This window comes from Pedobacter sp., assembly GCF_039594775.1.
Classification (GTDB): domain Bacteria; phylum Bacteroidota; class Bacteroidia; order Sphingobacteriales; family Sphingobacteriaceae; genus Pedobacter.
In genome coordinates this window covers 574,094-689,436 of the sequence record NZ_JBCNMT010000001.1, presented here as the reverse complement: position 1 = coordinate 689,436, position 115,343 = coordinate 574,094, and the positions used below count along the sequence as shown (strand labels likewise).

The 115,343-nt window shown below is 39.4% G+C and carries 86 protein-coding genes and 1 tRNA gene (2 of these 87 running past the window's edge); 26 read left to right on the top strand and 61 right to left on the bottom strand.

The window, feature by feature from the left end; translation table 11 throughout:
• The 3 genes from ABDV71_RS03055 to ABDV71_RS03045 form a co-directional block, all read right to left on the bottom strand.
• A protein-coding gene (locus ABDV71_RS03055) for a RagB/SusD family nutrient uptake outer membrane protein (RefSeq protein WP_343530952.1) crosses the window boundary here: on the bottom strand, nucleotides 1-31 show its start. 1,271 nt of this gene lie to the left of the window's left edge; 31 of the gene's 1,302 nt are visible here — the first part of the coding sequence; its start codon is at nucleotides 29-31; its stop codon lies beyond the left edge, outside the window.
• 17 nt (nucleotides 32-48) lie between these two features.
• Nucleotides 49-3,117: a SusC/RagA family TonB-linked outer membrane protein gene (locus ABDV71_RS03050; protein WP_343530951.1), complete on the bottom strand. Its 3,069-nt coding sequence runs from the start codon at nucleotides 3,115-3,117 to the stop codon at nucleotides 49-51.
• Nucleotides 3,118-3,406: 289 nt separating this feature from the next.
• Nucleotides 3,407-4,606: an anhydro-N-acetylmuramic acid kinase gene (locus ABDV71_RS03045; RefSeq protein ID WP_343530950.1), complete on the bottom strand. Its 1,200-nt coding sequence runs from the start codon at nucleotides 4,604-4,606 to the stop codon at nucleotides 3,407-3,409.
• 247 nt (nucleotides 4,607-4,853) lie between these two features.
• Between ABDV71_RS03045 and nagB the strand changes: the two genes are divergently transcribed.
• The 3 genes from nagB (at nucleotide 4,854) to ABDV71_RS03030 (ending at nucleotide 11,057) form a co-directional block, all read left to right on the top strand.
• Nucleotides 4,854-6,791: a glucosamine-6-phosphate deaminase gene (gene nagB, locus ABDV71_RS03040; protein WP_343531557.1), complete on the top strand. Its 1,938-nt coding sequence runs from the start codon at nucleotides 4,854-4,856 to the stop codon at nucleotides 6,789-6,791.
• Between the two features lie 156 nt (nucleotides 6,792-6,947).
• On the top strand, nucleotides 6,948-8,096 hold the full coding sequence (locus ABDV71_RS03035; protein ID WP_343530949.1) for a DUF5009 domain-containing protein: 1,149 nt from the start codon (nucleotides 6,948-6,950) through the stop codon (nucleotides 8,094-8,096).
• Nucleotides 8,097-8,195: 99 nt separating this feature from the next.
• A complete protein-coding gene (locus ABDV71_RS03030; RefSeq protein WP_343530948.1) occupies nucleotides 8,196-11,057 on the top strand; it encodes an insulinase family protein in 2,862 nt (953 codons plus the stop codon).
• 358 nt (nucleotides 11,058-11,415) lie between these two features.
• On the opposite strand, the gene ABDV71_RS03025 is transcribed toward ABDV71_RS03030, so the two are convergent.
• The gene (locus tag ABDV71_RS03025; protein ID WP_343530947.1) at nucleotides 11,416-12,972 is read right to left on the bottom strand and encodes a family 10 glycosylhydrolase; all 1,557 of its coding nucleotides are present in this window, start codon (nucleotides 12,970-12,972) and stop codon (nucleotides 11,416-11,418) included.
• Between the two features lie 150 nt (nucleotides 12,973-13,122).
• Here ABDV71_RS03025 and ABDV71_RS03020 point away from each other — a divergent pair, with 150 nt between their 5' ends.
• Nucleotides 13,123-14,034: a hypothetical protein gene (locus ABDV71_RS03020; protein ID WP_343530946.1), complete on the top strand. Its 912-nt coding sequence runs from the start codon at nucleotides 13,123-13,125 to the stop codon at nucleotides 14,032-14,034.
• A 112-nt stretch (nucleotides 14,035-14,146) separates the two neighbouring features.
• Here ABDV71_RS03020 and ABDV71_RS03015 read toward each other — a convergent pair whose 3' ends face one another.
• The 3 genes from ABDV71_RS03015 to argH all read right to left on the bottom strand — a co-directional run bounded on the left by ABDV71_RS03015 (nucleotide 14,147) and on the right by argH (nucleotide 18,058).
• Complete coding sequence (locus tag ABDV71_RS03015; RefSeq protein ID WP_343530945.1) at nucleotides 14,147-15,535, bottom strand: Gfo/Idh/MocA family oxidoreductase; 1,389 nt, start codon at nucleotides 15,533-15,535, stop codon at nucleotides 14,147-14,149.
• 406 nt (nucleotides 15,536-15,941) lie between these two features.
• Nucleotides 15,942-16,727, bottom strand: a complete 786-nt coding sequence (locus ABDV71_RS03010) for an endonuclease/exonuclease/phosphatase family protein (RefSeq protein ID WP_343530944.1) — start codon at nucleotides 16,725-16,727, stop codon at nucleotides 15,942-15,944.
• Nucleotides 16,727-18,058 carry an argininosuccinate lyase gene (argH, locus tag ABDV71_RS03005; protein ID WP_343530943.1) on the bottom strand — a complete coding sequence of 444 codons (1,332 nt, stop codon included), beginning with the start codon at nucleotides 18,056-18,058 and terminating at the stop codon, nucleotides 16,727-16,729. Before argH ends, ABDV71_RS03010 begins: the two co-directional genes overlap by 1 nt.
• Before the next feature lie 167 nt (nucleotides 18,059-18,225).
• On the opposite strand from argH, the gene ABDV71_RS03000 reads away from it, so the two are divergent.
• On the top strand, nucleotides 18,226-21,093 hold the full coding sequence (locus ABDV71_RS03000; RefSeq protein ID WP_343530942.1) for a prolyl oligopeptidase family serine peptidase: 2,868 nt from the start codon (nucleotides 18,226-18,228) through the stop codon (nucleotides 21,091-21,093).
• 33 nt (nucleotides 21,094-21,126) lie between these two features.
• Here the strand turns inward: ABDV71_RS03000 and ABDV71_RS02995 are convergent, their stop codons facing one another.
• The 11 genes from ABDV71_RS02995 to ABDV71_RS02945 form a co-directional block, all read right to left on the bottom strand.
• Nucleotides 21,127-21,765, bottom strand: a complete 639-nt coding sequence (locus tag ABDV71_RS02995) for an NAD(P)H-binding protein (protein ID WP_343530941.1) — start codon at nucleotides 21,763-21,765, stop codon at nucleotides 21,127-21,129.
• 157 nt (nucleotides 21,766-21,922) lie between these two features.
• On the bottom strand, nucleotides 21,923-22,984 hold the full coding sequence (locus ABDV71_RS02990; protein ID WP_343530940.1) for a M20 family metallo-hydrolase: 1,062 nt from the start codon (nucleotides 22,982-22,984) through the stop codon (nucleotides 21,923-21,925).
• A gap of 78 nt (nucleotides 22,985-23,062) precedes the next feature.
• Nucleotides 23,063-23,866, bottom strand: a complete 804-nt coding sequence (gene proC / locus ABDV71_RS02985; protein ID WP_343530939.1) for a pyrroline-5-carboxylate reductase — start codon at nucleotides 23,864-23,866, stop codon at nucleotides 23,063-23,065.
• A 348-nt stretch (nucleotides 23,867-24,214) separates the two neighbouring features.
• Nucleotides 24,215-25,003, bottom strand: a complete 789-nt coding sequence (gene argB / locus ABDV71_RS02980; protein WP_343530938.1) for an acetylglutamate kinase — start codon at nucleotides 25,001-25,003, stop codon at nucleotides 24,215-24,217.
• A gap of 60 nt (nucleotides 25,004-25,063) precedes the next feature.
• Nucleotides 25,064-25,408: a VOC family protein gene (locus ABDV71_RS02975; RefSeq protein WP_343530937.1), complete on the bottom strand. Its 345-nt coding sequence runs from the start codon at nucleotides 25,406-25,408 to the stop codon at nucleotides 25,064-25,066.
• A gap of 45 nt (nucleotides 25,409-25,453) precedes the next feature.
• On the bottom strand, nucleotides 25,454-26,431 hold the full coding sequence (locus ABDV71_RS02970; RefSeq protein ID WP_343530936.1) for an acetylornithine carbamoyltransferase: 978 nt from the start codon (nucleotides 26,429-26,431) through the stop codon (nucleotides 25,454-25,456).
• Nucleotides 26,432-26,517: 86 nt separating this feature from the next.
• The gene (locus ABDV71_RS02965) at nucleotides 26,518-27,648 is read right to left on the bottom strand and encodes an aminotransferase class III-fold pyridoxal phosphate-dependent enzyme (protein ID WP_343530935.1); all 1,131 of its coding nucleotides are present in this window, start codon (nucleotides 27,646-27,648) and stop codon (nucleotides 26,518-26,520) included.
• Nucleotides 27,649-27,691: 43 nt separating this feature from the next.
• The gene (locus tag ABDV71_RS02960) at nucleotides 27,692-28,045 is read right to left on the bottom strand and encodes a four helix bundle protein (protein ID WP_343530934.1); all 354 of its coding nucleotides are present in this window, start codon (nucleotides 28,043-28,045) and stop codon (nucleotides 27,692-27,694) included.
• A gap of 24 nt (nucleotides 28,046-28,069) precedes the next feature.
• Entirely contained in the window at nucleotides 28,070-29,056 is a 987-nt protein-coding gene (argC, locus tag ABDV71_RS02955; RefSeq protein WP_343530933.1) for an N-acetyl-gamma-glutamyl-phosphate reductase, read from the bottom strand.
• Between the two features lie 125 nt (nucleotides 29,057-29,181).
• Nucleotides 29,182-30,372 carry an argininosuccinate synthase gene (gene argG / locus ABDV71_RS02950; RefSeq protein WP_343530932.1) on the bottom strand — a complete coding sequence of 397 codons (1,191 nt, stop codon included), beginning with the start codon at nucleotides 30,370-30,372 and terminating at the stop codon, nucleotides 29,182-29,184.
• Nucleotides 30,373-30,525: 153 nt separating this feature from the next.
• Complete coding sequence (locus ABDV71_RS02945; protein WP_343530931.1) at nucleotides 30,526-31,224, bottom strand: GNAT family N-acetyltransferase; 699 nt, start codon at nucleotides 31,222-31,224, stop codon at nucleotides 30,526-30,528.
• Between the two features lie 547 nt (nucleotides 31,225-31,771).
• Between ABDV71_RS02945 and ABDV71_RS02940 the strand changes: the two genes are divergently transcribed.
• On the top strand, nucleotides 31,772-32,476 hold the full coding sequence (locus tag ABDV71_RS02940) for a DUF4397 domain-containing protein (RefSeq protein ID WP_343530930.1): 705 nt from the start codon (nucleotides 31,772-31,774) through the stop codon (nucleotides 32,474-32,476).
• On the opposite strand, the gene ABDV71_RS02935 is transcribed toward ABDV71_RS02940, so the two are convergent.
• Nucleotides 32,477-33,679, bottom strand: coding sequence for an FAD-binding oxidoreductase (locus ABDV71_RS02935; RefSeq protein ID WP_343530929.1), 1,203 nt, complete (start codon nucleotides 33,677-33,679; stop codon nucleotides 32,477-32,479). It lies immediately after the preceding gene.
• A gap of 149 nt (nucleotides 33,680-33,828) precedes the next feature.
• On the opposite strand from ABDV71_RS02935, the gene ABDV71_RS02930 reads away from it, so the two are divergent.
• The 4 genes from ABDV71_RS02930 to ABDV71_RS02915 all read left to right on the top strand — a co-directional run bounded on the left by ABDV71_RS02930 (nucleotide 33,829) and on the right by ABDV71_RS02915 (nucleotide 39,657).
• The gene (locus tag ABDV71_RS02930) at nucleotides 33,829-36,237 is read left to right on the top strand and encodes a TonB-dependent receptor (RefSeq protein ID WP_343530928.1); all 2,409 of its coding nucleotides are present in this window, start codon (nucleotides 33,829-33,831) and stop codon (nucleotides 36,235-36,237) included.
• Nucleotides 36,238-36,303: 66 nt separating this feature from the next.
• The gene (locus ABDV71_RS02925; RefSeq protein WP_343530927.1) at nucleotides 36,304-37,476 is read left to right on the top strand and encodes a PepSY-associated TM helix domain-containing protein; all 1,173 of its coding nucleotides are present in this window, start codon (nucleotides 36,304-36,306) and stop codon (nucleotides 37,474-37,476) included.
• 18 nt (nucleotides 37,477-37,494) lie between these two features.
• Complete coding sequence (locus ABDV71_RS02920) at nucleotides 37,495-38,418, top strand: DUF6607 family protein (protein ID WP_343530926.1); 924 nt, start codon at nucleotides 37,495-37,497, stop codon at nucleotides 38,416-38,418.
• Nucleotides 38,419-38,490: 72 nt separating this feature from the next.
• A complete protein-coding gene (locus ABDV71_RS02915) occupies nucleotides 38,491-39,657 on the top strand; it encodes a M20/M25/M40 family metallo-hydrolase (RefSeq protein WP_343530925.1) in 1,167 nt (388 codons plus the stop codon).
• Here ABDV71_RS02915 and ABDV71_RS02910 read toward each other — a convergent pair.
• The 11 genes from ABDV71_RS02910 to metG all read right to left on the bottom strand — a co-directional run bounded on the left by ABDV71_RS02910 (nucleotide 39,635) and on the right by metG (nucleotide 49,329).
• On the bottom strand, nucleotides 39,635-39,895 hold the full coding sequence (locus ABDV71_RS02910) for a hypothetical protein (protein ID WP_343530924.1): 261 nt from the start codon (nucleotides 39,893-39,895) through the stop codon (nucleotides 39,635-39,637). The two genes, ABDV71_RS02915 and ABDV71_RS02910, sit on opposite strands and share 23 nt — an antisense overlap.
• 93 nt (nucleotides 39,896-39,988) lie before the next feature.
• A complete protein-coding gene (locus ABDV71_RS02905) occupies nucleotides 39,989-40,300 on the bottom strand; it encodes a hypothetical protein (RefSeq protein ID WP_343530923.1) in 312 nt (103 codons plus the stop codon).
• 47 nt (nucleotides 40,301-40,347) lie between these two features.
• Nucleotides 40,348-40,536, bottom strand: a complete 189-nt coding sequence (locus tag ABDV71_RS02900; protein ID WP_343530922.1) for a hypothetical protein — start codon at nucleotides 40,534-40,536, stop codon at nucleotides 40,348-40,350.
• Between the two features lie 106 nt (nucleotides 40,537-40,642).
• A complete protein-coding gene (locus ABDV71_RS02895; RefSeq protein ID WP_343530921.1) occupies nucleotides 40,643-41,713 on the bottom strand; it encodes a serine hydrolase in 1,071 nt (356 codons plus the stop codon).
• 494 nt (nucleotides 41,714-42,207) lie between these two features.
• Nucleotides 42,208-42,663: a VOC family protein gene (locus ABDV71_RS02890; RefSeq protein ID WP_343530920.1), complete on the bottom strand. Its 456-nt coding sequence runs from the start codon at nucleotides 42,661-42,663 to the stop codon at nucleotides 42,208-42,210.
• A 52-nt stretch (nucleotides 42,664-42,715) separates the two neighbouring features.
• A complete protein-coding gene (locus ABDV71_RS02885; RefSeq protein ID WP_343530919.1) occupies nucleotides 42,716-43,150 on the bottom strand; it encodes a GNAT family N-acetyltransferase in 435 nt (144 codons plus the stop codon).
• 26 nt (nucleotides 43,151-43,176) lie between these two features.
• Entirely contained in the window at nucleotides 43,177-44,580 is a 1,404-nt protein-coding gene (gene lpdA / locus ABDV71_RS02880) for a dihydrolipoyl dehydrogenase (RefSeq protein WP_343530918.1), read from the bottom strand.
• Nucleotides 44,581-44,642: 62 nt separating this feature from the next.
• Nucleotides 44,643-45,239 (bottom strand): TetR/AcrR family transcriptional regulator, encoded by a 597-nt coding sequence (locus ABDV71_RS02875; RefSeq protein ID WP_343530917.1) that lies wholly within the window; start codon nucleotides 45,237-45,239, stop codon nucleotides 44,643-44,645.
• Nucleotides 45,240-45,796: 557 nt separating this feature from the next.
• Nucleotides 45,797-45,868: transfer RNA gene (locus ABDV71_RS02870), tRNA-Arg, on the bottom strand.
• Between the two features lie 35 nt (nucleotides 45,869-45,903).
• Nucleotides 45,904-47,190, bottom strand: coding sequence for a mechanosensitive ion channel domain-containing protein (locus tag ABDV71_RS02865; RefSeq protein WP_343530916.1), 1,287 nt, complete (start codon nucleotides 47,188-47,190; stop codon nucleotides 45,904-45,906).
• A gap of 30 nt (nucleotides 47,191-47,220) precedes the next feature.
• A complete protein-coding gene (gene metG, locus ABDV71_RS02860) occupies nucleotides 47,221-49,329 on the bottom strand; it encodes a methionine--tRNA ligase (RefSeq protein WP_343530915.1) in 2,109 nt (702 codons plus the stop codon).
• Between the two features lie 42 nt (nucleotides 49,330-49,371).
• Here metG and ABDV71_RS02855 point away from each other — a divergent pair, with 42 nt between their 5' ends.
• The gene (locus ABDV71_RS02855) at nucleotides 49,372-50,271 is read left to right on the top strand and encodes an LD-carboxypeptidase (protein WP_343530914.1); all 900 of its coding nucleotides are present in this window, start codon (nucleotides 49,372-49,374) and stop codon (nucleotides 50,269-50,271) included.
• A gap of 1 nt (nucleotide 50,272) precedes the next feature.
• Complete coding sequence (locus ABDV71_RS02850) at nucleotides 50,273-50,680, top strand: DoxX family protein (RefSeq protein WP_343530913.1); 408 nt, start codon at nucleotides 50,273-50,275, stop codon at nucleotides 50,678-50,680.
• A gap of 67 nt (nucleotides 50,681-50,747) precedes the next feature.
• On the opposite strand, the gene ABDV71_RS02845 is transcribed toward ABDV71_RS02850, so the two are convergent.
• The 11 genes from ABDV71_RS02845 to ABDV71_RS02795 form a co-directional block, all read right to left on the bottom strand.
• Nucleotides 50,748-52,247 carry a RagB/SusD family nutrient uptake outer membrane protein gene (locus tag ABDV71_RS02845; RefSeq protein ID WP_343530912.1) on the bottom strand — a complete coding sequence of 500 codons (1,500 nt, stop codon included), beginning with the start codon at nucleotides 52,245-52,247 and terminating at the stop codon, nucleotides 50,748-50,750.
• An 11-nt stretch (nucleotides 52,248-52,258) separates the two neighbouring features.
• Nucleotides 52,259-55,402 (bottom strand): SusC/RagA family TonB-linked outer membrane protein, encoded by a 3,144-nt coding sequence (locus ABDV71_RS02840; protein WP_343530911.1) that lies wholly within the window; start codon nucleotides 55,400-55,402, stop codon nucleotides 52,259-52,261.
• A 300-nt stretch (nucleotides 55,403-55,702) separates the two neighbouring features.
• Nucleotides 55,703-58,051, bottom strand: a complete 2,349-nt coding sequence (locus ABDV71_RS02835; RefSeq protein ID WP_343530910.1) for a hypothetical protein — start codon at nucleotides 58,049-58,051, stop codon at nucleotides 55,703-55,705.
• 15 nt (nucleotides 58,052-58,066) lie between these two features.
• Nucleotides 58,067-59,209, bottom strand: coding sequence for a DUF4249 domain-containing protein (locus ABDV71_RS02830; protein ID WP_343530909.1), 1,143 nt, complete (start codon nucleotides 59,207-59,209; stop codon nucleotides 58,067-58,069).
• 1 nt (nucleotide 59,210) lies between these two features.
• Nucleotides 59,211-61,955, bottom strand: a complete 2,745-nt coding sequence (locus ABDV71_RS02825; protein ID WP_343530908.1) for a TonB-dependent receptor plug domain-containing protein — start codon at nucleotides 61,953-61,955, stop codon at nucleotides 59,211-59,213.
• 2 nt (nucleotides 61,956-61,957) lie between these two features.
• Nucleotides 61,958-62,701, bottom strand: a complete 744-nt coding sequence (locus ABDV71_RS02820) for a hypothetical protein (protein ID WP_343530907.1) — start codon at nucleotides 62,699-62,701, stop codon at nucleotides 61,958-61,960.
• 160 nt (nucleotides 62,702-62,861) lie between these two features.
• The gene (locus tag ABDV71_RS02815) at nucleotides 62,862-64,337 is read right to left on the bottom strand and encodes a RagB/SusD family nutrient uptake outer membrane protein (RefSeq protein ID WP_343530906.1); all 1,476 of its coding nucleotides are present in this window, start codon (nucleotides 64,335-64,337) and stop codon (nucleotides 62,862-62,864) included.
• 3 nt (nucleotides 64,338-64,340) lie between these two features.
• Nucleotides 64,341-67,478: a TonB-dependent receptor gene (locus ABDV71_RS02810; protein ID WP_343530905.1), complete on the bottom strand. Its 3,138-nt coding sequence runs from the start codon at nucleotides 67,476-67,478 to the stop codon at nucleotides 64,341-64,343.
• Nucleotides 67,479-67,863: 385 nt separating this feature from the next.
• Nucleotides 67,864-69,501 (bottom strand): RagB/SusD family nutrient uptake outer membrane protein, encoded by a 1,638-nt coding sequence (locus tag ABDV71_RS02805; protein ID WP_343530904.1) that lies wholly within the window; start codon nucleotides 69,499-69,501, stop codon nucleotides 67,864-67,866.
• 31 nt (nucleotides 69,502-69,532) lie between these two features.
• Nucleotides 69,533-72,637, bottom strand: coding sequence for a SusC/RagA family TonB-linked outer membrane protein (locus ABDV71_RS02800; RefSeq protein ID WP_343530903.1), 3,105 nt, complete (start codon nucleotides 72,635-72,637; stop codon nucleotides 69,533-69,535).
• A gap of 267 nt (nucleotides 72,638-72,904) precedes the next feature.
• Nucleotides 72,905-75,379, bottom strand: a complete 2,475-nt coding sequence (locus ABDV71_RS02795; RefSeq protein WP_343530902.1) for a M14 family metallopeptidase — start codon at nucleotides 75,377-75,379, stop codon at nucleotides 72,905-72,907.
• Between the two features lie 93 nt (nucleotides 75,380-75,472).
• Here ABDV71_RS02795 and murF point away from each other — a divergent pair, with 93 nt between their 5' ends.
• The gene (murF, locus tag ABDV71_RS02790) at nucleotides 75,473-76,774 is read left to right on the top strand and encodes a UDP-N-acetylmuramoyl-tripeptide--D-alanyl-D-alanine ligase (protein ID WP_343530901.1); all 1,302 of its coding nucleotides are present in this window, start codon (nucleotides 75,473-75,475) and stop codon (nucleotides 76,772-76,774) included.
• A 214-nt stretch (nucleotides 76,775-76,988) separates the two neighbouring features.
• Here the strand turns inward: murF and ABDV71_RS02785 are convergent, their stop codons facing one another.
• From ABDV71_RS02785 to ABDV71_RS02760, 6 genes are all read right to left on the bottom strand, one after another.
• A complete protein-coding gene (locus ABDV71_RS02785; protein WP_343530900.1) occupies nucleotides 76,989-78,176 on the bottom strand; it encodes a thioredoxin family protein in 1,188 nt (395 codons plus the stop codon).
• Nucleotides 78,177-78,284: 108 nt separating this feature from the next.
• Nucleotides 78,285-78,782, bottom strand: coding sequence for a gliding motility lipoprotein GldH (locus ABDV71_RS02780; protein ID WP_343530899.1), 498 nt, complete (start codon nucleotides 78,780-78,782; stop codon nucleotides 78,285-78,287).
• Between the two features lie 16 nt (nucleotides 78,783-78,798).
• Nucleotides 78,799-80,205, bottom strand: a complete 1,407-nt coding sequence (gene ricT, locus ABDV71_RS02775; protein WP_343530898.1) for a regulatory iron-sulfur-containing complex subunit RicT — start codon at nucleotides 80,203-80,205, stop codon at nucleotides 78,799-78,801.
• A 1-nt stretch (nucleotide 80,206) separates the two neighbouring features.
• Nucleotides 80,207-81,355, bottom strand: coding sequence for a hypothetical protein (locus ABDV71_RS02770; protein WP_343530897.1), 1,149 nt, complete (start codon nucleotides 81,353-81,355; stop codon nucleotides 80,207-80,209).
• Nucleotides 81,356-82,834: 1,479 nt separating this feature from the next.
• Complete coding sequence (locus ABDV71_RS02765; protein WP_343530896.1) at nucleotides 82,835-83,377, bottom strand: hypothetical protein; 543 nt, start codon at nucleotides 83,375-83,377, stop codon at nucleotides 82,835-82,837.
• A gap of 110 nt (nucleotides 83,378-83,487) precedes the next feature.
• Nucleotides 83,488-85,050 carry a rhomboid family intramembrane serine protease gene (locus ABDV71_RS02760; protein ID WP_343530895.1) on the bottom strand — a complete coding sequence of 521 codons (1,563 nt, stop codon included), beginning with the start codon at nucleotides 85,048-85,050 and terminating at the stop codon, nucleotides 83,488-83,490.
• A 355-nt stretch (nucleotides 85,051-85,405) separates the two neighbouring features.
• Here ABDV71_RS02760 and ABDV71_RS02755 point away from each other — a divergent pair, with 355 nt between their 5' ends.
• Together ABDV71_RS02755 and ABDV71_RS02750 are read left to right on the top strand one after the other, a co-directional pair.
• On the top strand, nucleotides 85,406-85,654 hold the full coding sequence (locus ABDV71_RS02755; RefSeq protein ID WP_343530894.1) for a hypothetical protein: 249 nt from the start codon (nucleotides 85,406-85,408) through the stop codon (nucleotides 85,652-85,654).
• Between the two features lie 104 nt (nucleotides 85,655-85,758).
• Nucleotides 85,759-88,692, top strand: coding sequence for an N-acetylmuramoyl-L-alanine amidase (locus ABDV71_RS02750; RefSeq protein WP_343530893.1), 2,934 nt, complete (start codon nucleotides 85,759-85,761; stop codon nucleotides 88,690-88,692).
• A 306-nt stretch (nucleotides 88,693-88,998) separates the two neighbouring features.
• On the opposite strand, the gene ABDV71_RS02745 is transcribed toward ABDV71_RS02750, so the two are convergent.
• Together ABDV71_RS02745 and ABDV71_RS02740 are read right to left on the bottom strand one after the other, a co-directional pair.
• Nucleotides 88,999-89,754 (bottom strand): DUF1963 domain-containing protein, encoded by a 756-nt coding sequence (locus tag ABDV71_RS02745; RefSeq protein ID WP_343530892.1) that lies wholly within the window; start codon nucleotides 89,752-89,754, stop codon nucleotides 88,999-89,001.
• Nucleotides 89,755-90,136: 382 nt separating this feature from the next.
• On the bottom strand, nucleotides 90,137-90,640 hold the full coding sequence (locus ABDV71_RS02740) for a hypothetical protein (protein ID WP_343530891.1): 504 nt from the start codon (nucleotides 90,638-90,640) through the stop codon (nucleotides 90,137-90,139).
• Between the two features lie 429 nt (nucleotides 90,641-91,069).
• Between ABDV71_RS02740 and ABDV71_RS02735 the strand changes: the two genes are divergently transcribed.
• Nucleotides 91,070-91,771: a diphthine--ammonia ligase gene (locus tag ABDV71_RS02735; RefSeq protein WP_343530890.1), complete on the top strand. Its 702-nt coding sequence runs from the start codon at nucleotides 91,070-91,072 to the stop codon at nucleotides 91,769-91,771.
• Between the two features lie 92 nt (nucleotides 91,772-91,863).
• The gene (gene aspS, locus ABDV71_RS02730; protein WP_343530889.1) at nucleotides 91,864-93,615 is read left to right on the top strand and encodes an aspartate--tRNA ligase; all 1,752 of its coding nucleotides are present in this window, start codon (nucleotides 91,864-91,866) and stop codon (nucleotides 93,613-93,615) included.
• A gap of 171 nt (nucleotides 93,616-93,786) precedes the next feature.
• Here the strand turns inward: aspS and ABDV71_RS02725 are convergent, their stop codons facing one another.
• The 3 genes from ABDV71_RS02725 to ABDV71_RS02715 all read right to left on the bottom strand — a co-directional run bounded on the left by ABDV71_RS02725 (nucleotide 93,787) and on the right by ABDV71_RS02715 (nucleotide 99,510).
• Nucleotides 93,787-96,252: a TonB-dependent siderophore receptor gene (locus tag ABDV71_RS02725; RefSeq protein WP_343530888.1), complete on the bottom strand. Its 2,466-nt coding sequence runs from the start codon at nucleotides 96,250-96,252 to the stop codon at nucleotides 93,787-93,789.
• A 192-nt stretch (nucleotides 96,253-96,444) separates the two neighbouring features.
• Nucleotides 96,445-96,900: a GNAT family N-acetyltransferase gene (locus ABDV71_RS02720; RefSeq protein ID WP_343530887.1), complete on the bottom strand. Its 456-nt coding sequence runs from the start codon at nucleotides 96,898-96,900 to the stop codon at nucleotides 96,445-96,447.
• Nucleotides 96,901-96,927: 27 nt separating this feature from the next.
• Entirely contained in the window at nucleotides 96,928-99,510 is a 2,583-nt protein-coding gene (locus tag ABDV71_RS02715) for a phosphoenolpyruvate carboxylase (protein ID WP_343530886.1), read from the bottom strand.
• A 343-nt stretch (nucleotides 99,511-99,853) separates the two neighbouring features.
• On the opposite strand from ABDV71_RS02715, the gene ABDV71_RS02710 reads away from it, so the two are divergent.
• The 3 genes from ABDV71_RS02710 (at nucleotide 99,854) to ABDV71_RS02700 (ending at nucleotide 103,265) form a co-directional block, all read left to right on the top strand.
• On the top strand, nucleotides 99,854-102,355 hold the full coding sequence (locus ABDV71_RS02710; RefSeq protein ID WP_343530885.1) for a glycoside hydrolase family 9 protein: 2,502 nt from the start codon (nucleotides 99,854-99,856) through the stop codon (nucleotides 102,353-102,355).
• Nucleotides 102,356-102,459: 104 nt separating this feature from the next.
• The gene (locus ABDV71_RS02705; RefSeq protein WP_343530884.1) at nucleotides 102,460-102,642 is read left to right on the top strand and encodes a hypothetical protein; all 183 of its coding nucleotides are present in this window, start codon (nucleotides 102,460-102,462) and stop codon (nucleotides 102,640-102,642) included.
• A gap of 47 nt (nucleotides 102,643-102,689) precedes the next feature.
• On the top strand, nucleotides 102,690-103,265 hold the full coding sequence (locus ABDV71_RS02700) for a DUF2911 domain-containing protein (protein ID WP_343530883.1): 576 nt from the start codon (nucleotides 102,690-102,692) through the stop codon (nucleotides 103,263-103,265).
• Nucleotides 103,266-103,296: 31 nt separating this feature from the next.
• Here ABDV71_RS02700 and ABDV71_RS02695 read toward each other — a convergent pair whose 3' ends face one another.
• The 4 genes from ABDV71_RS02695 to ABDV71_RS02680 form a co-directional block, all read right to left on the bottom strand.
• Nucleotides 103,297-103,785, bottom strand: a complete 489-nt coding sequence (locus ABDV71_RS02695; RefSeq protein ID WP_343530882.1) for a hypothetical protein — start codon at nucleotides 103,783-103,785, stop codon at nucleotides 103,297-103,299.
• Nucleotides 103,782-104,363, bottom strand: a complete 582-nt coding sequence (locus ABDV71_RS02690; RefSeq protein WP_343530881.1) for a sigma-70 family RNA polymerase sigma factor — start codon at nucleotides 104,361-104,363, stop codon at nucleotides 103,782-103,784. Before ABDV71_RS02690 ends, ABDV71_RS02695 begins: the two co-directional genes overlap by 4 nt.
• Before the next feature lie 158 nt (nucleotides 104,364-104,521).
• Complete coding sequence (locus tag ABDV71_RS02685) at nucleotides 104,522-104,848, bottom strand: multidrug efflux SMR transporter (RefSeq protein ID WP_113660935.1); 327 nt, start codon at nucleotides 104,846-104,848, stop codon at nucleotides 104,522-104,524.
• Nucleotides 104,849-104,942: 94 nt separating this feature from the next.
• A complete protein-coding gene (locus tag ABDV71_RS02680) occupies nucleotides 104,943-105,509 on the bottom strand; it encodes a Crp/Fnr family transcriptional regulator (RefSeq protein WP_343530880.1) in 567 nt (188 codons plus the stop codon).
• 128 nt (nucleotides 105,510-105,637) lie between these two features.
• On the opposite strand from ABDV71_RS02680, the gene ABDV71_RS02675 reads away from it, so the two are divergent.
• Nucleotides 105,638-105,997, top strand: coding sequence for a DUF6249 domain-containing protein (locus ABDV71_RS02675; RefSeq protein WP_343530879.1), 360 nt, complete (start codon nucleotides 105,638-105,640; stop codon nucleotides 105,995-105,997).
• 67 nt (nucleotides 105,998-106,064) lie between these two features.
• Here ABDV71_RS02675 and ABDV71_RS02670 read toward each other — a convergent pair whose 3' ends face one another.
• The 4 genes from ABDV71_RS02670 to ABDV71_RS02655 all read right to left on the bottom strand — a co-directional run bounded on the left by ABDV71_RS02670 (nucleotide 106,065) and on the right by ABDV71_RS02655 (nucleotide 109,392).
• Nucleotides 106,065-107,114 (bottom strand): DNA topoisomerase IB, encoded by a 1,050-nt coding sequence (locus ABDV71_RS02670; RefSeq protein ID WP_343530878.1) that lies wholly within the window; start codon nucleotides 107,112-107,114, stop codon nucleotides 106,065-106,067.
• Between the two features lie 45 nt (nucleotides 107,115-107,159).
• A complete protein-coding gene (locus ABDV71_RS02665; protein WP_343530877.1) occupies nucleotides 107,160-107,588 on the bottom strand; it encodes a hotdog fold thioesterase in 429 nt (142 codons plus the stop codon).
• Between the two features lie 111 nt (nucleotides 107,589-107,699).
• Nucleotides 107,700-108,203, bottom strand: coding sequence for a DinB family protein (locus ABDV71_RS02660; protein WP_343530876.1), 504 nt, complete (start codon nucleotides 108,201-108,203; stop codon nucleotides 107,700-107,702).
• Nucleotides 108,163-109,392, bottom strand: a complete 1,230-nt coding sequence (locus tag ABDV71_RS02655; RefSeq protein ID WP_343530875.1) for a HAMP domain-containing sensor histidine kinase — start codon at nucleotides 109,390-109,392, stop codon at nucleotides 108,163-108,165. Before ABDV71_RS02655 ends, ABDV71_RS02660 begins: the two co-directional genes overlap by 41 nt.
• A gap of 298 nt (nucleotides 109,393-109,690) precedes the next feature.
• On the opposite strand from ABDV71_RS02655, the gene gltX reads away from it, so the two are divergent.
• Nucleotides 109,691-111,196 (top strand): glutamate--tRNA ligase, encoded by a 1,506-nt coding sequence (gltX, locus tag ABDV71_RS02650; protein WP_343530874.1) that lies wholly within the window; start codon nucleotides 109,691-109,693, stop codon nucleotides 111,194-111,196.
• Between the two features lie 56 nt (nucleotides 111,197-111,252).
• Here gltX and ABDV71_RS02645 read toward each other — a convergent pair whose 3' ends face one another.
• Nucleotides 111,253-111,867, bottom strand: a complete 615-nt coding sequence (locus ABDV71_RS02645) for a hypothetical protein (RefSeq protein WP_343530873.1) — start codon at nucleotides 111,865-111,867, stop codon at nucleotides 111,253-111,255.
• A gap of 120 nt (nucleotides 111,868-111,987) precedes the next feature.
• Between ABDV71_RS02645 and ABDV71_RS02640 the strand changes: the two genes are divergently transcribed.
• The 4 genes from ABDV71_RS02640 to ABDV71_RS02625 all read left to right on the top strand — a co-directional run.
• Nucleotides 111,988-113,481, top strand: a complete 1,494-nt coding sequence (locus ABDV71_RS02640) for a HAMP domain-containing sensor histidine kinase (RefSeq protein WP_343530872.1) — start codon at nucleotides 111,988-111,990, stop codon at nucleotides 113,479-113,481.
• Nucleotides 113,469-114,158: a response regulator transcription factor gene (locus tag ABDV71_RS02635; RefSeq protein WP_343530871.1), complete on the top strand. Its 690-nt coding sequence runs from the start codon at nucleotides 113,469-113,471 to the stop codon at nucleotides 114,156-114,158. Before ABDV71_RS02640 ends, ABDV71_RS02635 begins: the two co-directional genes overlap by 13 nt.
• A 53-nt stretch (nucleotides 114,159-114,211) precedes the next feature.
• Nucleotides 114,212-115,057, top strand: coding sequence for a neutral zinc metallopeptidase (locus ABDV71_RS02630; RefSeq protein WP_343530870.1), 846 nt, complete (start codon nucleotides 114,212-114,214; stop codon nucleotides 115,055-115,057).
• A gap of 73 nt (nucleotides 115,058-115,130) precedes the next feature.
• A protein-coding gene (locus ABDV71_RS02625; protein ID WP_343530869.1) for a hybrid sensor histidine kinase/response regulator crosses the window boundary here: on the top strand, nucleotides 115,131-115,343 show its start. It continues 912 nt past the right edge of the window; 213 of the gene's 1,125 nt are visible here — the first part of the coding sequence; the start codon lies at nucleotides 115,131-115,133; the stop codon falls past the right edge of the window.

Below are 115,343 nucleotides of genomic sequence, written 5' to 3'. Positions count from 1 at the left end.
TATATATTGAATTTATTTTTATCTTTTTCATAATCATTCTCCTAAACTTTAAAATTTAACCTGCAAGCCTAAACTGAATGTTCTTGGAATTGGCACTGAACCAAAATCAATGTTTCTAAGGATCGTCGATTGTCCAGCAGAGTTTAGCTCGGGATCATAACCTTTGTATTTATCCCAAGAAATCAAATTTCTACCACTCAACACTACAGTCATATTACTAATTGATTTCACTTTTCCGATATTGTAGCTTAAAGAAATCTCCCTCAATTTCACAAAAGAACCGTCATCAATTCTCCATTCCTCAATAGCATAAACACCTGCCACATAACCTCTTGGCAATAAACCCATTTGCTCTTGTTCAGCTACTTTACCATTTCCTACACCTTGTCTGGTTCTCCAGTCCGCATTCCATACATCACTACCTTCTACCCCATCCAATTGTACACGAAGTCCAAATCTTTTGTAGTTAAATTCATTCACAAATGTCCAAGTATAGTCTGGATTTGGATCGCCCAATACTTTTCTCAAAGGATTTCCAGCTCCATCTTTAGCTTGTTGGGGGATACCCGCCGCATTAGTCACTAGACTTCCGTCGGCATTTCTGGCAAAATAAGTCCCGTAAAACACCCCTATCGGCTGACCATCAATAATGGCTACAGGAGCTCCTGGATTAGTGCTCAGCAACCTCATTGCTCCAACGTTATAGGCTTCGTTTTTATTCTTATTGAAGATCAATGTTGAATTCCAGCTAAAATCATTGGTTTTAATTGGCGTACCACCCAATACCAATTCTACACCAGTATTTTTTAACGAGCCAATATTATTCAAGAAACTACTATAACCTTCTGTAGGCGCAATTACCTGAGAAAGCAATAAGTCTTTTACTTTCTTATTGTAATAGTTGAAACTTAGGGTCAATCTATTTTTAAAGAAACCTAAATCCGTTCCTATCTCCAATTCGTCTTGGCGCTCAGGCTTTACATTTTCGTTAGCAAGTTGCGCACTACTAAACAAAGAAGCATATCCAACAAAAGCTTGACCGCTATAAGCATTGATACGATCATAAGGACCGATACCTGTTAAGTTACCAGATTGGCCATAAGCGGCTCTTAATTTAAAGGTATCCCACCACGACGAAAGGTTTGTTTTTTTCCAATAGTCAGCCGAAGACAACACATAACTTAAGCTTCCTTTTACATACAACTGATTTCTATGGTCTTTTCCAAACACCGAAGATTCGTCCATACGCAAAGCTCCAGTAACAAATAAATGATCCTTATATTTAAAGTTTTGTTGTACATAAGCTCCACTAATGGAAAGCTCGGTCCTGCCGTCAATACTTGGCAATTGGGTAGAAGCACCATTTACGGTACTTATCTTTGGCACTAAGCCCCTACCTTGGATCAAGCCGTAACGCCCGCTTTCATACTGATATGAATAACCAACCTGCGTTACAGAACTCAACAAATCAGAGATTTTTGCTTGGTAGGTAGCATTAATTTCATTGTTGAACATAAATGCCTTGTTACTGGCGGCACTGGCATAACCATTTTGATTAGCCGCCATGTTGGCACCACCTCCAAAAAAATCAGGATTTACATTATAGGTATAAGGGGGAATGTAAGTTGTACCGTTTTGATTCGAATTATCAGCGCCTAAAGTTAGATCTAACGTAAGATTTTTAATTGGATTCAACTTCAAAGTAGCGTTGGCAATAATCCTATCCACCTCTTGTCTTTGTTTAATATCTTCAATAACAGATACTGGATTTACACGGCCTCTTTCTCCCACGGCCATCAAATTTCCGTTGGCATCTCTTCTCCAAAGGTCGTGAAAGTTACCAATAATGGTTACAGAGTTCATTGGCGAGAAAAACGAGTTCCCATCTGGCTTTTCATTTGCTGCACTTTTGATATAATTCAAACCCGCAGAAAGGCTAGCCCAGTTGGTGATCTTCTGATCCAGGTTGGTTCTAAAATTGTACTTTCTAAAATCGGTGTTTTTAATAATTCCTTGATTGTTAAAATAACCAAACGATGAATATACTTTGGTGTTTTCACCACCTCCCGAAATAGAGAGATTATTATCTGTACCGTACCCTGTTCTAAAGATATAATCTTGATAGTCGTAGCGGGTTACCGCACTTGTCGTTGTGGCTAAAGGCGTAGCAATAACATCTTGTGTTAATACATCAACGCTCCCTCCGAATTTTACCGGCGACCTGTTTACGTCAATTTTTTTACGAAGCTCGCTAATTACAAAATTAGTGTTAAAGTTAACTTGTGTTTTTCCAGCAACCCCCTTTTTAGTAAAGATCTGGATTACCCCAGCATTTGCCCTAGAACCATAAATAGCTGCCGCCGAGGCCCCATTTAAAACCTCTACCCTTTCAATATCTGCTGGATTAATATCAACCATTCTATTCTGACCAATACTTCCAACAAAATTGGCCCCATCATAGTTACCAGTGGTATTTGTTACCCGAGTAGTTGAATTGTTAACGATTACTCCATCGATAATATACAGAGGTTCTGTAGAAGAATTGGCCGAACTGATCCCACGTAATTTTACAGACATTCCGCCTGCTGGATCACCTGAATTCTGGCTAATTTGTGCTCCAGCAATTTTACCTTGCATAGAAGCAAGCACGTTCCCACTAGGAGCTTTGTTCAAATCGTCTCCCTTTACGGTAGAGATATAGTTACCCAATTGTTTACGAGTAGTTCCTTGCGAAGTACCCGTTACAATTACCTCATCAAGCCCCATAGCGTCTTGTCCCAGGGTAAAATTAGCAGTAACGTTGTTGTTTGAGCCTAGCGTAATTTGCTGGCTTGCCGTTTTATAACCAATAAATGTCACCGAAACCTGATAGTTTCCTGGTGCTAGATTGGCCACCAACGAATAGGTACCATCGCTACCCGCGGCCACTGCAAAATTGGTTCCCTGCACTTTTATCCCCGCTCCGGGAACTGGTGCATTGGTCCCCTCCTCGGTGACTTTTCCGCTAATAACATAACGATTGGTTTGCGCATTTGCCGTTAGGAAAAACAGCAAAAAGATGGGCGACATACAGAGTATCCTCCATTGTGACCGCCATGAAGTGTAGATTCTCTTCATACTTTGATGTAAATAAGTGGTTAGTTGCAGGCTAAAAGCATTTCATAGCTAAAAGCTCTAAATTCTGAGTAAATATCTGCAATTGTTCGCATTAAACCGCAAACAATTCTTTAAAAAAATAAAAAATAATTTGGCAATACAGCACTTACTCGGACAGATAAAACGCCAATCCGTCGTTTTACCAAAATAAGTTTGGTCAAATAGAGGCTCGTATTATGCAACACTGCAAGAAAACGCCTTTCGAGCAAACTGCATAACAAACAACAGACCAAGCACTTGATTTAAAAATTTATTTGGGCAAGCTGATTTTCCCCATGCAAACAGACGGCACTCCCTCTCTTTCTCCAAAATAAGTTTGGCTACCACTTAAGGTTTCATTTGCCAATAGCGCAAATAAAACGGCTTCTTTGGCATCAGGATTTATCTCCAAATCGGCAGTGGTTTTAAAGGTTATTTGGGGAAGCTCCTGTTTCAACAGGGATAACAATAAAGGATTGTGCATACCACCTCCACTTAAATACAGTACAGGATTTGAGAGTTTTGCCAACGCTCGTTTTATCGCTTCAATAATACCATAAGCAGAGCAATGGCAAAGTGTTGCCATCACATCTTCATAGCTTAGGCTTTGAGTATTACTTTTTTGTTGAGCCAGCTCTAAATAAGCTAAACTAAAAAGTTCAGGCCCCGTAGTTTTAGGAAACTCGGCTTTGAAAAACTCATTTGCTAGTAAGGCCTTCAGCAACCCTTCATTTACATTTCCTCGCTTTGCAATAGCCGCATCCTTGTCATAATACAATCCTTCAAAATGCTTCTGCACATATTGATCCATTAAGGTATTACCTGGTCCCACATCTGTAGAAAAAACCTTCGTGGCGTCCAAATCACCTGGCAAATAGGTGAAATTAGCAATTCCACCAATGTTGAGCATGATACGGTCTTCCCCTGTTTTTGAAAAAATCAGATAATCGCCATAAACAGCCAAAGGAGCTCCTTCTCCGCCGGCAGCGATATGCTTTTGCCTAAAATCACTTAATGTAATTATCTCCGTGTTCACCGCAATATGATCGCCATCCCCAATTTGTAGGGTTCCATTAGGCAACCCTTCCTGTTGATGCAAAGATTTAGGGGCATGATAAATCGTTTGTCCGTGACTGGCAATGAAATCAATCTGCGAATTTTGATACCCCCATTCGGCAATGGCTTCATTAATTAAATTAGCATGAGTAAGGGCCACTTGTTCATTCATTAAACATACCATCTCTAAGTCGACCTCGCGTTTAGAAAAAATGCTCTTTACCTGCTTGCGGAAAATTTCCGAATAATCTCCTGTTTTAAAATGAAGCAATCTGATTTCGGTATGGCTTCCGTGCCCCTTAAATGAACAAAGAGCAATATCCAATCCATCCATTGAAGTCCCCGACATTAAACCAATGATAAGTTTTTCTTTCTTTTGGGATTTTTGATAAAAGTCTTCTATCTGATTTTTCATGACTAAACAAGCTAAGATTTAGGTGGCGTAATGTACAAGATGTTTGGCTAAAAATCATACATATTTTCGATTTCGGCACTAATAGCCTGTTTCTAAACATCAGCAAAACGAAGGTTTTTTAATTTTTTTAAAAAGTATAATGCGCCAAAAGAGCCTTTAAAGGCCATTTTTTATACAATCGAGGTTTTTTGCGAGTTTTATCTATTTTTTTTTCTATTTAACTGTTCTATATTTACTGCTCCGTTCAATAAAAAACCAAAGATTAATGGCAAGATTAAATCTATTAGAAGAAACGAGGTTCGAAAAGCTTCCCGTAAGTATTTTTAAAAATCCAAAGGAGGCTTCTTTAAGTGTTGCGAACCGCATCGCTTCGCTAATCAAAGAAAAACAAAAAAAAAATGAAAAAGCCGTATTAGGCCTAGCTACTGGTGCAACCCCAGTTGCGGTTTATGCGGAGCTGGTTAGATTGCACAAAGAAGAGGGACTTAGCTTTAAGAATGTAATTACCTTCAACTTGGATGAGTATTATCCAATGCAACCTAATGCGGTACAAAGCTATGTCGTATTTATGAATGAAAACCTTTTCAATCATATCGACATCGACAAAAACAATGTGCACATTCCTGACGGCACCCTAAAACTTGAAGAAATTCCAGCTTTCTGTTTAGATTACGAAAAGAAAATAGAAAGTGTTGGCGGACTGGATATTCAAATTTTAGGTATCGGACGTACGGGCCACATTGGTTTTAACGAGCCGGGTTCGGCACCAAACTCGGGCACCCGTCTAGTTACTTTGGATGACCTTACGCGTAGGGATGCTGCCCGTGATTTTGGTGGTAAATCTAACGTGCCAACCAAAGCCATTACCATGGGTATTGGTACCATTTTCAAAGCCAAAGAAATTATTTTGATGGCTTGGAATAAGAAAAAGGCTTCGATCATCAAGAAAGCGGTAGAAGGAGAAATTTCGAGTGAAGTTCCTGCTACTTATTTACAGCTTTCGGATAATGTAGAGTTCATTTTAGATGAAGATGCGGCATCGGGCTTAACAAGATTTAATACGCCTTGGTTAGCTAGAGATTGCGATTGGCAGCCAGCGCTTACCCGTAAAGCGGTTATTTGGTTGGCCAGACATTTGAAAAAACCAATCCTTAAACTAACTGAAGATGATTATAACAACCATGGTATGGCGCAATTGGCTACCGAACATGGTCCAGTTTACGACATCAACATTGATATTTTCAATAAACTACAGCACACCATTACTGGATGGCCAGGAGGTAAACCAAATGCCGACGATAGCCAGCGTCCAGAAAGGGCAAACCCAGCGAAGAAAAGAGCAATCGTATTCTCGCCGCACCCTGATGATGACGTAATCTCAATGGGTGGTACTTTCATCAGGTTGGCCGACCAAGGACACGAAGTTCATGTAGCTTACCAAACTTCTGGTAACACTGCTGTTTGGGATGATGATGTATTGCGCTTTGTAGAGTTCAACATTGATTTCTCTGAAAAAATGGGAATCGATCAAACCCAAATGAGAAAAACTTACGATGAAATGCGTGAGTTTATGGCGAACAAGCACCCTAACCAAGTAGATACCGAAGAAATCAAATTGGTTAAAGGCTTGATTAGAAAAGGTGAAGCAATTGCTGGTGCTCGTTTCTCGGGATTACCTGACGAAAACATACATTTCATGGCGCTTCCTTTCTACGAGACTGGTAAAGTGAAGAAAAATCCAGTTTCTGAGATTGATGTGCAGTTAACCATGGAACTTCTTCAAAAAGTTAAACCGCATCAAGTTTTCGCAGCTGGCGACTTTGAAGATCCGCATGGCACTCACATTGTTTGCTTTAACATCATTGTAGAAGCCTTAAGGCGTTTGAAAGCTACAGAAGATTGGGTTAACGACTGCTGGTTATGGATGTACCGTGGCGCTTGGCACGAGTTTGAACCACACGAAATTGAAATGGCGGTTCCTTTAAGTCCTAATGAAGTAGAACGCAAGAAACTAGCTATTTTCAAGCACCAATCACAAAAAGATATTCCAGTATTTCCGGGTGACGACCCTAGAGAGTTCTGGCAAAGAGCAGAAGACAGAAATCGTGAAACTGCCCAAATCTATGACGACCTAGGCTTGGCAGATTACGAAGCGATGGAAGCTTTTGTGAGATATCATTTTTAATCACCATAATTTGTCATTCTGAGCATAGCGAAGAATCTCTAAGGAGGATGTCGAGTGACCTCTTCTACGAACACAGAATGACAAGCATTTAATAAATATCTTCTATCTTTAGTTCAACAGACTAAAACATAGAAGATATTTTTTTATTTAAACACAATGGAAACCAAACCACAACGACTATTATCCCTTGATTTTTTTAGAGGCTTAACGGTTGCCGCAATGATCCTGGTGAACAATCCGGGAAGTTGGGCCCATATTTACGCTCCTTTAGAACATGCCGAATGGAATGGCTGTACGCCTACCGACTTGGTATTTCCTTTTTTCTTATTTATTGTAGGTGTTTCTATTGCCTATGCCATGGGCAGCAAGAGAGACGACCAAAGTACTCATGGCAAAACTATTTTAAAAGCACTCAAAAGGGCTTTCACACTTTTTCTACTTGGCTTTATATTGGCCTTCTTTCCAAGAAACTTTAGTGATTTCAATTTTGTAGAATCACTAAAAACAGTTCGAATTCCTGGAGTTTTGCAGCGTATAGCAGTGGTGTTTTTCATTTCTGCAGTAATGTTCCTCAAACTGAACAATAAAAGACTATTCCAAGCCATCGTAATATTCCTTTTCGGTTATTGGGCCTTAATGACCTTTGTACCCGTACCTGGCGTAGGCTTTGCCAATTTAGAAAAAGAGACCAATTTGGGCGCTTGGCTTGACCGCACCATCCTAACAGAAGCACACTTGTGGAAAGCGGCAAAAACCTGGGATCCAGAAGGCATCTTGAGTACCATTCCTGCCATTGGTACTTGTTTATTTGGGGTGTTGGTTGGTGTTTATCTTAAAAACAAAACTGTTGACGCCGCCACCAAAATCTCTTGGTTATTTTCTGTCGGAACTTTAGCTGTAATTGGTGGACTTATCTGGGATTTGAGCTTCCCTATCAACAAATCATTATGGACAAGTTCCTTTGTTTTGTACACAGGCGGATGGGCAACACTGATCCTGTCCCTTTCTTATTGGTTAATTGATGTAAACCAATACAATCGATTTACCAAACCTTTTGTGGTTTATGGCGTAAATGCCATCACGGTTTTCTTTCTATCGGGCTTAATGCCACGATTGTTGAACATGATCAAAATTGATTTTGAAGGTGAAAAAATAGGTGCATTGAATTATGTGAATAAAGCTTGGTTTGCTTCTAGTTTTGCCGACCCTTTAAATGCCTCCCTAGCTTATGCCATTGCCTTTGTACTTTTTTGGTACGTTATTCTTTGGGTCATGTATAAGCGCAATATCATTATCAAAGTTTAAGAAACGAACTTCCTATATTTTTACAAATATAGGTTGTAACTTTTTCGCACCAAACCTCTCTAATTTTAGGAAATCATCCGCTTAACTAATTTTATATCAATGAAAAAAAACTTGCATTTACTTGCAGTTGGCGCACTTTCACTAGTGTTAGTTCATCCTGCAATTGCACAAAAAAAAGCTCCGGCAAAAGCTGCAACAACCAAAACTGCAACCAAGCTGACTACAAGCCCTACCATTCCTAACGACCCTAACGTTAAAATCGGCAAGCTGCCTAATGGACTGGTTTATTACATCAAAAAAAACGCAGAACCTAAAAACAGAGCAGAACTGTACCTGGCAAACAAAATTGGCTCATTAATGGAAAATGAAGACCAATTAGGTTTAGCGCATTTTACCGAACACATGGCCTTTAACGGCACCAAAGATTTCCCTAAAAATGAAATCATTAACTACCTACAAAAGGCTGGTGTACGTTTTGGTGCCGATCTTAATGCCTACACCGGTTTTAATCAAACCGTTTACCAATTGCCGATCCCAACAGATAGTGTCGAAGTTTTTAAAACTGGCTTCAAAATTTTAGCTAACTGGGCTGGCAAAGTAAGCATGGATGGTAAAGAAATTGACAACGAACGTGGCGTAATTATAGAAGAAGACCGTCAACGTGGTAAAGATGCTGGTGAAAGAATCAGAAAACAGTTGTTACCATTGCTACTAGGCAATTCTCAATATGCTAAACGTTTGCCTATTGGCGATGTTCAGCTTTTGCAGAACTTCACCCACGATAAAATCCGTAATTTCTACAAAGATTGGTACCGCCCAAATCTACAGTCGGTAATTGCCGTTGGCGATTTTGATGTAAACGAAGTAGAAAAGCTAATTATTGCTAATTTTTCAGGTTTAACCAACCCAGCTAATGAAAGAGCTAGGCCTTTTTATAACATTCCTGATAACGCCCAGCCACTTATTAAACTTGTTACCGACAAAGAGCAGCCATATAACGTTGCACAGGTTATCTACAAGCAAAAACAGGGCCCGGTTAAAACAGAAAGTGATTATAAACTATTGCTTACGCAAAATCTAGTAAATAGTATGATTGCTGCTCGTCTTGCGGAAATTACTCAAAAAGGAAATGCGCCTTTTCTATTTGCACAGAGTTCATATGCACCATATCAAGGAGGTTTAATTTGGGATGTCAATGCTTTACAAACCGTAGCTGTTGCTAAAACTGGAGCAGAGCTGCAAAAAGCTATTGTTGCGGCCGTTGCCGAAAATGAACGTATGGCTAAATTTGGTTTCACTGCAGGTGAACTCGAAACAGCCAAGAAAAAAATGGAAGCTGGTGTTGAGAAACAGTTTAAGGAAAAAGACAAAACCAAATCTGCGGTTTATGTACAACAATACCTTAATCATTTCTTAATTGGTGCCGCGATGCCTTCTTCGGAGCATAGTTACGAGCTGTCTAAAAAGATGCTGCAAAATATCACATTAGCTGATATTAACGCTGCTGCAAAAGCAATGGTAACCAAAACCAACCAAATCGTAGTAGTTCAAGCACCCGAAAAGGAAAAAGAAAATCTACCAACAGAAGCTGCTTTATTAACTGCTATTAAAAATGCAGGTAATGGCGTTACCCCTTATGTTGACAATACGGTAAACAAGCCGCTTATTGCTCAAGCACCCAAAGCAGGAACCATTGTTAACGAAACCAAAAATGACAAAATTGGCGTAACTTCATTAACCTTAAGCAATGGAGTTAAAGTTGTGCTAAAACCTACCGATTTTAAAAATGACCAGATTATTTTCACCTCATTTGCTAAAGGTGGCTCATCATTAGCTAAAGACGACGATTTCCAATCGGCTGATAATGCTAACCTCATTGCACAAAGTGGTGTGGGCGACTTTAACCCTACGCAATTAAGCAAATATTTAGCGGGCAAAACAGTTTCAGCAGGCGCATACATCAATGATCTTTACCAAGGCTTTTCAGGAAGTGCCTCGCCAAAAGATCTCGAAACCGCTTTCCAATTGATTTACGCTTATGCTACTAATCCTCGCAAAGACGCAGAAATTTTCAATAAAAACATCAGCGACTACAAGGTAATTACTGCCAACAAAAATAGCAGTCCTACCAGTGTTTTTGCAGATACCGTACAAGCGGTAATGGCCAATTACCACAAACGCGGCATGCCTACTAATCTTTCTGATATCGATAAAATTAACCTAGATAAAGCCTATGCTTTCTACAAAGACCGTTTTGCAGATGCTAGTGGTCAAACTTTCGTGTTTGTAGGTAATTTCGATGTAGAGAAGATTAAACCATTTATTACCACTTATTTGGCAAGTTTGCCTTCGTTAAACAGAAACGAGAACTTCGTGGATAATGGCATTAATCCTCCAAAAGGTAAGGTGAGCAAAGCGGTTAAAAAAGGCTTAGAAGATAAGGTTACCGTTCAATTGGTATTCCACGACAACTATACTTACACCGCTGAAAACAATGTGATGTTGGATGCCCTAAAAGCATCATTAGATATTAAAATCACCGAACGTCTTCGGGAAAAAGAAAGTGGCGTTTATAGTCCTGGTGTTTCCTTAAGCATACAGAAATATCCAACGGCACAATATTTCTTTACCATTTCATTTAACTGCGCTAAAGCCAATGTAGAAAAGTTGATCAATGCAGCTTTGGAAGAGGTCAACGCGTTTAAACAAAATGGTGTAACGGCAGAAGATCTGCAGAAATTTAAATCAGAAGAATTAAGACAAGAGGAATTAAGCCTTCGCGAAAACACTTTTTGGGTGAATTACCTAGCCAATCGTTTAAAATATGGCGATAACTTAGATCAGGTTTTAGGTAATGCCTCACGCATTAACGGTGTAACGGTAGAAGCGACCAAAGCTGCTGCTCAAAAATACTTAAATGGCGACAACTACATCCGTTTGGTATTACTACCAGAAAATTAATCCAAGCTTGTTTAAAGCATTAAAAAGGACGGTCATGTTGGCCGTCCTTTTTAATTTATAATCTGAGTTAGATTTTTATTTAGTTAATTTTTAGCGGAATAATGCCAACTTTCTATTGCTGACCCTGAAATAAATTACCTTCGGTGAGCTCGCCAAGGCTCGGTTTATTGCATAGCTTTCCGCTTCGCTACAGGTCAGCATCAGCTTTACGGGCTGTTTTAACAAATTAGCAATAGAACTGAGGTTAATAATACTTCTTGTAGCGTTTTCTCTTATTTCTACGTAATAGGTAAATACACAGATAACTAACCCAAATACAAATCCCAGCCAGCGGAGTTGAATACTTCGCTGGCCTTTTCTATTTAGCTTCTACACCCACCGGCCCGCTTGGATCACTTTCATTTTTAATACGATCAAGTGCAGTAACCAAATAGCTGTAACGCTTTCCTTTTTCTACATTAGTGTCCAGAAAAAAGGTATAGTCCTCAAAGGAAATATGTACTATGTTTTTGGCATCTAGCACCGTAATCTTTTCGCCCTCATCAAAACGATAAACCACATAGCCAGAGGCAGTTTCTCCATCCTTAGCTTTCAAAGGCTTTGTCCATTTAATATTAATGCCATCATTTTGGGCTTCTGCAGTTAAATGTTGAGGTTCGTTGGGAACAATATCATCTATCCAAGGCATTTGAGGTGGCAAAGCCGGGTATTTATAAAAGTTGTTACGCAAAGAATCCGCTAAGCCACGAGCCACCGTTGAAAGGGATTTAGAACTGAAATAAATACTTCCCTGTACTCTATTATTTTCCCTTATTGCCCTAATCTGATTAGGGATTTCGTTTGGTCTTGCCCAAGCAGGCTCCCTTTTTGTGGTACCATTATGGATTAAATAAGCGGCCTGGCCAATGTAAAGGTGCCTACCAAACGTATTATTGCTCCACCAATCTAATAACACCTTAAATGGAGCAGCAGCACGAGAAAAAGAAAAATAAATCTGAGGATTGATATAATCTACCCAACCTTCCTTGACCCATTTTCTAGAGTCGGCATAAAGTTCGCCGTAGTTAGACAGGCCATTTGTTTTAGAACCTAAGGTATCTTCCCTAAAGTTCCGCCAAATACCGAAGGGACTAATCCCAAATTTGATGTGCTTTTTATAGTAATGAACACTGTCATTAACCATCTTCACCAGCATATCCACATTATTTCTTCTCCAATCATCTATCTTGGTAAAACCATTAGGATATTTTGCAAAAGTGGCAGAATCGTTAATAACTTGACCCGAAATACGATAAGGGTAAAAATAATCATCAAAGTGTACACCGTCAACATCATAGCCTTTTACCACATCTAAAATCACCTGGGTAATATATTCTCTGTTCTCAGGAATACCTGGATCAAACAGTTTTTGACCGCCATATGTATAAAATAGTTCTGGTCTTTTATTGGTAATATGTTCGGGATGGGTTACTGCTCTTGCCGACATGGTAGCTCTATACGGATTGAACCACGCGTGCAATTCCATTCCTCGTTCATGAGCTTCTCTAATGGCAAAGGCCAAAGGATCATAGCCTGCGGCAGGTACTGCACCCTGCTTACCCAGTAACCAATGGCTCCATAGCTCTCTAGATTTGGCGTACAGTGCATCAGCCGTAGGCCGCACCTGCAAAATAATTGCATTTATTCCGTTCTTATGATGTTGATCTAAAATCGCAATCAGTTCTTGTTTTTGCTGGTCGGCATTAAGACCTTGCTTGGATGGCCAATCAATATTGGTTACAGTTGCCACCCAAACCCCTCTAAATTCTCGTTTGGGTACAATTTTTGATTCTTGTTGAGCGTTTAATGTGGAAACGGAAGCAATCGAAATAAAAAGTGCAAATGCGATGTTATACTTGTACAGGAATTTGAACATTCTGAATGGTTGTTGATACGCTAATAAGGTTAACGAACTTTTTAGTGTTTAAATACAAAAGTGACATTATTTTTATACTTTTTTGATTTTTTATTAAGTTAGCAAATCATTAGCGCTACAGGTTGTAATTTAGGAGACTCAAAAAACATAATGCAAACACAAGAAAAAGCTGTAGACAACAAAGTAGACCGTAACAAGGTTTACTTCCTTATTGTTGTAATTGTTGCATTGCTAGGCATAAATGGTTATCTCTATTTTAGGGATCAACAGCAAACCAGTAGGTTTGTAACCATTAGTACAGAAAAAGATCGTTTAAAATTAGAGGTAGAGAAAATTGAAGTGGAACTAGACCGAGTGAACCTCTTGAATGTTACGCTTAACGATAGACTTATTGAGGAACAAAAACTAGCCAGAGAAAAAATAGCAGAACTTAAGCTGGCACTGAAAAAGGGCGAGCTTACCCAAAAAGAACTTGATGAAGCACACAAGCAAATCAACTCATTGAGAGACTTTGTGAAGAGCTACAACAACCAAATTGCTATCCTGGAACAGGAAAACTCTTTTCTGAAAACAGAGCGGGACAGTTTAAAGACCAGCATCAGCAATTACAACGAACAAACCGAAAATTTAAGAAGAGAGAACAAAAATCTTAACAGAAAGGTAAAAGTAGGCTCTTCATTAAAGGCATCAGATATTAGCATCGTCGCATTTAGGGTGAAGGACAACGGTAAAACTTCTATCGTAACCAAAGCCAGCACAGCAAACAAGCTTACCATTGATTTTGCAATTGTACCTAATGATTTGGCGGAAAAAACCTACCACAAGATTTTCTTAAGAGTAATTGATCCTGCTGGGAATTTAATAGCCGATGAAAATAACATGTTTGAGGCCGATGGCCAGCAAATGCAATACAGCAGAGCGATAGAAATTTCCTATAACAATGACGAAACAAGATACAAGATTGATTGGATCAACCCTAGAGCCTTTATTAAGGGCGTATACGGCATCTTCTTGTATGCGGACGGTTTCCAGATGGGGAAATCTGAAGTCGAGCTTAAATAGGCTAAAAATAGTTTAACAAAAAAGCCGCTAGAAAAATCTAGCGGCTTTTTTGTTACATCACCCGTCATTGCGGGCCTTGCTAGGCAACCTCTCACAATGACGAAGAAAATAATTACATCTTAATGTCCATCACTTTATTTTTCTTACGACTTTCTTCGGCCATGAAACCCATTACATGACTTTCAATAGATTCATCGATGGTTGAAGTGAGCAAGGCTGGGTTCTTCTGAGCTACCGCCTGCACAAAGTCACGTACCAATAGCCAATCTCCGCCACCATGGCCGCTATTTTTATACTCTTCTACATCTTCTGCTTTAGGGATAAACTTGGTATCTTTCCCTGTTCTAAAATCGTAATGCACCAATTCGGTCATATCGCCAACCAAATCGCCCATAGAGCCCATTACCCGAGTTCTTCTACCGTGATATGAGGTAAAGGCCTCCATCGAAAAACTTGCCGTAACACTGTCCGCAAATTGGATGTTGGTAACATAGTGATCAGGTTGGTCATTTTCCATTCTATACACGCAACGACCATAGTTGGTAGTTTTTAATTTTTCGGTGATAAAGCCCTTGCGGTCCTTAGTTCCAGCAGGCACATCAAATACCGAAGTACGTTTATTAAGGTCCACATATTCCTTAATTGCCGAATATGGGCACTCTCTTTCTATCTTACAACCATCAGTGCAACGAGCCGTACTACCTTGTGGCGCATTCTCCTTTCTAAACCATTTCAAATCGCCCATGGCAGATATTTGTTTACTTGGTTTATTAATCACCCATTTAATGATATCTAGGTCATGACATGATTTGGCTAGGATAATCGGAGTAGTTTCTTTTGAGTTATGCCAATTCCCCCTCACATAGGAATGCGCCATGTGGGTATGCTCAATAGGTTCAAAATGCTGGATACTGATAACCTCACCAATAGCCCCATTGGCAATAAGTTCTTTCATTTTCACAAAATAAGGTGCATATCTCAACACGTGGCATACTGCTACAATACGGTTATTTTTTTTTGCCAGGTTTAAAATATCCCTACATTCTTTTTCGGTTGGAGCAATGGGCTTCTCCAAAAGAATATCGTAACCCATAGCCAAAGCCTTCATGCACGGTTCGTAGTGCAGGTTATCTGGTGTTGAAATAATCACCGCGTCGGCAAATTTTGGTCTTTTAAATACGTCTTCCCAAGTATTAAAACGATTTTCGGCAGGTATGTTATGAATCTTGGCGTACCTATCGTTCCTAAAAGTATTAGGTTCCGCAACGCCAATGATTTTAATTTGATCAGTAAATTTTGCCGCAAAACCACCATAAACCATACCTCTGTTTCCTGCACCAATGGTAATCGCAGTTACTGGTTTAGCTAAGCTTTTGTGATTAGGGTTGTCTGGGATGTTATACAGATAGGAACGTTCGCCAATTTTGGCCAGCACCTCTGTACCTACAATGGATGCTCCAACGGTAAGCGAAAGTGTTTTAAGTAAATTTCTACGGTTCATGATATTTTGGTTATAGATTGTTTTGTATAACCAAATATACATTTCATTTTCTTTTGATTTATTCTAAATTGCCTTTTATTTTATTTCAATATTTAACTAAAAAGAAACAAACAAGACACAATAAGTTAATTTTTATAGCAAGGGAATAAACCTTGCGGGTTTTGGTTTGCTGGCACTAGAGATTTACTTCGTAGCTGCTTCGCTAACCCTTCACGTCATTTCGACGAAGTATGAGGAGAAATCTATTAATTGTGAGATTTCTCTCTGCGTTCGAAATGACAGCAAGAGCACGAAAAATAATGAACAGTAAGAACCCTCGTGGGTTATGAGCTAAAGATTTACTTCGTAGCTGATTCACGATTGTTATCGTTACATTTTTCCTTGGAATGACAAGCAAGAAGAAATATTACTTAATGATAATTTTAGCCACAATAGGCAAATGGTCAGAAGCTTGGTGCTCTTGAATAACCTCATGACTGGATACTGAGATTTTTCTGCTAGGCTTAAAAGCAATAAAATCGATGGTTCGCTTAGGCGTAACCACAGGAATGGTAAAACCGCATTGATTGCAGGTACGTGTGAAATTCTTATCTAAAAACTGTATGGTAGCCGAGTTGGGCACCGCATTAAAATCGCCTGCAATGATGAAGGTTCCTTTTTCCTTTTCAGCATATTTCACGATTTCCGAAATCTGGAGCAATCGCAAAGCTTCATCTTTTTGGTGGTCTAAATGAGTAGACCCAAAAGCAACTTTCTTTCCGTTGGCGAGCTTAACGCTAACAATCGCTAATACTCTATCCTCGGCTTTAACGCCTTCTATTCTTGAAAATTTTAAGGTATGTTGTTCTAAAATTGGATATTTCGAAAGTATGGCCACACCATAATCCCCACCATCATGGTCTATGGCCTTTGCAAAATAGAAATACATGTTTAGCTTTTTGGCTAAATATTCAGCTTGGTTAATGTTTCCCGAACGATTAATATTCACATCAACTTCTTGCAGCGCCACAAAATCAGGCTTTTGATTGGCAAGTACATTAGCAATAGCATCTAAATCTATTAGCCCAGGCTTAGCCGGTGGATTACCATGATGAATATTATAAGAAACGACTGTAATGGTGTCTGCTTTTTGGGCCAATAGGTTCAAACTAGTTAAAACCAAGGCCAACAGGAGACAATACTTGAGTTTCATTATGCAATTAAATTAGCAATGGCTTTATTCACTTTTTCAAAACCAAAACCTTTTAATGTTTGGTTCATGGCTGCAGCAATTTCTTCGTTCATTAAGTTGCCAATACTTCCTTCGTGAGTATGTTTCAATTCATATTGCGGCTTAAAAGTACCGTTTTCAATCTGTTCGCCCACAATTTTATAAGCTTCCCTAAATGGCACGCCTTGTAAAGCCAAATCATTCACCACTTCCACACTAAACAGGTAATCGTATTTTTTATCCTTCAAGATATCATCTTTGATGGAGATATGCTGCAACATGAAAGTAGTAATCTCCAAACATTCATTTAAGGAGATAAACGCAGGGAAAAGGTTTTCTTTCAGCAACTGCAGATCTCTATGGTAGCCTGATGGCAAATTGGTCGTCATCATGGCAATTTCATTTGGTAGAGCTTGTATTTTATTGCAACGAGCTCTTACCAACTCAAAAACATCTGGATTTTTTTTGTGTGGCATAATGCTACTGCCCGTTGTTAATTCCGAAGGGAAGCTGATGAAACCAAAATTTTGGTTAATGAACAGGCACACATCCATGGCCATTTTGGCTAGGGTTGCTGCTACCGATGACATGGCCTGTGTCAAAATACGTTCGGTTTTACCACGGCCCATTTGAGCATACACTACATTGTGGTTCAAACTTTCAAAGCCTAAAAGTTCTGTTGTTAAAGTTCTGTTTAAAGGGAATGACGAACCATAGCCCGCAGCAGAACCCAAAGGGTTTTTGTTGGTGATTTTCCAAGCGGCCAACATCAATTCCATATCATCGGCCAAGCTCTCTGCATAAGCGCCAAACCATAAACCAAATGAGGAGGGCATGGCAATTTGCAAATGGGTATAACCCGGCAGTAATTTATCTCTGTGTAAGTTGCTAAGTGAAATCAATTGGTTAAACAGCTCTTTTGTATTTCCAACCATTTCTTCAATACAGCTTCTGAAATAAAGTTTCAGGTCTACCAAAACTTGGTCGTTACGTGAGCGTCCACTGTGAATTTTCTTTCCAGCTTCACCAATGCGCTGGGTTAAAAGCCATTCTACCTGCGAATGCACATCTTCCACGCTATCTTCTATGGTGAAGCGTCCAGCTTCAATTTCGTTATAGATTTCTTTAAGCGCTGTTTGTACCTCTTTAAGTTCCTCGGCAGTAAGTAGGTTAATGGTTTCCAACATTTGTGTATGTGCCAAGGAGCCCAATACGTCAAATTTTGCCATCTGTAAATCCAATTCCCGATCCTTCCCTACGGTAAAGTTCTCTACAAATTGGTTTACATCTACATTTTTCTGCCAAATCTTCATAATATCTAAATTTAAGCCTTGTTAAAGCCGCACAAAAATACAACAATTACCGCAAGATTGTAAAGCAAAGCTGCGAACTCAAAAATCGCAACACAAGTGCATTAATAAACTGGAAGTATACTACATTATGGAGTAAATCATATACATTTGTATAAAGACCATAAATTATGAAGAAAATAACTTTATCTCTATTGCTGCTCGGCGGGATATTGGCAAATTCCGCACAAGCTCAGGTAAAGCCTGCGCTCACCTGGAAAGATGTTTCTAAATGGAATTATAACCGTGGAAATGCACTTTCTGGCGATGGCCAGTGGACCGCTTGGGCAACAGGCCCAACAGAAGGCGATTTAAAAATGGTGATCAAAAAAACCTTTGATACCTTAAGCTACAGCTACCCGATTGGTGCTACGCCTACCTTAGCTTTATTCTCTAAAAATGCTAAGTACGCCGCTTTCAAAGTATCTGCAAAAGATGCAGAAGCTAAAGCAGCAAGAAAAACAATGAAACCTTTGTACGATAAGCTATTATTGGTTTCATTGGCAGACAACAAACAAACCACTTTTGAAAAAGTAAGAACTTTCAGCTTTTCTGGCGATGCTTCTGATTGGATTGCCATTCAATTCGCACCATTGGAAACTGCACCGAAAGATAAAGATGCAGCTAAAGGAACTGATGTGCTTTTATATCACTTAACTAGCAAAAAAAGTTATAACCTAGGAAACGTTGGTGAATTTGCATTTAATAAGGCTGGCGATAAGCTTGCTTATACCGTTGACGCCAATGGACAAAACGGCAATGGCCTTTTCTTAAGAGACATGAAAACCGGAACCATTACGGCATTAGACAATGATAAAGCGGTTTATAAAAGCATTACTTGGAACGAAGAGGGAACTGCTTTTGCACTTCTAAAATCTAACAAAAATGAAAAATACAAAGATGAAGTGCTAAGTGTGATCGGCATCAACAAAATTAATGGCGATTTAACTGCTAAAGTAATTTACAATGGTATTGATGATAACAATTTCACTAAAGGCATGGGCATTAACACCAATGCTACCCCATACTGGTCAGATGACCAAAGCACTTTGTTTTTTGGCATCAACACCTTAACCAAAAAAGAAGATAAAAAAGCGGATAGCGCTAAAACCAAAGGCAAACCTGAGGTTAAAGTGGATAGTGCCGCAAAGGCTAAAGCTGCCCCTGCACCAGAAGCGAAAAAAGACGATATTGAAAAACCAGACATGATCATCTGGAATTGGCAAGACAGACGTCTTCAATCTGCACAGCAAACACAGGAAATGAGAGATAAAAACTTCAGTTATGTAAGTTCTTATCGTGTTGCAGATAAAAAGTTTACACAACTTGCCGATAGCAACATGCGTTCGGTCACTGTTGCTCCAAAACAATTATATGCCATTGGCTATGACAATACCAAGTATGAGTTGATGGGTAATTTGGATGGACAAAGTTATTCTGACGTTTACTTGATCGACCTCAAAACAGGCAATAAAAAACTATTATTCGAAAAAATGTACGGCAATAATGGCGGTCGTTTGTTTGTAGCTCCTGATGGTAAAATTGCCAGTTATTATGTTGATGGTGTGTTCTACAGCGTTAATTTCGAAACTGGCCAAAAAGCTAACCTTACAGGGAACATCAAAGCTTCTTTTGTTGATCAATTAGATGACCATAATGTAACCAAACCGGCAACAACCAATTATGGTTGGTCTTCTGACTCGAAATATGCGCTGATCATGGACAACTATGATTTATGGAAGATTTCAGCAGATGGAAAATCAGCAACAGCGTTATCTGACAACTGGAAAAGTAAAAAGACAGCAGTTGCTGGCAGGTACCGCATTTACGTTAACGAAAAAGGAACAGACTTAAGCAAAGACCAATATTTTACGGTTTTCAATAACGAAACAAAGGATATGGGGATTGGGATTCTCCCAGCAGGAAAGTCTAAAATCAATGTATTGTTTGCTGATGCCAATAGCTACGGTGCTTTAACCAAAGCTGAAAATGCCAACGTTTTTGCTTATTCAAAAAGTAACTATGCACAATCTCCAGTATATTATGCCAGTGCAAGCAATAACCTAAGTGCTCCTAAACAAGTAAACACCAACACGCCAGATCAAGCCAAATATGCTTGGACTTCAGGAGTGAAATTGATCAAATACGTAAGTGCTCACGGCGATACTTTACAAGCTGCACTTTATTTGCCGGCAAACTACGAAGCTGGAAAATCGTATCCAACCATTACTTACATTTATGAGCGTTTAACTGATGGTTTAAACAACTATAGCATGCCGGGCTTCCCAGGTGGAGGTTTCAATGCAGCAATGTATTTAAGTAATGGCTATGCAGTGTTGATGCCAGATATTAAGTACAAATTAAATGACCCAGGAATGTCGGCTGTAGCTTGTGTAGTACCGGCTGTGAAAGCGGCAGTAGCTACAGGCATTGTAGATGAGAAAAACGTAGCCATCCATGGTCACTCTTGGGGTGGTTACCAAACTTCTTTCTTAATTACCCAAACCAATATCTTCAAAGCTGCAGCAGCGGGTGCTCCATTAACCAATATGATCAGTATGTACAGTTTGATCTACTGGAACAGCGGTGGTACCAACCAAGCGATTTTCGAAGCTAGCCAAGGTCGTTTAACCCCGGGCTATTGGGATAATTGGGATGCTTTTGCTCGTAATTCTCCAATTTATCACATTAAAAATGTAAAAACTCCTTTGTTGTTATTGCACAATGATAAAGATGGTGCCGTTGATTTTACCCAAGGTATTGAGTACTATAACGGCTTAAGAAGATTGAACAAACCAGTGGTAATGATTACCTACAAAGGCGAAAACCACGGTATTGCCAAATTACCAAACCGTAAAGATTATGCGGTACGTATGATGGAATATTTTGATTACATGTTGAAAGGCAAACCAGCTCCAGAATGGTGGAGTAAAGGGGTTAACCGATTAGATATGGAAAAACATTTGGAAGCTAGGGCTTTTGACGAAGCAGGCAACTAAAATAAAAGGCGGTGAAATTCACCGCCTTTTATTTTAAATACTGGCAATAAATGGGGCTTGCCCAATGTACTCCCTGTTCTCTAATTGTTCTATAAGGAAGTTAGCTAAATCTGTAGCGCTGATATGATCGCCAGGGCAATCTTCAAGGCTTACCCTAATACCCTTAGCTACCTCCGTTTGCTCAATGAGCGGAAGCCTTACCAAAGTCCAGTCCACATTGCATTTGGCCAATAGTTCATATTCAACCTGTTTATCTGCAGTGGTTGGAGCATAGTTGGTCCGCATCCAATCGGTAGCCTGTTGTACCTGCTCGTTTTTATGGTCATGAGGTGTATCTACACTTAAACCAGTCGTTACGATGTAGCGCTTGATGTTTAGCTTTTGCATTGCATTCAACACGTTTTTGGTGGCCGTACTAAAAATAGGCGGCTCGCCTTTCGGTTGTCCCAATGTGCTCAGTACGGCAGTACAATCTTCCAATAAAAGCGCTATGTCTGCTGGGTTTCGTGCATCTCCCTTTACCTTTTCAATAGCGGGATGATTAAATTTCACTTGGTCAGGATTTCGCAATAGCATTTTAACGCGGAAACCTCTTTCCAATAGTTTTTTCACTACATATTTTCCTGATTTTCCTGTGCCGCCAATTACGGCAATATGATGATAATTAGTCATAATCTCCTATAAAATTTGGGTAATAAAAAAAACCGTCAGAACATCTACATGTCCAACAAATAAGCAAGAACTGCTTTCGGGGTAATATTTATAAAGAGATTTTAATACTCGAATTTAGGAAACAAAATCATTGAATTCAACTCTGTTCCCTAAATTTTTAGGATACCACGGGCTTCAGCATAGCGATATAGCCCTCAATGCCCTGTCTAATTTCATCTACATACAAAAATTCATCGGCCATGTGAGAACGACCTGAAAAACCTGGTCCGCATTTTAGTGACGGAATGGATAGTAATGCCTGATCAGAAGTGGTTGGCGAACCGTAAGTGGTTTTGCCCAATGCAATTCCTGATTTAACAATTGGGTGGTCTTTATCAATAGAAGATGGTTTTAACCTTACCGAACGAGGTTTCACCTCACAGCTCACATGCTGTTTAATGATTTCTACCACTTCTTCATTGGTGTAAGCGTCTGTTACCCGAACATCAACCGTAAAAGTACAATTGGCAGGTACTACATTGTGCTGGGAACCCGCGTTGATAATGGTAACGGTCATTTTCACAGGACCAAAAACTTCCGACACTTTAGGAAATTGATAGTTACGGAACCATTCAATATCTGGTAGGGCTTTATAAATGGCATTTTCACCTTCTTCACGTGCGGCATGACCAGCTTTTCCGTGAGCGGTGCAATCGATTACCAAAAGCCCTTTTTCGGCAATGGCCAAATGCATTTCGGTAGGTTCGCCAACAATGGCAAATTCCAGTTCGCCCAAATCCGGGATCACCAATTCCAGACCATCATTACCTGAAATCTCTTCTTCGGCAGTTGCTGCTAAACAGAAGTTATATTTTAAGCCTTCCTGCTCATAAAAGTATAAGAAAGTAGCAATCAGCGATACCAAACAACCCCCTGCATCATTACTGCCCAAACCAAATAGCTTGCCATCTTCAATAGCAGCATCATAAGGGTCACGGGTGTAGCCCGAATTCGGCTTCACGGTGTCATGGTGCGAATTCAATAAAATGGTGGGCTTAGACGCATCGAAATGCTTGCTATAAGCCCAAACATTGTTCAGTTTGCGATGAGTTTTAATACCATGTTCACCCAAAAACTGCGCAATTAAACTTGCCGTTCTATCCTCTTCTTTGCTAAAAGACTGGATGCGAATCAAATCTCTTAACAGTTCTGTGCTTTCTTTGATTAATTTTTCAATCATAAAACTCCTTGCTGTCATTCCGAGGAACGAGGAATCCCATTTTCGGGATGCTTCGACAAGCTCAGCATGACAAGTTGTTTATTCGTTATAAAGTCCACCAGCTTTTTTAGCAGACAGTTTAATTCCTTTAATTAGCGATGAACTGAAACCATTATGTTCCATTTCATTTAGGCCTGCAATAGTACAACCTTTTGGCGAAGTTACTTTATCTATTTCAGTTTCTGGGTGAGTTTCGTTCAATAATAATAAATCTGCCGCCCCTTTCGCGGTTTGTACCGCCATTTTTAACGCATCATGTGCATGAAATCCAATTTCTACCCCACCTTGCGAAGCGGCTCTGATACTGCGTAAAAAGAAAGCGATACCACAGGCACACAAAGCAGTTGCCGAGGTCATCAAATCCTCCTGGATGGTTACTACCGCTCCTACGGTTTCAAATAAGGTTACCACTTCATTCAAATTTTCATCGGTAGCGCTATCGGTAGCCACACAGGTCATGCTTTGGCCAATAGAAATGGCCGTGTTTGGCATTGCCCTAATCACCTGCACATTTTCGCCCAGCTCTTTGCGCACATCAGCACAAGTTACCCCTGAAACTACGGAAACAAAAAGCTGTTTTTCAGGATTTACCGCGGGCGCCAGCTGCACTAAAACCTTTTTCAGCTGTTGGGGCAATACACCTAAAACAATAATATCAGCACCATCAATGGCAGCCAAATTATCATCACTTACTTTAAATCCTGCAGCGACTTCTTCTGTCATCAGCTTGATATTTCTTCTCGTTAAGGTGATGTTTTCTGCTTTGCAGTAGTTTTTATTTACTAGTCCTTTTGCTAAGGAAAGTCCGATATTTCCGCTACCGATAATGGTTATTTTTTTCATCTCTTTGTGATTGCACAGATTTTATGATTTCACCGATATGTCGATGGTTAGTTATTCTTTTTTGAAAAGCTTTGCAGTGCTATTTTTAATGTTTAGCCCGCTATTCGCTACAATCTTTTTTACTCCTTGTCATGCTGAGCTCGTCGAAGCATTGTTACCGATGAAATATGCTTCGACGAGCTCAGCATGACACGCCACGAAAGTTTTTGCAACAAAAATATTTCCCTGCCTACCACAGGCAGGCGTTGCTATCAGGTTTAGAAACGAGAGCCTTCTCCATTTTACTTCAACCAAAACATATTCCACGTCGGCAAAACCTTACTTTCTTATACCTAATATTTCAAAGTCTTACTTTAACAACTTCGTGCCGAAAGTACCCGCAGCAATTTCTGTCAATTCATCGGCTTTGCCGATATAAACCGAAGTCACTCCTTTATTAATGGCTTCAAAAGCATTGTGCAGTTTCGGAATCATCCCACCTGCAACTGTTCCATCAGCTTTTAAAGGTTCAAAGTCAGCCGAACGGATTTCCCTTACCACCGTAGCATCGTCATTCACATCTTTCAAAACACCTTTTTTCTCAAAGCAATATACCAAATGTGTTTCGTACTGCGCAGACATGGCCACCGCCACCGCCGAAGCAATGGTATCAGCGTTTGTATTTAAAAGTTGTGTCTCCCCATCATGGGTGATAGCACAAAGTACGGGTACAAAATCAGCTTGTAACAAATGGGTTAATGAGGTAACAGAAACCGAGCTTTCATCTAAATCGCCCACAAAACCGTAATCAATTTCCTTGACAGGGCGTTTTTTTGCTTTAATGATGTTACCATCAGCACCAGTTAAACCAATGGCATTTGCTCCCTTGGCTTGTAGTTGGGCCACAATATTCTTGTTAATTAATCCAGCGTAAACCATGGTCACCACACGTAGGGTTTCAATGTCCGTAATTCGCCTACCTTCTACCATTTTAGCTTCAATACCTAGGGACGCACTAATTTCAGTAGCAATTTTACCACCTCCGTGAATCAATATTTTCGGTCCTTCCAAGGCTTTAAAATCTTGTAAGAAATGATGTAGATTTTCCGAATTATCGATGACGTTTCCGCCAATTTTTATGATGGTTAGTTTCTGCATAAACACTGTTTTATATTGTTGAAAGGCTTGAATGTTTTAAAATTGTAACGTTGTCAAATTCTATTCCGACCAAACTGCCAATTCATAGCCATCAGGGTCGGTAAATTGGAAACGTCGACCTCCGGGAAAACTAAATATATCTTGAACAATAATTCCACCCGCAGCTAGAACTTTGTCTCTAGTGGCTTCGAGGTTTGCAGAATAAAGTATCACCAATATAGTTCCGTTAATGGGTTCACCTGTGGTAAATCCTCCATCAACATAGTCGCCTTCAAATGCCGTATAATTTGGACCATAATCGGTAAATCTCCAACCAAAGCATTTGTTGTAAAAATCCTTTGCCCGGTGAATATCTGCCGATAAAAATTCAATATACTGTATCTGTTCGTGTTTTAGTTTTTGCATAGTGCTTTATCGTCATTGCTTCGTACCTCGCAATGACGGGATAATTTACAAATTTTCCAACATCGCTTTCAATACCGCTTGGGCAGACCATAATCTGTTTCCAGCTTCGTGAATGACTAGAGAGTTTGGTCCATCCAATATTTCCGAGGCCAATTCCAAGTCCCTACGAACAGGCAAACAGTGCATTATTTTTGCATTACTGGTCAGTTTCAGCTTCTCGTTATCCATCATCCACCCCTCCGGAAAATCTAACAACTTGCCATATTCCTTGTAGCTGCTCCAGTTCTTCACATAAACGTAATCTGCATCAGCAATAGCTTCATCTAAGTTATGAGAGATTTTAGCTCCAGTAGTAAAACTTTCATTGAGCTCGAACCCTTCGGGTTGGGCAATGGTAAAATCCAACATTCCTTCTGCTTGCGCCCTGCTCATCCACTCTGCAAAGGAATTTGGAACCGCTTGCGGCAAAGGTTTGATATGGGGCGCCCAAGCCAATACTACTTTTGGTTTAGCTTTGGCATCAATGCGGTATGGCTCCCAAGTTTCGTGTATGGTCACCAAGTCCGCCAAGCTTTGCAATGGATGTCTGGTGGCACTTTCTAAACTTACCACCGGTACACCGCAAAACTTCACGAACTTGTTAAAAAACTCTTCATTATAATCTTCTTCTCTGTTTTGCAGCTTAGGAAAAGAACGTAAACCTAAGATATCACAATATTCGCCCATTACGGCAGCAGCTTCGCGGATATGCTCCACGGTAGTGCCGTTCATGATGACGCCATCCTGTGTCTCCAAAGCCCAACCTTCCTTATCCATGTTCATCACCATCACATTCATTCCCAAATTAAGGGCTGCTTTTTGGGTGCTTAAACGAGTTCGCAAACTTGGGTTCATAAACACTAGTCCAAGTGTTTTATGCTTACCTAAATCACTATGCGCATAAGGATTAGTCTTTAATGCTAAAGCACTTGCTACTAACTGTTTGATGTCGGTTACATCATTTACGGAAGAAAATAACTTCATGTCTTTATATTTTCAAGGTATCATGCTGAGCTTGTCGAAGCATCTGCTTAATAAGTGCTTCGACAAGCTCAGCATGACAAGTTTAATTACTTTACTAGTTCAGCAAATGCTTTTAGGAACTCATCTGCATGTTCTTTAGTCAAATTCAATGCTGGTAATAAACGGATTACGTTAGGTTTTGCTTCTCCTGTAAAAATGAAATGTTTAAATAATAACTCTTTCTTTACATGAGCTAGTGCTTCTGGCAATTCAACACCAATCATCAGACCTCTTCCACGCACTTCTTTCACCTGCTCAAATTTCTTTAGCTCCTCAATCAGATAGGTTCCTACTTCCTCAGCATTTTTCATCAAGCTATCTTTCGCAATTACTTCTAGTACCGCTAACGCCGCGGCGCAAGCTAAATGGTTTCCGCCAAAAGTGGTCCCTAGCTGTCCATGCCAAGGCTTAAATTTAGGGGCAATTGAAATCCCTGCAATTGGAAAACCATTACCCATTCCTTTGGCCATGGTATAAATATCAGCATCTACCCCTGCCCAATCGTGCGAATAGAATTGACCTGTTCTGCCATAGCCACACTGTACACTGTCAGCAACGTAAACCGCATTATATTCATCACAAAGTGAACGGATTTTTTGCAAGAAACTTTTCGAAGCTTCCTTAATTCCGCCAACTCCTTGAATACCCTCGATGATTACCGCAGCAATTTCATTTCCGTGTTTTGCAAATTCATTAGTCAAAGCTTGCTCATCGTTATGCGGCAAGAAAATGATATTATCTGTCTCGTTAACCGGAGCCACAATTTTCGGGTTATCTGTAGCTGCAACGGCCAAAGAGGTACGACCGTGAAAAGCGCCTTTAAAAGCAATCACTTTCTTTCTACCGTTGTAAAAAGATGCCAGTTTCAAGGCATTCTCATTCGCCTCGGCACCTGAGTTACATAAGAACAATTGGTAATCTGTTTTGCCTGAAACTTGACCTAATTTTTCCGCCAGTTGTACCTGCAGAGGAATTTTGATAGAGTTTGAGTAAAACCCAACTTTGTTTAACTGATCAGTTAAACGCTGCACATAATGCGGGTTGGTATGGCCAATGCTAATTACGGCATGACCGCCATATAGGTCTAGATATTGTTGCCCGTTAGCATCCCAAACATTACTGCCCGATGCTTTAGTGATTTCTATGTCGTTTAATGGATATACGTCGTATAAGTTCATTTCGTAAAAGTTGTAGGTTATAGGTTTTAAGTAATAAGTTGTACTAAGCCCTAACCTTGGTAATTAAATTTATGAGCATTGCTTTGACATCGTTTGCTTCCTTTGAAAGTGTATTGAAATTATCTTCGTTAATATAATTTAGGTCTCGTGATAATATCAAAAAGTACTCTGTTTCATTAGCTGACCCTAAAGCAATATTTAAAAAGTTTGCAAAATCTGCTTTTGTCTGTTTCCCACAACCTTCTGCAATATTAGCGGGAACCGATGAAGCAGCCCGCCGCAATTGATTGGTTAGGCTATAAAGTTCTTCTTTCGGAAAATCTTTTGTATATCTATAAATTTCAAGTGTAAGACCATGTGCCTTTTCCCATACTTTCAAGCTTTTGAAATCTTGCATGACTTATTACTTAAAACTTATAACCTAAAACCCAATCGCTTTCAATTTCAGCCCCGCTGTTTCCTCCAAGCCAAACATTAAATTCATATTCTGAACCGCTTGTCCGCTGGCACCTTTTAAAAGGTTATCGATAATGCTGATGATGAATAACTTATTCCCATGTTTTTCTAAGTGAATAAGGCATTTATTGGTATTCACCACCTGTTTTAAATCGATGTTTTTCCGACTTACATGGGTAAATGGATGGTTGGCATAATAACTTTCATAAAGCTCATATGCTTCTTCTTCGGTCAGACCACTTTCAATGTACATGGCGGCCAAAATACCTCTGGTAAAATCGCCACGCTGAGGCACAAAGTTTAGCGCTTCTTTTACTTCGCCTTGCAACTGGGTTAAGCTCTCCCCAATTTCATTTAAATGTTGATGTTCGAAAGCTTTATAAATCGAAAGGTTGTTATTTCTCCAACTAAAGTGCGAGGTTTTACTCAAGCTTTGTCCGGCACCTGTTGATCCTGTAGTAGCATTAATGTGCACTTCACTTTGTAACAAGCCTTTTGAAGCCAAAGGCAATAAACCCAATTGGATACAAGTAGCAAAACAACCTGGGTTGGCAATGTTTTGTGCAGATACGATCTTTTCTTTATTTAATTCTGGCAAACCGTAAATAAAGTTACGGGTTGCGAGTTGCGAGTTTTGAGCTAATCTAAAGTCTTGCGATAAATCAATGATTTTAACGTTCTCGTTTATTGGATTTGCTTCCAAAAATTTCTTGGCATCACCATGTCCAACGCACAAAAACAATACATCGATATCTTGTGAAATTTGGTCAGTAAATCTCAAATCAGTATCACCAAATAAATCAGTGTGTACCTCTGAAATCAAGTTGCCTGCATTACTGCTGCTATTTACAAAAGCAATTTCTACTTGCGGGTGGTTCACCAAGATGCGCAGCATCTCGCCACCTGTATAACCTGCTCCACCAATAATTCCCGCCTTAATTGTTTTACTCATAATCTTTAACCTTAATCCTTCGACAAGCTCAGGATGACAATTTTAATATAATTGCTTCGTTCCTCCTCGCAATGACGACAAACGATAGAAGATCTTTCAGACTTTTCTGTCTCCCTGACTCTTTTCTACTTTTCAGCGTTTACTTTATGCCAAATCATTACTTGGTTACCGAAGATTTTAGAAAATCCTTTTACATCTTCGCCACTCCAAGCATTGTTCATCTCGCCATAGCTACCAAACTTGTTACTCATTAAATCGTTATCACTTTCAATACCAATAACGTGGAAACGATAAGGCAACAACTCTACAAACACTTTTCCGTTAACGGTGCTTTGGGTAGAGCTTAAGAAAGCTTCCATATCTCTCATAATTGGATCATGAAATTGACCTTCGTGCAGCCAGTTACCATAAAATGATGATAAGTTTTCTTTCCAGCTCAACTGCCATTTGGTTAAAGTGTGTTTCTCTAATGCATGGTGAGCTTTAATGATTACCATTGGTCCTGCCGCCTCAAAACCTACACGACCTTTAATTCCGATAATGGTATCTCCAACGTGGATATCACGGCCTACACCGAAAGGAGCAGCAATAGCTTGTAACTTTTGGATGGCTCTTACCGGTACCAATTTCTCACCATCAACAGCAACCAATTCACCTTTTTCAAAAGTCAATTCTACTTTTTTAGATTCGGTTTCGGTCACTTGCGTTGGCCAAGCGCTTTCTGGCAAGGTCTGGTTAGAAGTCAACGTTTCTGCCCCACCTACCGAAGTACCCCACAAACCTTTGTTAATCGAGTATTTTGCCTTCTCTGCAGTATATTCAACTCCATGTTTAGCTAGATATTCAATCTCCGCTTCGCGAGATAATTTCAAATCTCTAATTGGTGTAATGATTTCTACATTAGGGATCAAGATATTGAAAATCATATCAAAACGTACCTGATCATTCCCCGCACCAGTACTACCATGAGCCACATAATCAGCACCTATTTTCTTTACATAATTGGCAATTGCCGTAGCTTGGCAAACACGCTCTGCACTTACCGATAATGGATAAGTTGCGTTTTTCAATACGTTGCCAAAAATCAAATACTTGATGCTATCGTTGTAATAGTTTTCGGTTTCGTCAACCGCAGCATGCGATGCAACACCTAAAGCATAAGCCCGTGCTTCAATTTCCTTTAACTCTTCTTCAGAAAAACCTCCGGTATTTACCACTACGGAGTGTACTTCTAAATTTCTGTCTTTGGTTAAATGGATGCAACAGAATGAGGTATCTAAACCTCCGCTAAATGCTAAAACAACTTTCTTTTTCATCTTGTATTTAATTTTACCAACTTAGACACTTAGGAAAACCTAAGCCAGATGGTTGATATAGGTTATATATTTTAATTCTATTTTTTGACCAGTTGGGACACTTGATAAAACCTAAACTTAGTTGTACTGTGTCTTAGGCGGTTAATTAATTTTCTATTTATTTATAAATGCCAAAAACAACAACAGCGATTTCAAATCGTTATTACCCTTATTTTTTTCGATTAAACGTTGCTTGATACGCATAAACCTTTCATAAAGTTTTGGCTTTTTCTGCAATTCCTCCGCAAACTCCTTCGCTGCTTCATGTTTTTTCTCCTTAGGATCATACAACATGGCCGTACACATGCAATTTTTGCGCTCCTTCATTTTAAGGATTTCGAAATTGACGCAACTTTGGCAGCCTTTCCAAAATTCTTCGTCCTGGGTAAGTTCCGAATAGGTAACTGGCTCATAACCCAAATCAGAATTGATTTTCATTACGGCCAGTCCGGTAGTTAAGCCAAAGATTTTTGCCTTGGGATATAGCTTTCTAGACAGGCTAAAGATTTCCTCTTTGATGGCTTTTGCTAAGCCAGCTTTTCTGAATTTTGGGCTTACGATTAAACCTGAATTAGCCACAAACTGCCCGTGGCTCCAAGTTTCTATGTAGCAAAATCCAGCCCACGTTCCATCCTTATGAAAAGCAATTACGGCCTTTCCTTCCTGCATTTTGCCAGCTACGTATTCTGGCGAACGTTTAGCGATACCTGTCCCCCTAGCCTTTGCTGATTCGGCCATTTCTTCAACTATTTCTTCAGCAAAAACACGATGTTCAGGAAGTGCAACTTGCACTATAAAATCGTTATTATTCATTAATTCTTTAACGAAAAAATATGGTATTCTTGTTAATTGGGTTTTTATTGAGGATCAATTCCTCATGGGTTTAAGTTCCCTAGGGGTATGACTTAAATCCGCGGCGTAAAGAGTTGCCGACTTGTAGTGATGTGGAATACGGGTCGTAAACGTTCAATAAAATAACCGTTAGGGGCCATGGTTTTGGCCTCTAAAACAGATAATTTATGGACGATTTGTTTACTCACTTTTTTATAAAATCAATAGTATTGAATTGATTGTGGCGCAAAGGTTTAAATAAAAATCGAGTTGTGCAATAGAATTCGTATTTTTTTACATTTTCTTTAACATTCCTTAATCTTACAACCAGTAAGAATTTCAAACCATTTAAGCTATTAAATGTAGCGAAACAGATCGTCATTGCGTATTGGAATAAGAAGAGTGTTACTTTATCTCTAAAGAAATCCTTTATTTAACAAAGTTTAACATCGATATGAAACCGATAAAACCAATATTTGTATATTTGAAATATTTTCAGACAAATTAAAATTGTCATCAATCCTTTAACATGAATACAACCCATACAAAATTCTCTTTCAAAGCTTTATATCTTTTATTTGCAATTGCAGCTGTTGCATTAATTTCCGCTTGCGGAAAGAGCGACACCGCTGTAATCAGCTATGGCTCCTTAAGCGTTTATAATACTTCGCCTACTTCTGCTACTTATGATGCCTATATCAATAGTTCAAAAGCAAATGGTGCCGCCCTACCTTACGCTGGTGGAATAAAATATGCACAGCTTAACACCGGCAGCTATGATGTTAAATTTACTGTTGCAGGCGAAACAGCTTCTATTTACACCAAAACCGGTGTTCCAGTAAGTGCTAACGCCTTTTCAACTTTATATTTGATAGGCACTAGCGGTAATTTTGACGGTTTGCTTTTAACTGATGATTTTACAAACACATCTGCCGAAAAAGCTTATGTACGTTTCATTAACCTATCTCCAGATGCAGCGGCTTTGGATTTAGGCATTAAAGATGCGACCACCAACCTTGCTTCTAATAAAGCCTACAAGGCATACAGCGGGTTTGTCGCCGTAGATCCAGGTGCAAAAGTTTTAGAAATTAAAGGGGCGTCAACTACTACCGTTAAAGCCACGGTTGATAGAACCTTTGTAAAAGGCACTTTCTATACCGTAATTGCTGGTGGTAAGGTTACTCCCGCCGCTAATGAAAGAGCTTTCAACGGACAAATTATTGTACATCAATAATCATCTTCCAAACCTAAAGAAATAAGCCAAGGGATCTATTTCATTTTGCAGCATTCTTGCAATGATATTGGCACCTATTACCGAGAACGTTATTCCATTACCTCCAAATCCCAAGCAAAAATAGCTGTTTGGGAATTTGGGGTGAGGTCCAATGTAAGGCAATCCATCCTTAGTTTCACCGAAAGTACCGCACCACGCAAAATCGGTAATGAAATCGACACCGGGCATTAGCTTATTAATGGCCTTTAAAAGCTTCCTCTCTTTATTGTTCAATAAAGCATCCCGTAATACCGGATTTTTAAAATTCTCATCTTCGCCACCCACCAAAAGCCGATGATCTGCAGTGCTCCTCATATACAGGTACGGACTATCGGTGTTCCAAAAAAGCGTATCGTAAATGGTAGAAATAGCACCTTCCATACGCTCACTAACCATAGCATAGGTACTTTTTAAGTTCACTATTTTTTCGGGGATGAGCTTTACGCTTTCATAACCAGTGCAGTAAATAATTTTCTTTGCCCTAATTTTAGAATCGGTATCTGTCTCTACAAGCACTTCATCTTTTAAATATCTAACTTTCTTCAGCTCGGTTTTATCAAAAACTTCTAACCCTCTTTTGTGGTTAAAGGATAACAGTTCATGAGTTAACCTAAAGGCATCTACGCTAGCACCATCTTTTGATAAGATCCCTCCTTCTGATTGCAATCCATAATCGGATTGAATTTGCACTCTATCCAACCATTTCACCTCAAACCCAGCTCTCAGCCTTTTCTCAAATTCTAGCTTTAGCCATTTCGCATCTTTTCGACTTCCAGCAAAATAAAGTGAATTTTTAGAGTTAAATCCTGCCTCAGATTTGATTTCATCCGAAATTTTCTTTAGCTGCCAAATAGAATCCCGACAAGCCTTGTAGCTAGACACAGCCCCAACCTCGCCTATCAGCTTTTCCAGTTGATATAAGGGCATATCAATTTCATATTGCAGCATAGAAGTGGTTGCCGAGGTACTTCCATTGGCAACTTCTCGTTTATCTATGACTACGGCTTTGAAACCAGCATCTACGCAAGCATGTGCCATTAATGCCCCTGTAATACCTGCACCAACAATTAAAACATCGCAAACAATGTCTTTTCTTAAAGAGGGATAAGCGTTTAGAATACCATTATTGACTAGCCAATAAGGTTCGTTAGATCTGATGTCCATAAAGATGTTTTTTTCAATAACACCAAAAAAGTGAAAAAGTTCTGACCTCAAAATGTGTTTATTTAGAATAATTAAAAATAATTTTGGATTACACGGAGAGGTGTCGTTAATTTGCATCAGTTTAGAATTAATCCAAATAACAATTAGAAATGAAAATACGACTCCGTTTAGCGCTCATACTTTTGATTTTGCTCAATCATATGGCCTTTGCACAACAAAATGGAACCATAAAAGGTAAAATAACAACGTCTGACGGCCAGCCCGCCTCTTTTATCAGTATAGGCTTGAAAGACAAAACCCAAAATACTTTAACTGACGACAACGGAGCTTACATACTTCACAAGATAAAACCAGGCAGTTATACCTTAAAAGTTAGTGCGGTTGGCTTAAATACACAAGAAAAAACAATTACCGTTAACGCGGGAGAAACCGTATATGTAAACTTCATGCTTACTGAAAATAACGAGGCTTTAAAAGAAGTTACTATAGCAGGCAAAAAGAACAAGTATAAGGTGAGTTTGCCATCAGCCTCCCTCAGACTGAATGAGCCGCTGTTGGAAGCTGCACAAAACATACAGACCGTAAGCGAGCAGGTCATTAAAGACCAACAAATCATTAGCATGAGCGACGGCTTAGTGAGAAATGTAAGTGGTGCAGCAAGATCTGAGCATTGGGGAGATCTTTATACCAATATCAAGATGAGAGGCTCGCAAGTGCAAGCAATGCGCAACGGCTTCAATTTTGTGAATTCTTACTGGGGGCCATTAACAGAAGATATGAGCTTTGTAGACCATATTGAGTTTGTAAAGGGACCTGCGGGTTTTATGCTTGGTAACGGCGACCCAAGTGGTCTATACAATGTAGTAACTAAGAAGCCTACAGGAATTAACAAAGGCGAGGTTTCCTTTACTATTGGCAGCTACGACTTATACAGAACAGCCATCGATTTTGACCATAAAATCACCAACGATGGCAAGTTGCTATTCAGACTAAATGCAGCGGCACAAACCAAGGGCTCTTTTAGACCTTATGAAAACAATGACCGTTATACTTTTGCACCATCATTGAGCTATCAATTGAGTAGCAAAACTAAAATTACTGCTGAGTACGCATTACAAAACGCAAAGATGACAGAAGTAGGCTCATTTTACGTTTTTAGCCCTAATGGCTATGCCACGTTACCTAGAAACTTTACTTTAACGCAGCCAGGAGTGCCCGACACCAGGATAAATGACCACAGTGCATTTGTAAACTTGCAACACAATTTCAGCGATACTTGGAAAGCGACGGCACAAGTGGCGTACTCAAAATATCTGCAAAATGGCTACAGTTCTTGGCCTTCTGCTGTTTATACCAATAATACCATTATTAGAAATGTGGCTATTTGGGATGCAGAAAGTACCATGAAATTGGCCCAGTTCTTCTTAAATGGACAAGCTAAAACCGGTGGCATTATGCATAGAATTTTAGTAGGATTTGATGGAGGTAAAAAAGATTACATGGCAGATTGGGGACAATCACACGATTTAGATTTACCAAGTGCACCTTTTAATGTTAACAACCCCAATTACGGATATCCTGCAAACGGATATCCTGCTTTTGATAGAAGCGCTAGCTTAAAAGTAAGAGCCGGAACAAATATTATCGACCAAAAATATCTAAGTGCTTACTTACAAGACGAGCTAGGTTTTTTTGACAACAAATTACGGTTGACTCTAGCTGGACGATATACCTATGTTAATCAATCTGCTTATGGTGCCAACGCCGAAACAGCGAAAAAGGTTACCCCACGAATTGGCTTAAGTTACTCTCTTGATAAAAATACCGCTATTTATGCCGTTTACGATCAATCATTCCTGCCACAGTCGGGCATTTTGCGCAATGGCGAAAAAAACCTACCATTAACTGGTACCAATTACGAAGCTGGAATTAAAAAAGATTGGTTAGACGGCAAATGGAACACTACCGTATCTGTTTACCGTATTTTGAAACAGAATGAACTGGCTGCCGACCCAACAAATACCGCTGGTGAAAGCTACAGTATCGTTATTGGTGAAAAAAGGGCTCAGGGTATTGAGTTTGACCTTCGAGGTGAAATTATATCAGGCTTAAAATTAATTGCGAATTACGCTTACACTGATGGAAAAGTAACCAAAGTTGCTCCTGGGGTTACGAGCGTTGCCGTTGGAGAAGTAGTCCCTGGCTTTGCCAAGCATACCTCTAACGCTTGGTTAAGTTATACCTTGCAAAATGGTGCTTTAAAAGGTGCTGGTATTGCAGCTGGATTTAGCCATTTAGCTGGTCGTGCGATGGGTACTTTCAGCGGAACGAACGAAGAACGAAACCTTCCGGATTATTTTAAACTAGACGGCGGATTATTTTGGGAAAACAAAAGCTTGAGAATAAATGCCAATGTATTTAACCTTTTAGACAAATATTTATATACAGGTGCTTATTACACGGGTTATTGGAACGCTCCTAGTTATGATTTGGGAGTTTACTCGTGGCAAGCAGAAGCGCCAAGAAATTATAGGTTAAGTATTGCATATAAATTTTAATTAACCTTCTCATTGCCTAAGCCAGCCCGACTTCCAAGCAGGTTGGTTTAGCTTTAGATCTCAAGTATGGGCTATAAAAAACCGATCAAAAATAAACGTACATTAAAGTACTGGATAGGCAGGCTTCACTTATGGCTTGGCCTTATTTCAGGCCTTTTTGTAATTTTTCTGGGTATTACGGGCTGTATTTTGGCTTTCGAAAGAGAAATCGAGGACGTTACTCAACCTTACCGATTTACGGAAACACAAAGTAAGCCCCTTTTAGCTCCTACGCAAATAAAGGCCATTGCTGATAAAGCCCTGCCCAACAAAAAAGCGCACAGTGTAACTTATCAGCCTGGAAGAACTACACAAGTTGTTTATTACCACGATTCACCTGCCTATTACTATATCGTATTTGTCAATCAGTATACAGGAGAAGTGCTGAAGGTAAAAAACATGGATGAGGATTTCTTTAGGATAGTGATTATGGGTCATTACTACCTATGGCTGCCTCCACAAATTGGCCAACCTATACTCACCACCGCTACCATGATGTTTGTGTTTTTACTTATCTCTGGTTTAATTTTATGGTGGCCAAAGAGCAAGGCAGCAAGAAAACAACGCTTTACCGTAAAATTGAAATCAAAATGGCGCAGGTTAAATTATGACCTACACAATGTATTGGGCTTCTATATTACCTTCATCGCCATATTCATAGGTTTAACCGGCATGATCATGGGTTTTCAGTGGTTCGCCAAATCGGTTTATTGGACAAGTTCGGGAGGCAAAAGCATGAACCTTTTCGAAGAAACCTATTCAGAGACGGCTCATGTGGCTAAACTTCAATTAAACGCTGCAGCGGCCGACCAGCTTTGGGCCAAGTATCTTAAAGAAGACCCCTCTTTTAAGGGTAGTATCGACGTGCACATTCCCGAGGATGCAAAAGGTGCGGTAGAGATTGCTAAAAATCCAGACCCCAGTACTTACTGGAAAGCTGATTACCGATACTTTGATCAGCATACATTAAAAGAAATCGAGGTAAAACATGTTTTTGGAAAATTCAATAATGCTAGTACAGCAGATAAGATTATCCGAATGAATTACGACATCCATATTGGAGCAATTGCAGGGTTGCCCGGAAAAATCCTGGCGTTTATCGCCAGTTTAATTGCCGCCAGCTTACCAATTACCGGACTAATCATTTGGATTGGGCGAAAGAAGAAAAAACCCAAACAACCAAAAGCACAAATAAATTAAAATCAATCCCATTAAAAAATGAAAAAAATAAACCTAATTATCGCATTATTATGTGCCGCTATGGGTGTTGCAGCACAAAGCAAATTTGAGCAAGATCGTAATGCCATTAAAGCATTGGCGGGCTTTTATAAAGTTACTTTTAACTATGCAGAAACCTTTTCTCCTGATGATGATTACAAGTTTCACGACAGGCACCGTTCATCGGCAAAGGAAATTGCCATCATAGTTGAAGATTCACCTAAAAAAATCGTGATCCAACACCTTTTGGTCATGAGGGGCGATAGCATGATCATTAAGCACTGGCGTGAAGATTGGACTTACGAAGATCCAAAAATCCTAGCTTTTGACAAGGAAGATACCTGGAAAAACGTAACGTTAAAACCAGAGGAATATAAAGGCAAATGGACCCAAAAAGTTTATCAGGTAGATGATAGCCCACGTTACCAGGCAATTGGTAGCTGGGTACATGTTGATGGCAGATCACAATGGTTAAGCTATTCAGATTCGCCACTTCCACGTCGTGAGCATACCGAGCGTAACGATTACAATGTATTGAACCGTCGTAACTTTGTATACATCACCCCTACCGGATGGATGTTTGAGCAGGATAACAAGAAAATTGTGCGTACTCCTGGTGCAAAAGATAAATTAATTGCTCAAGAAAAAGGTTTAGAAGAATTTGTAAAAACGGATCCTAAATCATTTGGCTATGCACAGGAATGGTGGAAAAAGAACGAAGGTTTCTGGAAAGATGCCCGCGATATTTGGGACAACGTTTTTGCCAGCAACAGCACCATTAAATTAGCTCCAAAAGTAGATAATAAACTACTTTACGAAAAATTCTTCGCCGCTAATGCGCAATCGGTAAAAGAGAACTGGACTTCGGCCAAAAACAAAGAAGAAATCACCAAAATCATCAATGCCTATTTAGTGAAAGGATAGTCCTTTTAACCATAGACCCGAAATGCTTTGTGCGCACAAATTTATATCTTGTGGCACAAAGCTTTTTTTGTTATGTCACGCATCTTACTTTTCCTTATCCTTAGTTTTGGCTACCTCCACTCCTTTGCACAGGATATTAATTACGCCCGAAAAACCATCAACACGCTTACCTCAAATAAATATTGGGGCCGCGGCTACACCAATAACGGCATGGGAAAAGCCGCCGATTTTATTGAGCGTGAGTTCAAAAAGCTTGGCCTTTCTCCGCTGAGCGGAAATAACTACAAGCAGTTCTTCTCATTTCCCGTGAACACCTTTCCCAGCAATATGATGTTGAAATTAAACGGGAAAGCATTCATCCCTGGTAAGGATTTTATTGTACATCAGGCCAGTAAAGGAATTACCTTTAGTGATAGTTTGACCCGAAAAGACAGTGTGACTTATTTAAGTAAAAGCAACAACATTGTTATCAGCTTACAGCCCAAGCTTACTTGGTCGGTTTCGCAACAGGTATTCGATTACACTGTTGTAGAGGTTAATCAAAACTCGCTTACGTTTCAACCTTCCCAAATCGACATCGACATTAAAAACGACCTGGTTTCAAATTTCACCGCAGCCAACGTAGCGGCAATAGTTAAGGGAACTGTAAAACCAGATTCGATATTGGTATTTACAGCCCATTATGATCATTTGGGCGGAATGGGTTCAAAAACCTATTTCCCTGGGGCTAACGACAATGCCAGCGGCGTAGCCATGTTGTTGGATTTGGCTAAATATTATGCTGTCCATCCCCCAAAATACAGCATCGCTTTTATTTGCTTTGCTGCTGAGGAAGCTGGTTTGCTAGGCTCTAAGTATTTTACCGAACATCCTTTGATACCGCTACAAAACATTCGCTTTTTATGGAATTTAGATTTGGTGGGCACTGGTGAAACGGGTGCAACGGTGGTAAATGCCACTATCCATCCGCAGGAGTTTGCCTTGTTAAACAAAATTAACCAAGAAAAGCAATTGTTAACCAACATCAATGCGAGAGGCAAGGCGGCCAATAGCGATCATTATTTCTTTACAGAAAAGGGTGTTCCCGCTTTTTTCCTTTACACGCAGGGAGGTATTGCCGCTTATCACGATGTTCATGATAAAGCAGAAACATTGCCGCTAACGGCTTATGAAAATCTGTTTAAGCTATTTGTTGATTTTAGCAATACTTTAATGGCTAAGAGGGAATCTTCTCCATGATTAAATGGGCTGACCCTTCTTCTAAAGCGTTATATTCATCCAAATGAAAATGATGATGTACCGGAACGCTATCTTGGGCCAACGTAAGTAGTTGTTTGGCCAAGGAAATGAGCCCAGCTTTATTTGCCGAAATCACGATTTCTCCGTCCATTATTTTCGTTTCTATTTCAAACCCATCTTCCCATTCATGCCTAAAACCTTCTCCGGAGTACTCGGGAATTTCGACTGTTATTTTCATGTTTTCCTTGTTTGTTAAGTACAAAATGGGATAGTCTACCTATTTATCCAACCATTTTTAGCAGCGATGTTCAAAGTACTACCTACATTAATTTTACAATTGAAAATACTGTCCGACAAAGAATTGGTATAGGTAAATAAACAATAGAATCGTTATTGGGGATGCTACCACTAAAAAGCCAATTCCTATGAATTTATTTTTAATGACGACCCTTCTCTTTTTTATCCATCCAATGATGATCAGTAATGTTATTACGGTTGAATTTAAGATAGCGTAAATGAAATAGCCGTAATTTTCATCATATTGGGCTTTACCAGCATAATACATCATCACCCATATCCATATTGCCAAAAAGACTAACAGTACACTATAGCCGTAAAAGGAAATCGTTTTTATCGTGCTCATGGTTAGATTTAAGATGGCTTAAACACAGGCGTGGTGTTATAATGTATCTATTGTTTCCTTTTCTTACCCTCTTTGATCAGCACATAAAGGATGAATACCAAAGTAGCTAGGTAAATAATACTTAAGGCTGGTTTCTCAACCTTGAAGGCTTGAAAGTCGATTTGCTTAAACAACGCTACACCAATCACGATAGCCGCAATGCTTAAGGCAAAGGTTGGTGCTTTTCTATTTTCCATTTTTTATTGTGTTTGGTTTTTGAGGGCAAATTACTAAAAAGTCTTAGCTCCCTGTCGATTTTTTTCACACAGACAAAGCCAACAAAAAGTTTAACAGTGGGAAATGCTATTTGATCACCGCATTTATTTTCGCCCACAAATCATTGTCAAACCCCGATACTGCAAAATTAGGATTGCTCGGATCGGAAGCGTTACCCATTCGTACAATCACCATATTTTTACTAGGGATGATATAAATCCGTTGATCATTGGCCCCCATCGCGGCATACATATCTGCCGGTGCATTTGGAACCAAAAACCCATTATAAACAGTTTGTTCCCCTGGTATCATAAACTTTGACTTGCCGTTTAGCCACCATAAATATCCGTAAGAAGGATTGATATTTTGGGAAGTATTCCAACTTTCATTCAGAAAAGCTTCATTAATGATCTGTTCGCCTTTCCACTTGCCCTTATTTAATGCCAACAATCCAAATCTTGCCATACTTCTTGTAGTACTATGGTATATGGTAAAAATGGTTCCAAAATTCCAATAACCATCCATTCCAATTTTGTTTTTTAGCTTGTCATTAAAGTAGCTTTCAAAGCTTCTATTACTTGCTCCAGCAACCACATCAATTAGTTTCTGGAAAACATTACCATATGCCCATCTACTGCCCGCATCGGCCACATAAGTCAGGTTAGGTTTTACAACCAATTGCTTGGTGTCATCAATTCCCGAAGTCATGGTTAGCAAATGCCTTGCCGTAATCAGGTTCTCTTTATCCAAGGGCATGTTAGTCCATGCGGTACCAATATAGTTTGACACTCTATTGTTGATATTCAATAAACCTTCTTGTTGTGCGATGCCAGTGGTAGTGGCTACCAATGTTTTTCCTGCGCTATTCCACTCCCATTCTGCAGCAGCGTTATGTCCGTTGAAATATTCTTCTATCACTATCCTACCATTCACAAGAATCATAAATGACTTTGTATTTTTTTGAGCAAGAAATGTCTTCAAATCCGTAATAGCGCCAGTATTCCAGTTCAACTGAGTAGCTGCTGTTGTTTCCCATGCGGTCGCTGAATTTGCGGGAAAATACATGGAAGTATCGGCATTTGTAGGCTTGGAGTCGCTGTGTTTACTACAGCTTATTAACAATAAAACTGCAGACAATATGAGGCTTGTATTTTTCATCAACATAAAAGCGGGTTTTAAGCTAAGACTTTGTTCTGCACTAAAAGTCAAATTCTTAGTGAAATAATTTTTGAAGTTTGTATTTGGAAGAAAGGGCAATCTGTTGAAAAGAAAAAGGCCTTACATTTCTGTAAGGCCTTTGTAGAAGAAACAGGCGAAAAGTCGACCCTCTATGAAGACTTAGAGGCTATCTATAACTATCATTTTTCCACCAATACTTAATGAAATTAGAGAAATAAGCTTAAGGCACTAAAAACTTAACGTCGCCTCTATTACTTTCGACACCACATTTACTGATTAAACATTCGAAATCAAAATGGAGACATAAATTATCTATTAATCTTGTGTTTACATATTTAAAGAAAGAGCAACGGGAATGTGCTGTTTTTTTAGTCAGGGGCTCAATTTGCTCTAATTTTTACAAGTATTGTCAAGCCATCTATCATAAGGCGTTTATTTTCAAATAGTTATACTCCATATTCATATATATTTATCTAATGAGATGAATTTATTTTTTGCCATTCTTCATAGCTGAGTACGCCAAGTTCTGGCTGACTTTTGCCTTTCAGAATATGGATAAACTCCAGCTGATTCCCATCTGGATCGTCAAAATAAAGAGCAAGTGCGGGCATCCAGGCAAAAACCATTGGTTCATTGCTGCCATTTTTAAGGAAATTATAGGCCTTTAATCCGTTTTTATCTAAAAAAGTATTTGCGTCTTTTAAGATAAAATCTTTGGAACAGCTGAATGCAAAATGCCTTGTCTGGAGATTACTCTGTTGTTCCCAAAGTCCAAGCATTGCCCCTTTATTTTCTCCGATCCAAAGAAAGACAATCGGTCTGGTTTCATCATAATGTGCAAGCTGCAGACCCAATATTTGAGTATAGAACTGAACTGCTTTTTCCAAGTTGCTTACTTGAATATGTGTCTCATATAATCCTTCAATCATTTTTATATATTTTATTATTAATAATCATAGTATTTTGATAATGACGACCATTTCATCTTAGCATATGAATAATCGGATAATCTTTACCTGAGCCATCCTTTTCTGATCTTCCTGTTTTTCTGAACCCTAATTTTTCATAAAATCCGATAGCCTGGTGATTTTGTTCATTGACATCGACCTTTTTTATGCCTTTCGCCTCATCCATCAATTGAAATAAGATCTTTCCATAACCTTTACTACGGTAGTCATTGTGAACAAACAGCATTTCGAGATTTCCTTCTGATTCTGACGAAAATCCGACAGGTTCCCCATTTTCAATAAGGAGAAATACTTCGAGGTTGGGCAGATAATCTTTTGGGATGACTTCTTTAAAATAAATAAAATCTTCTTCGGCAAGAAAATCGTGAGTAGCTTTGACCGCTGATTCCCAAATTTCCATAATTCTGGGATAATCTCCAGGGCTTGCGAGCCTGATTTGTGTTGACATAATTCTAAAAAATAGCTGTAATGCAATTAAATATTTAATGATGGTTTTCCTGATGCTATTGTATAAGCCTCTTTCATTACCTCCGAGTAAGTTGGATGGGCATAGCTCATTGTAGCCATACCATTTGCTGTCACTTCATATTCCAGTCCGACAACGGCCTGTGCAATCAAATCCGCAGCGCGGGCGCCAATGATATGCACTCCCAAAAGTTCGCCGTACTTCGGATCGGAAAGCACCTTTACAAAACCTTCGGTTTCCATTCCCGTTCTGGCTCTCGCATTTACGGCGAAAGGAAATTTACCAATATTGTATTCCACTTCCTGTTTCTTTAATTGTTCTTCGGTGGCGCCTACAGAAGCCACTTCCGGCCAGGTGTACACTACCGAGGGAATGCGGTCATAATTGATATGAGGTTTCTGACCATTGATTCTTTCCACTACAAATACTGCTTCTTCCTCTGCTTTGTGGGCCAGCATCGCGCCACCCACGACATCTCCAATCGCATAAATGTTTGGAGATGTTGTCTGAAGCAATTCATTGACTTTCACCGTACCATTGTTATTCAATTCCACGTTAGTATTTTCTATACCCAGACCGGTTACATAAGGTTTTCTGCCTACAGCCACCAGAATATAATCAGCGGTTAGATCTTGTTCTTCTCCTTTTTTATTTTTGAAATAAACCTTAGCTGTATTGCCAAGATTTTCAGCTTTGTAAACGACTTGCTGAAGTTTGATTTCCACGCCTTCTTTGCTTAATATCTTCGTTAAAGCTTTTCCTAATTCAGTATCCATTGTAGCAATAAGATTATCAGCATATTCTAAGATAGTCACTTTGGTTCCGATCCTGTTGAATATGGAAGCCATTTCCACACCGATTACGCCGCCACCAATAATCAGAATGCTCTCGGGCTTTTCCTGCAGTTCCAGCGCTTCGGTAGAAGTGATAATCCTCTTTTTGTCGATAGTAATGCCCGGAATTGTGGACGGTTTTGACCCTGTAGCAATAATAAACTTATCTGAATTAATTACAGTTTCAGTCTGATCATCGTGTACAATTTTCAAGGTTTCATTATTAACAAAAGAACCTGAGCCGTGGAAAACCGTGATCTTATTTTTTCTCATCAGGAAATCCAGACCTTGTGTGTTTTTGGTCACTACTTCGCTTTTTCGCTTAAAAAGCTGTTCAATATTGAGCCGGAGATCCGAATATTCTATGCCGTGTGCTCCGAAACTATTAAGTGCATCTGAATAATGATGGGTGCTGTCTAGTAACGCTTTGGTAGGGATGCAACCTACATTGGTACAAGTGCCGCCCAAAGTATTATACTTTTCAATAATTGCAGTTTTATATCCTAATTGAGCGCTTCTGATAGCAGCTACATATCCGCCGGGACCTGACCCTATTACGGTAATATCAAATGTTTCCATTTATTGATTAAATATTTTAATTGTTAAAAATAAACCAATCGGTCTTTTTGTAAGCAAAAAAATTAGGCTTTCAAATTTCTGATCATTTTCTCTAAAAAAGACATCGCTATATTAAGCTCAGTCATATGGTTGTTAACCTTTGCCTGCATAAATGAACCTTCGATCATCGAAATCATCACTACAGCAATTTCGGTCGGATCGGTATCTGCTTTTATTTCATTTCTATCTATGCCGCGTTTGATTTGATTTTCGATGGATGTTTTCCAAAAGTCCAGGGCTTTTTGTACACGTTTCTGGAGTGACGGATGCGTATCATCAGCCTCCGTAGCAGTATTTAAAATCGGGCAGCCTGCCTGTAAATACGGATATCTGAAATAGTTTTTGTACGTGTGGGGATAAACCAGCAATCTTTCGATAGAATCTTCAGTGGCTAAAATTCGTTCTTTCATATGCTGCGTTACCTTACCAAAATTGTAGTCGAACACGCTTAATGCAATCTCATCCTTATTCTCAAAATTACCGTAGATGCAACCTTTTGAAAGTCCGGTGACGCTCATTACATCATTTATGGATGTACCTGCGTAGCCTTTTACGTTAAAAACAGTCGAAGTTTTTTCGATGATCAGTTGCTTGGTATTTTCGGATTTTTGAGTTTTCATCAGCAATATTCTTATCTGGAACAAAGGTAAATAAAAATAGAACAATCGGTCTTTTTTGGAGATATTTTTAATTGCAAAAGTTTTTATTTAAGTTGTTCTCTATTCATTTCGACCCGCGAAATGTTCAACTCACCCAATTTCACCGAGGAGCACGCCAAAAGCTATTGCATCTGAAAAAATTACTTTATCTCCAGCTTGTGTCGATTTAAGTACGTTTTTTACATCTTCTGAAAATAGATGGCTAAGATTAGTTCCGCTAAAAAGAACTTTATTATTTCTGATAATAATTATGGAAAATTTAGCGATTGTATTGTTATTGCCAAAACCTACAATAGGAATGAGGAAAGTCAACAGCGGGGCAATCGTTAAGAGGAAATCGGACTGAGTAAAAACGGCTACTAAAGATATTTAGAGCATCCTTTTAATCAAACTAAAAAGAATTACAATAGTTTTTTATGGGTAAAAACCGAACTAAAACAAAGTTGTATTTAACTATGTGCCGTAGATATTTATGGGCATAAAAAAAGGAAACAACCATTATCAGGTGTTTCCTTAAGTAGCCCCGAGCAGAATCGAACTGCTATCTAAAGTTTAGGAAACTTCTATTCTATCCGTTGAACTACAGGGCCCGTTGTAGGCGCAAATATATAAAATTATCCAACGCTCAAATACTTTGATTTTGTATTTCGATATGCTTAAGATCACCCGACCCCTCCATTTCGTAAATCTGCAGGCCAAAGTATGGTGCCGCAGCAATAATGTGGTCAAAGATATCTGCCATAATATGTTCGTATTCAGCCCAAATAATAGTATTGGCAAACACATAAATCTCAATGGGTAGTCCGTGTTGCGTTGGTGCCAACTGCCGCACCATAATGTTCATTCGTTTATTGGTGCCCGAGTGGCTGGAGATATAGCTATCAATGTATTTTCTGAACAGGCCCGCATTGGTAAGGTTCCTGCCATTGATCAACAAGCTCTTATCTGCATTTATCCGCTGGTTATGCTTATCAATATCCCTTTGTCTATGCTGGATATAGGAAGTAAGCAATTGGATCTGCTCAAACTTTGGCAATTCATCGTCTTTTAAAAAACGAATACTCGATTGCTTGATGTTGATGGCTCTTTTGATGCGCCTCCCTCCCGATTGTCGCATGCCCCGCCAGTTTTGGAAGGAATCGGAAATGAGCGAATAGGTAGGAATGGTGGTAATGGTCTTATCAAAATTCTGCACCTTCACCGTGGTAAGGTTAATTTCCAGAATATCGCCATCGGCGCCATACTTGGGCATGGTGATCCAATCGCCAATACGCACAATATCATTCGTGGTTACCTGTATGCTGGCTACAAATCCCATGATGGTATCCTTAAACATTAACAACAGCACCGCAGAGATGGCGCCCATTGCCGTAAAAAATGCCACAGGTGATTTGCCCGTCAAATTAGAGAAAAGTACCACCGTGCCCACCAAATACAGCAAAATGCGGATGACCTGTAAATAGCTATCGATGGGCTTGCCTTTAAAACCCGGTCTTTCCTTCAGCAGATCTCCACCTGTTTTGATAAAGGCCATGAGCACCCAAACAATCACCAAGACCAAGTAGATATCACATAGACCTAAAATCAGCTTACTGAGTTGCGGATAATCGTGAAACACCACAGGAATAGCCACATAAATGGCCAACAATGGTGCAATGAGGGAAAGATAGTGCGGCACTTTATTTTCCAACAGGAACATAAAGAACGGAATATCTGTTTTGCGGATGGTTTGGATAACAATCAGGCGCAGGATACGCCTTACCACATAATAGATGCCGTAAGTAATGCCCAAAGCGGCCAATAACAGTACCAAAGTATTCACGATGGCTGCCGCGTTAGGCGATAAGCCTATCCTTTCAAAAAAAGATAGGCTTAAACGACTGAAATCTCGCAAGTGATTGTTTAATTCCATATCGTGCCAATATAATGCTTTTACGATTAACTAGCGAACGGTACCACCGTTATTTACGCTTTGCGTAGGGCTTACAAAGCTCAACTTACCATTGGTGTCCTCGGCCATTAAGATCATGCCCTGCGACACAATACCCTTAATTTCCCTTGGTGCCAGGTTAGCCAATAAGCTTACTTGCTGCCCAATAATTTCGGTTGGATTGTAATGCTCGGCAATGCCCGAAACTACCGTACGTTGATCTAAACCAGTATCTAAAGTTAGTTTCAACAGCTTTTTGGTTTTTTCTACCTTTTCTGCAGCTATAATGGTAGCCACACGAATATCCATGGCTCCAAATTGCTCAAAGGTAACGTTATCCTTTGCTGGGGATACCGTTGCGTTGGCCGCTTCGTTTTGTGCTTTGCTATTGTTCAGCTTATCAATTTGTGCCTGTACTTCGGCATCTTCTATTTTGCTGAACAATAGAATCGGTTCGTTAAGTTCGTGTCCTCTTTTCAGCAAGCTCACAGAACCCGCGTCTTCCCACATATGCCCGCCGTAGTTCAACATTTTCTGTAGCTTATCGGCGGTAAATGGTAAGAACGGTTCAATTAGGATTTCCAAGTTGGCCGCAATTTGCAAAGCAATGTTCAAGATAGTGCGTACGCGATCTTCGTCGGTTTTGATCAGCTTCCAAGGTTCGGTATCTGCCAGGTATTTATTGCCCAATCTGGCCACGTTCATTACTTCAGACAAAGCCTCTCTGAAACGGTAGTTTTCAATAGACGCACTGATTTTTGCCGGATAGCCTTTTAGTTCCTCTATCACGGCATGATCAATATCGGTAAGCTCCATACAGGTTGGCACCATACCTCCAAAATATTTATGGGTAAGTACGGTTACTCTGTTCACAAAGTTTCCTAGAATAGCCACCAACTCATTGTTATTTCTGGCCTGAAAATCTTTCCAGGTAAAATCGTTGTCCTTGGTTTCAGGGGCTGTAGCAGTTAACACATAACGTAAAATGTCCTGCTTATCCTTAAACTCCTCTAAATACTCGTTTAACCAAACGGCCCAGTTTTTTGAGGTCGATATTTTTTGTCCTTCCAAGTTCAGAAACTCGTTGGCTGGTACATTATCGGCCAAAATAAAATCGCCGTGCGCCATTAACATGGCAGGGAAAATGATACAGTGGAAAACGATATTATCTTTACCAATGAAATGCACCAATTTGGCATCCTTGTCTTTCCAGTAGGCCTCGTATTCGAAGTTCTCTACCTTGTTTTGATCAATGTAATACTCTTCGGCTTTAGGGTTCCAAATGCCCAACTTAGCATAGTTTGCCAATTCTTTGGTTGCAGAAATGTAACCGATAGGCGCATCAAACCAAACATAAAGCACTTTCCCGTCGGCCCCTTTTACAGGTACTTTAACGCCCCAATCCAAATCTCTGGTCATGGCCCTTGGCTGTAGCCCAGCGTTTAGCCAGCTTTGGCATTGCCCATACACATTCGGACGCCATTCTTTATGGCTTTCGATATAAGTTCTTAATCTTTCTTCGTATTTATCCAGCGGCAAAAACCAGTTTTTGGTTTCTTTCATTACCGGAGGTTCGCCAGAAAGGGTAGACTTTGGATTGATCAGGTCGGTGGCGTTCAATGTACTACCACAGCTTTCGCATTGGTCACCATAAGCGTTTTCGTTACCACATTTAGGGCAGGTACCCGTAATGTATCGATCGGCCAAGAAGGTCTGCGCCTTTTCGTCGTAATATTGCTCTGTTACTTCCTCGGTAAACACCCCATCTTTGTAAAGCTTTTCGAAGAAATCTTCGGCCGTTTGGTGATGGGTTAGGGATGAGGTACGGTGATAAATATCAAATGAAATACCAAAGTCTTTAAAAGAATCGCCAATGATTTTATGGTACTTATCTACTACCTGTTGTGGCGTAATGCCTTCCTTTTTTGCCTTTAGGGTAATAGGAACGCCATTTTCATCAGACCCACAAATGAATTTAACCTCTCTTTTGTTAGACCTCAGGTAACGCACATAAGTATCGGCAGGCAAATAAACACCCGCTAAGTGACCAATATGCACCGGACCATTGGTGTAAGGCAAGGCTGCCGTTACGGTATATCTTTTAAATTTACTGTTATCCAAAACTATTTATTTATTTATCTTGGCAAAGATATTGTTTTCAAAATGATTAAGCAGCCACCGTATTTAAAAAAAGGAGATAAAATAGCAATTGTTTGCCCCGCCAAGAAGCTTCCAAAGCCCATTGATAAGGGTATTGAGATTTTGCAAAGTTGGGGACTGGAAGTTGTGCTCGGTAAAACCGTCACCGCTTCGCACCACCAGTTTTCGGGAACCGATGAACTAAGGGCGCAGGATATCCAGCAGTTTTTAGACGACCCATCTGTTAAGGCCATTATTGCCGGTCGCGGGGGTTATGGTACCATTCGCATTATTGACGAGCTGGATTTTACGGCTTTTAACGAAAACCCGAAATGGTTAGTAGGTTTTAGCGACATCACCATTTTACTTTCACATGCTTTAGCTAAACTGAACACGCAAAGCATACATGGACAAATGCCCTATACTTTTGAAGAAAGCACACCAGAGGCCTTAGAAAGCTTAAGAAAGGCTTTGTTTGGAGAGAACGACACTTATGCCCACCAAAGCGATGTTAAGGGCAGAGACGGACAGATTGAGGGCCAATTGGTGGGCGGAAACCTCACTTTGCTACTAGCAGTTGAGGGTTCAGTGTCGGAAATGAACTACGATGACCAAATATTGTTTATTGAAGATGTTGGTGAGCATGAATATTCCATAGATAGAATGATGCGAACGCTGAAAAGGAAAGGCAAACTGGCCAGGTTAAAGGGGCTTGTGGTGGGTGCCTTTAATGAAATTGGGGAGGAGAGCATTTTCTTTGGCCAAACGCCTGAACAGGTAATTTGGGAGCTGGTAAAGGAATACGATTATCCGGTTTGCTTTAATTTCCCTTCGGGCCACATTGCCGACAATAGGGCAATGGTGCTGGGCAAATCTGTATCTTTATCGGTAAAAAACAACAACATTGAATTAAAGTATCTATAGCATGGCAATCTTCGACAATTTAGGAAAATACCGCAACACAGGTTTATTGATATTAAGGGTTGGCCTGGGAGTCATGATGATGTTCCATGGCTTGCCAAAAATTATGGGCGGGCCGGATACATGGGCTGGTATTGGCGGCAGCATGAAAGTAATAGGCATTAATTTCATCCCTGCATTTTGGGGACTTATGGCAGTGCTATCAGAAGGAATGGGCGGTTTTCTTTTATTGCTAGGGCTTTTCTTTCGCCCTGTAAATATGTTATTAACCTTTACCATGCTTATTGCAGCACTTGTTCATCTCAACAAAGGCGAAGGCATTATGGGTGCTTCTCACGCCATTGAATTAGGTATTGTATTTTTTAGCCTAATTTTTATCGGGCCAGGTAAATATAGTGTAGATAAGAAGTAAACATTTAATTAATACAACAAAAAAGGGACTTAAAAGTCCCTTTTTTGTTGATGATATATCAATCAGTTTAATCGTTTTGTTTAGAGTTAGGGTTTGCCTGTAACTCTGCACGAGGGATTACCCATTGCCATCTTGGATCTCCGGCAGGAACTACCATGACATCTCCTACAGAAGCCGCCACAAAATTAGGAGCGGTTCTTCTATCCAAACCTCTGTCCAAGCGTTTTAAATCGTAAAATCTACGACCTTCGCCCCATAACTCGGTTCTTCTGTTGATCAAGATTTCTTCGATCAATGCGGCTCCAGTGTTTGCAGACAATGTATAGCTATTATCTCTTTTGCTCACATAGTCATATAGCTTTTGTTTAGCCTCTGCTTCACGTCCCGGAATATTCGCCAAAGCTTCTGCCAAGATTAAATAAACTTCTGATAAGCGTAGGTAAGGAACATCGCCCAAAGTTGTTTTTTCTGCCTTAATTTTAAACTTTCTGCTCATATAAGGCTCGCGTTTAAACGTAGCTTCAGGAAGTGGGAAGTTTGCTGCTGTAGGTGTAGGTTCCCACATTTTCTTTCTTACATCTGTAGCAGGAATTAGGTTGTATAATGCCGAGTTAATACGCTTAGGCCTATCACGAATAAAAGTAGTATTTCCATCCATAGAGATCTGTGCGTGGAAGTTGGCAAAAGTATCTCCTTGGTCGGCTTGCAAGTATACTCCCCAGATCCACTCCGGATTTGAAATGTCATTAAATCCTGATTGGTATTGAGCTTGAGTCATTAATGAGTACTTATTATTGGTAATAACTTGCTGCGCATAAGTTGCCGCTACTTCATATTCTTGCATAGTTAATGCCACATCAGCTTTTATTGCCCTAGCTGCATCAATACTCACGTGTGATTTGTTAGCAGGTGCGGTAGCGCCATTAAATAAAACTATGGCTGCATCTAGATCAACATTAATTTGGGTGTAAACCTCTTCTACGGTTGAACGAGGCAATTTCACCTCTTTTGCACTTAATGGCATAGAAAGACCCAATTGTTTGTTAGGCTTCGCAGATTTATCGTATCTCTTTGCAAATAGCCTTACTAAATTATGATAAGCCCAAGCTCTAAGGGTTAACGCCTCCGCTTTTAACATTCGCTTGTCAGCCTCAGGTCCTTCTGCCGCATCAATATTATCAATTAATGCATTGGCATTTCCGATTACACGATAGTACAATCTAAAAGGGAACTCTACCCAAATATCTGCCTCGTTACGCATTTCGATATAGTTGGCGGCACCATTAGCGGCATTGGTATACCATGATTGTACCGCTAAACCGATATCCTCGCCCATGAAATCTAGCTGAAGCATCATTCCTCCATGACCTGGCTGATTTTGCGTGCTATATTTTGTATACATGTAGCGATAAATTCCGTTGATTGCATTCTTAGCATTTGTGGTTGTTTTGAAAATATTGCTTTCATCAACGCTTTGTGTAGGTTCAGTATCTAAGAAGTCTTTTTTACAGTTGCTAAAAGACAAAGCAACCATGATCAATATTAATTTTATACTAATTTTTTTCATTTCCATTAAAATTATAATGTCACATTTAATCCCGCACTTACATATCTGTTAGGCACATAAACATTGCTATTGGTACCGTTAAAGCTCTCCATTGGGTTTAAACCTTTTCTTTTAGAGAACATGTAGATATTTTCACCGCTAGCAAAAACTTTAATACGCTGCAAACCTGCCTTTTTAACTAGGTTTGTTGGAATAGTATAGCCTAAACTGATGTTTCTAATGGTCAAATAAGACGCATCAATCAAAAATCTAGATGACTGCGTATTGTATGTACCGTAGTTAGCTACATCTAAACGAGGAATGTTTGAAGCCTGCCCAGGAGTTGACCATGAGTTTAAAGCATCTTTGTGAACTGCTGTTCCATAAGAAAGACCAAATAGGCCTGCATAAACAGAATCGTAGAACTTGCCTCCTAATTGATAGTTAAGCAAGAACGATAATGAAACTCCCTTGTAGGTAAAGGTATTGTTGTAAGATCCAAAATAATCAGGAATAGCAGATCCCGAATAATCCCAAAGGGCATTGTTTGGATTTGAAGTTACCTCCACACCATTTATGGTTTGAGAACCCGCCGCAGTAGCTGAAAAAGATGGGTCTCTTAACCATAAACCTTGTCCGTTGGCTGGATCAGCACCATACCACTGTCTCAAGTAGAAAGCATAAATATCTTTGCCTTCTTCAAGTCTTTTTGTACCCGAAGGAATGGTGTTCCCTCCTGGCAATTTTGTGATCTTGTTTTTTAGGAAAGTGTTGTTGAACTGTACATCCCATTTGAAATCTTTACCACGTATTACCTTGGCATTGATCGTAAATTCTAAACCGGTATTGTACATGGTACCAATATTTTCGTTACGGGTGGTCACCATTGAAGATAAGCCTTGTGGCACATCAAACAACAATTGTGAAGAACCTCTTCTGAACCATTCTACCGTAGCATCTATACGGTTGTTTAATACAGCAAAATCTAAACCTACGGTTAAGGTTTTATTCACCTCCCAAGTTAAAGCATCATTTGCCAATTTTGTTGCCAATGCGCCTGCTTCGGTAGCGTTGTTATAAGATAAGCTGTACAATGCCTGAAATTCATAATAGGTACTTAAAGCATCATTACCAACTGTCCCGTAAGCCGTACGAAGTTTTAAATTGCTTAGCCAAGAAGTTCTTTTAAGGAAGTCTTCGCTGGTTAGGTTCCAAGCAGCACCTATCGAATAAAAATCTCCCCATCTAGAGATACGGCTGAATCTGGCCGAACCATCTCTACGGTAAGAAGCGTCTGCAAAAAACCTGTTGTTGAAACTATATTCTACTTTTGATAAGTAAGCATCTCTTCTCAAGTTGGTCACATATCCAGATAGGCCGTTTAAGGTTACATAGTTCACAAGCTCAACGTTACCGTCCAAGTTCATCAATCTTCTGTTACCAGACAGGTAAGTGTTGTCAACTTTTTGTGCTTCGTGTCCAACTAATGCTTTTATGCTGTGTAATCCAAAATCACGTTCGTATCTTAACAATTGGTTAAACGAAACATTTCTGTATTCGTTAGATGAACGGCTAGAAGTACCACCGTTGGTAACACCGTCACCTACTACTTTACTGCGAACAGTGATTGAGCGGTAGTTGGCTAAATCTAAAGCTAAACTGGTTGTAAATTTAAAGTGCTTTAGAAAAGATACTTCGGCAAAGGTTCTGCCTGTAATACTACTTCTAGAGCTTCTATCTGTATTTAAAAGTGTTTCATAAATAATGTGTCTGCCAGGATAAGCACCACCCGGTCTTCCAACGGCACCAGGATGCATCCCGTAGTCGTACATGTGCACTCCTTTGTCGTCTAAAACTGGTTCGCCTGTTGCAGTATATGCTCTAACAGGGTAAATAGGACCAATGCCTCTGGCAAATACAAATGGATTGTTGATTGCTCCCGAATCATCTACTGTTGCATTTGCTAGGTTGTTATTAGCCAAAGCGCCAGCTAGGTTTATTCCTAACTTTAACCATGATTTAGGTGTAGAGTTGATGGCTATTCTGCTATTGATACGCTCAAAGTCTGAACCAATCACAAAGCCGTTATCTTTGGTGTAGCCTAATGAAACATAGTAGTCAGATTTTTGTTGCTTAGCCGAATAATCTAATGAGGCTTCGTTACGAGAGCCATTATTTTGCATCCCTTTGATCCAGTCGAAATCGTTATAAAGTAATTTTGCATTAGGATTTAACTTACCATCGTCAGTTACCAATTGGTTAGCTGGAATATTAAATGGATTGTAAACCAATTGTGTTCCTACAGTGTTGCTAGCATAAGCCTTTGCAGCCGCTTCGTTATCACCATTGCTGTACATTCTATTATTTTTAAGCGCTTGCCAAAACAATGGATAATAGTCGTTGATGCCAACTCTATCATACTCCGGGATTGCTCTGCTGCTTAATCCACCAGTATAATTTATATTTAATTTAGGGTCTGCGCTCATTCCTTTTTTGGTAGTGATGATGATTACACCATTGGCAGCTCTAGCTCCATACAATGCGGTTGATGACGCATCTTTTAGGATAGAGATACTTTCCACGTCATTTGAATTGATATCGCCAATGTAGCCTTCGTATGGGAATCCATCTACTACATATAATGGAGAGTTGCTAGCATTAATGGATCCGAATCCTCTGATCCTAATGTCTGCATTGTTTCCAGGTTGGCCATTACCAGAATTGGTAGAGATACCTGGAGCCGCACCTGCTAAAGCTTGCGTAATATTTGTAATTACCCTGCTCTCCAAGTCAGCTGCTCCAATTTTAGCTACCGAACCTGTAATTGATTCCTTTTTTTGTGTTCCATAGGCTACTACCACCACTTCGTTTAAGGCTTTAGAATCTGCTTCTAATGCTACATTTATGGTGGTTGTGGTTCCAATGTTGATGGTTTGAGCGGCAAAACCAATAGAGCTAAACTCTAAGGCTGTAGCTGCGCTGTTTACCGTAATGGAGAATTTACCATTTGTTCCTGTAGCAACACCCGTGCTACTCCCTTTTACCTTTACGCTTACCCCGGGCAAAGGTAAACCGTCTGCTCTTGACGTAACTGTACCAGTAATTGTTCTATTTTGCGCTATTGCCGACGAGGCAATAAAAAGCAAAATGAACAAACTTTGTAGAAGTTTCTTCATGAATTTTTAAAAATTAAGTTGGTTAATAAAATAGTTTAAGGGGGCCAAATATAGAATATTATCCCTGAGACAGTCACCCAAAAAGATGTTGGAAAGCGGATAAATCCCCTAAAAAACGAAACACCGTCAACGCTAAGGCGTTAACTCGCTAGAAATTGTGTAAAATTCTTAAAGCAATCCGCATTTCAAACTTATTGATTAGTTTTTCGGAGCTCTAATCGTACGATAATCGAATTAAATCATAGGGTTTTTGCTTGCTTTATTGGATTTAGGCAAGTAAGTTAAGAAGTAATTTTTAACCTACTTCTTAACCTCTATTTCAAATGTGTTAAAACCAGGTGTTCCGTCTGTTGAAACCCCTTGAATAACGCCTATATATCTGCCCTCTACATCGGAGGTATAGAAACTAAGCGATATTTTATCTTTTCCATTAAACAACAGATTAGGTTCCCAATGCAAGGTACTTCTATAATCTGGCATATGGTTTTTTGTTGCTTTATCGTATTTAGGCGCATAGAACTCTCTCTGTAGCTGCATTCCTTCATAATCAATGATTATGGCTTTGGGGTTTAGCTCGTAATCAGACAAGGTTGCCTTTTTGCTATTAAAGCTTAGCACCCCTGGATAAGTTTCTCCGCTATAAAAAAACCTATCTTTAAAAATGTCTATACTTTCTATATTGTCGGGGTAAACAGATGCTATTTTGTTTATATCGAAATAAGGGATGCCATCAAACAGTACAAGCGGATTCTCTTCAAAGGATTCTTTTCCACCTACAACATTAAATACAAGGCTATTCTTTTTCTTAAAAACGAGTACCTCCCTAACATATTCCCTCAACACCTCTTCCAAAGTGTTGAAACGGGTATAGTTTGATAGTAGATAAGATTTTTGAACTTGTCCGTAAAAAACTTGGGCACTATCAGGTGCGTAAAAATTATTCAAATATTTTTTTGCATAGATGTCCTGTATCTGAGATGAAAAATAATAGTCTTCTAAATACTTCTTCTTTTTAAACAGGTCACTATAGGTACTGCTTTGTTTAGCTATTGGGCTATATTCCTCATAATAAGGGCTAAAAATTGAAATATTGGAAGTGCTGTCTTTGGTGTAATCAGCTTGAATAATTAATTCACTTTTGCCAAACAGTTTATCTGTATTAAACAAAAAGGTACCTAAAGAGTCCGTAGTTGTAACATAAAAGGCTCCTTTCTTTTTCGGAGAGCTTAGGTATAGCGAGAGGCCCTTCACCGGATTTTTATCTGGCGAAAGTACTTTTCCTGAAATCAAATGACCGTTATATTCCGGAATAAAGCTTAATGCGGGTTGGTTTCCACGTTTTTTGGCGTCGAACTTTCTCCAGCCTTGGGTTAAAAGCAAGTTGTCAAGTGCCTCGGTCACCTCATTATTGTCCGAAGAAAAATAATAAGCAGGGTTTTCTATTGCTCCCTTTAGTTCCGATCTAAGGTATAGATCACTAACAATATCTATGTCTTGACCTGTTTGTAAGGAATCTATCTTGTAAATAGAAAATGAAGCATTAGCCGACTGCAATTTCGTCTGTGCGTTTACAGCAGTAATTTTTAAATCAACTTTCTCTCTTTTGGTATAGTTAGCCTTAGCAAGATCAGTGTTGAAGCTAATTTTATCTTTTCCTTTTCTAAAGAACATTCTTTCTGCAACAGGATTTCCATCCATATCAAATACAGTTAAGTGGTATAAGCCACCTGATAGTGCAGACTTATCTAAAACAACCTCAGTTCGTCCATCAACTAGCCTGCTAGATTTTGCATACATGACCGATTTTCCGTTATGAACAACCACATAAAGATTGCTTTCGTTCATATTTGTTACAATAGAAGCCTTAAGCTGGTCTTTATCATCAAAAGTAAGCGCATACCCCTTTTTCTTAATCTCAGGTAGTTCCTTGATTAAAATTTCCTTATCGGGCATAATACAGATCGCTTTATACTTTCTTTCTGGTTTAGGGGCAAATGTGAATTTCCCAATCCCAAATTTGAAGGTTTTAATGGTGGCAACGGTGTCGTTTTTATCATCGATAACTACGCCCCTAACCGCAACTCCACGTCCGCTATTATCTAACGCCTTAAAAGCAACCTTTCCAGTTATACCTTCTACCATAGCCCCTCCTTCAGGGAAAAAACCTATATCGTAAACCTGTTTTTTCGTACTTACCGCATTGAATACGCGTGAAGGATTTATAATATACAGCTCTTTTTCGAAGAAAGAATCGGCACCTGCATTTTTCATCAAGTTGGTATAGGCCCTTAGTTTGTAGGCTCCTGTTTCGAGCTGTTTTGACAATTGTAAACTTCCACTGGCCAAACCTTCGCTAACGTTAACCATGGTTTGTGCCTGTGGCTTATTATTTTCATCAAGAATCTCTACATAGACCACCTTACTTAGGCTTGAAAAGCCATTTTTGACATTACTTAGGTTATAAGCCTTAAACCATAAAATGTCATTTACAAAGTATAGGGGCTTATCGGTATGAACATAGATTTTTTCTGCGAAAAGCATCTTCTGCTCATTAAATTTATGCTCAAACTCTACAGCTTTCTGTCCAAAAGCAGAAAGTTGTACAATGGTTGCCAAAGCAAATGTTATTCTAAAAATTAGATTATACATATTTAAATTGTATTCCTATTGCCAAAATGAAGGTTTAATATTGGTTCCCCTAATGGTACAATCAACGCATCGCCTAGGAGCACCTCCATAGCCTATAAAAATCCCTCCTCCGTTGTATATCTCCTCTATAGCCATATATTCGGGGTTTGCGAAATTCCGAATATTAGCTGTTCTAACCGTATCCATCTGAAAACATGGGGACGGCTTCACGACAAGCCAATTATCTAGCTGTTCCCGTGCGATAAAAATCCGTTTACTTTGTATACTTCCAACGCTAATAAAGCCTAGCACCGGTTCGTTTGGGTTTTTCACATTTCTAATGTTACCTGTCAGTTCAGATGGTTGGGCGTCGAAGATAGAGCCTAAATTTTCTGTATTCTTCCCCAAATTCTCCCAAAATTCAAATGCTTCTTTGGTAAGGGCATATTGTCTTACCAAAATGCTATATTTTAGCGAAAACCTCTCTGACCCTTTGGGAATTAAAATCAATGGCTTTTGATAAATGACATCATCACTTAATTTCATGGTGGATCCAACGTTAACATTTGTAGAGCCTGCCGAGCCCCAGCATTGGTAAATGTTTTCAGTCGCTGGATCTCTTAATCTTAGCCCATTACCTGTCCAAATCAAAGTTGATGCGTATTGTGAATAAAATATCCACGTTTCATCAAAATCCCATCGATAATACCTGGTTTTCTTGGTATCGTCATGAGTGCTTACATTAATTTCCAAACCATTCCCCTTTTCTTTCCAAGCCACATCATCTATTGGTGGAGAAAGCTTGGCTTCCAAAAAATCAGTAATATATTCTACCCCTTTGGATACTATTTTCAACCGATATTTAAGGTTTGGATCTAGGTTGAGAACAGCCGACTGATAGGTACCAGGACTGCTTTCTGTTAAAGTATAAGTTTGATTGGCGCTGCTTTCGAAGCTAACTGTTGCTCCTACTTCTGGCACTCTATTGCCTTTTTGAGACACAGGAACTGTTCTGCTTAATTTGATAGAGGTGCGCTCTCCTCCTACGCTAATCATTCCCTCGACTACAAGAAGCCGTGCATTTGTATCTTTTAGTTCTGGATTGAATCTCTCCTTGCATCCCCCTAACAGAAATACCAAGAGTAAAAACAAATAAAATTTTCCTACAAAAACCTTCATCTTAAAATCTAATATTATAGTTAACAAATGGAATCGCTGTGGCAAAAATCGAAAGACTATACCCATTTATCATTCCTCCTTCTTGAGCAAAGAAGGTAGAGAAGATATTTCTTCTTGCCGTTACGTTATATATCCCAAAAGTCCATGAGTTATGTGTCAATTGTTTAACCTTATGGTTTCCTTCTACATTGAAAGAAATATCCATACGCAAATAGTCTGGAATACGGTATAAGTTACGATCAGAATAATAAACCCTTTCGCTACCGCCATAATTGTACTTAGCAATTGGTAAAGTGATAGGTCTACCTGTACTGTAGGTAAAGTTTAATGAAAAATGGTACCGCTGCTTAAGTTTATAGTTTCCTGTAAAGTTAAAAGAGTGTGGCTTATCATAGTTTGCAGGATAGTACTCACCGTTATTGATTAAGGGTCCAGCATTAACATCGTCCATTTTCAATAAAGTCCTAGAGTAGGCGTAACTTACCCAGCCATTTAGTTTCCCTGTCGTTTTCTTTAAGAACAGTTCTACACCATATGCTTTCCCCTTGGTACTTACTACATCTTGCTCTATATTATGGTTCAAGATTAAGTTAGCGCCGCTCTTGTAATCCAAATAGTCATCCATGCGCTTATAATATCCCTCAATTGATGTTTCAATGGTTTGTGAGGCAAAGTTCTTATAAAGACCCAAGGCTATTTGAGAGCCCTTTTGTGGACGAATATTAGGGTCGCTTAATTTCCAAACATCTGTAGGCGATATGGATGTTGTATTTGACAACAAGTGGATATATTGCCTTAAGGTGTTATAAGAAGCTTTTACAGAAAGGTCGTTTGCTAGAATGTATGTTCCAGACAACCTAATTTCTGGCGCATGATAGGTATTAATGATTTCGTTGTTGCCATAGTGCTTAACGCCCAACATATTGATGTTAGATTTCGGCAGGTTTTCGGCATAGGATGCCACATCTCTTGCACCCAAAGTATTAAACAACGAATACCTTAAGCCCATATTTACAGAAAGCTTATCGTTAATTTTAAACTCATCTCCAAAGAACACTGCGGTTTCTAAGGCCTTTTCACGTTGCAGTACATCTTTAATGACTAAAGACTTGCTACCAAGAGGCAGAAACTCTCCGGGCGAAAGATTGTAGTATGTAGAGGATAGTCCAAAGTTGAAAAAGTGTTTGTTATTAAACCCATACTTAAATTCTGCCCTCAAATTTGTTTGGTTGATATTAAATTTTAACTGATAGGCATTAACAGGGTTTTGGTCGCTCTTGATATCGTAGTTATAGCTATCAACCGCCGCTTTGAAAATCCCATTTAATTTTGTGCTAAACTTCTTTCTCCACTCCAGCGATGCATTTTTATTGCTATAGTTATAGCTGGTATCAGAATTCAGCTTAAAGTTATCCCTACTGTGGTATGCCGTTAAATTGATTTCGTTATTTTTATTGATCTGATGGCTGATGCCTAGATTTCCATCATAAAAAGATGCTTTGCTATTCTTATACTCATCTGGTAATAAATCCAAAAGCCAATTAGAATAGGTAGCCCTTCCCCCCAATATAAAAGACGTTTTACCGCTATCTATTGGTGCTTCTATGTTAAATCTACTGGTAATTAAACCTATCCCAGCAGAGCCCTTCAATTTGGTTTTGTCTCCCTGTCTATTGGAAACTTCCAAAACAGAAGACAATCTTCCTCCAAATTTTTCAGGGATAGTACTCTTATACAGTTGTACGTCTTTAACAATGTCGGGATTAAAAGCAGAGAAAAAGCCAAAGAAATGCGAAGGATTATAAATGGTCGAATTATCCAAAAGGATCAAGTTCTGATCTGCAGAGCCTCCCCTTACGTTAAATCCGGTACTGGCCTCGCCTACAGATTGCACTCCAGGCAATGTGAGCACAACTCTTAAAACATCTGCCTCTCCAAACACGGTGGGCACCTGCTTAATGGCGGCAATGCTCAATTTATTTACGCCCATCTCCAAGTTTTTCAAGGTAGACCCTCTTTGTGATAAAATTTTAACCTCCCTGAGCAATTCAACGTCTTCCCTAATTTCAATATTCAGCTTTCCGTCTCCATAAAGCATTATCTGTCTTTTAGCGCTACGCATCTCATTCGCGCTAATCGTTAAATAGTTTAGGCCCAAAGGCAAGGTAATGGAAAAAGACCCATCTGGACCCGAAATCGAAAATATTTTTCTATCTAAGGAAGAGATTCTCCCGCCTTGTACCGGAAGTTTCGTAAGCTCGTCTCTTAAATATCCCACTATGGTTGCCGTACCTTTTTTTACCTCGTTTGTTTTTTGGCCAACTTCATATAGCTTATTAAAAACATTCGCATCGGTAGATTTATTTTCTGTAGCATCACGGTTTTTCGAAACGGATGCATTGTCGTTGTTTAAGATATCAATAGACGTTTCCAGTTTGATATCTTTGGTCAGGAATACCTGGTTATCTTTAATGACGAAATGGAATGTGGTTCCCTTCAACATTTCGGTTAAAATACTCCTTATGGAAGCACTTTTTAATGATAGGGTAAAATTACTACCCCCAATGTCTTCTGGTTTATAATAAAATACGAGTCCTGATTTTTGTTCCAAATCGGCTAAAATCTTATCAAAAGACTCGTTATTATAATTAACGTCATACACCTTCTCGCCGCTTTCTTGGGAGAAAGCCGAGCTTGATAAGGCAAATAACAACCATGATAAAAAAATGAACTGCGTTAGTTTCATAGCTAATTTGAAAGCTGTTCATAATAAGATGCAAGAGACACAAGTGTCTTAACAGGATCCTGTCTAAACTTTAGTTTATTTGATTTTAAATATTTCTTCAATTCCTCTTTATGGTTTTCGAACAAGCGTATAAATGCGGACTCTCCATTTACTTTGTAAAGCTGGTGATCACGCATAATAAAGTATTCAACTCCTTCCGAGAATTGTTTGGTTATACCTTGTATTTCCAAAAGTTCCTTGATTGATTTGGTTCGCTTGATAAGCACTTTAATTTTTCCTTCGTATGGTACTTCAAAAAAACCAGCCTTTTTAGCACCACCATCTTCTGGTTTACCCAACGGGATATAAACAAATGTTCTTCCATTAATGGTGAAATTAGATAGTCTTTCACTCAAAAAGCTATATTTACTATAACCGTTGTATAGGAGCGATACTACTTTATCTTCGACCAAGTCGAACAAAATTGGAACGTTTTTGAAGGTATATCCATCATAGGTTACCGTTCCCTTCACAAAATCAGGATTATTATCCAAATAGGCATTGCCTTCTTGCTTTCCAAAATAGCCTAAATATGCTACCCCATTAAATAACTTAACTTGAGGATCTATTCGTTTATTAAAAGTATTGATCAGGCTATCTTCCAAAGAGATAACAGGGGCCTGTGCAAAGAGATTTTCACAAAAAAATATACCTGCGAAAAAAAAAGCTTGTAAAATAAACGGGAATATAAGCTGCTTGCTTTTCATGAAAGTGAGTGCTAATTAGCAGGAATCAATATTAGAAAAAGACCTGACAAAAACATTTATATATAAGATAGATGCGTTTTATTTTCCACTTCAAAAGAGGTGCTACATAAAAAGAGCCCGATGATATATTTATCGGGCTCTTAATATTATATACTAATTATTAGTTAGCATATCCTGGATTTTGTTGTGGCTTCAATCCCGGGTTAGCATTCAATTCCGTTTGAGGAATAGGATAAACTAATCTATTGTCGCCTACAGGAAGGTTAAGTTTCAACCAATGGTCGTTAGAAGTTCTCACGATTGGAGTTTTTGTTCTAAGCAAATCGAAATATTTATGACCTTCACCATATAGTTCTTTACCACGCTCAGCTAAAATCTCATCAATTAAAGCCTGGCCAGTATTTAATGAAAGAGGAGTACCTGGAACCGCTCTAGCCTGAACAGCTTGTAAAGCAAGTTTTGCAGCTGGTTCGTTGGCAACACCTTGTCTAGCTTCAGCCTCTGCCTCGATTAAATACATCTCAGAAGATCTAATTAAAACTTGGTTATTAGCTGGCGTACTGTTAAAGTCAAATTTATTGATTAACCAACCTTCGCCTCTTTGTCTGTATTGACCTGTACTAGGGTTTGCGGTAGGCGATGATTTTACCAAAAATTGTTGCTTTCTAACATCTGCATTAGAGAAAGAGTTTAAAAACTCTGTAGTAACCCTAAAGCTTGAGTAACCAATATCATAAGGATCGTAGAATGAACTTACAGCCAAGAATCCTTGGTTATCATCTGTTCTTACGCTAATTCCATAAATCCACTCAGAAGTTGGACTGTTAAATCCTGTTAACAGCGCTGCTCCTGTTGACAAAGGTTTGATAGCTCTAGCCAATTTGGCATATTTGCTAGCTTCAACATTATTACCCATAGTTAGGTAAACTCTAGCCAAATAACCTTGTACTGCTGCTTTGTGGAACTTATAGATGTTCGTACTAGCAGTAGTTGCCGGCAAATTAGCTTCAGCATATTGAAAATCAGAGATGATTTGTGCATATACATCACTTACTTTAGATCTCAATGGAGGTACATCATCCGGCCCCAAAGGTTTCAAAACAATAGGCACACCTAAAGCATTAGGATCTACCGTATAAGGTTTTGCATACCATCTCACCAACCAAAAATAAGCCTCAGCTCTCAAGGCTCTAGCTTCTGCTAAATAAGCAGTTTTTTGTGCATCTGTAAGCGGAGCTGTAGGAATATTTACATCAAATTGGTTTGCGTTTTGGATAACTCTATAAGCTTGAATCCAATAGTTAGCAGGTTCTGTCGAAGTAAAAGACTCCGAAAACTGATATCCTTGAACAAAGCGGTTGTAGTTACCTGCACCGCTTACTACAAGTACGTCTCCACCTTTCACATCAGCAGTTAACAACATGCTATTGGTATATGCCGAGTTAGTGGTCAAGTCATAAAGACCAGTTAACGCAGCTGAAATATGTGCTGGTGAAGAAAATGCCTCCTTAGAGTTGATTGCCGTTGTAGGTGAAACTTCTAAGAACTCTTTCTTACAAGCTCCAAACATCAAGGTCGAAACTGTCAGACCCAGTGTTAAATATTTATTAATATTTCTCATTTCTTTAATAATCATTAATTAAAAACCTACAGAAAGTCCAGCTGAAAAGGTTTTAATATTAGGGATGTCATTATCACTTTGTCCGTTAACGGCAAACTCAGGATCGATACCTTTATGTCTTGCGAACGTAAATGGATTTTCAGCCATTACAAATAAACGTACGTTTGAAAGTTTCGCTTTAGCTGCATATTCTTTTTTCAAAGTATAGCCTAAAGTGATATTTTTCACCCTCATATAAGTTCCGCTAAATAAATATCTGCTAGAAGTACTGTTTGACAAATCGGTATTAACAGGCATGAACCTAGGTGTTGTAGAAGAGGTGTTGCTTGCACTCCATGCATTTAAAACATCTCTAGACATTTGTTGTCCTGGGTTGATACCGTTATGGGTAAGCGCTTGATAAAGAGCATCATAAACTTTACCTCCGATAGAGAAATAAGTAAAGATGCTAAAATCAAATTCTTTGTATCTTAATTGGTTATTAAAACCTCCGGTATAATCAGGTAATGAAGTACCTAATCCTGTGTATACTTTAGCTGAAGCATAGGTTTTTGTAGTAACTTTATTACCATTAGTATCATCCATATACCACATTGCTCTACCGTCTGTAGGGTCAATGCCTGCATATTCTCTTAAATACCATTGATATCTATCTTTTCCTACCTCAAACATTTGAGTTCCATTAGCTACTTGTTGCTGAGTTAGCTTGGTAATCTTGTTTCTGTTTCTGGTAATGTTGAAAGAGATATCCCATGAGAAATCAGTTCCTCTGTATGGATTACCTGTTAAGGTAAGCTCAACGCCTTTATTTTCTAATGCGGCTAAGTTAGAGCTCAATGTACCAAAACCAGTTAATCTAGATAATGGTTTTGAAAACAATAAGCCATCAGTTCCTCTCTTATAGAAAGCAAGCTCACCACCGATTCTTCTATCCAAAATCGAGAATTCTAAGCCAATTTCACTGGTTTTGTTTTTCTCCCATTGCAAGTTCGCATTTTCTAATGTTGAATAAGCCATACCCGGTTGTCCGTCGTATGAGTTACCTAGAGAGTATAGACCTTGCCAAGCGTAACGTCCAATGGAGTTGTTACCTTGGATACCATAACTACCACGTAATTTCAATTCGTTAATGAACTTTACATCTTTTAAGAAACTCTCTTGAGAAATCCTCCAAGCAGCACCTAATGAGTAGAATGTACCATATTTGTTTCCAGCACCAAAAGTAGTAGAACCATCTCTTCTTAAACTACCTGAGAAGAAATACTTACCATCATACTCGTAGTTTAATCTAGAGAAATAAGAAGCCATTCTCTCTTCAGTATAAGAAGAAGAAGCTGTTCCTGGAGTAGAAGCAGAAACTAACTCAGTTTGACCAGGGAAGGCAAACGAAGTAGCCATTGCCGTAATGTTGTCAAATTTATTTTTGAAAGCCTCTTGACCTAATAATACATTAATTGTGTGACGACCAAAAGTTTTGTCATAGTTTAAAGTATTGATATAAGTTACGGTGATATCCTCTTTAGCATATCTGTAACCTCTACCTTTAACACTTACACCATCACCATGTAACATATTATAGAATTGGTTCTCTCTAATCGCTGTATAATCTAAACTCACCATCGACTTAGCAGTAAAGTCTTTTAAGAACTTAACTTGAGCATAAGGGCTAGAGTTAATTCTAGTACTTTTAGTGATGTATTGGTTTAGTTCATTTAATCCAACAGGGTTAAAATCTGGAGATACCGGATTGATGTAGCTATAGATAGCTTTTCCAGTAGCATCATATTTGATGTTACCATTTACATCTCTCTCGTATAAGCTATAGATGTTTGAAGCCAAATCAGCAAATCTTACTGGGTTAGCGCCACCTCCAGCTCCCGCAGGAGTGTTTTGAGTCGAATTAGACATGATGTTGTTAACACCATAGCTAAAAAAATCAGTAACGTTATTTGATAAATTAAATTTACCAGTGAATCTCTTATAGTCTGATCCAATTACAATACCTTTTTGATCAAAGTATCCACCAGACACATAGAATTTCAATTTCTCAGAACCACCGCTAGCAGCAACGTTCACATCTTTAGTAACCCCTTGTCTTAATACTTCAGATCTCCAGTCGGTATCATAAATTAATGATGTACCTGCTGCCAAAGAACCGTCAGATGCAAATGGTTGCAAAGTGTTGAATGGGTTGTTCAAACGTTGAGTACCTGTAGAAGCACTGGTTTGAGTTAATTTGTTAATTGCATTGTTATTTGCAGTAACAGTTGCTGCAGCAGGAGTTGCACCTCCAGCGATTGCTGTAGCATAATAGCTATTGAAATACACTCTGTAATACTCTTCAGCACTTAAAACATCGTGCTTTTTAACTGCTTGAGAAGACAAGCCGCCTGTTACACTTGCAGTGAATTTTGTTTGACCAGCACGTCCTTGTTTAGTGGTGATGATGATAACACCATTAGCACCTCTTGAACCATAAATAGAAGAAGCAGATGCGTCTTTTAAAATAGTAGTAGACTCGATGTCATTTGGGTTCAAAGAAGACAAGATGTCGGCAGTTTGCGCAACACTGGTTAAATCTGTACCTGAAGAAGAAATAGCAACTCCATCAATTACATACAATGGCGAAGCACTCGCGTTGATAGAACCAATACCTCTGATCCTTACTTGGGTTGCAGCACCAGGTTGACCAGAAACACTAGTTACCTGAACACCCGCAGCAGCACCTTGTAAAGACTTTTGGAAAGAAGTATTAGGTCTAGCTTCAAATGTCTTAGAGCCTAAAACAGTTGCAGAACCCGTATAACTTTCTTTTTTTGTTGTTCCATAACCAATTACCATTACTTCGCCGAGTGACTGGGCATCATTTTCTAACGATGCATTAACAACATTCGATGAACCAATTGTAATAGTTTGTTTAACGAATCCAATTGAACTGATCTCTAAAGCGGTAGCAGTAGAAGGAACAGATAATGAATACTTTCCATTTGCTCCAGTGGAAACGCCAATGTTTGTGCCTTTCACCTTCACACTCACTCCTGGTATTGGTTGTCCATCCTCTTTCGAGATAACCGTACCAGTAATTGTTCTATTTTGCGCCATTGCCGTAGTAGCAACCAAAAGCAAAATGAACAAACTTTGTAGAAGTTTTTTCATAAACTTTTTAGAAATTTAGGTTAGTTAATAAATAATTTAGACGCTAAATATAGAGACATTAACTATGTAACACAAATTTTATTTAACATTTTTTAACAAAAAAGGTGTTTTCAACATACTGTGTGCAAAAGACTTGATACTTTTTAGCATATAGCATCAAATAAAATCTATTCTACTCTCAATTTTTTTCTAATAGCATTATTAAGAATAAATAGGGTTTGCAATCACCTTTCTGTTATTCATTATATATATATAATGAATACTTACAAGTTTGAGAAATCAATAAAAATTTAGTTGAAAATAGCGGCCAATAGCCTCCTAAAAAACGAAGAGGCAGGACTTTCGCCCCACCTCTTTTCTATTTTATTTATTATAACCTACTTTCTTAGTTTGCTATAGCCGGACCACCCGATGCTGGTGGATTATAGCTAAATTCAGTTACTGGAACATCCCAATAATCCATATAGTTATAATCAATTAAGCAAGGAAGTACAGTAAAACCGCCTGCTGGAGTAGCACCAATCATTGAATTTGGCACCAACACGTTTGCGTTTGCTCTACCACCACCTAAACTAGCTTTGGTAATAACGCCCCAACGTCTTGCATCGTAAAATGCTAAACCTCTAAGCGTTAAAGCAACCCTTCTTTCTCTTCTCAATTCCTCTAAAGCTTGTGGCTGAGTTAAACCAGTATTAGCTACAGCAGCTAAACCTGCTCCATTTGCAGCACGAACAGCATCAATGTAAGCTAAACCTACGTTCACTTGGTTATTTCTGATTTCTACTTCCGCCAACATTAAAGCATTTTCTTCCCATGATCCTGCAAAATTTGCAAAACCAGTTCTAGCATTTGTTGACCAATATCCACCATTTTGAATAGCTGTCATGAAGTAACGTGAACCGAACTGAATTCCTCTAGCTTGTCTGTTCACTTCAGGAGTAGGCAAAAGACTTACACCTTTAACAAAACGTTGATCACCAGCTTTAAAATCCTGTACCCAGCGCTCCGACGGATAAATCCAGCCCGGATTGTTGGCATTAGAGTTCCAAAGGAAAATATGTTGTTGGTTATTTGGAGACAAACCTTCTGCCGCAACTGCAGAGATACCTAACAAAAAGGTAATATCACCTTGAACCAAACCAGCAGTAGCTAATGTTTTGATAGCGGTTAGATCACTAGCGGTCAAGTCTGCAACCTTTTTATTTACCAAAATATTTCTTGCTTTATAGGTATTGATACCTCTTACCCACATTTGCGGCGAAATAGCTGGTGCTCCCGTAGGCTTGTTAAATGCTGGGATAATAGCATTCATGGTCGAAGTATAAACAGCATCAGTTGCTGCAATAGGTGTTAACAAGGCAATTGCTTTATCAAAATTGGCATTTGCTTCGGTAATGATTTGTTGACGGGTTTTGTATTGAGGATCTGTTGTACCGTCAGTTTTATCATTAATTACACCAGCAATATACATAGAGCCTATACGTGAATAAGCAAAACCTTTCCACCAATATGCCCAAGCTTGCAATACCGATTTCTCAGTTGCCGGCAGGGAAATTGCTGGGTTATTAATGGCTTGCAACAAGAAATTTGCCTGACCATTTAAAAAATAGGCCATATTCCACTCATATACCAAAACGTTGGTTTGTGAACCATTAGTTGCCGCTAAATTGTTCAAGGCTTTTAGCTGTGTAGCTTGATCTAAAACCAGAACTCCAGGGACTACCGTATTGTAAGGTGCTGGTAAAGTAATCTTATCTACCTGGTTAGCATATCTCCAACCAAAGTTACCGGCAGAACTCCACTGCTCATCACCCATAAAACTGTGTTGGTTTAGGGTATGAACCAATAGGTTATTGCCTACATAAAGCTTATTCCACATACCTAATGCAAACTGTTCTACCCCTTTAACTGTCGCCAGCGACCCTCCTGGAGTTGGAGAGTTCGGATCATCCAATTGCAAATCGGACTTTTTACAATTAGTCAAGAACAAGACTATCGTAAAAAATGCTAATATTTTCTTCATTTTATTATGAATTAAATTTTATACTTATTAATTAAAAACCTACGTTAACACTAAATTGAAACGATTTCAAGTTTGGTGCGCCATAGTAGTCAACTCCAGTAAAAGAACCGAATCCTGAAATTGTACCGCCTTGGTTTGTTAAAGCTGCAGTAGCTTCTGGATCTAAACCTTTATACTTGGTCCAAGTAGCCAAATTTCTACCGGTAGCTGTAACAGAGATACTTCTCACCCATTTTTGTTTCAAAATATTTGTCAAATCATAAGTGATAGATACATCTCTCAATCTTAAATAACTACCATCTTCAACGAAGTGAGATAACGGTGTATTCGTATTATATAAACTATTGTAGAAAGCCACAAAAGAACCTTGTTGACCTGCAATATTAATAGACTCGTCGAAATCTGCGTGTAGTCTATCTCTATACAACCATTGTCTTGTTTGGTTATAGATATTTACACCTTTTATCCAATCAAACTGTACACCAACAGTTAATTTTTTGAATAAAGTAAAACGGTTGATGAAAGAAGCGGTAAAATCAGGGTTAACGTTACCAACCACAGCTAAATCATCAGCCCCAGTAAGTACTACATTATAGTTAGATAAGTTTACTACATAGCCGTTTACCACTGTATAATTTGCTTCGTTTGCTGCAGGGATATATCTGGTTCCATCTGGTTTTAACTGATCAATACGGCTTAAAGGTCTTTGCATATAAAGGTTACCCAAATCGCCACCTGGAGCTAAATTAAACACACCATTGGTAATAGGCACATTGTTAGCAACTTCAGTAATGTATGATCTAGTTTTAGCCCATCTTAGACCAAAGTTCCAGTCAAAATTTTGAGACTTATAGGTATTAAGGTCTAGGGAAATATCCAAACCGTTACCCTTTAAACCTACTAAGTTATCGGTTACACCCGTAGCTCCTGTTGAAGGCGCAACCGGTGCAGTTTGAATTACATCTTTAGAGGTTCTTCTCCAGTAAGTAGCATTCAATACGGCATTACTTAACCAGTTACCTTTTAGTGGTCTCATATTTAAATCAGTACCAACCTCTAACTCTGTAGTTTTTTGGATTGCCAACTCTGGGTTATTGGCTGTAGATCTAGTATATAATGTCGATCCACTCTCACCAAAATTACCTCTAGCAAATGTAACTTGTCTTGCATAAGTACCTGGCTGTACACCCGCTTCACCATAGGCAGCACGCAATTTCCAGTTGGTAATGAAGTTTTTATTTTTAAAAAGTTCCGATGGGTTAAAATAAACTGTTCCCCTTGGAAACGTAGCAGGCTTGCTTTGGCCACCAAATGCAGAAGAATAATCTGAACGGAAACCTACAGACACCCCAAATAAGTTCGCATAATCAATAGTTTGATTTACCAAGAAACCATAAATCAATAGTTCACTATAGCTATCGCCACCAGTTCTTGTAGTTGCACTAGATAAGGTATATGGTGGATAAGCTGGTAAAGCTACACCTTGAGCATAAAAATAATCACTTAATGTTTTTCTAGCATCATAGGTAACTTGTGTTGTTGTTTTAATAGGTAAGTCTAAATTGAAGTCACTTTGAAAATCTGTTCTAAAGAAAGCGCTGGCCGCTCCATAATGAACTCTATAATTTTCAAATTCTTTACTTATACTACCATTGATATCAGACCCGAAGAAAACAGTTTGCGCTCTTCCTGTTTGGTTAAAATAGAAATCGCTTTGTTGCCAAGCTCTGGCATCTAACGCATATTTCACATCCAATTCCAAAAATTTCGGCAACTTATAGTTAAGGTTGAAATTTTGTACAATCCTTGGTGTTTTACTATAACGTTCCCTAGCTTCTCTTTCCGCCAAGGCATTGTTTCCATCCGTTAATGTACTTGGTTTTACCACCAATTGTCCGGTATTAGGGTTTCTCCAAGTAAAATCAATCCATTGCAAGGAATTCACCAAGTTAAAACGGTTGGAAGCCAACAAGTCTTCTTTGGTAGTGATCAATTGCGTAGCACTTCTAAAGTTTAATCCTTTCACTGGATTAATACCGAAGTTTAAATTCAAGTTGGTTCTAGAAAAGTTGTTACTGTAAACATCTTGCTGAGACAGGTGTGAAGCTCCAAACGCATAATCATACTTTTCGGCACCGCCTCTAATGTTAATAGAATTTGAATAAGTATTCGCTACCCTGTTACCTTGATCGATATGATCAAAAGTTGGTAAAAGGATGGGCTTATTATTTTGTACAGTTTTATCCGTTCCAAAAGGCATAGCTGTTGGATTTGGCCAAACACCAATAGCACTAGGAGCAATTGGCTGGTTAGTAGTAGATAAGATATTACCTGAAGCATCAGTAACCCAGTGATGATTTTTAGCAGTCAAATCATTTAATCTGATCACTCGGTCATTACTGTATCTTGACGCTACATCAATGCTAAGCTTAGCGTTTTTCAAGCCTCTTTTTGTAAACACTTGAATTACACCATTACCTCCTTGTGCTCCATATAACATACCTCCAGCAGATCCTTTAACAATCTCTACCCTTTCGATAATGTTTGGATCTAAATCTGTTAATAAATCTGAACTCGACTGAACTCCATCAATCATAATCAAAGGAGAAGTTCCTCCTAAGTTATTATAACCTCTCAAAATAATTTGAGGACTAGCTCCCGGCTGTCCGCTACGCTGAATAACCTGCGCACCTGCAACCTGACCTTGTAGGGCTTGAGTTACGTTTGTTGTTGCACTTTTTGGGAAATCCTTCGAATCTAAAGTTGCAACCTCAATTGGCACTAATTTTTTGGATGTAGCCACACCCACACCAGTTACAACAACCTCGCTAAGATCTTTAGCGTCGGCAGACAAAGAAACATTAAATGTACTTGAGGATCCAATCGAGATTGTTTGGGCGGCAAAGCCGATTGAACTAAATTCTAATGCGGTTGCATTAGATGGAACAGATAAGGTAAATCTACCATTTGCGCCGGTTGATGCGCCAATGTTCGTCCCTTTTACTTTTACACTCACACCAGGAATTGGAAGACCGTCTTCTTTAGACGTAACCGTCCCTGTGATTGTTCTATTTTGCGCTATAGCCGACGAGGCAATAAAAAGCAAAATGAACAAACTTTGTAGAAGTTTTTTCATAAACTTTTAGAAATTTAGGTTAGTTAATAGTTAATTAATAGCCTAATATATTAAGTTTAAACTGTAACGCAAATTTTATTTTAACATTTTTTAACAATTGAGCCACTATTATTTTACAGTAATATTGCAGCTTTTAGTAGAAAATGTCCGATTGCAAAACAATTAACCATTTTTCTATATAAAATTCTATTGCCCATGAAACATTCAAAAAAAAAAGACATCCTTTATTATTGATAAAGGATGTCTTCTTTAAATATCGCTAAAAGCTCAGATTCCCAAAAACACACTGTTAAAAAATAATTGCTTACCTGATTCCCAGAAAGATCTAAATAAGATCGGCGCCGCAATATACACGACCGTGCCTTTTCCTATGCCTTCTGAGGCAAGCAGCATGCCTGACGAAAGTTTATCTTTTACTTTTGTGCCCACCACACCTGCCATGTAGCTGTCAGGCTTTAACAGGCCAATGTTAAAGCCATTTTCCAAAGGTTGATAAACGTTGGCATCCGTTTTTAAGGTATAGTAATTTTTATTTGCTCCAAACGATAAGGGATGCGTAGTATCCAAGTACAGGTTATAAATGGCTCCGGGAATGCTATTGCTAAAATCGTCGTGGCCCCTGTTACCGTAAGCTACGGCATTTCCTTTGGCATCATTGGGCTTCTCCTCTTTCCTTTTGATCTGGTATGGTCTTTTGCCTACAAATGCGCCAATAGCGTCTTCCATTAAAATCAGTTTACCCCCAGCGCTTACCCAAGGCGCCAATTGCTCGGCAAGCTTATCGCTATAATAACCATCGGCAACAATAAGTGTATTTACCTTTTGAATATCAAGATTTGCGGCAACAGACACATTCAATATGGAGATAGGCACATTCAATTGCTGCTCAAACAGGTGCCAAATTTCACCCAACGATTGCGATGACACCTCCGGCCCTGCCAATACCGCCACTTTTGGTGTGCCGAGCAGACGGTACACCGATGAACCGAAGTCTTTTCCCTTCTCTACAAAGCCGGAACTCAACACCTTCACATTGGCATTCATTTGCGTCAATGTTTTTTCTACGATTGTTTGAACATTGGGCATCTTCTTTTCGTTCTCCGCCCTGTATACCAATAAAGTGCCAGCTTTATATATCACTCCCCCAATGGTAAAGCTCTGTTCAGCCATGCGCACCTTAACGCCTTGCTCTTGTAACGCCATCAACACTTTTACATCTTCTACGCCATCCCACGACAGGACCCAGGCATAAGGCTTAGCCACACTGCTTACCGACTTCTTCTGTTCTTCTATAAAGGAGAAAGATCCCGATAAGCTTTCCTTAACTGCATAGGCCTTTAAACCATAAGCGTAAGGCAAGGCCCAAGCGGTAATATCATAAGTATTGGAATCGCTTACTGCTGTCTGTGGCTCAAAAAGGATATTGGCCAATACGCCATGCTTTTGCGCAACATTCACGACCATATCGTTTCGCTCTACTTTAAACGTTTCCTGCTTTTGTGTTTCGTAGCTATAGCCGTTTAAGGTTCTATCGGCCCCAAAAGCAAAAGCAATTTTATTTTTGGTAAGCAAATCTGCAAGTTTGCGCATTCTTGAAATGTTTTGGCTCTTTACTACATAGGTTTTATATGGCAAAGTAGGCACTAAGCTCTGTTCAAAAAACTTCCTGAACTCCACCAATAGTTTTTCGGCATGGGCCGAAGCTGTTTCCACTGTAGACATGGAGGTAGTAAAGTGGTGTGAGATCCTATCCTTTAAGGTCAGCGTGTCCCCATCAGCAGTAACAATGGCCAAACCAGCCCTAATCCCGCCCTGTTCATAGGTCATGCCAATAGCACCGTTATATAAAGGGTAGGTATCCCCATAAGATGGATACAGCAAATCAAATCTTTCCTTGGTGAAGTATTGCCATCCATTTTCATCAAAGTATTTCGCGTTGTTTTTACCCACAATTACCTGAAACTGGCGTTGCCAAGGGGTTACCGCCTGATGTATAGGTTCCGCCGCAGGTGCAAAATAATATGGCTCGTTGTATCCCTGCTCATGAAAATCTACATGAATCTGTGGCAACCATTGGTGGTATTGCTTTAACCTTTGTTCGCTTTCGATCTGGCTTTGCCAAGCCCAATCTCTGTTCAGGTCAAAATAATAATGGTTAGGCCTGCCGCCCGGCCAAGGCTCATAGTGTTCACGAGCGCTTGGTTCAGGATTGGGCTCTGTACCCACCACACTATTAAAATAACTTACGTACCGCTCGCGTCCATCAGGGTTTAAACAAGGATCAATAATGACCACGGTGTTCTTTAACCAGGTTTTTATTTTTTCATCTTTAGCCGTGGCCAAAGTGTATAATACTTTCATTGCCGTTTCGGTAGAGTTAGCCTCGTTACCATGAACGTTATAGCTCAACCACACAATTACGGGCTGTTTATCTAAGGCAATGCGTTTATCCCCATTGGAAATCGCTGCGTTATTCGCCTTGATCTGATCTAACCTTGCCATATTACTAGGGTCAGAAACTACAGCCATAAGCAACTCCCTTCCTTCGTAAGTTTTTCCATACGACTGCAGTTTTACATTGCCAGTTTTGGAGGCAACATCTTTAAAATAATCAACTACCTTTTGATGGTTGGTAAAATGTGTTCCCAGTTCATAGCCCAAAAAGGCATCGGGGGTCTGTAGCTGGGCAAACAGCGGCGCACAAATAAAGCTAAGCCAGAAAATTAGGATGGTTCTTCTCATGTTGTTGGAATCTTATAATCAATAATACTAAAAGAATATTTGATTTCACTTAAGCATTCGTAATTTTACAGAGCATTATTCAGATTTGGCACCATGACAAGTATCGAGCAACTTTATCAGCATTATTTAAAATACCCGGTAATTTGTACCGATACCCGAATGATTACCAAAGGGTGTTTGTTTTTTGCGTTAAAGGGCGAAAAATTTGATGCCAACGAGTTTGCCGAAAAAGCCGTGGAAGCGGGTGCTGCCTTTGCCATTATAGACAACCCTACTTTTGCCAAAAGCGAACAGTTTCTATTGGTAAACGATGTGCTGGAAGCTTTGCAGGAACTTGCCAAGCACCATCGCCAGCAATTAAACATCCCTATTGTTGGGCTTACGGGCAGCAACGGCAAAACCACTACCAAAGAACTAATCAGGGCGGTATTGGCTGAACACTTTAAGGTATTTGCTACTAAAGGAAACTTGAACAACCATATTGGTGTGCCGCTTTCTATTTTGAGCATTGGCAACGATATAGAAATTGCCGTAATCGAAATGGGCGCCAATCACCAGAAAGAAATCGAACTGCTATGCAGCATTGCCCAACCTACTCATGGCCTAATCAGCAACGTGGGCATGGCACATTTGGAAGGCTTTGGAGGTTTTGAAGGGGTAAAAAAGGGCAAGGCCGAGCTATACGCCTATTTAAGTGCCCACAATGGTGATGTGTTTGTGAATGCTGCAAACCTCGACCTGATGGAAATGGTGGCCAAAGCCGCAGCCAGAAACATCATTCATTATAATATCATAGAACCTAATGCCGTTCATGGTGTGTTAAAACATAGCGATCCGTTGATTGAATTTGAATGGACGTTTGAAGGTAATACCCATACCGCAAAAGCCAACCTTACGGGCACCTATAATTTCGAAAATATTTTAGCGGCTATCAGCATTGGCTGCTTCTTTAAGTTGAGCCCACAGGAAATCAACAAGGGTTTGGCCGATTACTTTCCGACCAACAACCGTTCGCAGCTTACCAAAACAAGTCGTAACACGGTAATCTGCGATTTTTATAATGCCAACCCTAGCAGTATGGCAGCGGCTATTTCCAACTTGAATAGTCTTAGTGCAATTCAAAAGATAGCCATTTTGGGCGATATGTTCGAATTGGGACCAGAATCGACCCAGCAGCACCAACAAATCATCGCATTGGCACTTCAAAACAACATCGATACCTTATTATTTGTGGGACACCACTTTTTTGAGGTAAAAGGCAATTATGAAGCTTACTTTTTCGAAACACCCGCACAAGCCGCCGACTTCATTAAAACCCAAGACTGGAACGATTCACTTATCCTATTAAAAGGAAGCCGCGGAATGGCCTTGGAGCAACTATTACCTTTGCTTTAGATGGTTAAAATGATTAACACCTTAGACATCTTAGTTCATCTAAGTTTGGCATTATCCCCTAAAATGTTCTTAGATGTCCTAGGTGGTTCAAAAAATAATTAAAACTCCTTAGACGCTTTAGCCCATCTGAATTTGGCAATACGCAATTAAATATCTTAAATGCCTTAGATGGTTCAAATAAAATAAATTAGATGAATGAGTGGTTTAAAAAATACTAATTCCCTATGTTCTGCAAAGCCTGTCTAAGATCCTTTTTCACGTCCTCAGGTGTATTGGCACTTGCCAACATGGTATTGGCCGTTTCCTTAAATTTATCCGTTTGCTTGGTTTTGATATAGATAATCGCTTTTACAAAGTCCTTCAGGTACGCTTGAGCAGCATCTTTGGCGGGGATTTTAATCGCGTTAAACTTTTCTAAATATTTATCCAATTTTCCTTCTTCGTGTAGGATTGGTCCAAAACCCATCATTGCATTACAAACCTGTTGATAGCCAACCTTATCAGGATGGTCGATAATTTCGTTGAATGCACTCAATGCTGGTTCCATTTCCTTATTCTCTAAGAAATATTGAGTTTTAAAGTAGTTGAACACAAAAAATGATTGTTCGGGAATGTACTTGTCCAAAATACCCTTCACCGCTTCAAAATCAACCTCATCAGTTACCTGAACTTCTTCCGACAAGGCGAACTGAATGGCCAAGCTCACCAAACGCTCGTTAAAATCATCTTCGGTATATTTACCCGCCCTTAACACCTTGCTCTTATTATCGGCAAAGTATTTCAGGTCTTTTTCCTTAGGTAGCGTGAAGGCATATTTCATCAACAACTCCACCAAATCGGCATCGCCCAAAATATCAGGCTTTGCAGCCAAAAAGTCCTTACTGATGTAACCAAAGTCTTCGTCCTGTAGCTCAACCGCTTGTTCGGCAAACTTTAGGAACTGTGCATTGCTCAACTTCTGTGCTTCTTTCTTTAAGGTATAATATTGTGTTTGTGGATTTTTAGCTGTTTTTCCTAGAGCTAAAAAATCATCGGCGGCCAAAAAGCCCACTCCTTTGTGGAGCATTACTCCTTCAGGACTGATAAAAACCAAATTAGGATAAGCAGATACGTAGTAACGATCGGCAAGCATTGCGCCTTCGCCCTTTTCCATATCGTATTTTACATTAATGAAGTTCGCGTTGTAATAATCGGCCACGGCCTGATTCGTATAGGTTTCGGCATCCATTTGTTTACAAGGACCACACCAGGTAGCATAGGCATCCAAAAAAATCATTTTATTGTCTTTCTTTGCCTGTTCAAGCACCGTAGCCCAAGTTGGGTTTTCCAAAAACTTAATTTCGGCGGCATTTGCCGAAAATACCATTAACAGCAGACAAGCTACCAGCAATCTCTTCATCATATCAATACAATTTAGTTTCTTCCCCAAGGGATATTACGCCCAATTCAAGGTTCCTTATAGATAATCAATAACCAAAATAGTTATTATAGTGTGTGGGCACAAATTAATTTAATCTTTTATGACCTCAATACCAACATCACTTACACCACGCAGAGGATTATCCCTCATGTTTTGTTCAATCTCAATACTGTATTTGCCTGTATCAGGAAAACGGTGGTTTCTTAACAAAGGAAAGGTGTAGGAATATAAATCACCAGAACCTTTGCCTAACCATTGCCCATCCTCCTTAGCAAGCTTAAATTGGTAGCGCAATCTTTTACGTCCCTTAGCGTCCCTAAAGGTAGCCAGTACATACATATTGGCATACCTATATTCACTATTAATGCGCAGTTTAAAGTTTAACTGATAGGGTTTGGTCGCATCGGTAATCTTAAAATCGACCTTTGCGGTGTTGGCATATAACCATTGGTTATCCTCAACCCCTTGATTGGTATCAATTACCGTATTAAAATTACATCCAAAAATAAAGGCAATGCAAATTAAACAAAAAGCTAAGGTGTTTACACGCAGTGCTATGCTAAAGCTAATGTTCCTGATTGATTTCATTCATGCTCCTTAAGTCTTAACCATTATTTTGGTTATCAGACTGGTTTTTGTTCCTGTTTTTATTGCGGTTTTTGTTGCGGTTACGGTTATTGCGCTTTTGCTCAGTGCCCTGTCCCTCCGCTTGAGCCTTTGGTGCTTGGTCATTTCCTTTGGCCTCTACCGGCTTTTGTGGTCGCTGGCTATGCTGAGGTCTATCTTGAGGTTTCTGGCCCTGTTTCTGTTGGTTTTGAGGCTTCTGACCGCCGTTATTGCCCGAGTTTTGTGCCGACTGGCTTTTATTCTTATCGTTGCGGTTACGGTTATTGCGATTATTGCGACGATTTTTTTCGTCCAAACGGGTCAAGCTATCCTGACCAACCACGTTTTCATAATCATGTACCTTTTCAACCGGTGCAGAAGTTTTAAGCTCAATGGCTTCGTCCTTAAGGTTGCTCGGTTTTTCGCCACGTTTGTTCATGGCCATAATTTCCTTTACACGGTCAACTTTTAATGGAATCCAGTCCTCCTGGTTGGCATAGCTAAACCACATCAATTTTTTAAAGATGTCGGTTTTCTGGTGTCTTGCCACTCCTACTTCAGTCTGTAGCGAATCAATGCGATCAGGAATATCCCTCAAAGCATCCAGATAAGTATCCAGCTCGTAGTTCAAGCAGCATTTCAGTTTACCGCACTGTCCAGCAAGTTTTAAGGTGTTTAGAGAAAGATTTTGGTAACGGGCCGCAGCCGTAGAAACCGTTTTAAAGTTGGTTAGCCAGGTAGAGCAGCACAGTTCACGCCCACAAGAACCAATTCCGCCCAAACGGCCAGCCTCTTGGCGCATACCAATCTGACGCATCTCGATACGGATACGGAAAGCTTCGGCCATTTTCTTAATCAGTTCCCTAAAGTCAACCCTGCCCTCGGCAGTATAAAAGAAAGTTGCTTTGGTTCTATCGCCCTGATAATCTACGTCGCTGATCTTCATCGATAATTTCAAGTCCAAAGCCAATGTGCGGGCACGGTGCATAGTTTCCCATTCCAAGCCTTTGGCAATTTTCCATTTCTCTACATCAGCTTCGGTGGCTTTGCGATATATCTTACGCGTTACCTGATTAGCCTGAACCTTTCTGCGCTTCAATTGAATGCGCACCAACTCGCCGGTTAGCGACACATGACCTACGTCATACCCGCCAGTTGGGCCTTCTACAGCTACCAGTTCTCCTATTTCCAGATAAATATCATCGCTGTTGACAAAAAACTCTTTTCTAGAGCCTTTAAATTTAACTTCGATGATTTGAAAAGGTTTATAATTAGATGGCATATCCAAGTTGGACAGCCAGTCGTGTACTTCCATTTTTTGGCAACCTCCAGTAAGGCAAGAGCCATTACTTTTGCAGCCAGCGGGGGCACAACCGCCTCCGGTAGAGCAACTTCCACATCCCATATTACGTATATATATATTGAGTCCCTTTCGGGAGCGTTTTAAACTTAATAATTTTTACCAGTTGTAAAGATACATCTAAAAACAGAATTTTTGGATTCGCATTACGTTCGATATGGTAATGAGCCTTTTCCAACTCGTTAATGAGCGCCTCTACCATGGCCATGTTCAACACGTGCGCCGATAATTTTTTGGCCACTTCAAAGTGCTGTGGCGGCAATTTCACCAAAGCATCAGCTCCGCTTAGCAACAGTCCGCACTCTCTTAAAAAGTTGATGCCGTACTTTAAAAAATTCTTTTGGTTTTCCCTTCCCCAACTTGCCGCAGTTTCGGTAAACGCCATCATATCGGGCACACGATTACCATAGCCCATTCTTAGCCACTCCGAAAAGTAGCCTGCATTGTTATTGGCCTCGTCGTTAAGCAGGGCGTTGGCCTCGATCAAGTTGCCATCAGCCAAAAAGCTATATTCTTCCGCCTGATTTTCCGAAAGATTGGCCTTATCCATCAGGTATTGTTTCACCGTTGCATCATCCAACTTCGGTATTTTTACAATTTGCGTACGCGATAGAATGGTCGACAAAATCTGTTCTTGGTTTTGCGCAACCAAAATAAACAGGGTGTTGGCAGGTGGTTCTTCAATAATTTTCAATAGTGCATTCCCCTCCCGGTCCAAAAACTCGGGCAACCACATGATCAATACTTTGGTTTCGGCCTCAAAGGCCTTATAGCTTAATTTTTTGATGATATCGTGGCACTCGGCAATATTGATATTCGCCTGTTTGTTATCTGCACTTAGCTTGGAGCGCCAAATATCCAGGTCGAAATAGTTATTTTCCAACACCATGCTTCGCCACTCTTCCAATACATCGGTAGCTATTTTCACATCTTTTGAAGCAAAGAAGGGATAAGAGAAATGCAGATCGGGATGGATCAGCCTTTCGTATTTACGGCATGAGGCACAGGTGCCGCAGCTATCATCCGCAGTTTTTTCGGTGCAGTTGATGTATTGGGCATAGGCAATAGCCAAAGGCAATGCGCCACTTCCCGTAGGCGAAAGAAACAATTGGGCATGACTTACCCTGTTCTCGGCTACGGTTTGTAAAAGGTGTTGCTTTACGTCGTCTTGTCCAATAATCTCTTTAAACTGCATTGGTGCAAAATAAGAAATTTTTAATTAGCGAATGAGATGATGTGATAATTAGCTGAGGAGATGATTAAATGGAGACGCTAAGAGTATGCGAGCGACAATGCTGTATATTCGATATGATAGGCCATTCTTCATGCTTAGCAACACGACAGTTCTATGCAACAGCCCCTCATATCGCGTCATTGCGAGGCCTAGGTAAGAGTCCCGATACTTCGGGAAAGCAATCTCCTAGTCTTAAGCTAATCCTTGGCTATGCTCCTACAGTTATAAACTTTTCTTCGCCTCATCGGCGGCGGGCCTTTTTCTTTTGGCTTGAACCAAAAGAAACAAAAGTTCAAGGCTGCTTTGCCTAGCTCGCTACAGCGCAATAAAACTTTTATAGCGCTGGCTGAAACGTGTGAGTGGAACTTCTAATTCGGACAGAATTGCAACACTTCTGCACCCAGCTTGCAAGTACAACACCTAAGGAAATGCTCACGTTTTATCGGCTTACACGTCGCTATGCCAAGAGGCCGTCATTGCGAGGCACGAAGCGATCTCCTATTTAACTACTCTCCTCCCTGTCATCCAGAGCGCAGCGAAGGATCTATTAAACCAAACAGGCTTCCTTTATAAACCTCTCCTCACAAAACCTTTCCCACTAACTCCACTTCTTTCTTCGGGAAACTACCTTCCAACAACAGGAATCGTTCTTGGCATAAGCCATCCGCCAGTTCTAAGAAGCTTTGCACCAATTCCAAAAAGCGATAAATCGATTTCCCTCCGAAAGAGAAATCATCTTGCCGTATCCTTCGGTAGCTGTTCATCATTAGGTCTAGCAATTTCTGGCTTTCTAGCGTGCCGATAAAATGTTGCAGCGGCGCTTGCGAGAAACAGCCGCAGGTGTACAACAGTCATTTGATATTACGATGATCTATTTTGTAACCCATAAACACCCAAATTAAGTCTACACAGGTTTGTTCTATGGCTTGGTGCAATAAGTGACAAATACGCTCGTGCCCTACATTCAAGGGCATGTTCGGCAGCTTCCGAAAAACCTTGGATTTGGCTGTAATCTACATTCGAAAGTTGCATTTGAATAAAACATATTAAATTAAATGTGCGCTCTTCTTTTACGCGTTATCTGCAATTATGTATTATTTAGCCAGAACAACTAAGCTGGAAGAGTACGACAATCGCGTGGATTATACTAACAGACCTAGTAGATCTAGACAGTACGTTTGGTGTATATTTAGTCTTATCGTCGCGATATGCTTTACTGTAGAATGGATGAGCACCTAACTATACTAGTATGTTGTTGCTGGCGGTAGGTATTATTGTATATTTTATGTTGTTGAGAAAGTTTTTGACGAGTAAAATGGAAGTAGTTAAAGATTGATAAGTTTGGTGATAGCACTAATTAAAAGCAAATAAATTTTCGGAGCCAATATTAGATTTAAGTGACGGCAAGCAAACACTTAAACTAATCCCGATTTATTACTTTCAGCTTTCAAGTTCTTTTTTTATCAATCCCCTTGCGTTTTTTCTATCAGCCTTACGTTTTTCAGATTTTAGCTTTGCCATATATTCCTTTTTATCGCTGTCAAAGTGTATTTCACTTTCCATAAGCCAAGAACCTTGCCTTATCATTATTCCATTCCAGACACAAGTTTCATATCCGCAGTTATGTTTCGAGTAATCACCAAAATTTCTATGTTTAATTCTTTTGTCTTCTAAAATCCGTTGCTGATTTTTTCTTATGTTGTCCCAAAGATTTTGCTCGTCGCCGTTTGTTAACTCCTGCCCTAAATGCTCCACTTCAACAAAAGTTTTTGGATCTTTGAGTTGAAGAAATTCAAATGTTTTTAGGAATGTTTTATGTGCATAATCTCTAACGGCAATTTTATCGTCGAGCGTGAGTTTTTCATTTTCTAATATGGAACGGTAAAGTCCGAGCGTATTAAAATCCTTATACTTTTTATGATTATCAATGTAAAAAAAGTATTCCTTTACAGTAAGCTTATTAAATTTTTGTCCTATTTCCATTTTTGCTTTAGTTGTGCTATCATTTTAAGCTTGCCTTACTAGTTTATCTTCAACGATCAACAGACAAAGTTTTAGGTGCCAATTTTGATTTATTGACCGCAAGCGGACACTTAAACCAGCGACGGTTTTTGGGCCTCAACTTTTCGTTTTAAGGTTGGAGACAAAATTATTCCAATTAAAAAACCACTTAAAAGCCCACCAATGTGCGCCGCGTTGTCAATTCCTCCTGTCAATCCCATCAGCAAATTAAAGCAAATAAAAACGGAGGTGCTTATTAAAAATGGTTTAGCAACATTAGGTGCGTAAACTTTTGTTAAAAGCATTGCCAAAAAAAGTCCATAAAGTCCAAATATTGCACCAGAAGCACCAACGCTTACCGTTGCATCATACCAACAAATACTGGCCACACTTGCTAAAATTCCTGTTGCTAAATAGATCAAGGCATATCTCACCTTCCCTAAAAGTGGTTCAAGGAAAATCCCTACAAACAAAAGTCCGTACATGTTGGCTAATAAGTGCATTAGTCCACCGTGTAAAAATGTACTCGTCAATAAGCGCCACCATTGCCCATGTGTGGTTAAGGGTTTAAAATTAGCTCCCCAGTTCAACAGATCATCTCCTTTGAAAGAGATAAAGCCCAAACCCATTACTGCCATTAATAGAAAAACTGCGACATTAATGTAAATAAGTATAGGTGTAATAAAGTATCCTTCTTTAGGTATTAAGAAATCAAAAAACTCTTTAACTTCTTTTTGTGCTACCTTATCGGGTTTACCTGCCTTTATTCTGTTAAGTTGTTTTTGATCAGTCTTAGGAATGAGTGACATTAAAAGCCAAACCATTGACCCAATAAGACTCGAGATAAAAACCCATTGTAGTTTTTTTCCGTTTCTTGCGCTGAAGGGCTCATTAATCCCTACTAAAATTGTTTCATTTGCTTTGTAGTTTGGCTCTTTTCTGATTGCCTCCACATATCCTTCTTTGGCGTCAGAGCTGCCAATTCTGTCTAGATATACAAACTCAGAAACATCTTTATGATTAAAATCCACTTGACTTGCCTCTGCAAACGCTTTAAATTTTAATTCTTTTTCAGGCCCTTCAAGTCGGTTACTAATTGATTTGTGGTATGCAACGCCCAACCAAGCCAATGGTGCTTTAGTTAAAGTATCATTTTCGTTTTCAAAAATTGGCATTGCAATGTAGATGTGCATATTAAAGCTATCACTGTTTCTGCCACTTACGTCAAATTCGGAATGGGTTGCAATAGCTTTCTTGTTAATATAATGCTTCTTTAAAGAATAGTATTTTGTTGGAGCCGAATTGCCGATTTCATTAATAGAATTTAGTGCAGTAAGTTTTCCTGTAGCCGTTACAACGTACTCTTGTGCAATTATCAATGGAATTGTTAGCGCAATCCAAGCTATAAAACTGTAAAAGTCTCTCCAATTTCCACGTTTTGTATCGAGGTTTAAGGCTTTAAAATTGGGTCGTAAGAAAAACAAAATGGCCAAAGCGGTGAGTACGGCTGGAATAGCAAAATTTGTAATTATATCTTTTATTGAGAAGAGATCAAGTTTAATAAAAACTAGCCAATGCACTAAGGTATACCCTACTATTAGCCCAATAAGTGTAAAAATGAAAGGTTTAAAAACAATGTTCAGTTTTTCTATCATCGTTAATTTATAGTTGTTTTTATTGTCGCAAACTCATCTCTACACGTCATATTATAGCACGTGTGTATACCTTAAATATGGCAGGCTTTATGAAACTTTACGTGAAATGCTATAATTCAACGGAGAGGATCAAGCTCAAGATATTTAGATGATGCAATTATAAATTAAGGCTTTGAAATTTGCAAATGAGTTGGTTGGTGAGGTGTTTGGTAAGAAACCTCTCCCTAGCCCTCTCCTTTTTAAGGAGAGGGAAACAGTACGCATTAAGATCCTGAAATAAATTTATTGCATGGCTTTCCGCTTCGCTAGAGGTCAGGATGACGGTATGGAGCAGACAGCGTTTGCATATTAGCACATGCTAGTTTCCGTAAATAGATTAGAAGGACCTTATTTAATTAGACTTGATGGTATTGGAAACCCCACAGGCAAGCGCAGCGCAGCCGAGGAGTTGAAACGTACAGCAGGGCTACCGTTAAATTGGAAAACAGGTATTGCTCTTCAAATATTGCCAATTATCGCCTGGAGCGCAAAAATACAACTTCTAAAGTTTTTGCGGGTTTTTACATTATTTGAAACACAAACCCGCATTAACTTGCATTTTTAATTTATTATTCTTAGAATTATACTATCAAACAGTTATTTACGAAGTGAAGCATGCTCTTTTTTGCATTCTTTTTCAACTAAACCTTTTCACCAAATAAACTCAATATGAAGCGACAATTACCTTTTATTTTAAAAACTATTGTTTTGGTTTTTGCTGTGTCGTATAGCGCCATTGCACAAGTCAAAAAAAGAACCAACGAAGACTTGATTAAATTGGTAGATAAAAATTTAAGCTCGCCAATAAAAAAACAGGTCTATGGAAACGGCGATGTGTTTTTGCAAAGAAACATGAACGACTTTCTTTCGAATACTGACCGCGACCGTAAAGCCGCGATAGAAAAACAAAATCAATCGGCTAAAACCCAAGGAGTAGTTATTGAATATGAACATGGTGACGATGGCCATGAAAACCTAGCCGAGGTGTTAAATCGTCCGCATCCTTCTGTGGCCACAACAGAAAAATATCTTGATGACGCAGCAGCTGAATTTCGGGTGCCTGCAATTATATTGAAAGCTGCCGCTCAGGTACAAAGCAATTGGGCACAAACAGGGGCCTCTTTTTATGGCTCTTATGGCATGATGGGTTTGATAGAATCGGGTAATATTAAACAAATTACACTTGCTGCAAGTTTGACGAATTTAAAGGTTGACGATATAAAAAATGAAGCCAAAGCAAATATTAGAGCCGCAGCTGCGCTATTAGCCTATTATCAAAAAGGCAAACCTGCATCAGCTAATTTAGCGGATTGGTTTGAGGCAACTAGAAATTTGACGGGTTTAAGCGACGAAGAAATGAAGACTTCGTTAGCCACCAGTTTTTACAATGTGATCAAAAACGGAAGTAAAACGGTATCTCTCTGGAGAGAAATCATTCAAATTGACGCTCAACCCATTACTATTCCTGAATATAAAACTGCACCTGTAAAAAAAAATAACAATGGCAACAATGTTGCTAATACAAATACTGATTATCCAACTGCAGTAGACAGAATTTCTACTTGTAATTATGCTACAGGGCGAAACGGCTATAACATCGATTACTATTTTGTGCATTACATTGCAACTGGAACCTACGCTGGTGCCATATCTTGGTTTAGAGATTGTACGCGTACTAGTCAACTATCAAGCGCAAATTATGTGATTAGAAATTCTGATGGAGAAATATCGCAGGTAGTGAGAGAGAGCGACAGAGCTTATGCACAAGGCGTTACGCAATATAATGGTGGAGGCATAAGTACAGAACATGAAGTTTTAACGACCAACTTGGCCATGTGGGACAGCGAACCCATGCTAGTTGCCGCGGCAAACCTAGCGATAAATGTTTGTAATAGAAATAATATTCCAAGAGTAAGAAGAGCAGTTAATGGGGACCGCGGCATTTATGGCCATAGTGATGTTAGAGCTACCGATTGCCCTAATTTGACTGCTGCACGTTGGACAAATTTATTGAACAGAATTGCCGGCGGTATTGTCATTCCGTCGGTTTCTTTACCAACGCTATATTACATTACAGGTACAGGAGGTAATAATGTAGTGAATGCGGCATGGAAAGCCAACACCGAGCCTACATTGAAAGGGTATCGTTTATATTATGCCTTAGATGATGATTTTAGTGGTTGGGCCTTAGCTGCTGACGAATCTACCTTAACGGCCACCACAACAAGTGTGAGTTTAAGCCCAAGTCAATTTTTAGTGGTGCCTACAACAAATGCAGTTCATTTTAAATTGACTGCGGTGGTGACCAATGGCGTTAATCCGGATGTGGAAAGTGCGCCAAGTGATGTTTATAGCAGAAGTGTAAATGTGACCACAGGGCCAAAGGTGCTTATTGTTGATGCATTTGATCGAGTTAACGATTATAAATCAAAATCGCATAATTTTTCTGCCATTTACTTTAATACGCTAAGAGATAACGCCACCCTGCGAATTAATTCTGCTGCCGACGAGATGATAGACGCAGGAACCATTTTATTAAGCGACTACGATATGGTGTTATGGTTTAACGGTGACGAATCTGGCGCTGACAAAATTTTTAACGGAACAAATAAAGCAAAAGTCAAATCTTTCTTAGATAATGGTGGAAAACTTCTCATTACAGGGTCAGAAATTGCATTCAACTTAAACCGGTCTGCTGCTACTGAGTACGATATACCCTTTTTGAATAACTATTTAAAGGCAACTTTCGTTAATGATGGCGATATAACTATAGCCAATCCCAATCCCGTGACAGGCACGACAGGAACTCTATTCGCGGGCCTAACACTCAATCTTGGAGAGAATTATACAGCAAGATATCCTGATCATATCAGTCCTTATGGCACCGCAACAGCAATCTTAAATTACAATATCGCAGGAAGTTTTGGCGGAATTGCCTATAAAGGTACATTTGGATCGGGAACAACGCCTGGTGGAATTATTTATCTGGGATTCCCATTAGAAACTGCTTCTCAACCACAAATTACCGCTTTTATGGCAAAAGCATTGACCTATTTTGAGGTAACTTTGCCAGTTACACTAGTTGACTATAATGCTACCCTGCAAAACACAGGAGTGGTTAAATTACAGTGGAAAACCGCTTCTGAAACGGATAACAAACAATTTATCATCTCCCGATCAGGAGACAGCCAGCAATTTGATGAGATTGCTAAAGTGGCGAGTTTTGGAAATACAACAACTGGGAATAATTATGTTTTTTACGATAGAAAACCAGTGAATGGGATTAATTATTATCGATTAGAACAACAAGACATTAACGGTAAACTAACGGATTTAGGCGTACGGGTGGTTAATGTGTCTTTAACTGATAACAAAGTAGAAATTTATCCAAACCCAACACAGGATGTTATTAATGTGGCGTTTGCGGCAGGCCTTTATCATCAGATACAACTTATAGATAGCAACGGTAAAATAGTAAAACAAATCTCATTAGATGGCTCTACAACGCAAACAGCGATCAGTTTAAACAATCTAGCTTCGGGCATCTACTTACTAAAGTTTAACGGTAATATACCCCTAGTAAAAAAGATTATAAAAAACTAGCGTTAATGATTTTTAAAAATACCGTAGGGGTTACCCTACGGTATTTTTTTTGACAAATTGGAGTTAAGCGTATTCTCTTAATGAATCTTCTTCTCCACTTTAGCTTCAAGCATGTCATTCATATGATTTCGGTCAGTAAGATTTGTTGACTGTTTATATTCTTTAAACATGCAGTTGAGTAGCAATTACAGGTAACGTTTGGGGCTTGGTGTAGTGACCGCAATCGAAGCACAAATCTCCAATTTTGCACGTCAGCCCCGCCTGACGCAAAACCCTTGTTAGCCGTAGTATTTCTTTCGGCTTATTTTAGCAACAATCCCAATTGAACCACGCTTGGCTAAAATCTTTTTCTTTTAAACTTTTGGGATTAATAAATAAATTTCCAACTCCAGAATCGCCAAACATAATTTGCTCGTCAGTGTCAATTTGTAAAAGTAGAATTTCGTCTTTTTGGTTATTGCCATAATCTCTTGGGTCAGACTGTGTGAAAAAAGCATATCCACCTATTTTATGGCCAGTCCCATCAAGAATATTGTCCATTTCAATTTTTTGTTCGTCAGTTAGTTTTTCTTGATAGTCATAATAGCTGTCCCCGTTAAAGTCCATATCAAATCTAAAATCTTCATATCCTCCGTATTCAATAACTTTTTCGAAAGCCAATTTATGTTCACAATAAACAGGGCTTTCTTCATACAATTTCTCAGCTAAAAACGAGAAATCTGTTTGGTACTCGTTTTCAATAATTGGATGAAAAAGGATTTTATAATCGTCCATATCATACCATTCCGTTGATGAAATAAAAAACTGTAAAATACCTTCGGTTGGGTAATTTTCAAGATATGGTATTTCTGCAAAGTTAATTTGTGCCAAAAGTATCATCGGATTACCCAATTTGTCCTTTGGATAATCAATACTAATTGGCAAATATGGTTTTCCTAAAAATTTACTTTGTGTAAAAGTTAGATTTTCTTCTTTACTGATTGGTGTTGCTTTTATTTTTATACTTTCAAGTCTGAACTTTTCAAGTTTGTCTTTAAATTCCTCTAAAAATTTTGGCATCATTTTGTTTTGTCGTTTAGTCTTTTAATATTACGGCGAACTAACATATAAGCGCCACTTAGTAACGCATACACACCTAAATATGATTGGCTTTGGGAAGCTTTAATGTAAAATTCAATTTTCGTATCGAGCCTGAGATATTTAGATAAGGCAAGATAAATGAAGGCTTTGAAATTTGCAAATAGGTTAGTTTTTTGGGTTAAATGCACGTCGCTTAAAGATTCCAGACTAAATCTGGGATGACGATAATAGGAAAGGATATCGTAAGCTCCAATTTCTGGCTTAAATGTTCCTTAAGATCATGCATTATAGCTATTTAGACAAGCCAACATAAATGAAGGCGTTGAGATTTGCAAGGCTTTTAAGCACAAGGATAAAGCTAGTTTTATGATTGATTAGCTTTTTCATCTCTTATGCTAACAATTACAGAGATGGTGTCTCTCCAATGTTCAGCTTGAGCAGATAAACTTTTAGCCAGTCTGAGATTATCTGCGTTTTTTTCATAAAACACAAATCTGTGGCTGGGAAAGGAAGTATCCTTGACCAAGATCTTTAATTCTGCTTTTATCAAACCAAATTCTGATCCGTTTGATACCCGGCCAGTCCCAATATTTAATTCACAACTCAATATGTCGCTAAAATTAATGACATAAGTTTTAAGGACCGTTAACCCAGTCTGTATTAGTACCAATTTCTTACTGCGCTCGTCAATTCCAATTAAGCCGTGGAAGGTTTTAGCTTGCTTGTTCAATATAATCCCCTGAAATGGAAGCGACGCCAATTCGGCTTTAAGAAATGCCTTTTTCTTGCGAAATCCCATAGTAGCGAGGAATATAAAACCGACAGAAACGGCTCCAACAATGATTAAAATAATGATGATCAATTGCATAAGATTAATTAAAAGAAAGGCACTACGTAAGTTCATTTGTGAAGAGCTTCTTCACAATCGGTTTTTCATCGAAACTAGTGTATCTCTTAGAGATTTGCAAATAGATTGGTTTGTTGGGTATTTGGTTTTTTAGTTGGTTGGCCTTGTTGGTTGTAAAATTATAGCGCATTAAGATCCTAGACTAAATCTGGAATAACGGCATGGTGCAGCTAGCGAGTTGTACAGTAGAGCCCGCTAGTTTCCGTAAATAGGTGATGTGGACCTGATTTAACTAGACCTGATTGCAACGAAAACCCCGCAGGCAAGCGCAGCATAGCCGAGGAGTTGTAGTGCAAAGCAGGACTAACGTTAATTGAAAAACTGGAATTGCTCTTCTAAATATACAATTTTAAATACTAATAGCTAAAACTAAATACCGAATTTTGAGTAATGGACACGATAAAGAGTGTATTTAATTGGAGCGGCGGGAAAGACAGTTGTTTGGCGCTGCATCATATTTTACAAAATCGACGTTTCGAAATAAAGTGCCTGCTCACGACCGTAAACGACGCTTTTAACAGGGTGAGCATGCACGGCGTACGCGAAAGTTTGTTGGTGCAGCAGGCCGAAAGCTTGGGAATTCCTTTGCATCAGGTTCGGTTGCCGGAACTGCCCGATATGGACACTTATGAGCTGGAGATGAACAAGCATTTAATGCAGCTCAAAGCAGAGGGGATTACACACGCCATATTTGGCGATTTGTTTTTAGCCGACTTGAAAGCTTATAGGGAAAGTAAACTTGCCGAAATTGGCTTGAAAGCTGAATTTCCGCTCTGGGAAAGGGATACGAGGGAGGTGTTAAAAGAGTTTCTTTCCTTGGGTTACCGAACTATGGTGGTTTGCACCCAGCAAGGTCTCGAAGATTTTTGCGGACGTGTGATAGATGAAAGCTTTATAGATGACTTGCCTGCGGGTATAGATCCATGTGGCGAAAATGGGGAGTTTCATACTTTCGTTTTTGATGGACCATTGTTTAAAAAGCCCATCAATTTTAGTTTAGGAGAGAAAGTATTCAAGCCCTACCCATCGCCCGAAGGGGAAGATACGAAGGGATATTGGTACGTAGACTTAGTGGAAACAGCGGCAGAGTGAGTAAATTTTAGGGGAATGCGGGTTAAATCTAAATTCGTAAATCTAAAATCGTAAATCAATTCGTACTTTTGCCGCTTAAACATCGAATAAATATGTTAAGAACAACTACTTGCGGTGCTTTGAGCCTCGAAAATTTGGGCGAAAATGTAACCTTGTGCGGCTGGATGCAGAACTCTAGGGATTTGGGCGGAATGACGTTTATCGACATCCGCGATCGTTATGGTATTACCCAATTGGTATTTAACATGAACGATAATGCCGATTTGTGCCAGCAAGCCCGTGAACTTGGTCGCGAATACGTGATTAAAGTTACCGGTGCAGTGGTTGAGCGTACCAATAAAAATAAGGAAATCCCAACTGGAGATATCGAAATCAAGGTGACTTCTTTGGAGATTTTGAATGCGGCTAAATTGCCTCCGTTCTTAATTGCTGATGAAACCGACGGTGGCGATGATCTTCGCATGAAATATCGCTATTTGGATCTACGTCGTAATCCGGTACGCAACAACATGGTATTACGTCATAAAATGGCGCAATCGGTACGTAGGTATTTAGATGGATTGGATTTTATCGAGGTGGAAACGCCTGTGTTAATCAAATCAACGCCAGAAGGTGCCCGCGATTTTGTGGTGCCTAGTCGTATGAATGCTGGCGAGTTTTATGCTTTGCCGCAATCGCCGCAAACGTTTAAGCAATTGTTAATGGTTTCTGGTTTCGATAGGTATTTCCAAATTGTGAAATGCTTTAGAGACGAGGATTTACGTGCAGATAGACAACCTGAGTTTACACAAATTGACTGCGAGATGTCGTTTGTAGAGCAAGAGGATATTTTGAATGTTTTTGAGGGATTGATCAGAACTTTGTTCAAAGAAATTAAAGGGATTGACTTGCCTGAAGTACCTCGTATGCAATACAGCGACGCCATGCGTTTATATGGTTCCGATAAGCCAGATACGCGTTTCGAGATGTTGTTTGTAGAGTTAAATGATATTGTAAAAGGTAAGGATTTTGCGGTTTTTGACAATGCAGAATTGGTAGTGGGCATTAACGCTAAAGGTTGTGCGCATTACACCCGCAAGCAGTTAGATGAACTGACCGACTTTGTTAAAAAACCTCAGATTGGTGCTACTGGTTTAATTTATCTACGCCACAACGAAGACGGTTCTTTAAAATCATCGGTAGATAAGTTCTATAACGAAGAGGAACTGAAAAAATGGTCGGCAGCGCTACAAACCAAGCCTGGCGATTTAGTGTTGGTATTAGCTGGCGCCGTGAAAGAAAAGGTTCAGAAACAAATGAACGAGCTGCGTTTAGAAATGGGTTCACGCTTAGGTTTACGCGATAAAAATAAGTTCTCGGCACTTTGGGTGTTAGATTTCCCGCTGTTAGAATGGGATGAAGAATCTGAGCGTTACCATGCCATGCACCATCCGTTTACTTCGCCAAAACCAGAGGATATTCCTTTGTTAGACACCAAACCAGGAGAAGTAAGGGCTAATGCTTACGATATGGTATTGAACGGTACCGAAATTGGTGGTGGTTCTATCCGTATCCACGATAAAGAAACGCAGGCTTTAATGTTCAAACATTTAGGTTTTAGCGATGAAGAAGCGCAAAAACAATTTGGTTTCTTATTAGATGCTTTTGAGTATGGCGCACCGCCACATGGTGGTTTGGCTTTCGGTTTCGACCGTTTATGTTCTCTTTTTGCTGGCTTAGACAGCATTAGAGACGTAATTGCTTTCCCTAAAAACAACTCGGGCAGAGATGTAATGATTGATAGCCCAAGCACTATTGATGATAAACAGTTGAAAGAGCTGAAGATTAGTACTGTTGGCAGTTAACCGTTTTCAGTTGGCGACTGCCATTCCATAAAGTATATCAAGAGCCCCAGTGTTAAACATTGGGGCTTTTTTATGCACTCTGCCTCGCAATGACGCCCCCGTTTATAACAAAAATGGAGCCCAGTTAAGAGAGTTAACTGGGCTCCATTTCTTAATGTTTTAAAACAACCACTAGAATTTATACGACACTGTTGTTAAAAACTGGCGTGGTGGAATTGGGTTTACACTATAATTTTCGTGAACGAAATAGCTTAGCTCATTAGTAATGTTGGATACTTTTCCTAAAAGGGAAATTCTTCTCCACGAATAACCTGCTGATAAATCAATCGTAGTAAACGCTTTAAGTGGGATTAAACGCAAGGTAGTAGCGGCCTTATTGTCGTTCCACCCACCATTACGGTCGCCAGTATAAAATGCTGAAGCACCTAGTTTAAGGCCTTTTATTTTTCCAGACTGCACGGTGTAAAACAAGGTAGCATTGGCTGTGTGCTTTGTAGTTCCCACTAGCCTAACATCTTCGATCATACCTGCTAAAACAATTGTTGTGGTAGCGTTTGGATTGGCTGCCGTTGGTGCAGGAACCGTATGGCTGGTAATAGGGGCTGTTTTAGTGTATCGCATAAAGTTATAGCTATATCCGGCAAGAAAGTTTAATCCCGGCAAAATTGCACCTGATAAATCTACTTCAAGGCCATCACTGGTGGTTTGTCCGTTTAGCTGTTTGATATTGGTATTGCTATTGGGAACTCCATTAACATCCAATTCAGCAGTTTGTGCAATATTGTTATTGATGATTTTGTAGTAGGTTACGTTTGCCGATAGTTTACCGCCCAGAAAATCATTCTTGATCCCTGCCTCGAACTGATCTACTGTAGATGGAGGCAATGCTTGGAAATAGATATCGGTACCGGTATTGGCAATGAAGTTATTGGCATAGCTTACATAGGCCGAAGTTTGTTTAAACGGCTGATAGATCAATCCAAATTTCGGAGAAAAGGCATCGTCAAACTTGGTAGCTCCTAACGTAGGTTTACCCGTTGCCAATGCAATGGCATTGGTTCTTGCATTTTTTTGATCGGTATAACGAATTCCCGCCAATACCTTAAACTTGCTGGTTAGTTCAAACAAGTTCTGTATAAATGCACCGTATCTGTAAACTGGGGTAAGTGTTCTGGATATGGCAACTGCTTCGGGCATATAGCCATTACCCAAATAAGTAGAAGGATCGAACACGTTCATGTTGCCATAATTAAAGGTACTAACCAATTGTCCAGCTTGGTTTCTGAAATTAAAAGCGTTACTGGTCACTCTTGATTGGTCGGCATCAACCCCAACCAAAAGGGTATTTTTAATTCCCAAGAACTGGAAATGACCTGTTAGGTTAACCTGCTGGTTGTAGGTGTATTCTTGTGTTTTTGCTCGGGTAAGGTTTCTGGCGGCAATACCCGCGGTATTGGCCTGGATACGTTCGGCCCCGTAATAGTTTCTGTCGTATGACTGATAAGCAGCAACGGCGTTAATTTTCCAATCGTCGTTAAAATGATGGTTGGCATTTAATTGCAGAGTAGTGGTGTTGGTTTTGTTATAAGCCCAAGGGGTATTTAAGAACTTCTCTCGGCCAAAGTCTACGATTTGGCTGTTTACCGACCCCACACCAAAATCTGGCGTGTAGTTACTGCTTAAATAATCGGCCTGAAACAGCACATCGGTTTTTTCACTTGCGCGATATAAGATAGAAGGGTTGATATAAAATCTTTTCGATTCCACATGGTCCCTAAAGCTGCCCGCTTTTTCGCCAGTACCGATGATCCTGAAAGCGAATTTATCGTCAATAGGTCCGTAAACATCAACCGTTGGCTTGTATTGGCCATAACTACCCGTACGGAAAGCGACCTCGCCGCCGTGCTCAAATTTAGGTTTCTTAGTAATCATATTCACCACGGCACCACCTGTTACGCCACCATACAACAGCGCAGCGCTACCTTTTAGCACTTCAACAGATTCCAAGGTACTTGCCTCTGGGCTACCTCCAATGCTAGTGCGTGCACCATTCTTGAAAATATTATTGGAACCCAAACTATAGCCTCTGGCATAAAAGTTTTCGCCCACACCTCCACGATTAGCACCCAAGGCCACACCGTTCACATTCTTCATCACGTCGCCAAGCCTGTCTGCTTGTTGATCTTGAATAACTTGGGTGCTAATAATTTGCACCGACTGTGGTAAATCTCTAGGCGGAATAGCTACTTTGCCCAAGGTGGCTGGCTTTTCGTTAGATGAACGGTAGGCCTTTACTGTTATCTCGTTAAGCTGTGAGGATGACTCTGAAATGGTAATGGTGTTCATCTCATTCCCTCCTTCTTTTACCTGCACGTCCATGGAAACAGGCTTAATACCTATGCCAGAGATACGCAGTTGGTAGACTCCTGGCATTAGATTTCTGAAGATAAAACGTCCGCTCTCATCTGTTTGGATGGATACAGTCTTTACGCTTACGGTAACATTGTCGGCCGCAGTGCCGTCGTTAGTTTTAACGATGCCCGAAAGGCTCGACTTTGCTTTTTGTGCATAGGTTACTCCACAGCACAGGGTTAAAAGCAAGCATATACATGAAATAGATAGAATTCTAATATTCATTCCTTTATTTTTATTTAGATTAATTATTGATTGCGCAAAGGTAAGATCGATTCTACTCTTTGTCAAGGGATTTTTACAATTAAATTAAAAAGGAATTAGAGTGGCATTAAAGGGGCCATTAGAGCTTAAAAAGAAAATGCGCCTTGCTTAATAGCCAAGGCGCATTTGATGAAAGGGGTTCAATCTTCCTGATCAGGCAAGTACCATTTCGATATGCGGGATTTCATCTTCCAAATATTCTTCACTGTCTTTCACAAAGCCAAAGCTTTCATAAAACTTCTTCAGGTAAAGCTGCGCTCCAATCCTGATGGGACGTTTCCCATAAGTTTCATAGACTTTCTCAATGCTTTTCTCCATAAGGGTAATTCCTGCTCCAATCCCTCTGTATCTTGAATTGGTCAATACCCGTCCAATGCTCACTTCTGTAAAAGAAACTCCTGGCGGCACTATTCTGGTATAGGCAACCAGCTTATCGTTATCCCAGGCCATTAAATGGTGGCATTTTAAATCCTTCCCATCTACATCCTGATAATTACAGTGTTGTTCTATGATAAATACTTCACTGCGCAGGCTTAATATGGTATATAACTCTTGCTTGGAGAGTTCGTCGAAAAACTTATAAGTCCAGTTAAGTGTCGGTTTTTCCATTATATTTTTATCAAAATGAGGCATTAACTACGCCAAGTTTCTACCTGCATTCACAATTCCGTAAACGGTTCTAATGGCCAGTTTTTCGTATGCCTGTTGTTTCTCCTCACTCAAATCGTGCTGCAGCCTATCCAATGCAAAATGTTGGATCAATACTAATGGTAGGATGATTTTTTCACGCACCGCAATGGATTTCTTCTCTACCGGATAGTTTTCCATTAATGAACTGTGGCCTGTAAGTTTTAGCAACATGGTTTTAGAAAGCTCAAACTCGGCATGTAACTGTTTCCAGAACGAACCAAATTTAGGGTCGTTGGCCAAATAAGCGGTAATCTCGAAATCAGATTTGCTCATAGACATGATACAGTTGTCAATAATGGTTTTAAAGTAGCCCGACTGCTGATAGGTTTTTTGTACCTGCTCCCAATGGCCCAGGTCTTCCTGCGTTTTTAGGGCAGTGCCCACTCCGTAATAGCCCGGCACGTTTTGCTTTAACTGGCTCCATGAGGTTACAAAGCCAATGGCTCTTAAATCATCCAGTTTCAGCTTGGTACCTGCATTTCTCTTTACTGGCCGGCTACTAATGGTAATTTTAGATAACAGGCTTAGTGGCGAAAGTTTCTCCAAATATTCCAAGAATAACGGGTCGTTACGCAAAGCGATATACGAATCATAGCTGTCTTTTGCCATTTTGCTCAGGATATCGAAATTTTCCTTATCTAAAAGTACATTGTGTTTGCTTTTTACGCCCGAAGAAATGCCCGCGTTAATTAATTGCTCAATGTTAAAGGTTGCACTGTCTACAGAGCCATATTGCGAGCTAATGGTTTGTCCCTGTACGGTAAGCTGAATGTTCTTGTTGGCAATTTCTTTACCCATTGAGGCATAGAAACGGTGTGTTTTACCACCACCACGAGCAGGAGGTCCGCCCCTACCATCAAAAAATGCGAGTTGAATGTTATGTTCTTCTGCCACTTTGGTTAAGGCCACCTTAGCGGTAAAGATGGACCAGTTGGCCATTAAATAACCGCCATCTTTGGTACTATCAGAAAAGCCCAACATAATGTGTTGTTTCCCACCCCTTAACTCCAAATGTTTTTGATAGAAAGGATGAGTGTATAGTTTTTTCATGATTTCACCCGCTCCCGAAAGATCGTTAACGGTTTCAAATAAAGGCACAAAGTCAATGCTCAAACTGTCGGCCTCCCAACCGTTCCACAGGAACAGTTCCATCAACTGCAGAATATCGCTTGCCTGTTGGCAGTTACTAATGATGAAACGGTGGCAAGCCTGCTCGCCATTTTTCTGTTGTATATCCTTAATTTCAGCAATGGTTTGCAAGGCATCTTTAATCAGGTTATCCTGCTCGCCTGCGTAAATAATTTTGGCACTTCTTAGAGAAATGGCCTTTAGTTTCTCCTCTTCTGACAACTCGTTATAGTTGGCGTCATACAACGAATTAATAGGTTTCTGTGTCCTGCAATATTCGTGTACCTTGCGCAACACCCTACTGTCTTGTCTAATATCCAACGAAGCAAAATAGCAACGGTAAAGTTCTACTTTCCTTAATAGATCTTGCACAATGTTAACAAACAAGCCATCGTGGTATTGATTTAATATCTCAACAATATTGTTAAGATATTTAATGATTTCTTCGGAAATATCTTTTTCCTCTAGCGAAGAGTTAAAGGCATTTTCATAGAACACCTCCTGAAGTTTGTTGATGTCTTCTTCAACGCCCCTAAAGGTAATACGTCTCTTAATATTTCTAAAATCGCGATAATAGCACCTGAACAAGATCTGCCTGAGCAGCTTGGAAACCTCTAAAGTAGTTTGCGCCTCAACATTAGGGTTACCGTCTCTATCGCCCCCTGGCCAAAAGCCAAGTTCTATTACTTTTTTAGGGTCAATATGATACTCGCTCAATAATTGGTTTAATCCTGTTTGAATATTGGCTGCCGCGAAATAAAATACATTTTCCAGATACCATGCCAAGCTCATTGCCTCATCTACCGGTGTTGGCGATTTTTTATTGAAGAAAGGCGTTTTGCCCAACTGTTGCAGCAACTGGTTAATGGTGGTAATGTCGTTAGATTTAATTGCTGTTGTAAGGTCGTTGATGATTCCCAATACCGGGCCTGGATAAAACTGCGTAGGGTGTGCCGTGAGCACGAGCCTTAATGAAAACTCTTCTATCAAACGGTCAATCTTATCATGCAGGTTTGCATCGTCGTTGGCCTTTAAAAACAAGGCTCTCAGTGAACTCTGCTCATCACTTGTGTTCAATTTAGTGAAGGATGCGTCTTCAACGGCATCAAAAAGTACTACCTGCCTTTCAATGTACTGGATGAAACGGAACAGCAAATCGATGATGCTTTCCTCTCCCTTATCTTGAACGTACTTTTCGAAAAACTTCTCAATTAATTCACTCGGTTTTTCGTGGTTCTTAATCCCATCTTCACAGCTCTTGAAAAAAAGCGGCAATAGGGTTCCGGTGTCTTTAATTTTATAAAACGGAAGCGTTAGAAACAAACTGTTATACAGTTCGAAACGAGATACAACCTCGTTATTGAAATAATATTCGCGCTGACTGGGTTGATTTAATTGCATCCCGAAAAATAAGTATATTTAGTTTGTTACAGAAATAAAAATGGATTTTAACGAGTATTTTGATAGACTTTTAATCAAAACCTAAAGTTCTCTCTAAAAGCAGATTTGATTATGTTTGAAAAAAGTGTTACCTTGTACCTATGAAAGGTTAAACAAAAATCTTTTAAAAACATTACAGAACCTTATTTTGAGGTTTTTGTAAAAATTGTTAATTTTTTGGGATAGACACCCCTGATCAAAAATCGGGGGTGTTTCTTTTTTACACTATCCATTAAGCGCCTTTTCTATCTTCTAGGGGTTTTTCTAAATTTTAATCCTATTTTTAGTTGATCAATATTTAATCATGAGAACTTTCTTGCCATTATCCTTAGCTTTTACCTTGTGTTTTCTTGCCATTTTAGCCTTTAAACCTAAAGAGCAACAAAGTTGGGTAAGGATTAATTTGTTGGGCTACCAACCAAAGTCAATTAAAGTAGCCGTGTGGGCAAGCAAGGGCACTACAAACCCAAAAAGTTTTGAACTGGTAGAAAAAGTAAGCGGAAAAACCGTATACACTTCAAGTAATATCAAAACCTTTGGTTCTTATGGCCCTTTTACAAGCGCCGCTCGATTAAACTTCTCGGAATTTAAAAAGCCCGGGCGCTACTATATCAAAGTAGATGAAGTGACTTCCCCGGAAGTGATTATTGACGAAGAGGTTTATCAGAATACCGCTGATTTTGCACTAAGATACATGCGTCAACAACGCTGCGGTTATAATCCCTTTTTAAAAGACAGCTGCCATACCCACGATGGTTTCGTGGTTTATGGCAAAGAAGGTGGTATCAAAGATAGCACGCATTTTGACGCGGTTGGTGGCTGGCACGATGCGAGCGATTACCTACAGTATTCTACAACTACTGCTAATGCTGCCTATCACCTATTAATGGCTTATCGGGATTTCCCCAAAGCTTTTGCCGATCATAAACTGTCCACTGGCCTTGATGGTAAAAATGGCGTAGCCGATGTCCTGGACGAAGCCAGATGGGGTTTAGATTTTTTGATGAAAATGCACCCTTCGGCAAAAATCATGTTCAATCAACTGGCCGATGACCGCGACCATATCGCGATGCGGATCCCAAAGGAAGACAGCCAATATGGCAAAGGTTTTGAGCGCCCTTTATATTATATCGACGGCAATCCACAGCAACGAGGCAAGTTCATGAACGATACCAAGGGGACCAGTTCTACCGCAGCTAAGTTTGCCAGTACCTTTGCTTTGGCAAGCGAGCTATACCCCGAGGACAAAAATTTTACTGAACGGCTTAAGGAGAAATCGAAAACCGCTTATCAATATGCTCTCCGCAAAAAAGGAGTTACCCAAACCGCCTCTGTAAAATCGCCCTATATTTATGCAGAAGATAACTGGGTGGATGACATGGAACTGGCCCTTTCCAAAGTTGGACGTTTAAATGGCTACGGCGAAAAGGCACTTGATTCTGCTTTTTATTATGCACTTCAAGAACCCGTTACACCTTGGCTGATAAACGACACTGCCAAACATTACCAATGGTATCCTTTTATCAATTTAGGACATTATGAATTAGCCAAACAGTCTAATGGAAGCCGTAAACGTGAGCTGGTAGATTATTACAAACAGGGCATTCAACAGGTATGGAATCGAGCAAAAACCAATGCCTTTTACCGGGGTGTCCCTTTTATTTGGTGCAGCAATAACCTTACTGTTGCTTTTGCCATGCAATGCATGTGGTACAAGCAGCTCAGCGGCGATGGTACTTTCTCCGAATTGGAACAAGCCAATTTTGATTGGCTATTTGGCTGCAACCCATGGGGTACCAGCATGGTTTATGGCCTTCCTAGCTGGGGTGACACACCTACTGACCCACATTCGGCTTTTACGCATTTAGGCAAATATCCTATTGATGGCGGTTTGGTTGACGGTCCCGTTTATACCAGCATTTACAAAGGCTTAATAGGGATACAATTGACCAAACCTGATGATTACGCCGCTTTTCAAAGCGATTTAGCCGTTTATCATGATGATTATGGCGATTACAGCACCAATGAACCTACCATGGACGGTACAGCTTCTCTGGTTTATTTATTGGCAGCTTATGATAGCAGAACCAACAAGGAGTTTGCCAGCTACAACAAAGAATATGGAGCCATTAACCGTGGCGACATAAAAGAGAAACAATTGGCCATTGTTTTTACTGGCGACGAATATGCAGATGGCGGACAGAAAATCATTGCTGCTTTGGATAAGGAAAAAATCAAAGCTTCTTTCTTTTTCACGGGTAATTTTTATAGAAATGCTGCCTTTGCTCCTTTTATAAAAACAGCCAAGGCCAAAGGCCATTACCTGGGCGCTCATTCAGACCAACATTTATTGTATGCCGATTGGAAGAAAAGGGATTCGCTATTGGTCACCGAAAAACAGTTTAAAACCGATTTGGCGGCGAACTATAAGGCCATGGAAAAGTTTGGCATTGCCCAAAAATCAACGAAGTATTTTTTACCTCCTTATGAATGGTACAATCAAACCATTGCCAATTGGACCGATGACATGGGTCTAAAGCTGATTAATTTTACTCCAGGCACAAGGTCTGCCGCCGACTATACCTATCCAGAACTGGGAAAAGCATATCGAAGCAGCGACGAAATTTATCAGTCCATTATTGATCATGAAAAACAACAATCCTTAAATGGCTTTATCCTTTTACTGCATGTAGGTACCGACCCTCGAAGGAAAGACAAGTTTTACGACAAGCTTCCGCAGTTACTACAATACCTCAAACAAAATGGCTATAAAGCGGTTACTATAAATGAACTGTTGGGAAATTGATTTTCACCAATTATCGCATTAATACTTGATCAAGCTTGGCATTTTTAAAAACAAATGTGTTGTTTTTCATTGAAATAACTAACTTTGGCGCAAAAGTTTAAAAAATGAGTAATTCAGAAAATAAAAACAATTTTGATTGGGTTTGGTATGTAATTGGCATGTTGGCGTTTGTACTTGCTTTTTCTGCCGTTACCACACACATTGGCTACCTTTTCTTGGCTGCTATTATTGGTTTAATCTTCGGTGGCGTGTTCTTGAACAAAGTCGTTAAGGGAAGAGAGTACTAATAATACCCATATAAGAAAATCAAGATCCACAACCAATTTATATTTTGATGAAAAAAGTATGCTTATTGATGCTGCTTTTGATTGGAGCTTTTGTCGTACAGGCACAGAATGCTTCAGACAATAGCGCCATTAACTTCCCAAAAGTTGATGCAAGTCCGCTGGATGTGATTTATTTTCCCTTAAATACCACCAAGGCCAAAGAACCTGTTGACCCCGTAATACGCGTATTATACTCACGCCCTCAAAAAAAGGGAAGAGAGATTTTTGGCGTTTTGGAACAATTTGAAAAAGTTTGGCGCTTAGGCGCAAATGAAAGTACCGAAGTACAATTTTTCAAAACGGTTACTATTGGCGGGAAAAAAGTGAAAGCTGGCAGATACAGTATGTTTGCTATTCCTAGTAAAGACAAATGGACTGTCATCATCAACAAGCAAACCGACAAATGGGGTGCTTTTAGCTATGATGAAAAGAAAGATGTTTTAAGAACAGATATCCCTGTTGGGAAAACCGACAAACCCGTTGAAGCTTTTTCTATTACTTTTGTAGAAACTGCCGAAGGAGCTAATTTGGTAATGGCTTGGGACAATACCCAAACGGTTCTTCCCATTGGTTTTAAGAAATAAGAACAAATATCTAAATAAAAAGGGAGAATAATTATTCTCCCTTTTTTTGTACTTTCTTCATTCCTTTTCTCAAGAAACTATCCAAGTAAACCAATAGCAAAACGGCATTGGTAAATAATACAGTCCACAAAACGGCTGGACTTATGGCAAGGTCTAATCGTATCGTTGGTACTTTAAGTGTAAAATCTGGCGTCGCCATAGCAAAGGCATACACCAGTATACCAAGCAATACGATAGCAAAAAAACCACCGATAGCGTAAATGATTCTTTGGTCTACCTTGGTCTTTAAAGCTACCGGAGCAATTTCATTTTCCACCTGTTCCATCACTTTACGTGTAAACGACATGGAAGGCTCATCAATCTCCAAATGGACACCTAATTGCTGGTTTACCGCCAACAATTGCTCATATAAGCTTCTTATAGACTGGTCCTCTGTCAATTTCTTTTCTATTTCTGCTTGCTCTTTAGGCGTACAGAGACCATCAATGTAGTTCCAAAGTTGTTCTTCTTGCTTTGTCATATCAACTCCTTTACTTCTTCTTTTAACAAAAGTTGTAATTTTTCTTTTAATCTATGCCTTGCCCTGTGTAGTTTCACTTTTACTGTATTAGGGTCCATCACCAAAGCCTGCCCTATTTCTTCTAAGCTTTGCTCGCCCTTATAAAATAAGGTAATGATTGCTGCATCATCAGGTAAAAGCATCGATATGGCTTGGTTTAAATACTTATAAGTAGATTTTTTCTCTACGGTATCGGCATCAAAACTGTTATCGTTATTAGGCAACTGTAGCACATGCTCTTCATCATCTATGGAATTTGCATCTAACTTCTTCTTTCTTAAGTAAGTCATAGCTGTGGTATAGGTAATGGTGTACAGCCAAGTAGAAAATTTAGAGGTTTGCTTAAATGTTCCTAATGCTTTGTAAGCCTTAATGAAGCAATCTTGTGCAATCTCTTCTGCATCTTCCCTATTTTTAGCAAAGCGCAATGCCAGCGTAAAAACAAAACGTTGATGACGTTTAACTAAAAGCGCATAGTTGCCAGTGTTTCCAGCCAAAATGGAGTTAATAAGTGTCAGATCTGTTTCTACTTGCTGCATGCTTCACCGTATGACGCCAAGTTTTGATTAGGGGTTACAGCAATTTACATTTTTTTTGGTTATTTGTTGAGATTGGTTAATCGGTTATCTGATTAACTGTTTGGCGCATCGCTATACCTTTGACTAACCAATTCAACGATTTAAACGATTAACCTATTTTAATGTGAAACGGCTTTCAAGCCGATAATAGAACCTATTAGCGTAACGATAAAAAACAAGCGCCAAAAACTAGCCGGATCTTTAAAGACCAAAATTCCCATTAACACGGTACCTACCGCACCAATACCTGTCCAAACGGCATAAGCAGTACCAATGGGAAGGGTTTGGGTAGCTTTAATTAACAACAACATACTAATGGTTAGCGAAACCAAAAAGCCAACAAACCACCAAGCGGCCTCTGAACCACTTGTTTCCTTTACCTTGCCTAAGCATGACGCAAATGCGACTTCAAAAAGTCCAGCAATAATTAATATAATCCAGTTCATGATTTTTTAATTTGCTGCAAAAATCGATAGTTGGGATATCATTTTGTTTAACAAATGATAAAAAAGGAAAATGATGACAAGATAAAACAGGGAGCTACTTCATTGCGGCTCTAATTCTGCTCAAAGAAACCTGAGTAATACCCAGATATGAAGCGATGTACCCCAGTTGCACTCGTTTTAAAATATCGGGTGAATTAGCAAGCAAATCATGATAACGTTCGGTAGCCGTTTTAAACTGTAGGTCCATAAAGCGTTGTTCGGCCTTTAGCAACTCATATTCGGCAAACTTTCTGCCCCAATTGGCAATATGGATATGTTGACGATAAAGTTGCTGTAGGTCCTTACTCGAAATACGATAAAGTATTGCATTTTCGAGCAGCTCTATACTCTCGTAGCCTGGCTTATCTTTAAAAAAGCTTAAATAAGAAAGCATCACGTCGCCCTCCTGACCAAACCAAATGGTGGTTTGTCCTCTCTGGTTCTCACAAAATGCACGGGCAATCCCTTCTTCAATAAAATATACGTAATGCCCAATTTTTCCGGCCGAGATGATTAGCTTTCCTTTAGGCTCTTCCATACGCTGCAAACGGGACAAAAGCAATTGCTTTTCCTCTACGGGTAAAGGTAAAATTGTATCTATTTGACTAGAGATGGTATTCAATGTTATTGCTTTGCACGCCAATTTAATTTTTTTTGGCGAGAGTGTAACCTATTTTTTTTTGCCGTTGTCATAACACACAGAACACGGTTCACAACAATTGAAATGTTTAACAAAAAATTATAAATACCATGATAGGAGAATTAGTACCGATTGTATTGTTTGTTGGTGCGTTTGCATTAGTTTTTGGCATCAGATATTTCTTGAACAAAGAAAAAATGGCCATGATAGAAAGGGGGATTGACCCAGGATTGAGAAAATCAACCCCAAAACCTTTTATAAGCTTAAAGTTTGGCTTGCTTATGGTGGGCGTAGGTTTAGGGCTATTAGTAGCATTATTTACGGTCAGAGGTGTATTTGGCCCACGGATGACCAACGGTGAAGAAGGACAGGCGGTAGCAGTTTACTTCGGCAGCATTTTCATTTTCGGGGGACTGGGGCTAATCACCTCATATGCCATCGAGAAGAAATGGTTGGATCAACAACCTTAAACAACACCTCAGTATATGATTAAACTTACGAAGCTTTCGAAAGCTTCGTAAGTTTTTTGTTTTAGCCCTATTTCTTTTTCTGCTTTACCGCCTTCAAAAACTGAATAAGCATCGCTTCATCATTTTTAAGTGCTTTTTTTTCATCCTGCTCTTCTATAGCGATACGTTTTAGATAGCGCTGCAGCTCTCCATTTTCAAATGCTTCCAATAACATTGGATAAACATAGGCGCTCTTACAAACCGCTCTTGTATTTCCCAATTTTGCAGCCACACAATCTAAGGCTGTAACTACTAGTTTCTTCGCAGATACTTCTGGATTTTCACTGGCGCAAATAGCCAATTGGCGCATGGCTTCCAAAGTTCCGCCCCAAGTCCGGAAATCTTTTGCGGTAAAATCATCTTCGGTAATTTCTCTAATGTATTGATTGATCATTCCAGAATCTACCGCTTTGCGCTGATGATCTTTTGTATAGAATTGGAACAAATCTTGGCCCGGAATATCTTTACACCGCTTCACTAATTTGATCAATCGCCTATCTGTAAGGCGTATTTCCTGCTTAACTCCTTTTTTACCAACGAAGCAAAGGAAAGTTCCATTATTTTTATGCTTAACGTGTTTGTCTTTCAGCGTGCTTAAACCATAGCTATTGTAGCTTTTCTCATATGCAGCAGTACCAATTCTGATCAAGGTATCCTGCAAAACAGCTACACAAATGGCCAACACTTTCCTTTCATCTAAATTTTTCCGTCTTAAGTCCTTTTCTACTTTTTTTCTAGCCTTTGGCAGGGCCTTACCAAATTCCAGTAATCGAAAATATTTATGATCGGAACGGCGATTAACCCATTCTGGGTGATAACGGTATTGCTTACGCCCTGCCACATCAACCCCAACGGCCTGCAGATAACCGTTCTTTTTAGGCGAAATCCAAACATCTGTCCATGCAGGAGGCAATACGAGCTTTTGAATACGTTCTAAAGCTGCGCTATCTGTCACTTTATTGCCCCTATCATCTTCATAATTGAATTTGCCAGGCTTTCCTTTACGATATATCCCGCCTTTTTCTGGGCTTACAAAAACTAAATGACTATCATTAATGACATCAGCTGTGCTTACCATATTTCTCGTTTATGGCAAAACAAAGAGGTTTTGAAATAGTTTGAATTAGGATTGAGGTTTAGGCAATATAGCCACCGTTAACCGGCTCACGCAATTCATCTTTCCTTTATCAGTATAAAGCTTTATTTCCCATAAATGCGTTTTTCCACCGATATGCAAAGGTTTACAAACACCTTTCACAAAACCTGAACTTACAGGTCTAATATGATTGGCGTTTACCTCCAAACCTACAGCAATATGCTTGGTAGGATCAATACACATATAAGAAGCGATGCTCCCCAAAGTTTCGGCCAGTACCACCGAAGCGCCTCCATGTAAAATCCCTGCGGGCTGATGAGTGCGCTCATCAACAGGCATGGTAGCACACAAATAGTCTTCACCAACTTCTGTAAATTCTATACCCAGCAGTGCGCCGATATGATTTTTCGGACGGCTATTCAACATTTCAGGGGTAAATTCCTTGAACCAAATCATATCATTAAGTTAAAAGTAAAAATTCAAAAGGCTCATGAACAAGTTAAGGTTGCCGTTTAGCAATTTCTAACTTTTTAATATTGCAACCTTTAAACCTTACAACAATCTCATTTACAAATACCTATCTACAATCACATTCTGGTGATGCATCACATGCCCAGCCAAAATAAACACCAATGCTCTCACTGAAATTTCATTGCCATTGGCATTACCAAATCTGTCCAATTCATCTTCATTAAGAGATTCCAGCAAAAACATGTTCGATTTTCTTAAAGCGATGAATTCCTCACATAAACTTTCTAGGCTGCGATCTTTAAAATGGGCATTGGCCACATATTGGTCTTCGTCAAACCCCGGAATAGGGGCTTTCTCACCCCTAGCAAAACAGGTTAAACGAAAAACCATGATACGTTCGGTATCTATAATGTGCCCAAACATCTCTTTAATGGTCCATTTGCCCACGGCATAAGCATAATCTGCTTTATCTGCATGATTGGTTACAAATTCCGTAAAGGCTTTGGCCTGTGTGGATAAAATTTCCAGTACATCTCCATCAACAAGGTCAATATATCCCTTATACCATTGTGGATAATCCTCTATTTGTGGTCGGTTCATATGTAATACTACTTTTTAGAACAATTCTGAAGGTTGTGCCTTTTCCTAGCTCCGAGTCTTTCACAAAGATTTGTCCTCGATGATAGTTTTCTACAATTCTTTTAGTTAAGGTAAGGCCTAAGCCCCAACCCCGTTTTCTGGTGGTGTAGCCTGGCTGAAAAACGGTATCAAATTTGGAGCGGGGAATCCCTTTTCCTGTATCCGTTACATCAATCAAAACTTCTTCTTTTGCCAAGTTTTCAATGATGTTGATGGTGATTGTCCCATCATTATCTATCGCATTTACGGCATTTTTGAGTAAGTTTTCTATCACCCAATCAAACAATGGTGCCGACAGCATAGCTCTTACTTGCGTATCACCCGTAATTACAAAATTAATCTTATCGGAAGCACGAACCTTAAAATACTGTACAAAATTGTTGATGATAATGTAAACGACGTGATCTTCTAATATTGGCATGGAACCAATTTTAGAGAAACGGTCTGCGATGATTTCTAATCGCTGAATATCGTTTTCCATTTCGGCCACCAGCGGGTCTTCTTCCGCATCGAATCGTGTTTTAATCAGCTCCACCCAAGCCATTAGTGAGGATATGGGCGTTCCCAATTGATGGGCCGTTTCTTTGGCCATCCCCACAAATTCCTGATCTCTCTCTGCCCTTCTTGCGGCGCTAAAACCCACATAAGCCGTAATTAAGAAAAGTGCAATTACACCCAATTGGATGTAAGGAAAGTACCTTAACTGGGTTAAAATATTAGAATCTTTATAGTAAGCAATAAGTGCCTCTTCGTTAATCCCTTTCATTTTGGCAGGCTTATGCTGCTCTTTCATCTTCTGCAACTGCTTGGAAAAATATACCGAATCGTATTGTTTTGATTTGTTGTCGGGATATAGCGTTTTAGTGGTATCCAAACCATCCCACAAATAAATGGATCCATCGGTTCTAGTGATGATCACATCCATTTTATTATTCTTCTTAATGGTTTCAAAAACGTCGGTCAACTGCTCGTTGTCATACATTTTCATTCTTTGCTCGGCGACCTTAATCCAAAGCAAAAACTGAGTACCTTCTTCCCGCTCCATTTTTTGCACAAAAAAATTGGTGTAAGCTACCGACGCAAAACCAATCACCCCTGCAAACACCAATAAAAACAGCTTCCAACGCTTCTTTTTCTGATACGGATTCATTTCTTAGCCAAAATACAATATCAGAACGGAAAAACCTCAAAACCATTATGCTTTTTCAAAAAGCCGTTATCTATCATTTTAAAAGCATAAGCGCTTCATCGCCTATGAAAACAACACAAAAACAGATGAAAAACATATCTTTGTGGCGCACTAAAAGTTATTGCAGTTCCATTCATTCTTCGTCATGCTGAATTTATTTCAGCATCCGTTAGGTTAGTCGACCCTGAAATAAGCTCAGTGTGACGCACTTAGGATTGGTTTTAGCTTAACAAACTTTTAGGATTACAGAAATACAACGATGAGTAAAGAAGTTAGAGTAAGATTTGCGCCAAGCCCAACCGGAGGTTTGCATTTAGGGGGCGTTAGAACAGCCCTGTTCAATTACCTTTTTGCAAAGAAAAACAACGGAACTTTTATTTTAAGAGTAGAAGATACCGACCAAACCCGCTTTGTGGAAGGCGCGGAACAGTACATTCTAGATTGTTTGGAATGGTGCGGTATTGCTCCTGATGAAAGCCCTCAAAAACCTGGAGCCTTTGGTCCTTATCGCCAAAGCGAGCGCAAACCTACTTATCGACAATACGCGGAGCAACTGATAGCTAGTGGTTACGCCTATTACGCTTTTGACACTGCCGAAGAACTTACGGCCAAAAGGGCGGAGGAACCTAATTTCCTTTACGGGCAAAAAACCCGCATGCAAATGCGCAACTCACTTACCTTAACCCAAAGTGAAGTAAGTGAGCTACTAGCTCAAAATGCACCTCATGTAATCCGAATTAAAATGCCTACTGATGAGCAGGTAACTTTTACCGATATGATCAGGGGTGTAGTAAGTTTCGACACGAACCTTGTAGACGATAAAGTTTTGCTAAAGGCAGATGGCATGCCTACTTATCATTTAGCGGTGGTAGCCGACGACAAAGCCATGGAAATTTCGCACGTATTTAGAGGCGAAGAATGGCTCCCTTCTGCTCCGATCCATTTGTTACTTTGGAAATATCTAGGCTGGGAAAACGAAATGCCTGCTTGGGCGCATTTGCCGCTGATCCTTAAACCTGATGGCAATGGTAAATTGAGCAAAAGAGATGGTGATAGACTTGGTTTCCCTGTTTATGCCATGAACTGGACAGACCCAAAAACTGGCGATCTAACCAAAGGCTTTAAAGAACTTGGCTTTATGTCAGAAGCATTTGTAAATCTGCTGGCTTTGTTGGGCTGGAATGATGGCACGGACAAAGAGATATTTACGTTGGAGGAATTGAAAGCTGCTTTTTCGGTAGAAAGGATCAGTAAAGCTGGAGCAAAATTCGATTTTGAAAAAGCAAAATGGTTTAACCACGAATGGATCAAGCAATCGCCAATTAGCCGTTTACAGGCTGACGTAAACGACCTTTTAAAACAAAATGGCATTGAAGCGGATAACGAAAGACTTGCCTCGGTAATTGAATTGATAAAAGATAGATGTACATTGTTGCCTGATTTTGTGGCACAAAGCGCTTACTTCTTCGTCAGTCCATCTGAATATGACTCTGCAGCAGTAAAGCCTAAATGGAACACCGACAAAGCCGCATTTTTTGAGGAGTTTGCAAATACCTTAAATATTGAGTTGAGTGCTTTAGACTTGGAAGCAAGCTTTAAAGCTTTGGCCGAAGCAAAAGGCCTAAAACCTGGCGAAGTAATGTTGCCTTTGCGTATCATGTTGGTGGGCGGCAAATTCGGTCCAGGCGTATTTGATATTGTTAAACTTTTAGGGAAAGAAGAAACCGCAGCTAGAATAGCAAAAGGAATTGCAGCCTTTGCATAAGCGAACAAAACAGCCATACGAAATTAGAATCATATGGTTGTTTTTTTTAATATACATCACTCCCGTAGAAAAGCCATTTCGTAAATAAGATAGTGCTTGATGCCAAACTTTTTGCCCCAATCTTCTACGTTCTCGCCACTTTGATCAACGGCACAGTACATTAACCAACCATCTTTTTCATACGGCAGGATATAAGCAAAAACTGGAAAAGACTTATTTAATTCAATTTTATAATGGTTCCCCAAAACCCGTAAACTGTAATTATCGGTTTTGAGCGATTGATATTTTTTGTTCACGCCGAGCCTAGGAAACCTAAAGAGCACCTGCAATTTGTCGTCTACCCTCCTTCCCAAAACGGAAAAAGATAAAGTGTCGCCCTTTGCATTGGTCAAATTCTTAAAGTCTAGCTTTTTGATTAAGGTATCCACCTTTTTAACCTTACCATTCCACATCTCCTTACAATACAGTAGAACTTTTGTTGCTTTTAATTGTGTTCCCATTAATTTCACCTTGTAGTATTCCACACCTTGAAAATCTACAATTACCCTGGCTTCTTCGTTAGCAGGTCCGTAATCTGCCGTCATTTTTACAGCTCCTTCTGTTGGCTTTTGGGCCTTTGCCATATTCAACAAAACAAGTATTGTAGCTAGACATAATAATTTCTTTTTCATCGTTTTCTTTTTTATCAAAACTCCATAATTCTGCTATCAAAATATGTTATCGTTGGTGTTATAAAATGTTATAGAAGGTTAACAGCATCTTTTGAAAAAGACTTTTAGGTAACTTTGAGAATGTCCAAAAACACCCGTCTTCTATTGTCCGCATGTTTATTGGCCACTGCGGCCTTTCTTTTTATTCAGTTTTATTGGATCAAAACCTACTACACCAGCACCCTAATTAATTTTGAAAGAGACATTAATCTTGCCTTTGAAGATGGCATAAAAAAGGAATTTATACTGAGATGCGATACTATCCAGCAAGCTATTCAAGATAGGTTAATGGATTCGAACAAGTTCACCATTAGTTCAAAAATGCATCCGATAGAAAAGGTGGAAGTGTACACCATCAGGTCAACCAAAGATTATAACGACAAATTCAGCTCATCCTTTTCCAGCCAGCAACTTAATAGACCATTAGTTAAAGGAGATCTGTTATTTAAACGAAAAATTGCGGAGACATTTGCTCGAAGCATTCGACAGGAAGACTTAGAAAACCACATTATTTACTATCGAATCCAAGATTTAGGAAGATATATTGAAGAAAAAACAAACGACTACCAGTTTGATACCGTTAGCCTAAGAAAAACATTTGATTATTATTTAAATTCAAGAGGAATAAAGAGCCGCTATACTTTCATTTTACAGGACAAGGACAGCACACTAAATAACCAACCAAAGCTTTCCTATCATTTTAACGCTCCCATTATCACAAAAGCTTTTCCTACCTACCTTATTAAAAAAAACCATTACGTTAGGGCAAGTTTTACCGCTCCTTTTGGTTATCTCATTTCAAAAACATGGCTGCTTATTGGCGCTTCCTTACTACTCATGACCATTGTTTCTTTCCTCATCTGGTTTTTAACCAAAACATTGCTCACTGCTCAAAAAGTAGCTATAGTCAAAGAAAACTTCATCAGCAATATTACTCATGAATTTAAAACGCCAATAGCCACGGTGGCTATCGCTGCCGAGGCACTGAAGAACAACAATACCATACAAGACTCGGAGAAGAGAAGCAGGTATTTAGCCCATATCAAAAACGAAGCTCAACGTCTTAATCTGTTGGTGGATCAAGTGATGAGCCTATCTTTACAACATCAAGCAACCTATATCCCTCACAAAGAAAAAATTGTAATTTCAGAAGTAATCAACCAACTGATCAAATTACATCAAGTAAAATCGGACAAACCATTTTTAGTAAATACCGATATCTATGAACACGCCACTGTTAATGCTGATAAAAACCAATTTTATCACGCTTTAAACAACATCATGGACAATGCCATCAAGTATTCTGAAAATGAGGCTAACCTACATATCAGTGTTTATCATGAAAATGGTTTTGCACTTATTGAAATGACAGACAAGGGAATTGGCATTGAAAAAGCGCTGCTAAAGCTGGTTTTTGATAAGTTTTACCGCGTTAATAGACCGCACCACTCTATAAAAGGACACGGATTAGGTCTAACTTTTGTAAAACAGATTATAGAGCAGCATCAAGGCTGGTGCAAAATAGAAAGTGAAATAAAAATTGGAACTAAAGTAACACTTGCATGGCCGCAATAAAACATCTTTTATTTGTTGAAGACGAACCCGCATTGGCTGAAATTGTTAAAGAAAGCCTGATGATGAAAGGTTATATGGTTTCGCATTGCAAAACGGGCCAGGAAGCGATGAACATTTATGCTTCCAAGGATGTTGACCTTATAATACTGGACGTGATGTTACCCGATACCACAGGCTTTGAGTTGGCCAAACAGTTAAGGCAAACCGATTCACAAACCCCTATTATTTTTCTAACGGCAAAAAGCCAAACCATCGATGTAGTGACTGGTTTTGAAAGTGGTGCTAATGATTATGTAAAAAAACCCTTCAGTCTTGAAGAGCTCGCAGTCAGAATCAAAGTACTCCTATCTTCCGGCCGACAACTAGAGGTGTCTTCTACAACAAAGCTGGCCACCATCGGAAAATATGAATTCATTTATCCAAAGGCAATATTAAGTCTTAACGGTCAAATCCGTAAGCTAACCAGTAGAGAGGCAGAGATATTACAACTGTTACTCCTTAACAAACATCATATTTTAAGCAGAGATACTATTTTGGACCAGCTTTGGCAAAATAACGATTACTTTTCTGGTAGAAGTCTGGACGTTTTCATCACCAAATTAAGAAAATACCTAAAAAACGACCCTAGCATAGGCATTATAAATGTACGAGGGCAAGGTTACAAACTGATGTGCTAAACATTTTCTTGGCTTTGTCGTTTGAACTTTTTATCTTGTTTAAAATATTTGTTATGCAATGGTTTGGTAAAGGCAGTGATAATGTAGAAGATGGCCGAGGTGGCGGTGGCGGAAAATTTGCCCTTGGTGGCGGTGTTGGAATCATCATCGTAGTTTTAGGCTTGTTGTTTGGAAAAGACCTTACAGGTTTGGTAAACCAGCTGCCCATAGCGGCCGAACAAACCGAGGTAAAAAGAGGCAGCTCTGCCAATGACGACCCTCAGAAGAAATTTGTAGCCGGTGTGCTCGAATCTACAGAGCAAGTTTGGACCCAACAGTTCGAAGCCATGGGACAACAATATCAATATCCAACCCTACGACTATTTGAAAATGGTGTACAAACGGCTTGCGGAGGAGCAAGTTCGGCTGTAGGCCCTTTCTACTGTCCAGCAGACCAAAAAGTTTATATTGATCTTTCATTTTACGACGAGCTCAAAAATCGTTTTGGTGCCGCAGGCGATTTTGCACAGGCATATGTCATTGCCCACGAAGTTGGCCATCACGTACAAAACCTATTGGGAACTTCCGAAAAGGTACAACGTATGCGAAGTAGATTAAGCGAAAAGGAGTACAACAAACTTTCAGTAATGTTGGAACTACAAGCCGATTTTTACGCCGGCTTGTGGGCGCATCATGCGCAAAACCTCAAAGATTTCAGACTGGAATCGGGAGATATTGAAGAGGCATTAACTGCCGCAAATGCCATTGGCGACGACACGCTACAAAAACAAGCTACTGGTGAGGTTGTACCCGATTCATTTACCCATGGAACCTCTGCACAAAGAATGTATTGGTTCAAAAAAGGTTTCGAAACAGGGGATATTCGTCAAGGAGATACTTTTAAGGCCAACAACCTTTAATGTAAACAATACTTTTACAACTGTAAGATGTGAAGGAAGGTCATATCCGTTCATTTTTTTATTACATTTGACAATGATCTTACTTGTTGACGATACTCCGGAGAACTTAATTTCCTTAAAGAACGTTCTCGAAAAACATGGTTTTGAAGTAGATACCGCCAACTCAGGTGAAGAAGCACTTAAAAAAGTGCTAAAAAACTCTTATGTTCTTATTATTCTAGATGTACAGATGCCAGAAATGGATGGCTTTGAAGTTGCCGAAGTTATTTCTGGATATAGTAAGGCA

What these genes read in the sequence shown, in the direction of transcription:
- ABDV71_RS02995 (WP_343530941.1), bottom strand. Translation starts at nt 21,765, where the DNA reads ATGACTAATTATCATCATATTGCCGTAATTGGCGGCACAGGAAAATCA.
- ABDV71_RS03020 (WP_343530946.1), top strand. Translation starts at nt 13,123, where the DNA reads ATGCAAACACAAGAAAAAGCTGTAGACAACAAAGTAGACCGTAACAAG.
- ABDV71_RS02750 (WP_343530893.1), top strand. Translation starts at nt 85,759, where the DNA reads ATGAAGCGACAATTACCTTTTATTTTAAAAACTATTGTTTTGGTTTTT.
- ABDV71_RS02720 (WP_343530887.1), bottom strand. Translation starts at nt 96,900, where the DNA reads ATGGAAAAACCGACACTTAACTGGACTTATAAGTTTTTCGACGAACTC.
- ABDV71_RS02655 (WP_343530875.1), bottom strand. Translation starts at nt 109,392, where the DNA reads ATGAATCCGTATCAGAAAAAGAAGCGTTGGAAGCTGTTTTTATTGGTG.
- ABDV71_RS02630 (WP_343530870.1), top strand. Translation starts at nt 114,212, where the DNA reads ATGCAATGGTTTGGTAAAGGCAGTGATAATGTAGAAGATGGCCGAGGT.
- argB (WP_343530938.1), bottom strand. Translation starts at nt 25,003, where the DNA reads ATGCAGAAACTAACCATCATAAAAATTGGCGGAAACGTCATCGATAAT.
- ABDV71_RS02835 (WP_343530910.1), bottom strand. Translation starts at nt 58,051, where the DNA reads ATGTATAATCTAATTTTTAGAATAACATTTGCTTTGGCAACCATTGTA.
- ABDV71_RS02930 (WP_343530928.1), top strand. Translation starts at nt 33,829, where the DNA reads ATGAAAATACGACTCCGTTTAGCGCTCATACTTTTGATTTTGCTCAAT.
- ABDV71_RS03030 (WP_343530948.1), top strand. Translation starts at nt 8,196, where the DNA reads ATGAAAAAAAACTTGCATTTACTTGCAGTTGGCGCACTTTCACTAGTG.
- ABDV71_RS02820 (WP_343530907.1), bottom strand. Translation starts at nt 62,701, where the DNA reads ATGAAAAGCAAGCAGCTTATATTCCCGTTTATTTTACAAGCTTTTTTT.
- ABDV71_RS02660 (WP_343530876.1), bottom strand. Translation starts at nt 108,203, where the DNA reads ATGAACCGACCACAAATAGAGGATTATCCACAATGGTATAAGGGATAT.
- ABDV71_RS02765 (WP_343530896.1), bottom strand. Translation starts at nt 83,377, where the DNA reads ATGGAAATAGGACAAAAATTTAATAAGCTTACTGTAAAGGAATACTTT.
- ABDV71_RS02745 (WP_343530892.1), bottom strand. Translation starts at nt 89,754, where the DNA reads ATGATGCCAAAATTTTTAGAGGAATTTAAAGACAAACTTGAAAAGTTC.
- ricT (WP_343530898.1), bottom strand. Translation starts at nt 80,205, where the DNA reads ATGGGATGTGGAAGTTGCTCTACCGGAGGCGGTTGTGCCCCCGCTGGC.
- lpdA (WP_343530918.1), bottom strand. Translation starts at nt 44,580, where the DNA reads ATGGAAACATTTGATATTACCGTAATAGGGTCAGGTCCCGGCGGATAT.
- ABDV71_RS02890 (WP_343530920.1), bottom strand. Translation starts at nt 42,663, where the DNA reads ATGATTGAAGGATTATATGAGACACATATTCAAGTAAGCAACTTGGAA.
- ABDV71_RS02830 (WP_343530909.1), bottom strand. Translation starts at nt 59,209, where the DNA reads ATGAAGGTTTTTGTAGGAAAATTTTATTTGTTTTTACTCTTGGTATTT.
- ABDV71_RS02885 (WP_343530919.1), bottom strand. Translation starts at nt 43,150, where the DNA reads ATGTCAACACAAATCAGGCTCGCAAGCCCTGGAGATTATCCCAGAATT.
- ABDV71_RS02810 (WP_343530905.1), bottom strand. Translation starts at nt 67,478, where the DNA reads ATGAAAAAACTTCTACAAAGTTTGTTCATTTTGCTTTTGGTTGCTACT.
- ABDV71_RS02695 (WP_343530882.1), bottom strand. Translation starts at nt 103,785, where the DNA reads ATGACAAAGCAAGAAGAACAACTTTGGAACTACATTGATGGTCTCTGT.
- ABDV71_RS02900 (WP_343530922.1), bottom strand. Translation starts at nt 40,536, where the DNA reads ATGGAAAATAGAAAAGCACCAACCTTTGCCTTAAGCATTGCGGCTATC.
- ABDV71_RS02760 (WP_343530895.1), bottom strand. Translation starts at nt 85,050, where the DNA reads ATGATAGAAAAACTGAACATTGTTTTTAAACCTTTCATTTTTACACTT.
- ABDV71_RS02905 (WP_343530923.1), bottom strand. Translation starts at nt 40,300, where the DNA reads ATGAGCACGATAAAAACGATTTCCTTTTACGGCTATAGTGTACTGTTA.
- ABDV71_RS02700 (WP_343530883.1), top strand. Translation starts at nt 102,690, where the DNA reads ATGAAAAAAGTATGCTTATTGATGCTGCTTTTGATTGGAGCTTTTGTC.
- ABDV71_RS02975 (WP_343530937.1), bottom strand. Translation starts at nt 25,408, where the DNA reads ATGCAAAAACTAAAACACGAACAGATACAGTATATTGAATTTTTATCG.
- ABDV71_RS02850 (WP_343530913.1), top strand. Translation starts at nt 50,273, where the DNA reads ATGGCAATCTTCGACAATTTAGGAAAATACCGCAACACAGGTTTATTG.
- ABDV71_RS02815 (WP_343530906.1), bottom strand. Translation starts at nt 64,337, where the DNA reads ATGATTATTAAAGAAATGAGAAATATTAATAAATATTTAACACTGGGT.
- ABDV71_RS02635 (WP_343530871.1), top strand. Translation starts at nt 113,469, where the DNA reads ATGGCCGCAATAAAACATCTTTTATTTGTTGAAGACGAACCCGCATTG.
- ABDV71_RS02825 (WP_343530908.1), bottom strand. Translation starts at nt 61,955, where the DNA reads ATGAAACTAACGCAGTTCATTTTTTTATCATGGTTGTTATTTGCCTTA.
- ABDV71_RS03010 (WP_343530944.1), bottom strand. Translation starts at nt 16,727, where the DNA reads ATGAAACTCAAGTATTGTCTCCTGTTGGCCTTGGTTTTAACTAGTTTG.
- ABDV71_RS02945 (WP_343530931.1), bottom strand. Translation starts at nt 31,224, where the DNA reads ATGAATAATAACGATTTTATAGTGCAAGTTGCACTTCCTGAACATCGT.
- ABDV71_RS02865 (WP_343530916.1), bottom strand. Translation starts at nt 47,190, where the DNA reads ATGGAATTAAACAATCACTTGCGAGATTTCAGTCGTTTAAGCCTATCT.
- ABDV71_RS02740 (WP_343530891.1), bottom strand. Translation starts at nt 90,640, where the DNA reads ATGCAATTGATCATCATTATTTTAATCATTGTTGGAGCCGTTTCTGTC.
- ABDV71_RS02855 (WP_343530914.1), top strand. Translation starts at nt 49,372, where the DNA reads ATGATTAAGCAGCCACCGTATTTAAAAAAAGGAGATAAAATAGCAATT.
- murF (WP_343530901.1), top strand. Translation starts at nt 75,473, where the DNA reads ATGACAAGTATCGAGCAACTTTATCAGCATTATTTAAAATACCCGGTA.
- ABDV71_RS02795 (WP_343530902.1), bottom strand. Translation starts at nt 75,379, where the DNA reads ATGAGAAGAACCATCCTAATTTTCTGGCTTAGCTTTATTTGTGCGCCG.
- ABDV71_RS02640 (WP_343530872.1), top strand. Translation starts at nt 111,988, where the DNA reads ATGTCCAAAAACACCCGTCTTCTATTGTCCGCATGTTTATTGGCCACT.
- ABDV71_RS02715 (WP_343530886.1), bottom strand. Translation starts at nt 99,510, where the DNA reads ATGCAATTAAATCAACCCAGTCAGCGCGAATATTATTTCAATAACGAG.
- ABDV71_RS02785 (WP_343530900.1), bottom strand. Translation starts at nt 78,176, where the DNA reads ATGATGAAGAGATTGCTGGTAGCTTGTCTGCTGTTAATGGTATTTTCG.
- argH (WP_343530943.1), bottom strand. Translation starts at nt 18,058, where the DNA reads ATGAAGATTTGGCAGAAAAATGTAGATGTAAACCAATTTGTAGAGAAC.
- gltX (WP_343530874.1), top strand. Translation starts at nt 109,691, where the DNA reads ATGAGTAAAGAAGTTAGAGTAAGATTTGCGCCAAGCCCAACCGGAGGT.
- ABDV71_RS03035 (WP_343530949.1), top strand. Translation starts at nt 6,948, where the DNA reads ATGGAAACCAAACCACAACGACTATTATCCCTTGATTTTTTTAGAGGC.
- ABDV71_RS02805 (WP_343530904.1), bottom strand. Translation starts at nt 69,501, where the DNA reads ATGAAGAAAATATTAGCATTTTTTACGATAGTCTTGTTCTTGACTAAT.
- ABDV71_RS02970 (WP_343530936.1), bottom strand. Translation starts at nt 26,431, where the DNA reads ATGAAGTTATTTTCTTCCGTAAATGATGTAACCGACATCAAACAGTTA.
- ABDV71_RS02645 (WP_343530873.1), bottom strand. Translation starts at nt 111,867, where the DNA reads ATGAAAAAGAAATTATTATGTCTAGCTACAATACTTGTTTTGTTGAAT.
- ABDV71_RS02960 (WP_343530934.1), bottom strand. Translation starts at nt 28,045, where the DNA reads ATGCAAGATTTCAAAAGCTTGAAAGTATGGGAAAAGGCACATGGTCTT.
- ABDV71_RS02670 (WP_343530878.1), bottom strand. Translation starts at nt 107,114, where the DNA reads ATGGTAAGCACAGCTGATGTCATTAATGATAGTCATTTAGTTTTTGTA.
- ABDV71_RS02840 (WP_343530911.1), bottom strand. Translation starts at nt 55,402, where the DNA reads ATGAAGAAACTTCTACAAAGTTTGTTCATTTTGCTTTTTATTGCCTCG.
- ABDV71_RS02940 (WP_343530930.1), top strand. Translation starts at nt 31,772, where the DNA reads ATGAATACAACCCATACAAAATTCTCTTTCAAAGCTTTATATCTTTTA.
- ABDV71_RS02990 (WP_343530940.1), bottom strand. Translation starts at nt 22,984, where the DNA reads ATGATTGAAAAATTAATCAAAGAAAGCACAGAACTGTTAAGAGATTTG.
- ABDV71_RS02770 (WP_343530897.1), bottom strand. Translation starts at nt 81,355, where the DNA reads ATGCAGTTTAAAGAGATTATTGGACAAGACGACGTAAAGCAACACCTT.
- ABDV71_RS02895 (WP_343530921.1), bottom strand. Translation starts at nt 41,713, where the DNA reads ATGAAAAATACAAGCCTCATATTGTCTGCAGTTTTATTGTTAATAAGC.
- ABDV71_RS02710 (WP_343530885.1), top strand. Translation starts at nt 99,854, where the DNA reads ATGAGAACTTTCTTGCCATTATCCTTAGCTTTTACCTTGTGTTTTCTT.
- ABDV71_RS03025 (WP_343530947.1), bottom strand. Translation starts at nt 12,972, where the DNA reads ATGTTCAAATTCCTGTACAAGTATAACATCGCATTTGCACTTTTTATT.
- ABDV71_RS02875 (WP_343530917.1), bottom strand. Translation starts at nt 45,239, where the DNA reads ATGAAAACTCAAAAATCCGAAAATACCAAGCAACTGATCATCGAAAAA.
- ABDV71_RS02780 (WP_343530899.1), bottom strand. Translation starts at nt 78,782, where the DNA reads ATGAAATCAATCAGGAACATTAGCTTTAGCATAGCACTGCGTGTAAAC.
- ABDV71_RS02665 (WP_343530877.1), bottom strand. Translation starts at nt 107,588, where the DNA reads ATGATTTGGTTCAAGGAATTTACCCCTGAAATGTTGAATAGCCGTCCG.
- ABDV71_RS02690 (WP_343530881.1), bottom strand. Translation starts at nt 104,363, where the DNA reads ATGCAGCAAGTAGAAACAGATCTGACACTTATTAACTCCATTTTGGCT.
- aspS (WP_343530889.1), top strand. Translation starts at nt 91,864, where the DNA reads ATGTTAAGAACAACTACTTGCGGTGCTTTGAGCCTCGAAAATTTGGGC.
- ABDV71_RS02705 (WP_343530884.1), top strand. Translation starts at nt 102,460, where the DNA reads ATGAGTAATTCAGAAAATAAAAACAATTTTGATTGGGTTTGGTATGTA.
- ABDV71_RS02845 (WP_343530912.1), bottom strand. Translation starts at nt 52,247, where the DNA reads ATGAAAAAAATTAGTATAAAATTAATATTGATCATGGTTGCTTTGTCT.
- ABDV71_RS02965 (WP_343530935.1), bottom strand. Translation starts at nt 27,648, where the DNA reads ATGAACTTATACGACGTATATCCATTAAACGACATAGAAATCACTAAA.
- ABDV71_RS02685 (WP_113660935.1), bottom strand. Translation starts at nt 104,848, where the DNA reads ATGAACTGGATTATATTAATTATTGCTGGACTTTTTGAAGTCGCATTT.
- ABDV71_RS02925 (WP_343530927.1), top strand. Translation starts at nt 36,304, where the DNA reads ATGGGCTATAAAAAACCGATCAAAAATAAACGTACATTAAAGTACTGG.
- ABDV71_RS02920 (WP_343530926.1), top strand. Translation starts at nt 37,495, where the DNA reads ATGAAAAAAATAAACCTAATTATCGCATTATTATGTGCCGCTATGGGT.
- ABDV71_RS02935 (WP_343530929.1), bottom strand. Translation starts at nt 33,679, where the DNA reads ATGGACATCAGATCTAACGAACCTTATTGGCTAGTCAATAATGGTATT.
- ABDV71_RS03050 (WP_343530951.1), bottom strand. Translation starts at nt 3,117, where the DNA reads ATGAAGAGAATCTACACTTCATGGCGGTCACAATGGAGGATACTCTGT.
- ABDV71_RS02735 (WP_343530890.1), top strand. Translation starts at nt 91,070, where the DNA reads ATGGACACGATAAAGAGTGTATTTAATTGGAGCGGCGGGAAAGACAGT.
- ABDV71_RS02675 (WP_343530879.1), top strand. Translation starts at nt 105,638, where the DNA reads ATGATAGGAGAATTAGTACCGATTGTATTGTTTGTTGGTGCGTTTGCA.
- ABDV71_RS02725 (WP_343530888.1), bottom strand. Translation starts at nt 96,252, where the DNA reads ATGAATATTAGAATTCTATCTATTTCATGTATATGCTTGCTTTTAACC.
- ABDV71_RS02915 (WP_343530925.1), top strand. Translation starts at nt 38,491, where the DNA reads ATGTCACGCATCTTACTTTTCCTTATCCTTAGTTTTGGCTACCTCCAC.
- ABDV71_RS02755 (WP_343530894.1), top strand. Translation starts at nt 85,406, where the DNA reads ATGCTAGTTTCCGTAAATAGATTAGAAGGACCTTATTTAATTAGACTT.
- ABDV71_RS03045 (WP_343530950.1), bottom strand. Translation starts at nt 4,606, where the DNA reads ATGAAAAATCAGATAGAAGACTTTTATCAAAAATCCCAAAAGAAAGAA.
- ABDV71_RS03015 (WP_343530945.1), bottom strand. Translation starts at nt 15,535, where the DNA reads ATGAACCGTAGAAATTTACTTAAAACACTTTCGCTTACCGTTGGAGCA.
- ABDV71_RS02910 (WP_343530924.1), bottom strand. Translation starts at nt 39,895, where the DNA reads ATGAAAATAACAGTCGAAATTCCCGAGTACTCCGGAGAAGGTTTTAGG.
- proC (WP_343530939.1), bottom strand. Translation starts at nt 23,866, where the DNA reads ATGAAAAAAATAACCATTATCGGTAGCGGAAATATCGGACTTTCCTTA.
- ABDV71_RS03000 (WP_343530942.1), top strand. Translation starts at nt 18,226, where the DNA reads ATGAAGAAAATAACTTTATCTCTATTGCTGCTCGGCGGGATATTGGCA.
- ABDV71_RS02800 (WP_343530903.1), bottom strand. Translation starts at nt 72,637, where the DNA reads ATGAAAAAACTTCTACAAAGTTTGTTCATTTTGCTTTTTATTGCCTCG.
- argG (WP_343530932.1), bottom strand. Translation starts at nt 30,372, where the DNA reads ATGAAAAAGAAAGTTGTTTTAGCATTTAGCGGAGGTTTAGATACCTCA.
- argC (WP_343530933.1), bottom strand. Translation starts at nt 29,056, where the DNA reads ATGAGTAAAACAATTAAGGCGGGAATTATTGGTGGAGCAGGTTATACA.